Annotated in this window: 68 protein-coding genes and 2 riboswitches; of the genes, 49 read left to right on the top strand and 19 right to left on the bottom strand. The window is 67.5% G+C overall.

The features are described from left to right. Positions 1-101 precede the first annotated feature (101 nt). Positions 102-1,001 (bottom strand): LysR family transcriptional regulator, encoded by a 900-nt coding sequence (locus U4Z31_RS16115; protein WP_321810796.1) that lies wholly within the window; start codon positions 999-1,001, stop codon positions 102-104. Positions 1,002-1,403: 402 nt separating this feature from the next. On the opposite strand from U4Z31_RS16115, the gene U4Z31_RS16110 reads away from it, so the two are divergent. From U4Z31_RS16110 to U4Z31_RS15985, 26 genes are all read left to right on the top strand, one after another. Continuing rightward, complete coding sequence (locus U4Z31_RS16110; RefSeq protein WP_321810795.1) at positions 1,404-3,089, top strand: GMC family oxidoreductase; 1,686 nt, start codon at positions 1,404-1,406, stop codon at positions 3,087-3,089. Positions 3,090-3,589: 500 nt separating this feature from the next. Continuing rightward, positions 3,590-4,369, top strand: coding sequence for an ABC transporter ATP-binding protein (locus U4Z31_RS16105; protein WP_040142748.1), 780 nt, complete (start codon positions 3,590-3,592; stop codon positions 4,367-4,369). Next, complete coding sequence (locus U4Z31_RS16100) at positions 4,366-5,121, top strand: ABC transporter ATP-binding protein (protein WP_044845226.1); 756 nt, start codon at positions 4,366-4,368, stop codon at positions 5,119-5,121. The genes U4Z31_RS16105 and U4Z31_RS16100 overlap by 4 nt, the downstream gene beginning before the upstream one ends. Before the next feature lie 77 nt (positions 5,122-5,198). Next, the gene (locus tag U4Z31_RS16095) at positions 5,199-6,398 is read left to right on the top strand and encodes an ABC transporter substrate-binding protein (protein ID WP_321810794.1); all 1,200 of its coding nucleotides are present in this window, start codon (positions 5,199-5,201) and stop codon (positions 6,396-6,398) included. Between the two features lie 99 nt (positions 6,399-6,497). Continuing rightward, positions 6,498-7,382, top strand: coding sequence for a branched-chain amino acid ABC transporter permease (locus U4Z31_RS16090; RefSeq protein ID WP_044845228.1), 885 nt, complete (start codon positions 6,498-6,500; stop codon positions 7,380-7,382). Then, on the top strand, positions 7,382-8,356 hold the full coding sequence (locus tag U4Z31_RS16085; protein ID WP_321810793.1) for a branched-chain amino acid ABC transporter permease: 975 nt from the start codon (positions 7,382-7,384) through the stop codon (positions 8,354-8,356). The genes U4Z31_RS16090 and U4Z31_RS16085 overlap by 1 nt, the downstream gene beginning before the upstream one ends. 1,143 nt (positions 8,357-9,499) lie before the next feature. Next, positions 9,500-10,657, top strand: coding sequence for an ABC transporter substrate-binding protein (locus U4Z31_RS16080; RefSeq protein ID WP_321810792.1), 1,158 nt, complete (start codon positions 9,500-9,502; stop codon positions 10,655-10,657). A 189-nt stretch (positions 10,658-10,846) separates the two neighbouring features. Continuing rightward, on the top strand, positions 10,847-11,902 hold the full coding sequence (locus U4Z31_RS16075) for a branched-chain amino acid ABC transporter permease (protein ID WP_321810791.1): 1,056 nt from the start codon (positions 10,847-10,849) through the stop codon (positions 11,900-11,902). A 4-nt stretch (positions 11,903-11,906) separates the two neighbouring features. After that, the gene (locus tag U4Z31_RS16070) at positions 11,907-13,691 is read left to right on the top strand and encodes an ATP-binding cassette domain-containing protein (protein ID WP_124893324.1); all 1,785 of its coding nucleotides are present in this window, start codon (positions 11,907-11,909) and stop codon (positions 13,689-13,691) included. After that, positions 13,691-14,446 carry an ABC transporter ATP-binding protein gene (locus U4Z31_RS16065; protein WP_321810790.1) on the top strand — a complete coding sequence of 252 codons (756 nt, stop codon included), beginning with the start codon at positions 13,691-13,693 and terminating at the stop codon, positions 14,444-14,446. The genes U4Z31_RS16070 and U4Z31_RS16065 overlap by 1 nt, the downstream gene beginning before the upstream one ends. Before the next feature lie 493 nt (positions 14,447-14,939). Further along, positions 14,940-16,910: a tRNA uridine-5-carboxymethylaminomethyl(34) synthesis enzyme MnmG gene (mnmG, locus tag U4Z31_RS16060; RefSeq protein ID WP_321810789.1), complete on the top strand. Its 1,971-nt coding sequence runs from the start codon at positions 14,940-14,942 to the stop codon at positions 16,908-16,910. Next, positions 16,907-17,593 carry a 16S rRNA (guanine(527)-N(7))-methyltransferase RsmG gene (gene rsmG, locus U4Z31_RS16055; protein WP_124486820.1) on the top strand — a complete coding sequence of 229 codons (687 nt, stop codon included), beginning with the start codon at positions 16,907-16,909 and terminating at the stop codon, positions 17,591-17,593. The genes mnmG and rsmG overlap by 4 nt, the downstream gene beginning before the upstream one ends. A gap of 51 nt (positions 17,594-17,644) precedes the next feature. Next, a complete protein-coding gene (locus tag U4Z31_RS16050; protein WP_044845234.1) occupies positions 17,645-18,424 on the top strand; it encodes a ParA family protein in 780 nt (259 codons plus the stop codon). A gap of 31 nt (positions 18,425-18,455) precedes the next feature. Further along, the gene (locus U4Z31_RS16045) at positions 18,456-19,349 is read left to right on the top strand and encodes a ParB/RepB/Spo0J family partition protein (protein WP_006482728.1); all 894 of its coding nucleotides are present in this window, start codon (positions 18,456-18,458) and stop codon (positions 19,347-19,349) included. 22 nt (positions 19,350-19,371) lie between these two features. Then, the gene (locus U4Z31_RS16040; RefSeq protein ID WP_321810803.1) at positions 19,372-20,493 is read left to right on the top strand and encodes an SLC13 family permease; all 1,122 of its coding nucleotides are present in this window, start codon (positions 19,372-19,374) and stop codon (positions 20,491-20,493) included. 64 nt (positions 20,494-20,557) lie between these two features. After that, the gene (locus U4Z31_RS16035; RefSeq protein ID WP_321810788.1) at positions 20,558-20,740 is read left to right on the top strand and encodes a hypothetical protein; all 183 of its coding nucleotides are present in this window, start codon (positions 20,558-20,560) and stop codon (positions 20,738-20,740) included. Positions 20,741-21,064: 324 nt separating this feature from the next. Continuing rightward, positions 21,065-21,592, top strand: coding sequence for an ATP synthase subunit I (locus tag U4Z31_RS16030; RefSeq protein WP_044845236.1), 528 nt, complete (start codon positions 21,065-21,067; stop codon positions 21,590-21,592). Between the two features lie 119 nt (positions 21,593-21,711). Further along, complete coding sequence (gene atpB, locus U4Z31_RS16025; RefSeq protein ID WP_039351439.1) at positions 21,712-22,563, top strand: F0F1 ATP synthase subunit A; 852 nt, start codon at positions 21,712-21,714, stop codon at positions 22,561-22,563. Between the two features lie 75 nt (positions 22,564-22,638). Beyond that, positions 22,639-22,911 (top strand): F0F1 ATP synthase subunit C, encoded by a 273-nt coding sequence (atpE, locus tag U4Z31_RS16020; protein ID WP_021160442.1) that lies wholly within the window; start codon positions 22,639-22,641, stop codon positions 22,909-22,911. 129 nt (positions 22,912-23,040) lie between these two features. Next, positions 23,041-23,511, top strand: a complete 471-nt coding sequence (locus U4Z31_RS16015; RefSeq protein WP_006477283.1) for a F0F1 ATP synthase subunit B — start codon at positions 23,041-23,043, stop codon at positions 23,509-23,511. A gap of 2 nt (positions 23,512-23,513) precedes the next feature. Then, positions 23,514-24,053, top strand: coding sequence for a F0F1 ATP synthase subunit delta (locus U4Z31_RS16010; RefSeq protein WP_014895498.1), 540 nt, complete (start codon positions 23,514-23,516; stop codon positions 24,051-24,053). Positions 24,054-24,097: 44 nt separating this feature from the next. Further along, on the top strand, positions 24,098-25,639 hold the full coding sequence (gene atpA, locus U4Z31_RS16005) for a F0F1 ATP synthase subunit alpha (protein WP_014895499.1): 1,542 nt from the start codon (positions 24,098-24,100) through the stop codon (positions 25,637-25,639). 69 nt (positions 25,640-25,708) lie between these two features. Beyond that, positions 25,709-26,584, top strand: coding sequence for a F0F1 ATP synthase subunit gamma (atpG, locus tag U4Z31_RS16000; protein ID WP_034209645.1), 876 nt, complete (start codon positions 25,709-25,711; stop codon positions 26,582-26,584). A 66-nt stretch (positions 26,585-26,650) separates the two neighbouring features. Beyond that, positions 26,651-28,045, top strand: a complete 1,395-nt coding sequence (atpD, locus tag U4Z31_RS15995) for a F0F1 ATP synthase subunit beta (RefSeq protein ID WP_044845237.1) — start codon at positions 26,651-26,653, stop codon at positions 28,043-28,045. Positions 28,046-28,164: 119 nt separating this feature from the next. Then, entirely contained in the window at positions 28,165-28,590 is a 426-nt protein-coding gene (locus U4Z31_RS15990) for a F0F1 ATP synthase subunit epsilon (RefSeq protein WP_006477288.1), read from the top strand. A gap of 258 nt (positions 28,591-28,848) precedes the next feature. After that, a complete protein-coding gene (locus tag U4Z31_RS15985; protein ID WP_124571490.1) occupies positions 28,849-30,576 on the top strand; it encodes an AMP-binding protein in 1,728 nt (575 codons plus the stop codon). A 729-nt stretch (positions 30,577-31,305) separates the two neighbouring features. On the opposite strand, the gene U4Z31_RS15980 is transcribed toward U4Z31_RS15985, so the two are convergent. Beyond that, positions 31,306-32,118, bottom strand: coding sequence for a transporter substrate-binding domain-containing protein (locus U4Z31_RS15980; RefSeq protein WP_321810787.1), 813 nt, complete (start codon positions 32,116-32,118; stop codon positions 31,306-31,308). 149 nt (positions 32,119-32,267) lie between these two features. On the opposite strand from U4Z31_RS15980, the gene hemE reads away from it, so the two are divergent. The 4 genes from hemE (at position 32,268) to U4Z31_RS15960 (ending at position 41,705) form a co-directional block, all read left to right on the top strand. Then, positions 32,268-33,362 (top strand): uroporphyrinogen decarboxylase, encoded by a 1,095-nt coding sequence (hemE, locus tag U4Z31_RS15975; RefSeq protein WP_311766328.1) that lies wholly within the window; start codon positions 32,268-32,270, stop codon positions 33,360-33,362. Between the two features lie 445 nt (positions 33,363-33,807). After that, positions 33,808-36,069 (top strand): primosomal protein N', encoded by a 2,262-nt coding sequence (locus U4Z31_RS15970; RefSeq protein WP_321810786.1) that lies wholly within the window; start codon positions 33,808-33,810, stop codon positions 36,067-36,069. Positions 36,070-36,548: 479 nt separating this feature from the next. Further along, positions 36,549-40,481 (top strand): trifunctional transcriptional regulator/proline dehydrogenase/L-glutamate gamma-semialdehyde dehydrogenase, encoded by a 3,933-nt coding sequence (putA, locus tag U4Z31_RS15965; RefSeq protein WP_044849064.1) that lies wholly within the window; start codon positions 36,549-36,551, stop codon positions 40,479-40,481. A gap of 84 nt (positions 40,482-40,565) precedes the next feature. After that, a complete protein-coding gene (locus tag U4Z31_RS15960) occupies positions 40,566-41,705 on the top strand; it encodes a branched-chain amino acid ABC transporter substrate-binding protein (protein ID WP_321810785.1) in 1,140 nt (379 codons plus the stop codon). Positions 41,706-41,810: 105 nt separating this feature from the next. Here the strand turns inward: U4Z31_RS15960 and U4Z31_RS15955 are convergent, their stop codons facing one another. Together U4Z31_RS15955 and U4Z31_RS15950 are read right to left on the bottom strand one after the other, a co-directional pair. After that, complete coding sequence (locus tag U4Z31_RS15955; RefSeq protein ID WP_321810802.1) at positions 41,811-43,325, bottom strand: class I adenylate-forming enzyme family protein; 1,515 nt, start codon at positions 43,323-43,325, stop codon at positions 41,811-41,813. A 33-nt stretch (positions 43,326-43,358) separates the two neighbouring features. Continuing rightward, positions 43,359-45,011: an acyl-CoA dehydrogenase family protein gene (locus U4Z31_RS15950; protein ID WP_321810784.1), complete on the bottom strand. Its 1,653-nt coding sequence runs from the start codon at positions 45,009-45,011 to the stop codon at positions 43,359-43,361. Between the two features lie 73 nt (positions 45,012-45,084). Here U4Z31_RS15950 and U4Z31_RS15945 point away from each other — a divergent pair, with 73 nt between their 5' ends. From U4Z31_RS15945 to U4Z31_RS15930, 4 genes are all read left to right on the top strand, one after another. Continuing rightward, positions 45,085-45,753: a TetR/AcrR family transcriptional regulator gene (locus U4Z31_RS15945; protein ID WP_321810783.1), complete on the top strand. Its 669-nt coding sequence runs from the start codon at positions 45,085-45,087 to the stop codon at positions 45,751-45,753. Between the two features lie 227 nt (positions 45,754-45,980). Continuing rightward, on the top strand, positions 45,981-47,135 hold the full coding sequence (locus U4Z31_RS15940) for a pyridoxal phosphate-dependent aminotransferase (protein WP_321810782.1): 1,155 nt from the start codon (positions 45,981-45,983) through the stop codon (positions 47,133-47,135). A gap of 113 nt (positions 47,136-47,248) precedes the next feature. Continuing rightward, a complete protein-coding gene (locus U4Z31_RS15935) occupies positions 47,249-48,037 on the top strand; it encodes an ABC transporter substrate-binding protein (RefSeq protein WP_321810781.1) in 789 nt (262 codons plus the stop codon). 13 nt (positions 48,038-48,050) lie between these two features. Then, a complete protein-coding gene (locus U4Z31_RS15930) occupies positions 48,051-49,481 on the top strand; it encodes an FAD-binding oxidoreductase (RefSeq protein ID WP_321810780.1) in 1,431 nt (476 codons plus the stop codon). 24 nt (positions 49,482-49,505) lie between these two features. Here U4Z31_RS15930 and U4Z31_RS15925 read toward each other — a convergent pair whose 3' ends face one another. Further along, on the bottom strand, positions 49,506-50,078 hold the full coding sequence (locus U4Z31_RS15925) for a PadR family transcriptional regulator (RefSeq protein ID WP_321810779.1): 573 nt from the start codon (positions 50,076-50,078) through the stop codon (positions 49,506-49,508). 68 nt (positions 50,079-50,146) lie between these two features. Continuing rightward, positions 50,147-50,578, bottom strand: coding sequence for a Cd(II)/Pb(II)-responsive transcriptional regulator (gene cadR / locus U4Z31_RS15920; RefSeq protein WP_014895515.1), 432 nt, complete (start codon positions 50,576-50,578; stop codon positions 50,147-50,149). Positions 50,579-50,659: 81 nt separating this feature from the next. Between cadR and U4Z31_RS15915 the strand changes: the two genes are divergently transcribed. Both U4Z31_RS15915 and U4Z31_RS15910 read left to right on the top strand, forming a co-directional pair. Further along, positions 50,660-53,149: a heavy metal translocating P-type ATPase gene (locus U4Z31_RS15915; protein ID WP_321810778.1), complete on the top strand. Its 2,490-nt coding sequence runs from the start codon at positions 50,660-50,662 to the stop codon at positions 53,147-53,149. Positions 53,150-53,162: 13 nt separating this feature from the next. Then, a complete protein-coding gene (locus tag U4Z31_RS15910; protein WP_321810777.1) occupies positions 53,163-53,528 on the top strand; it encodes a zinc ribbon domain-containing protein in 366 nt (121 codons plus the stop codon). 143 nt (positions 53,529-53,671) lie between these two features. Here U4Z31_RS15910 and U4Z31_RS15905 read toward each other — a convergent pair whose 3' ends face one another. Then, on the bottom strand, positions 53,672-54,550 hold the full coding sequence (locus U4Z31_RS15905) for an AraC family transcriptional regulator (RefSeq protein WP_321810776.1): 879 nt from the start codon (positions 54,548-54,550) through the stop codon (positions 53,672-53,674). Positions 54,551-54,828: 278 nt separating this feature from the next. Here U4Z31_RS15905 and U4Z31_RS15900 point away from each other — a divergent pair, with 278 nt between their 5' ends. The 4 genes from U4Z31_RS15900 to eutC all read left to right on the top strand — a co-directional run bounded on the left by U4Z31_RS15900 (position 54,829) and on the right by eutC (position 60,207). Next, complete coding sequence (locus tag U4Z31_RS15900; RefSeq protein WP_044848392.1) at positions 54,829-56,292, top strand: mechanosensitive ion channel; 1,464 nt, start codon at positions 54,829-54,831, stop codon at positions 56,290-56,292. A 210-nt stretch (positions 56,293-56,502) separates the two neighbouring features. Beyond that, on the top strand, positions 56,503-57,915 hold the full coding sequence (gene eat, locus U4Z31_RS15895; RefSeq protein ID WP_321810775.1) for an ethanolamine permease: 1,413 nt from the start codon (positions 56,503-56,505) through the stop codon (positions 57,913-57,915). Positions 57,916-58,021: 106 nt separating this feature from the next. Continuing rightward, positions 58,022-59,419: an ethanolamine ammonia-lyase subunit EutB gene (locus tag U4Z31_RS15890; RefSeq protein WP_321810774.1), complete on the top strand. Its 1,398-nt coding sequence runs from the start codon at positions 58,022-58,024 to the stop codon at positions 59,417-59,419. Continuing rightward, on the top strand, positions 59,416-60,207 hold the full coding sequence (gene eutC / locus U4Z31_RS15885; RefSeq protein WP_044848389.1) for an ethanolamine ammonia-lyase subunit EutC: 792 nt from the start codon (positions 59,416-59,418) through the stop codon (positions 60,205-60,207). Before U4Z31_RS15890 ends, eutC begins: the two co-directional genes overlap by 4 nt. 61 nt (positions 60,208-60,268) lie before the next feature. Here eutC and U4Z31_RS15880 read toward each other — a convergent pair whose 3' ends face one another. Next, a complete protein-coding gene (locus U4Z31_RS15880) occupies positions 60,269-61,153 on the bottom strand; it encodes a LysR family transcriptional regulator (protein ID WP_321810773.1) in 885 nt (294 codons plus the stop codon). Between the two features lie 150 nt (positions 61,154-61,303). Between U4Z31_RS15880 and U4Z31_RS15875 the strand changes: the two genes are divergently transcribed. Continuing rightward, positions 61,304-62,911, top strand: coding sequence for an MFS transporter (locus tag U4Z31_RS15875; RefSeq protein WP_321810772.1), 1,608 nt, complete (start codon positions 61,304-61,306; stop codon positions 62,909-62,911). 359 nt (positions 62,912-63,270) lie between these two features. Here U4Z31_RS15875 and U4Z31_RS15870 read toward each other — a convergent pair whose 3' ends face one another. Continuing rightward, positions 63,271-63,699, bottom strand: coding sequence for a pyridoxamine 5'-phosphate oxidase family protein (locus U4Z31_RS15870; RefSeq protein ID WP_124486842.1), 429 nt, complete (start codon positions 63,697-63,699; stop codon positions 63,271-63,273). Positions 63,700-64,016: 317 nt separating this feature from the next. Here U4Z31_RS15870 and U4Z31_RS15865 point away from each other — a divergent pair, with 317 nt between their 5' ends. From U4Z31_RS15865 to U4Z31_RS15855, 3 genes are all read left to right on the top strand, one after another. Then, positions 64,017-65,543 (top strand): aldehyde dehydrogenase family protein, encoded by a 1,527-nt coding sequence (locus tag U4Z31_RS15865; protein WP_124486843.1) that lies wholly within the window; start codon positions 64,017-64,019, stop codon positions 65,541-65,543. Positions 65,544-65,860: 317 nt separating this feature from the next. After that, complete coding sequence (locus U4Z31_RS15860) at positions 65,861-66,406, top strand: hypothetical protein (RefSeq protein ID WP_321810771.1); 546 nt, start codon at positions 65,861-65,863, stop codon at positions 66,404-66,406. A gap of 185 nt (positions 66,407-66,591) precedes the next feature. Next, complete coding sequence (locus U4Z31_RS15855) at positions 66,592-67,626, top strand: helix-turn-helix domain-containing protein (protein ID WP_321810770.1); 1,035 nt, start codon at positions 66,592-66,594, stop codon at positions 67,624-67,626. Positions 67,627-67,692: 66 nt separating this feature from the next. Here U4Z31_RS15855 and U4Z31_RS15850 read toward each other — a convergent pair whose 3' ends face one another. Continuing rightward, on the bottom strand, positions 67,693-68,781 hold the full coding sequence (locus tag U4Z31_RS15850) for an ADP-heptose--LPS heptosyltransferase (protein WP_321810769.1): 1,089 nt from the start codon (positions 68,779-68,781) through the stop codon (positions 67,693-67,695). Positions 68,782-68,783: 2 nt separating this feature from the next. After that, complete coding sequence (locus tag U4Z31_RS15845) at positions 68,784-70,487, bottom strand: thiamine pyrophosphate-binding protein (RefSeq protein WP_321810768.1); 1,704 nt, start codon at positions 70,485-70,487, stop codon at positions 68,784-68,786. Between the two features lie 304 nt (positions 70,488-70,791). Here U4Z31_RS15845 and U4Z31_RS15840 point away from each other — a divergent pair, with 304 nt between their 5' ends. The 4 genes from U4Z31_RS15840 to U4Z31_RS15825 all read left to right on the top strand — a co-directional run bounded on the left by U4Z31_RS15840 (position 70,792) and on the right by U4Z31_RS15825 (position 72,308). Continuing rightward, entirely contained in the window at positions 70,792-71,253 is a 462-nt protein-coding gene (locus U4Z31_RS15840) for a hypothetical protein (protein ID WP_321810801.1), read from the top strand. Next, positions 71,250-71,534 carry a type II toxin-antitoxin system RelE/ParE family toxin gene (locus U4Z31_RS15835; protein ID WP_321810767.1) on the top strand — a complete coding sequence of 95 codons (285 nt, stop codon included), beginning with the start codon at positions 71,250-71,252 and terminating at the stop codon, positions 71,532-71,534. The genes U4Z31_RS15840 and U4Z31_RS15835 overlap by 4 nt, the downstream gene beginning before the upstream one ends. A 136-nt stretch (positions 71,535-71,670) precedes the next feature. Further along, a complete protein-coding gene (gene vapB / locus U4Z31_RS15830; RefSeq protein ID WP_044848395.1) occupies positions 71,671-71,907 on the top strand; it encodes a type II toxin-antitoxin system VapB family antitoxin in 237 nt (78 codons plus the stop codon). Continuing rightward, positions 71,907-72,308: a type II toxin-antitoxin system VapC family toxin gene (locus tag U4Z31_RS15825; RefSeq protein WP_321810766.1), complete on the top strand. Its 402-nt coding sequence runs from the start codon at positions 71,907-71,909 to the stop codon at positions 72,306-72,308. The genes vapB and U4Z31_RS15825 overlap by 1 nt, the downstream gene beginning before the upstream one ends. 66 nt (positions 72,309-72,374) lie before the next feature. Here the strand turns inward: U4Z31_RS15825 and U4Z31_RS15820 are convergent, their stop codons facing one another. From U4Z31_RS15820 to U4Z31_RS15790, 7 genes are all read right to left on the bottom strand, one after another. After that, on the bottom strand, positions 72,375-73,763 hold the full coding sequence (locus tag U4Z31_RS15820; RefSeq protein ID WP_321810765.1) for an L-serine ammonia-lyase: 1,389 nt from the start codon (positions 73,761-73,763) through the stop codon (positions 72,375-72,377). 30 nt (positions 73,764-73,793) lie between these two features. Next, positions 73,794-74,927 carry an alginate lyase family protein gene (locus tag U4Z31_RS15815; protein WP_321810764.1) on the bottom strand — a complete coding sequence of 378 codons (1,134 nt, stop codon included), beginning with the start codon at positions 74,925-74,927 and terminating at the stop codon, positions 73,794-73,796. A 152-nt stretch (positions 74,928-75,079) separates the two neighbouring features. Beyond that, entirely contained in the window at positions 75,080-78,007 is a 2,928-nt protein-coding gene (gene gcvP, locus U4Z31_RS15810) for an aminomethyl-transferring glycine dehydrogenase (protein WP_124486850.1), read from the bottom strand. A gap of 59 nt (positions 78,008-78,066) precedes the next feature. Further along, positions 78,067-78,447 (bottom strand): glycine cleavage system protein GcvH, encoded by a 381-nt coding sequence (gcvH, locus tag U4Z31_RS15805; protein ID WP_044848374.1) that lies wholly within the window; start codon positions 78,445-78,447, stop codon positions 78,067-78,069. Between the two features lie 126 nt (positions 78,448-78,573). Beyond that, positions 78,574-79,692 (bottom strand): glycine cleavage system aminomethyltransferase GcvT, encoded by a 1,119-nt coding sequence (gcvT, locus tag U4Z31_RS15800; protein WP_321802062.1) that lies wholly within the window; start codon positions 79,690-79,692, stop codon positions 78,574-78,576. Between the two features lie 86 nt (positions 79,693-79,778). Further along, positions 79,779-79,912, bottom strand: a riboswitch (glycine riboswitch). 31 nt (positions 79,913-79,943) lie between these two features. Continuing rightward, a riboswitch (glycine riboswitch) is annotated at positions 79,944-80,047 on the bottom strand. Between the two features lie 121 nt (positions 80,048-80,168). Beyond that, positions 80,169-80,537 (bottom strand): hypothetical protein, encoded by a 369-nt coding sequence (locus tag U4Z31_RS15795; RefSeq protein WP_044848372.1) that lies wholly within the window; start codon positions 80,535-80,537, stop codon positions 80,169-80,171. Positions 80,538-80,738: 201 nt separating this feature from the next. After that, complete coding sequence (locus tag U4Z31_RS15790; protein WP_044848371.1) at positions 80,739-81,791, bottom strand: oxidoreductase; 1,053 nt, start codon at positions 81,789-81,791, stop codon at positions 80,739-80,741. Positions 81,792-82,332: 541 nt separating this feature from the next. Here U4Z31_RS15790 and U4Z31_RS15785 point away from each other — a divergent pair. Beyond that, on the top strand, positions 82,333-84,420 hold the full coding sequence (locus tag U4Z31_RS15785) for a UvrD-helicase domain-containing protein (RefSeq protein ID WP_321810763.1): 2,088 nt from the start codon (positions 82,333-82,335) through the stop codon (positions 84,418-84,420). A 97-nt stretch (positions 84,421-84,517) separates the two neighbouring features. Here the strand turns inward: U4Z31_RS15785 and U4Z31_RS15780 are convergent, their stop codons facing one another. Further along, on the bottom strand, positions 84,518-85,417 hold the full coding sequence (locus tag U4Z31_RS15780; RefSeq protein WP_321810762.1) for a c-type cytochrome: 900 nt from the start codon (positions 85,415-85,417) through the stop codon (positions 84,518-84,520). Positions 85,418-85,524: the final 107 nt, after the last annotated feature.

The raw sequence follows: 85,524 nt of genomic DNA, 5'->3' as shown, positions 1-85,524 counted from the left end.
TGTAGGGATGCAGAGGAGCAGTGACGAGAGGAACAGGAATAGCAGGAAGCATCAGGCGTAAAAGTCCACTGCACGACCCGTCACACCGACATCAGCCACGCTCATATCGCCCACTGCGTCTCGATCAGCCGCAGCGCGGCCGCGATCGCCGGTTCGTCGCGCCGCTCGACGAGCGCCACGAAGGTCAGCTCGGTCGGCACCGTCACGCCTTCGACGATCGTTAGCGCGTGCGCGTGCGCTTCGGCCAGCGCGGTCGAGTCCCGCGCGAGCGTCAACCCGATCCCCGATTTCACGAGATCGAGCATCGACTGCTCCTGGTCGACCTCGGCGACCTTCACCGGCTGCGCGCCGGCCGTCGCGAACAGCCGCGACAGCAGCCGGTGATGGGCGGACGCCGGCGGCGTCCAGATCCACGGCAGCGCGGCGAGCGCGCGCCAGTCGTGCGCGCGCTGCACGCGCTCCTTCCAGCCGGCCGGCGCGAGCACGCGGTACTGGAAACGCGTGAGCGTGACCGTGTGGAACAGCGTGTCGTCGCGCGGCTCGTCCTCGCCGGGCCGGCCGATGTAGTAGCCGACGTCGAGCGCCCGCGCGCGCACCTGCTCGAGCACCCAGCCGGACATCCCGTGCCGCAGCGCGGTTTCTATCTGCGGATGGGTTTCGACCAGCGCGCGCAGGAAGCCGCCGAGCCGCAGGAACCCGGGGTCGAGGATCGTGCCGATCCGCAACCGGCCGCGCACCTCGTGCCGCAGCGCGGCAGCGGCGCGCTGCACGTCGGCGGCTGCGGCCAGCGCGCGCTCCGCGTGCGGCAGCAGCGTCTGGCCGTCGCGTGTGAGCGCGAGCCCGCGCGACGTGCGCGTGAACAGCGTGACGCCGAGCGTTTCCTGCAGATGCTTGATCTGCAGGCTGACGGCCGGCTGCGTCAGGTGCAACTGCACGGCGGCGCGCGTCAGGTTGCCTTCGCGGGCGACCGTCGCGAACGCACGGAGCAGGGTGAGATCCATCGTCGTGATATGAGCGCAGCTTATAACGCAGTTCAGCATAACTCATTGGATCGGCGGATGGCAGGCGGAGTACGCTTCATCGATCGCGTCGCCCGCGACGCACTATGCTGAAAACGACGCGCGGGATTGCGCCGCGCGGGACACAACAATGCGCTTTGCATGGGGCACGAGTAAGCGCTGAAGTGCTTACTCGGGTCGACCGCAAAGCACGGGGCACGAGTAAGCGCTAAAGCGCCAACTCGGGTCGACCGCAAAGCATGGGACCCGAGTAACCGCTAAAGCGCAGACTCGGGTCGACCGCCGTGGGGATGGAGTAAGCGCTGAAGCGCCAACTCCATCCAGCCACGCCATGGGACCCGAGTAAGCGCTAAAGCGCTAACTCGGGTCGACAGGAGACACGTCGTGACGACTCAACGCACGCTCGAGGGCGAATTCGATTACGTGATCGTCGGCGCGGGCACCGCAGGCTGCGTGCTCGCGAACCGCCTGACCGAGGATCCCGAGATCCGCGTGCTGCTGCTCGAAGCGGGCGGCAAGGATGACTATCACTGGATCCACATCCCGGTCGGCTATCTGTACTGCATCGGCAATCCACGCACGGACTGGCTGTACAAGACACAGCCAGAGGCGGCGCTGAACGGCCGCGCACTGTCGTATCCGCGCGGTCGCGTGCTCGGCGGCTGCTCGTCGATCAACGGGATGATCTACATGCGCGGCCAGCGCGAGGATTACGACAGCTGGGCGCAGGAAACCGGCGACGCGGGCTGGTCGTGGGACAGCGTGCTGCCGATCTTCAAGCGCAGCGAGGACCACCACGCGGGTGCGAGCGACGCACACGGCGCAGGTGGCTACTGGCGCGTCGAGAAGCAGCGGCTGCGCTGGGAGATCCTCGAATCGTTCGCGCAGGCCGCGCAGCAGACGGGCATCCCGGCGACCGACGATTTCAACCGCGGCGACAACAGCGGGGTCGGCTATTTCGAGGTGAACCAGAAGCGCGGCGTGCGCTGGAATACGTCGAAGGCGTTCCTGCGCCCCGCGATGACGCGCCCGAACCTGACCGTGATAACCGGCGCGCATGCGCAGCGCGTGATCTTCGACGGGCGGCGCGCGGTCGGCGTCGAGTATCGCGGCGGCGGCACCGACTACGTCGCGCACGCACGCGCCGAAGTGCTGCTGACCGCCGGCGCGGTGAATTCGCCGCAGCTGCTCGAACTGTCGGGCATCGGTGCGGGCGCACGGCTGCAGGCGCTCGGCATCGACGTCGTGCAGGACCTGCCGGGCGTCGGCGAGAACCTGCAGGATCACCTGCAGCTGCGGATGGCGTTTCGCGTCGAAGGCGTGCGCACGTTGAACACGCTGTCCGCGCACTGGTGGGGCAAGCTGATGATCGGCGCGGAATACGCGCTGCTGCAACGCGGGCCGATGTCGATGGCGCCGTCGCAGCTCGGCGCGTTCGCAAAATCCGATCCCGACGATCCCGCGCTCACGCGCCCCGATCTCGAATATCACGTGCAGCCGCTGTCGCTCGAGCGCTTCGGCGAGCCGCTGCACAGCTTCAACGCCTTTACGGCGTCCGTCTGCCATCTGCGGCCGAGTTCGCGCGGCAGCGTGCATATCGCGAGCCCCGATGCCGGCGTGGCGCCGTCGATCGCACCGAACTATCTGTCGACCGACCACGATCGCCAGGTCGCCGCGAATGCGCTGCGCCTCACACGCCGGATCGCATCCGCGCCGGCGCTCGCGCGCTACCGTCCGGAGGAGATCCTGCCTGGCGAGCGATACCGGACCGAAGCCGAACTGATCGAAGCGGCGGGCGCGGTCGGCACGACGATCTTCCATCCGGTCGGTACGTGCCGGATGGGGCGCGCGGACGACGCGCGTGCCGTCGTCGACAGCCGGCTGCGCGTGCGCGGCATCGCCGGGCTGCGGATCGTCGACGCATCGGTGATGCCGTTCATCACGTCGGGCAACACGAATTCGCCGACGCTGATGATCGCCGAGCGCGCAAGCGACATGATTCGCGCCGATCGACGCGCGGCGCATGACGCGACGCAGGTGCAAACGGACGCGACGATGACGGCTGCGTGACGCCACGCTGACACGCGCGACAGCGGGCTGTCATTCAAGCGCCCGCTGTTTCGCTATGCGAAGCAAAGGTGACGCGCGAGCATCACAATGACACGGGCGCGGCGATGCGCACGGCAATTGCTTCGCCCACTCGCTTATCGCTTATGTCACGCGGCTTTTTTTGCGCGACGACATGACGCGCAGCGTCACATGCCTGCGTTCAATCAGGCACGTCCGATGCGAGCATGCGCACCTCGATGATGCGCGCGTCAAAAAAGCGCGTCGAAAATTTGCGCTCAGCCGCGCCCGATATGGCCGCCAGCCCTATAAGTGCAAATCCCGATGATTGCACTGCACCAACGGCGCGACAATGTTGCGCAGTGTGCATACGCGTCGGCGCGGGAGACCACCCTCGAGGCGTAATACGGCGCCCCGGGGGCAGCCCGCTGATCCGCGGACTTGTTCGCGGTCGCTTGCGCGAATCCTCCCGGTGCTTCGCCTGACTTCGTACGGAAGGGAACATGATTCTCGGCGACACGATTCTCGAAACACGCGGACTGACGAAGGAATTCAGGGGCTTCACCGCCGTGAACGGTGTCAACCTGCGTGTGCGGCGCGGCGCGATCCATGCGTTGATCGGACCGAACGGCGCGGGCAAGACCACCTGCTTCAACCTGCTGACCAAGTTCCTGACACCGACGGCCGGCCAGATCGTCTTCAACGGCATCGACATCACCGACGAGCGGCCCGCGCAGGTCGCGCGGCGCGGCATCATTCGTTCCTTCCAGATCTCGGCGGTATTCCCGCACCTGACAGCGTTGCAGAACGTGCGCATCGGCCTGCAGCGCGCGCTCGGGACCGAATTCCATTTCTGGCGCAGCGAGCGCACGTTGCGGCGCCTCGACGATCGCGCGATGGATCTCCTCACGCAGGTCGGCCTCACCGATTTCGCGCACGTGCCGACGGTCGAACTCGCATACGGCCGCAAGCGCGCGCTCGAGATCGCGACGACGCTCGCGATGGAACCCGAACTGATGCTGCTCGACGAGCCCACGCAAGGGATGGGCCACGAGGACGTCGATCGCGTGACCGCGCTGATCAAGAAGGTGGCGAGCGGCCGCACGATCCTGATGGTCGAGCACAACATGAACGTGATCGCGGGCATCTCCGACACGATCACCGTCCTGCAACGCGGCGAAGTGCTGGCCGAGGGCTCGTATGCGGAAGTGTCGAAGAATCCGCTGGTGATCGAGGCCTACATGGGCAGCGCCGATGCGGCGCTCGCGGGGGCGCACGCATGAAGCACAGCGAACGGGAGGAACGCGAATTGAGCGGCGTCGAGAGCGGCACGCCCGCGCTGGAGATCACGGGCCTCGAGGCCTGGTACGGGGAATCGCACATATTGCACGGTGTCGACCTGAGCGTTCATCGCGGCGAGGTCGTCACGCTGCTCGGCCGCAACGGCGCGGGCCGCACCACGACGCTGCGCGCGATCATGGGCCTCACCGGCCGGCGCAGCGGCTCGATCAAGGTTTCGGGCAACGAGACGATCGGCCTCGCGACGCACCGCATCGCGCATTTCGGCGTCGGCTATTGCCCGGAGGAGCGCGGAATCTTCTCGAGCCTGTCGTGCGAGGAGAACCTGATGCTGCCGCCGCCGATCGGCCCGCGCGAGCACGCGATGTCGCTCGACGAGATCTACGCGATGTTCCCGAACCTCGCGTCGCGCCGGCAGAGCCAGGGCACGCGGCTGTCCGGCGGCGAGCAGCAGATGCTCGCGGTGGCGCGGATCCTGCGCACCGGCGCGAACCTGCTGCTGCTCGATGAAATTTCCGAAGGCCTCGCGCCGGTGATCGTGCAGGCGCTCGCGCGCATGATCGTCGCGCTGAAGGCGCGCGGCTACACGGTCGTGATGGTCGAACAGAATTTCCGCTTCGCCGCGCCGCTCGCCGACCGCTTCTACGTGATGGAACATGGCCGCATCGTCGAGCATTTCCGCTCATCCGAACTGGAAGGCAAGATGCCGATCCTTCACGACCTGCTCGGGGTGTGACGCCGCCTCGTTTCCCTTGCCGCTAGCCGTGGCGGCCTACGAACAACCACAACGCATCAGAACAACAGGAGACGTCAATGAAAATGAAGACCCTCGCACACGTGTGTCTGGCGGTCGCGACCGCAGCGTTCACCGCCGGCGCCGCACACGCCGCGGATAGCGTGAAGATCGGCTTCATCACCGACATGTCGGGGCTGTACGCGGACATCGACGGGCAGGGCGGCCTCGAGGCGATCCGGATGGCGGTCGCCGACTTCGGCGGCAAGGTGCTCGGCAAGCCGATCGAGGTCGTCTATGCCGATCACCAGAACAAGGCGGACATCGCCGCGTCGAAGGCGCGCGAATGGATGGACCGCGGCGGGCTCGACCTGCTGGTCGGCGGCACGAACTCCGCGACCGCGCTGTCGATGAACCAGGTCGCGGCCGAGAAGAAGAAGGTCTACATCAACATCGGCGCGGGCGCCGACACGCTGACCAACGAGCAGTGCACGCCGTACACGGTCCACTACGCATACGACACGATGGCGCTCGCGAAGGGCACCGGCTCGGCGGTCGTGAAGCAGGGCGGCAAGAGCTGGTTCTTCCTGACCGCCGATTACGCATTCGGCAAGGCGCTAGAGAAGAACACGTCGGACGTCGTGAAGGCGAGCGGCGGCCAGGTGCTCGGCACGGTGCGGCACCCGCTGTCGGCGTCGGACTTCTCGTCGTTCCTGCTGCAGGCGCAGTCGTCCAAGGCGCAGATCCTCGGCCTCGCGAACGCGGGCGGCGACACGATCAACTCGATCAAGGCCGCGAAGGAGTTCGGCATCACGAAGACGATGAAGATCGCCGCGCTGCTGATGTTCATCAACGACGTGCACAGCCTCGGCCTCGAGACGACGCAGGGCCTCGTGCTGACCGACAGCTGGTACTGGAACCGCGACGCGACGGCGCGCCAGTGGGCGCAGCGCTACTTCGGCAAGATGAAGAAGATGCCGTCGAGCCTGCAGGCGGCCGACTACTCGTCGGTGACGACCTACCTGAAGGCGGTCCAGGCGGCCGGCACGACCGACTCCGACAAGGTGATGGCCGAGCTGAAGAAGGCGAAGATCAACGACTTCTACGCGAAGGGCTACATCCGCCAGGACGGCAGCATGATTCACGACATGTACCTGATGGAAGTGAAGAAGCCGTCGGAATCCAAGGAGCCGTGGGACTACTACAAGGTGCTCGCGACGATTCCGGGCGAGCAGGCGTTCACGACCAAGCAGGAGACGCGCTGCGCGGCATGGAAGTAAGCGCGGGCGCGGCCGCAGCGATGTGGCCGCTGCACCGCCCGCGTGCGCGACGGCATGACGGTTGCGCACGCAACGAAACTCATTCGGACGGCTAAGTCGATGGAAATCTTTGGCATTCCGTTGCCGGCGATGCTGAGCCAGTTGCTGCTCGGGCTCGTCAACGGCTCGTTCTACGCGATCCTGAGCCTCGGGCTGGCGGTGATCTTCGGGCTGCTCAACGTGATCAACTTCGCGCACGGCGCGCTGTTCATGCTGGGCGCGATGCTCGCGTGGATGGGGCTGTCGTATTTCGGGTTGCCGTACTGGGCGATGCTCGCGCTCGCGCCGCTGATCGTCGGCGCGTTCGGGATCCTGGTCGAGCGCTCGATGCTGCGCTGGCTGTACAAGCTCGATCACCTGTACGGGCTGCTGCTCACGTTCGGCCTCACGCTCGTCGTCGAAGGCGTGTTCCGCTCGGTCTACGGGTCGTCCGGCCAGCCGTACGACGTGCCTTCGCAGCTGTCCGGCGCGACCAATCTCGGCTTCATGTTCCTGCCGAACTACCGCGCGTGGGTGGTCGTCGCGTCGCTCGCGGTGTGTCTCGCGACCTGGTTCGTGATCGAGAAGACGCGCCTGGGCGCTTATCTGCGCGCGGGCACCGAGAACCCGAAGCTCGTCGAGGCGTTCGGCGTGAACGTGCCGATGATGATCACGCTCACCTACGGCTTCGGCGTCGCGCTCGCGGCATTCGCGGGCGTGCTCGCGGCGCCGGTGATCCAGGTGTCGCCGCTGATGGGCCAGCCGATGATCATCACCGTGTTCGCGGTGGTCGTGATCGGCGGGATGGGCTCGATTCTCGGCTCGATCATCACCGGGCTGATGCTCGGCGTGATCGAGGGCTTCACGCGCGTGTTCTATCCGGAAGCGTCGGCCACGGTGGTGTTCGTGATCATGGCGATCGTGCTGCTGATCCGCCCGGCTGGCCTGTTCGGCAAGGAAAAATGATGCAGAGAAAAGTGCTCTACGGCGTGCTGCTCGCCGCACTGCTCGCAGCCCCCTTCATCGGCGCGTATCCGGTGTTCGTGATGAAGGTGCTCACGTTCGCGCTGTTCGCGGCCGCGTTCAACCTGCTGATCGGCTATACGGGGCTGCTGTCGTTCGGCCATGCGATGTTCCTCGCGACCGCCGGCTACGCGACCGGCTATACGATCCAGACGCTCGGCTTCACGCCGGAGCTCGGCGTGCTTGTCGGCACCTTCGCCGCGACGTTGCTCGGGCTCGTCGTCGGCCTGTTCGCGATCCGCCGGCAGGGCATCTACTTCGCGATGATCACGCTCGCGTTCGCGCAGATGGTCTACTTCATCTACCTGCAGGCGCCGTTCACGCACGGAGAGGATGGCCTGCAGGGCGTGCCGCGCGGGCATCTGTTCGGGGTCGTCGACCTGTCGAACGACGTCGCGCTGTACTACGTCGTGCTCGCGGTGATCGTCGCGGCGTGCGCGTTCATCGTGCGCATCGTGCACTCGCCGTTCGGCCAGGTGCTCGTCGCGATCAAGGAGAACGAGGCGCGCGCGATCTCGCTCGGCTACGACACCGACCGCTTCAAGCTGCTCGCGTTCATCCTGTCGGCCGGGCTCGCGGGGCTGGCCGGTTCGCTGAAGGTGCTGGTGCTCGGCTTCGAGACGCTGTCCGACGCGTACTGGACGATGTCGGGCCTCGTCGTGCTGATGACGCTCGTCGGCGGGATGGGCACGCTGTTCGGGCCGCTGCTCGGCGCGGCGCTGATCGTCGCGCTGGAGGACCGGCTCGGCGACATCGGCGAATGGCTCGCGTCGATGACGGGCGTCGGCTGGTTCCACTCGCTCGGCGAATCGGCGACGATCGTCACCGGGCTGATCTTCATCGCATGCGTGCTTGCGTTCCGGCGCGGGATCGTCGGCGAGATGGTCGCACGGGTCAAGACGCTCAGGCCGTCCTGATTGCAGCGCGCCGCGGCGTGGCGACGCGTTGATGCGAAGCACCATCCGGCGCGGCCGGGAAGGGCGTCGCGGCGGCCTCGGGACGGTGCCGCGCGGCAAGGCTGGTGCCCCATTTTCGTGCGGCGATGCACCATAGGGGTAAATGCTAAGTTGTCGCAGGGTGAAAGGTCCTTTAATCTTCGTTTCAGTTCTGATGCACCGCGAAACGAATTTGCAGGTGGAGAACGAGGAGACAATCGAGGCACAAAGTGCCCGGACCCCAAAGCGCTGTTGGACGGAATCCAACAGCGCTTTTTCATTTGTGTGCGCGAATTTCCATTGATGGTGCAGGCGAGTGGCGCCGCGTTTCCCGCGCCCGTTTCCGCCTCACCTCATCTCGCATCGCTCGCGTTTCATCCCGTCCCCCCCGTTTTCGTCCAATCCTGCCGGTCGATCGTCGCTGGCGCACAGCCACGCGCATGCCGTCCGGGCTTACCCGGTTGGCGTGCGCAAAAAGCGTCCGTTACACTCAGCTTTCGCCGACCGTGCGGTCGGGAAAATAGTCGGCAGTTCTCCTACAAGCAAAATGCAGAAGAGGGAGTGCGGTTGGATGAGAAGCGCGGGACGATGGATCGGGGTGCGAAGGGCGGCTGGCGCCGCTCGTTCGGGGGCGGCGGTGCATCGGTATGCCCGGGCCTTCACGAGCCGTCCTGCGGCCGGTATGCGCGTTCTGGAGCGATTGCCCGGCACGGCGGCTTCTCCGGTCGTTGCGTTCGCATCCGACGCGTCGTTCGGATGCGCATGAACCGCCGGTTTTCCGATCGTGTGCCGCGCGCTTGCGGAGCCGAACCAGGCTCGGCCGGCCGACCTTCCCGCGATCGTTGCATTCGCATCGATCGCGTCTCGCGCAACGCTGCGTTTCTCCGTTCCCTTCATCCTGGCGACATTGCTGCCGCGCATCGTGGCGGTCGAACGACCGTTTCGGAACGCGCCGCGGCGCGGGCGTGCGTGCGATCGCCGGGGCTCGATTGCGACGCCGGCGTTTCACGGGAAAACGAGCGTAGACGCGGTACGGCGAGATAGTTAATTTATTAACTTGTTTGAGGACCGGGAGCCGCCCGAGCGACCCACGGATTTTTCGAGCAGCGTTTGGAGACAACGTAAATGAAGATGAATCGATGGATGGAGGTTCTGCTTGCCGCGGGCCTCGTGGGTGCGACGGCCACGGCGTCGGCGCAGGTGAAGATCGGCGTGACGCTGTCGGCCACCGGGCCGGCCGCCTCGCTCGGGATTCCGGAAAAGAACACGATCGCGCTGCTGCCGAAGGAAATCGCGGGCAAGAGTGTCCAGTACATCGTGCTCGACGATGCGTCCGACACGAGCCGCGCGGTGCAGAACGTGCGCAAGCTGATCGACGAGGATCACGTCGACGCGATCATCGGCTCGTCCGTCACGCCGAACTCGCTCGCGATGCTCGATCCGGTGTCGCAGGGCAAGACGCCGACGATCTCGCTCGCGGCGAGCGCGCAGATCATCTCGCCGATGGACGCGAAGCGCGCATGGATGTTCAAGGTGCCGCAGAACGACCAGCTGATGGCCGACGCGATCGCCGGCTACATGGCGAAGCATGGCGTGAAGACGGTCGGCTTCATCGGCTTCGCCGATGCGTACGGCGACAGCTGGTACAAGACGTTCAGCGCGGCGGCCGAGAAGAACGGCCTGAAGCTCGTGTCGAACGAGCGCTTCAACCGCACCGACGCGTCGGTGATGGGGCAGGTGCTGAAGCTGTTGGGCTCGAATCCCGACGCGGTGCTGATCGCCGGTTCGGGCACGCCGGCCGCGCTGCCGGCCAAGACGCTGAAGGAGCGCGGCTACAAGGGCAAGGTGTACCAGACGCACGGCGTCGCGAACAACGACTTCCTGCGCGTGTGCGGCAAGGACTGCGAAGGCGAGATCCTGCCGGCCGGCCCGGTGCTCGTGACCGACCAGCTGCCCGATTCGAATCCGGTGAAGAAGCCGGCGCTCGGCTACAAGGCCGCATACGAAAAGGCGTACGGGGCCGGTTCGCTGGCGACCTTCGGCGGCCATGCATGGGACGCGGGCCTGCTGCTGCAGCGTGCGATTCCCGATGCGCTGAAGAAGGGCCAGCCGGGCACCGAGGCGTTCCGCGAGGCGCTGCGCGCATCGCTCGAGAGCGTGAAGGACCTGCCCGTGTCGCACGGCGTGATCAACACGACGGCGACCGATCACAACGGCTTCGACACGCGGGCGCGCGTGATGGTGCAGATCGTCGACGGCAAGTGGAAGCTGCAGGCCGAGTAAGCATCACGTGAAACCGGCGGGCGCGGCGCGAACGGCGCCGTGCGCGCCGTCGGCGGCGCGGCGGTCCGTGCTCGTGCCGCATGGAATGCCGGGAAGCCCGCAACGCGACGCCTGACCCCCGGTCTTGCCGTCCGCGCGCGGGCCGTTCCCGTCGCCGTTTCTCCGCAGCATTCTCGATACACGAAACGTATGGATCTCTCGATTGCGGCGATCCTCGCGCAAGACGGCATCACGACCGGCGCCATTTATGCATTGCTGTCGCTGGCGCTCGTGCTGGTGTTTTCCGTCACGCGGGTGATCTTCATTCCCCAGGGCGAATTCGTCGCCTACGGTGCGCTCACGCTTGCGGCGTTGCAGGCGCAGAAATTTCCCGCCACCTGCTGGCTGCTGTTCGTGATGGGCATCGCGTGCTTCCTGCTGGAAGTCGGCGGCCTGATCCGCCATCGCGAACGCCGCCATCAGCTCGGCCGCACGCTCGCGACGCTCGGTAGCCGTTACGTGCTGCTGCCGCTCGCGGTGTTCGCGATCACGCGCAGCTTTGCCGCGCAGCCGCTGCCGATGCTTGCGCAGATCGCGTTGACGCTCGCGATCGTCGTGCCGATGGGGCCGTTCGTCTACCGGCTCGTCTACCAGCCGATCGCCGAAGGCACGACGCTGCTGTTGCTGATCGTGTCGGTCGCCGTCCATTTCGCGATGGTCGGCCTCGGGCTCGTGATGTTCGGCGCTGAAGGCTCGCGCACCAACGGCTTCGCGGATGCGTCGCTGTCGGTCGGCAGCATGACGGTGTCGGTGCAGAGCATCCTCGTGGTCGTGACCGCGCTGGTGCTGATCGGCGCGCTCTACGTGTACTTCGGCCGCACGATCGCCGGCAAGGCGCTGCGCGCGACGTCGGTGAACCGGCTCGGCGCGCGGCTGGTCGGCATCGGCACGACCGAAGCAGGGCGGCTCGCATTCACGCTGGCGGCCGGGCTCGGTGTGCTGTCCGGCATCCTCGTCGGTCCGCTGACGACGATCTATTACGACTCCGGCTTCCTGATCGGCCTGAAGGGTTTCGTCGGCGCGATCATCGGCGGGCTGGTCAGTTATCCGCTCGCGGCCGCCGGCTCGCTGCTGGTCGGCGTGCTCGAATCGTATTCGTCGTTCTGGGCGAGCGCGTACAAGGAAGTGATCGTGTTCACGCTGATCATCCCGGTGCTGCTGTGGCGCAGTTTCGCGGCGCCGCATGCGGAAGAGGAAGAGGAGTGACGCGATGAAGACGATGGTACGCAACAAGACCTTCTGGGTGTTTCTCGTGGTGCTGTTCGCGCTGCCGGTGCTGCCCGGCGCGCTGCAGGTGCCCGAATACTGGATCACGCTGCTGAACTACATCGGCCTGTACGCGATCGTCGCGATCGGGCTCGTGCTGCTGACGGGCGTCGGCGGGATGACGAGCTTCGGGCAGGCCGCGTTCGTCGGCATCGGCGCGTATGCGACCGCATTCCTGACCACGCGATACGGCGTGTCGCCGTGGCTCGCGCTGATCGTCGGCGTCGTGCTGACGGCGCTCGTCGCGCTGGTACTGGGCGCGGTCACGATGCGCCTGTCCGGGCATTTCCTGCCGCTCGGCACGATCGCTTGGGGGCTCGCGCTGTTCTATCTGTTCGGCAACCTCGAGCTGCTCGGCAAGTACGACGGGATCAACGGGATTCCGGCACTGAACCTGTTCGGCATCGAGCTCGGCAGCGGGCGCAGCCTGTACTTCCTGATCTGGGCCGTCGTGCTGGCCGCGATCGTGTCGGTGCAGAACCTGCTCAACAGCCGGCCCGGCCGCGCGATCCGCGCGCTGCGCGGCGGCGGCGTGATGGCCGAAGCGATGGGCGTGAACACCGCGTGGATGCGCGTCGTGATCTTCACCTACGCGGCCGTGCTCGCCGCGGTATCGGGCTTCCTGTACGCGCACCTGCAGCGCGCGGTGAACCCGACCCCGTTCGGCCTGAACCACGGGATCGAATTCCTGTTCATGGCCGTGGTCGGGGGCGTGTCGCACGTATGGGGCGCGGTGCTCGGTGCGGCGATCCTCACCGTGCTGCAGGACTACCTGCAGACGCTGTTGCCGAAGCTGCTCGGCTCGGAAGGCAACTTCGAGATCATCGTGTTCGGCGTGCTGATGGTGCTGTTGCTGCAGTACGCGCGCCAGGGCGTATGGCCGTTCGTCGCGAAGCTGTTTCCACGCGGGCCGCGCGCACATGTGCCCGACCATGCCGACCCGCTGCCGCAGCGCGCGAAGCCGGTGGCGGGCGAGCCGCTGCTCGTGGTCGACAACGCGCGCAAGCAGTTCGGCGGGCTGGTGGCCGTCAACGACGTCAGTTTCGACGTGAAAGCGGGGCAGATCGTCGGCCTGATCGGCCCGAACGGCGCGGGCAAGTCGACCACGTTCAACCTCGTGACCGGCGTGCTGCAGCCGACCGGCGGCACGATCACGTTCCGCGGCGAGCGGATCAACGGGCTCACGTCGCGCCAGATCGTCCGCCGCGGGATCGGCCGGACGTTCCAGCACGTGAAGTTGCTGCCGACGATGACGGTGCTCGAGAACGTCGCGATCGGCGCGCATTTGCGCGGCCATACGGGCGTCTGGCGCAGCATCGCGCGGCTCAATGCACGTGAGGAAGCGCAGCTGCTGGCTGAAGCGGCACGACAGATCCGCCGCGTCGGGCTGGAGAAGCACATGTACGACGAAGCGGGCAGCCTCGCACTTGGCCAGCAGCGGATTCTCGAAATCGCGCGCGCGCTGTGCTGCGATCCGACGCTGCTGCTGCTCGATGAGCCGGCGGCCGGGCTGCGCTACCAGGAGAAGCAGCAGCTCGCGGACCTGCTGCGGCGCCTGAAGGCCGAAGGGATGAGCGTGTTGCTCGTGGAACATGACATGGATTTCGTGATGAACCTCACCGACCGGCTGGTGGTGATGGAATTCGGCACGCGGATCGCGGAAGGGCTGCCGCAGGACGTCCAGCAGGATCCGGCGGTGCTCGAAGCGTATCTGGGCGGGGTGGAGTGATGACGGACACGACGATGCCGATTCTCGAGGTACGCGGGCTGGCGGTGCGGTACGGAAAGGTCGAGGCGCTGCACGGTGCGGCGATCAAGGTCGGCGCAGGGCAGATCGTCAGCGTGATCGGCCCGAACGGAGCCGGCAAGTCGACGCTGCTGAACGCGATCATGGGCGCGTTGCCGGTGACCGGGCACGCGTCGGGCGCGATCGTTTACCGCGGTAACGACGTAGGCGCATTGCCCGTCGAGCAGCGCGTCGCGCGCGGGATGTGCCTTGTGCCGGAAAAGCGCGAGCTGTTCAGCACGATGACCGTCGAGGACAACCTCGTGCTGGGCGCGTATCGCCGCAAGATCGCGGGTGAGTCGAACTTCCTCGACCAGCTCGATCATGTGTTCACGCTGTTTCCGCGGCTCAAGGAGCGGCGCAAGCAGGCGGCCGGTACGTTGTCGGGCGGCGAACGGCAGATGCTTGCGGTGGGCCGCGCGCTGATGGGTAAGCCCGACCTGCTGATGCTGGACGAGCCGAGCCTCGGGCTGGCGCCGCTGATCGTGAAAGAGATTTTTCATATCATCAGCGCGTTGCGTGGCACGGGCGTCGCGACGCTGTTGATCGAGCAGAACGCGCGGGCCGCGCTACAGATCTCGGACTACGGCTATGTGCTGGAGACCGGCGAGTTTGCGCTGGAAGGGCCGGCTGCCGAGCTGGCACAGAATCCGCAGGTAATCGAAACGTATCTGGGGCTGGCGAAGAAAACGGCTTGATGGGTGAGGCGGTGGGCGGGAAACGCGCGGCGTGTTTCACGTGAAACACGCCGTTTTTGTTTTCGGAGGAGGGCGACGTGACGGTGAATCGAGTGTGGGGATAAGTGCCGGAGCAACCAGCGGAAGCACTGTGATGAGAGTGCGGGTTCATCGCGTCGGGTTGCACAGGGAATGAGCGTTGACAGTGGTCGGTCGCCACAGGGGATAAGTGCCGGGCGATTCACCGGAAATACTGTGATGCCACGGTGATGTCGGTTCACGAGCCGCTACCTGGTCCTCGGTTTTGCACAGCGTGACCGATGTGCGTCGAGGTCGTGCCAGCGCCGCCAAGGCCGCGCCAGGCGGCACAGCTCGGCCGATCGGCCGAAAAAAACCGGCTAAATGAACCGTCCCTACCATTCGGACGGCCTTCGGGTGAAAAGCGAACCCGCTATAATTCGGCCCATACATTTCTCAGATAGGTTCGTGCGCAGTCCTGCGCGCGGAATCCACCATGCTTTTTCCCACAGAATTTGACGTCATCGTCGTCGGCGGCGGGCACGCCGGCACGGAGGCCGCGTTGGCATCGGCCCGTATGGGTGCGAAGACGCTGCTGCTGACCCATAACATCGAAACGCTCGGGCAGATGAGCTGCAATCCGTCGATCGGCGGCATTGGCAAGGGCCATCTGGTCAAGGAAGTCGATGCGCTCGGCGGCGCGATGGCCGCCGCGACGGACGAGAGCGGTATTCAGTTCCGGATCCTGAATTCGTCGAAAGGCCCGGCCGTGCGCGCGACGCGTGCGCAGGCCGACCGTATCCTATACAAGGCTGCGATCCGCCATCGGCTCGAGAACCAGCCGAACCTGTGGCTGTTCCAGCAGGCCGTCGACGATCTGATGGTCGACGGCGACCGCGTGGTGGGCGCCGTCACGCAGATCGGCATCCGCTTCCGCGCACGCGCGGTGGTGCTCACGGCGGGTACCTTCCTCGACGGCAAGATCCACGTCGGCCTGAACAATTACACGGGCGGTCGCGCGGGCGATCCGGCGGCCGTGTCGCTGTCGGCGCGTCTGAAGGAGCTGAAGCTGCCGCAGGGCCGCCTGAAGACCGGTACGCCGCCGCGTATCGATGGCCGCTCGATCGACTTTTCGAAGCTGGACGAGCAGCCGGGCGACCTCGATCCGATCCCGGTGTTCTCGTTCCTGGGCCGTGCGGAGCAACATCCGCAGCAGTTGCCGTGCTGGGTCACGCATACGAACGAGCGCACGCACGACATCATTCGCGGCGGCCTCGACCGGTCGCCCATGTATACAGGCGTGATCGAAGGTGTCGGCCCGCGTTACTGCCCGTCGATCGAGGACAAGATCCACCGGTTCGCGTCGAAGGAATCGCACCAGATCTTCCTCGAGCCGGAAGGGCTGACGACCAACGAGTTCTATCCGAACGGGATTTCGACGAGCCTGCCGTTCGACGTGCAGCTCGAACTCGTGCACTCGATGCGCGGCCTCGAGAATGCGCACATCCTGCGCCCCGGCTATGCGATCGAATACGACTACTTCGACCCGCGCGCGCTGAAGGCATCGCTCGAGACGAAGGCGATCAACGGGCTGTTCTTTGCGGGCCAGATCAACGGCACGACGGGCTATGAAGAAGCGGCCGCTCAAGGCCTGCTGGCCGGTCTGAACGCAGGCCGTTACGTGCAGGAGAAGGACGCATGGTGCCCGCGTCGCGACCAGGCGTACCTTGGCGTGCTGGTCGACGACCTCGTCACGCGTGGCGTGGCCGAGCCGTACCGGATGTTCACGAGCCGTGCCGAGTATCGTCTGAGCCTGCGTGAAGACAATGCGGACATGCGCCTGACCGAGATCGGCCGCGAGCTGGGGCTGGTCGACGATGTGCGCTGGGATGCGTTCAGCCGGAAGCGCGACGCTGTTTCACGTGAAACCGAACGACTGAAGTCGACATGGGTCACGCCGAAGACGCTGCCGCCGGAAGAGGCGACCGCGCTGCTCGGCAAGGCGATCGATCACGAGTACAGCCTCGCCGAACTGCTGCGTCGCCCGGGTATCAGCTACGACGGCGTGTGCGGCCTGAAGGGCGGCGAATGCGGTCCGGCGGAGCCGTTGGCCGACGATCCGGTGCTGCTCGAGCAGATCAAGGAGCAGGTCGAGATCGGTATCAAATATCAGGGCTATATCGAACGCCAGGCGAGCGAGATCGAGCGCAACGATGCGAACGAGAACACGCGCCTGCCGGACGGTATCGACTATCGCGAGGTGCGCGGCCTGTCGTTCGAAGTGAGCCAGAAGCTCAACGAGTTCCGGCCGGAAACAATCGGCCAGGCATCGCGGATCTCGGGCGTCACGCCGGCTGCGATCTCGCTGCTGATGGTGCACCTGAAGCGCCGTGGCCTTGGCCGTCGTAATGGCACTGCCGCAGAGGCGACCAAGCAGGGGGACGGCACCGTCCCGACGCAACAATGACGGCGCGTCGCGCGCCGGCGGTTAATCGGGACGTACTTGAACAAATGCTCGTCGACGGCACGGCTGCGCTCGACATCGCATTGACGGATACACAACGCAACCAGCTGCTCGATTACGTCGCGCTGCTCGGCAAGTGGAACGCGGTCTACAACCTGACCGCGATCCGCGACCCGAAGCAGATGCTGATCCAGCACATTCTCGATTCACTCTCCATCGTTCCGCATCTGCGCGACCGGGCATCGGCGCGCGTGCTCGACGTGGGTTCGGGCGGCGGGTTGCCCGGTATCGTGCTGGCGATCGTCCGGCCGGACTGGCAAGTGACGCTGAACGATATCGTGCAGAAGAAGTCTGCATTCCAGACGCAGATGCGTGCGGAGCTGAAGCTCGCGAACCTGTCGGTCGTCACCGGGCGGGTCGAATCGCTGCAGCCGGGTGTCGAAGTGCCGGAAAAATTCGACATGATCGTATCCCGCGCCTTCGCGGATCTATCCGACTTCGTTAAACTTGCTCGACATCTCGTCGCGCCCGGCGGATCGATCTGGGCGATGAAGGGTGTCCACCCGGACGACGAAATTGCACGGCTGCCGGAAGGCAGTCGCGTAAAGCAGACGATGCGGCTGGCGGTACCGATGCTCGATGCCGAACGGCATCTGATCGAGGTCACCGTCGACGAGGCGAATTGAAGGCGCGCGGTAGCGCGCTGTTTGTTTGAAGGTAAAGGGAACACACCAACGATGGCAAAGATCTTCTGCGTTGCGAACCAGAAGGGGGGCGTCGGCAAGACGACGACATCGGTCAATCTCGCCGCAAGCCTTGCAGCGCAGGAGCAACGAGTCCTGCTGATCGATCTCGACCCGCAGGGCAACGCGACGATGGGTAGCGGGATCGACAAGGCCGCCTGCGAGTCGACTGTGTACGAAGTGCTGGTTGACGGCGTCTCGGTGACGGACGCGCGCGTGCGTCCGGAGGGTGTCACGTACGACGTGCTGCCGGCCAACCGCGAGCTGTCGGGTGCCGAGATCGAACTGATCAGCATCGACAACCGCGAGCGTCGGTTGAAGGCCGCGCTCGAGCATGTGGCCGACGACTACGACTTCGTGCTGATCGATTGCCCGCCGACGCTGTCGCTGCTGACGCTGAACGGGCTGTGCGCGGCGCATGGCGTCGTGATCCCGATGCAGTGCGAGTACTTCGCGCTGGAAGGGTTGTCGGATCTCGTCAACACGATCAAGCAGGTTCACGCGAACATGAACCGCGACCTGAAGATCATTGGCTTGTTGCGCGTGATGTTCGATCCGCGCATCACGCTGCAGCAGCAAGTCTCCGATCAACTGAAAGCGCACTTCGGCGACAAGGTGTTCGACGCGGTGATTCCGCGCAACGTGCGCCTCGCGGAAGCGCCGAGTTACGGGTTGCCGGGCGTCGTGTTCGACCGCAATTCGCGCGGTGCGCAGGCGTATCTCCAGTTCGGTGCCGAGATGATCGATCGCGTGCGCGCGTTCGAGGTGTCGTGATCCGGACATGAGCGAAGCGAGGAAGAAAGACATGAACGCGGTACCAAAGAAGAAGGGCTTGGGACGTGGCCTCGAAGCGCTGCTCGGCGGCAGTGCGGACATCACCGAAGCGGTGAAGATCGAAGGGGCACCGAACACGCTCGCGCTCGGCAAGCTGCAGGCCGGCAAGTACCAGCCGCGAACGCGGATGGACGAAGGCAGCCTGCAGGAGCTGGCGGCCAGCATTCGCGCGCAAGGCGTGATGCAGCCGATCCTGGTACGGCCCATTTCATCTGACAAATACGAGATCATCGCAGGCGAGCGGCGTTTCCGCGCGGCACGCCTGGCTGGCCTCGACGAAGTGCCGGTGCTCGTGAAGGACGTGTCCGATCAGGCCGCCGCGGCGATGGCGCTGATCGAGAACATCCAGCGCGAGGACCTGAACCCGCTGGAAGAGGCGCACGGTATCCAGCGTCTGCTCGACGAGTTCGGTTTCACGCACGAACAGGCGGCGGAATCGGTCGGCCGTTCGCGCAGCGCGGTATCGAACCTGCTGCGCCTGCTGAACCTCGCTTCGCCAGTGCAGACGATGCTGCTGGCCGGCGATCTCGACATGGGGCACGCGCGTGCGCTGCTCGCGGTCGACGCCGCGACGCAGATCACGCTCGCGCACCAGGTCGTCAACAAGCGCATGTCGGTGCGCGAGACCGAGAAGCTGGTCGCGCACACGACGAAGGAAGCGCCGGCGGTGAAGGCGCGCGCGAAGGATGACGGCGGCCGCGACACGCGCCGTCTCGAGGAAGAGTTGTCCGACCTGCTCGCGTCGACGGTGAAGATCAAGCTCGGCCGCCGCGGGCGAGGGCAGGTGCTGATCGACTTCGGCAACCTCGACGCGCTCGAGGGCATTCTCGCGCGCCTTCGCGGCAACGTCGCGACGGAAGAGTAACGAGGTGCGATTGACGGAGAACATGGGCGCGGCAGCGCCGCGCCGATGGCTCGGATGGCTGATGCAGGAGCCGGTGCTGGCGGTACTGGCGCTTGCACTGATTATTCTTCAATGGTTGCGTCCGCAACCAATTGCCGCATTGGCCGGTCTCGTCGACTGGCAGACCGTCGCGACGCTCGCGGGTCTGCTGATGCTGACCAAGGCGCTCGAGCTGTCCGGGTGCCTGATGTGGCTCGCGCATCGCATCGTGCATCACGTGCATTCCGAGCGCGGGCTGGCGATGCTGCTCGTCGTGTTCGCGGCGGCGCTCGCGATGTGGCTCACCAACGATGTCGCGCTGTTCGTCGTCGTGCCGCTGATGGTGTCGCTGCGCATGCTGACGCCGCTGCCTTTCCGGCGGCTCGTGATCGTGGTCGCGCTGGCCGTCAATGCGGGGTCCGTCGCGACACCGCTCGGCAATCCCCAGAACCTGTTCCTGTGGCAATTGAGCGGCGTGTCGTTCGGCCGCTTCGTCGTCACGCTCGGGCCGCTCGCGCTGGCGCTGATGGCGCTGCTGCTCGTGCTGACGGCGTGTGCGTTTCGCGCGAAGCCGCTCGACCTGTCGGGAGACGTTCAGGCCGTCCCCGTCCAGCGCCTGCATGCGTTGCTCGCGGCGGTGCTGTTCGGTGCGTTCGTACTGCTCGCCGATGCGCACCATCCCGTGCCGGGCCTGATTGCCGTCGTGATCGCGCTGCTGGTGGCGAGACGTGATGCAGTCCTGAAGATCGACTGGCTGCTGCTGCTGATCTTCGTGCTGATGTTCGTCGTGCTGCGCAGCGCGGCCGCGCTGCCCGTCGTCCACGACGCGATCGCGCGGACTCACCTCGATTCGCCGCTGCGCGTGTTCGCGGCAGGCGCGGTGCTGTCACAGGGCATCAGCAACGTGCCGGCGGCGATCCTGCTGTCGGAATTCACGCACGACTGGCGGGCGCTCGCGTTCGGCGTATCGGTCGGCGGTTTCGGTTTCGCGATCGGTTCGCTCGCGAACCTGATCGCGGTGCGTCTCGCGAAGGAGCCGCGCATGTGGCTGCCGTTTCACCTCGTGTCGATCCCGTTCGCGCTCGTGAGCGCGGCATTGGGTGCGTGGTTGCTCGTGCGTGGTTAAGCGATGCGGCCGCCTGTGGTGCAGGCGTGCTGCAAGCTTGGCGGGGTGGGGCACAGCATTCGCAGTGGGTGAGAAGCCGGGGCTGTTGATAAGTGCGGCGATCCACAGTCGATCGACTGTGGCGGCACAACAACTGATTGCAGGCGTCGACGCGCTCGCGTGCGAGCGTATTTCACGCATCGCGCTCGTCGCGGTGGTCACAGTATTTCTTCTTCTCCGCATCGCTGCGCCCGATCATTTTCCGTGATCGCGTCACAGCGGAATTCCTGCTGCAAACGCGTCGCGCCGGTGTCGCCCGCACCAGGCGTCGATGCCACGTCATTGCCTCGTCGCCGGACTTTTTCGGGCACGAAATACCCGCGCAAAAAAGCGACCTTACAACTGTCATCGTACGTCGTGGATTCGCGCGTTTTTCACATGATGAGGCGTCGTTTTACGCAGGTTTTTGTCGCGTCTAAAGCCTTGAATCACTTGCAACTATCGCTTACAATCGCCCGGATTTGTTAGCTAGGCACCCCTGAAAGCTTTCGGAAAGCAGGGGCCGGGTTCAAGGATTTTGCGGAAGATTGCGATGGCGGGTCAGGCGCCGAACGACAGGCACGATGATCACCGAGCGCAACGCACCGCTTCAGCGGCCGGCGAGCGGCGCGAGTCCGATGACGACGACTGGGATGCCGAGCAGCAAGATAACAACATCGTTCCGCTCACGCGGACGGAAGCCGAGAGGTTGTTCGGTCCGGACGTGAGCAAGCCGTCGCGCGTGACCCCCTACAAGGTGGTGATCGCGCAGGTGGTCTTGTCCCTGGTTGCAACGCTGGCGTGGTGGCTGTTTTCAAAGTCGCCGGGCGCCGCTGCGCAATCCGCGTTTCTGGGCGGGGCGATCGGCTGGGTGCCAAGCGCGTTGTTCGTGGCACGACTGAAGGCAGGTGGCTCGGCCACCGTGATGAGCTGGGTGATGGGCGAAGCCCTGAAGCTCGGCGTGACGATCGGGATGTTCGCCGCAGTGGCATACGGCTACGCCGGCGTGCACTGGCCGGCACTCCTCGTCACCTACCTCGTCGTGCTGAAGACGTACTGGATCGCGCTGGCCTGGCGGTAAGCAACAAGCAGCGTGCGGTTTCGACAACGAACCGCACCGGCCCGTTCCCGCAATCGCGGCAATAGCGTATTGCGGAACGGGGCAAAACGATTTTCGACAATTTGGGTGGCATTAACGATATGGCAGCTAGCGAAGGCACGCGCGGTCCGGATCCGTCCGAGTACATTGCGCACCACTTGCAGAATTTCTCCACCTCGCATCAGACGTCGATTTTCGACATCCACGTCTGGAACCTCGACACGCTGTTCTGGTCGATCGTGTGCGGCATCGTGACGATCCTCCTGCTGCGTCTGGCCGCCCGCAAGGCGACGTCGGGCGTGCCGGGCCGTTTCCAGTGCGCAATCGAGATGCTCGTCGAAATGGTCGAGGATCAATCGAAGGCCATCGTCCACGGCAACCGCACCTTCATCGCTCCGCTCGCCCTCACGGTGTTCGTGTGGGTTGCGCTGATGAACTCCCTCGACTTCCTCCCCGTCGACCTGCCGGGCCGCGTGATCGGCCTGCTCGGTCTGTCGGACGTGATTTCCCACCATCGCATCGTCCCGACGGCCGACCTGAACGGCACGCTCGGCATCGCGCTCGGCGTGTTCGTCCTGATGATCTACTACAGCATCAAGATCAAGGGCGCGGGCGGCTTTGTGCATGAGCTGCTGTCGGCCCCGTTCGGCGCCCACCCGCTGCTGTGGATCCCTAACCTCGCGCTCAACATCGTCGAATATCTCGCGAAGACCGTCTCCCTCGGCATGCGGCTGTTCGGCAACATGTACGCGGGTGAGCTGTTGTTCCTGTTGATCGCCCTGCTCGGCAGCATGTGGAGCTTCGGTGGCGACGCAACGTTCCTCGGCTTCGTTGGTCACGTGATCGCGGGTAGCGTCTGGGCAATCTTCCACATCCTGATTGTTCTGTTGCAGGCATTCATCTTCATGATGCTGACGCTGGTGTATCTCGGCCAAGCGCACGACAAGCACTAAGCGCGGCGTGCAAAAAAGAGTTTCCGTTTTAGTTTTTTAAATCTCAGTTCCAAGTCTTTTCACAAAGGAGTGATCATGCAAGCTTACATCGCCAACATCCAGGGTCTGACCGCCATCGGTATCGGCATCATCATCGGCCTGGGTGCAATCGGCGCCTGTATCGGTATCGCGCTGATGGGTGGCAAGTACATCGAAGCCTGCGCACGTCAGCCGGAACTCATCAACCCGCTGCAAACGAAGATGTTCCTGCTGGCCGGCCTGATCGACGCTGCATTCCTGATCGGCGTTGGTGTCGCAATGCTGTTCGCGTTCGCGAACCCGCTCCTGTCGAAGCTCGTCGCAGGCTAAGGTTCCTCGGAAATATGCGACCGGCGTGAGCCGGCGCAGGGCGGAACGGAGACTTGGGGCGCTGATCGAATGCAACTCGATGAGCGCCTTACCGTTTCATTTTTCCGGAATAGCAGATAAGGAAACACCGTGAATCTCAACGCAACTCTGTTTGCGCAAATGGTCGTGTTCCTGGTCCTCGCGTGGTTCACGATGAAATTCGTGTGGCCGCCGTTGATCAACGCCCTCGACGAACGTTCGAAGAAGATCGCCGACGGCCTCGCAGCCGCGGAGAAGGGCAAGGCGGAACTCGACGCAGCGCACAAGCGCGTGGACCAGGAACTCGCGCAGGCCCGCAACGACGGCCAGCAGCGCATCGCCGACGCTGAAAAGCGTGCGCAGGCGGTCGCCGAGGAAATCAAGGCCAACGCCCAGGCTGAAGCCGCCCGCATCGTCGCCCAGGCGAAAGCGGAAGCAGAACAGCAAATCGTGAAGGCGCGCGAAGCGCTGCGTGGCGAAGTCGCCGCGCTGGCCGTGAAGGGCGCCGAGCAGATCCTGAAGCGCGAAGTCGATCAAACGGCCCACGCCCAACTGCTGAATCAACTGAAAGCCGAGCTCTGATCATGGCCGAACTTGCAACCATCGCCCGCCCTTACGCAGAAGCGCTGTTCCGCGTGGCCGAGGGAGGTGACATCGCCGCCTGGTCCACGCTCGTGCAAGAGCTGGCCCAGGTTGCGCGTCTGCCGGAAGTGCTGTCGGTCGCGTCGAGCCCGAAGGTGACGCGCACGCAAGTAGCCGAGTTGCTGCTTGCTGCGGTGAAGTCGCCGGTCGCGGCCGGCGCCGAAGCGAAGAACTTCGTGCAGATGCTGGTCGACAATCATCGCATCGCGCTGCTGCCGGAAATCGCCGAGCAGTTCGAGGCGCTCAAGAACGAACGTGAAGGTGCAGCCGACGCCGAGATCGTGAGCGCGTTCCCGCTGAACGGCGCGGATCTCGAAAGCCTCGTCTCTGGCCTCGAACGCAAGTTCAAGCGCAAGCTGAAGCCGACGGTCGAAGTCGATTCGTCGCTGATCGGCGGCGTGCGCGTGACGGTCGGCGACGAAGTGCTCGACACCTCGGTTCGCGCGCGCCTCGCATCGATGCAGGCTGCCTTGACCGCCTGAGCGCCACGCCGGCACGCAACAGAATTGACTATCAGGAGCGAATAATGCAACTCAATCCCTCTGAGATCAGCGAGCTGATCAAGAGCCGGATCCAGGGCCTTGAAGCGAGCGCAGACGTTCGCAACCAGGGCACCGTGATCTCCGTGACCGACGGTATCGTGCGTATCCACGGCCTGTCGGACGTGATGCAGGGCGAAATGCTCGAGTTTCCGGGCAACACGTTCGGCCTCGCGCTGAACCTCGAGCGCGACTCGGTCGGCGCGGTGATTCTCGGCGAATACGAACACATCTCGGAAGGCGACATCGTCAAGACGACGGGCCGCATTCTCGAAGTCCCGGTTGGTCCGGAACTCGTCGGCCGCGTGGTCGACGCGCTCGGCAACCCGATCGACGGCAAGGGCCCGGTCAACGCGAAGCTGACCGACGCGATCGAAAAGATCGCCCCGGGCGTGATCTGGCGTAAGTCGGTGTCGCAGCCGGTGCAGACGGGCATCAAGTCGATCGACGCGATGGTGCCGATCGGCCGTGGCCAGCGTGAGCTGATCATCGGCGACCGTCAGTGCGGCAAGACCGCGGTGGCGCTCGACGCGATCATCAACCAGAAGGGCAAGGACCTGATCTGTATCTACGTCGCGATCGGCCAGAAGGCTTCGTCGATCATGAACGTGGTTCGCAAGCTCGAAGAAACGGGCGCGATGGAATACACGATCGTCGTCGCCGCTTCGGCTTCGGATTCGGCAGCGATGCAGTACCTCGCGCCGTACGCCGGCTGCACGATGGGCGAATACTTCCGCGACCGCGGCCAAGACGCGCTGATCATCTATGACGACTTGACCAAGCAAGCTTGGGCATACCGTCAGATCTCGCTGCTGCTGCGCCGCCCGCCGGGCCGTGAAGCATACCCGGGCGACGTGTTCTATCTGCACTCGCGTCTGCTCGAGCGTGCTGCTCGCGTGTCGGAAGAGTACGTCGAGAAGTTCACGAACGGCGAAGTGAAGGGCAAGAGCGGCTCGCTGACGGCACTGCCGGTCATCGAAACGCAGGCTGGCGACGTGACCGCGTTCGTTCCGACGAACGTGATCTCGATTACCGACGGCCAGATCTTCCTGGAAACGGACCTGTTCAACGCAGGCATCCGCCCGGCAATCAACGCCGGCGTGTCGGTGTCGCGCGTCGGTGGCGCCGCTCAGACGAAGGTCGTGAAGAAGCTGTCGGGCGGTATCCGTACCGACCTCGCGCAGTACCGTGAACTGGCCGCATTCGCGCAGTTCGCATCGGACCTCGACGAAGCGACCCGCAAGCAGCTCGAGCGCGGCCGCCGCGTGACGGAACTGCTGAAGCAGCCGCAGTACCAGCCGCTGCAGGTCTGGGAACTGGCCGTGTCGCTGTACGCCGCGAACAACGGCTACCTCGACGATCTCGACGTCAAGCAAGTGCTGTCGTTCGAGAAGGGCCTGCGCGACAACCTGAAGACCAGCCACGCTGACCTCATCAAGCGCATCGAAGACACCAAGGATCTCTCGAAGGACGACGAAGGCGCACTGCGCTCGGCGATCGAATCCTTCAAGAAGTCCGGTGCCTATTGATCCGCGAGTGACACACTGAGGCCGCGCGGGTGCTGATGCGCCCGCGCCGCTTCGGTCAAGGAGCAAGCTATGGCTGGAATGAAGGAAATTCGCGGCAAGATCAAGAGCGTGCAGAACACGCGCAAGATCACGAAGGCGATGGAGATGGTGGCTGCATCGAAGATGCGTCGCGCGCAGGAACGCATGCGCGCCGCTCGTCCGTATGCAGACAAGGTCCGTGCCATCGCCGCGCACATGAGCCGTGCGAACCCGGAGTACCGCCACCCGTTCATGGTGGCAAACGACGGCGCGCAGACGGCCGGCATCATCCTCGTCACGACGGACAAGGGTCTTTGCGGCGGTCTGAACACCAACGTGCTGCGTGCGACGGTGCAGAAGTTCAAGGAGCTGGAAGAGAAGGGCCAGAAGGTCGAAGCCACCGCGATCGGCGGCAAGGGCCTCGGGTTCCTGAACCGCTTCGGCGCGAAGGTGATGTCGCAGGTCGTGCACCTCGGCGACACCCCGCATCTGGACAAGCTGATCGGCGCCGTGAAGACGCAGCTCGATCTGTACTCGGAAGGCAAGCTGTCGGCGGTCTATATCGCTTACACGCGCTTCGTCAACACGATGAAGCAGGAAGCCGTGATCGAGCAGCTGCTGCCGCTGTCGTCGGAACACTTCGAAGCCGATGACGGTACGCCGGCCACGTCGTGGGACTACATCTACGAGCCGGACGCGCAGGCAGTCGTCGACGAACTGCTCGTGCGTTACGTCGAGGCGCTGGTGTACCAGGCCGTCGCGGAGAACATGGCGTCCGAGCAATCGGCGCGGATGGTCGCGATGAAGGCCGCGTCCGACAACGCGAAGACGGTGATCAGCGAACTGCAGCTCGTGTACAACAAGAGCCGCCAGGCCGCGATTACGAAAGAACTGTCGGAGATCGTCGGCGGCGCAGCCGCTGTTTAAGCGCGCGCCACGGACGACAACTGCGCCTTTGCGCGAGTAAAGAATCAGGTATTTAAAGGAAAAGCGATGAGTACTGCTGCTTTGGTAGAAGGCAAGATCGTACAGTGCATCGGCGCCGTTATCGACGTGGAATTCCCGCGCGACAGCATGCCGAAGATCTACGACGCGCTCATTCTCGATGGCTCGGAACTGACGCTCGAAGTCCAGCAGCAGCTGGGCGACGGCGTGGTCCGTACCATCTGTCTGGGTGCATCCGACGGCCTGCGCCGCGGCCTGACCGTGAAGAACACGAGCAAGCCGATTTCGGTTCCGGTCGGCAAGCCGACCCTCGGTCGTATCATGGACGTGCTCGGCCGTCCGATCGACGAAGCCGGCCCGATCGAAAGCGAAACGACGCGTTCGATCCACCAGAAGGCTCCGGCGTTCGACGAACTGTCGCCGTCGACCGAACTGCTCGAAACGGGTATCAAGGTCATCGACCTGATCTGCCCGTTCGCAAAGGGCGGCAAGGTTGGCCTGTTCGGTGGTGCTGGCGTGGGCAAGACCGTCAACATGATGGAGCTCATCAACAACATCGCGAAGGAGCACGGCGGTTACTCCGTGTTCGCGGGCGTGGGCGAGCGTACCCGTGAAGGGAACGACTTCTACCACGAAATGAAGGACTCGAACGTTCTCGACAAGGTCGCGCTGGTGTACGGCCAGATGAACGAGCCGCCGGGCAACCGCCTGCGCGTCGCGCTGACCGGCCTGACGATGGCCGAGCACTTCCGTGACGAAGGCCTCGACGTGCTGTTCTTCGTCGACAACATCTACCGTTTCACGCTGGCCGGTACCGAAGTGTCGGCACTGCTCGGCCGTATGCCGTCGGCAGTGGGCTATCAGCCGACGCTGGCTGAAGAAATGGGCAAGCTGCAAGAGCGCATCACGTCGACCAAGAAGGGCTCGATTACGTCGGTCCAGGCCGTGTACGTCCCTGCGGACGACTTGACCGACCCGTCGCCGGCAACCACCTTCGGCCACCTGGACGCAACCGTCGTTCTGTCGCGTGACATCGCTTCGCTGGGTATCTACCCGGCGGTCGACCCGCTCGACTCGACGTCGCGCCAGATCGACCCGAACGTGATCGGTGAAGAGCACTACTCGATCACCCGTCGCGTTCAGCAGACGCTGCAGCGCTACAAGGAACTGCGCGACATCATCGCGATTCTGGGCATGGACGAACTGTCGCCGGAAGACAAGCTGTCGGTCGCACGTGCGCGTAAGATCCAGCGTTTCCTGTCGCAGCCGTTCCACGTCGCTGAAGTGTTCACGGGCTCGCCGGGCAAGTACGTGCCGCTGAAGGAAACGATCCGTGGCTTCAAGATGATCGTCGACGGCGAGTGCGACCACCTGCCGGAACAGGCGTTCTACATGGTCGGCACGATCGACGAAGCCTTCGAAAAGGCCAAGAAGATCCAGTAACGGCTTGAGTGAGTCGCAAGCCGGCGTGTGCCGGCCGGAGCAATAAGTCAGCGATGACTTATTCCGGCTGCTCGCGCCGGCCGCAATACGCTCAACCCGTGGATGAGATTGGAGTCGATATGGCAACCATCAAAGTAGACGTCGTCAGCGCGGAAGAGCAGATCTTCTCGGGCGAGGCGAAATTCGTCGCGCTGCCGGGCGAAACGGGTGAGCTGGGCATTCTGCCGGGCCACACGCCGCTCATCACCCGGATTCGTCCGGGTGCGGTGCGCATCGAAGTCGAGGGCGGCAACGACGAATTCGTGTTCGTCGCAGGCGGCATTCTCGAAGTGCAGCCGGGCGCCGTGACGGTGCTCGCCGATACCGCGATCCGCGGCAAGGACCTCGACGCGGCGAAAGCCGAGGAAGCGCGCAAGCGTGCCGAGGAAACGCTGCAGAACGCGAAGTCGGACCTCGACCTCGCAAAGGCGCAATCCGAGCTCGCGACCGCGATGGCGCAGCTCGAAGCGATCCAGCGTCTGGCGAAGATCCGCAGCCGGCACTGAGCCGCGCGCGCGTATCCCGCGAAAGAAAGCAGCCTTCGGGCTGCTTTTTTTTCGCCCGTCGTTTTCGTCTGTTTTTTTGCGGGCCGGATCGTATCGTCCGGTCGTGCTATTTCATCCGTCCGCCGCGATTTGATGTCAGAGTGTCGTCAGCAGAGCGCGGCATCATCCGGCAGAGGCAGTCCGCCGCGATCGTGGCGGAGCAGGCAGGCGCGCGAGCCGCGCGCCGGGCCGATCAGACAAAAACGGACGGAGACATCGATGGCAGCAGACCTTGGCAAGGGGGCGCTGATCGCGCCCGAAAACGGACTGTCGTACGTGCGCGGCGCGACCGACGTGCCGCTATCCGAAGCGACGATCAGCCGGTTCCTGCTCGACACGGCCGGCCGCTTTCCCGATCGTCCGGCCGTCGTGTTCCGCGAACAGCAAGTGCGCTGGACCTGGCGCGAATTCGCACACGAGGTCGACGTGCTCGCGGCCGGCCTCGCCGCGCTCGGGATCGTGAAGGGCGACTGCGTCGGCATCTGGTCGCCGAACCGCAGCGAATGGCTGCTCACGCAGTTCGCGACCGCGCGGATCGGCGCGGTGCTCGTCAACATCAACCCGGCCTACCGGCTCGCGGAACTCGAATACGCGCTGAACAAGGTGGGCTGCAAGGCCGTGATCGCGGCCGAACGCTTCAAGACGTCCGCGTACGTCGAGATGCTGCAGACCATCGCGCCGGAGCTCGCGAGCGCGACGCCGGGCGACCTGCATGCGGCGCGCGTGCCGAGCCTGCGAACGATCGTTTCGATGGGCGAGGCGGCGCCGGCCGGCATGTTCCGCTTCGCGGACGTGATGGCGCGCGGCCGCGACACGCTCGATGTCGCGCGGCTCGACGCGATCGGCGCGACGCTCGTGGCCACCGAGCCGATCAACATCCAGTTCACGAGCGGCACGACCGGCAGCCCGAAGGGCGCGACGCTCACGCACCGCAACGTCGTCAACAACGCACGCTCGATCGCGGCGGCGATGCGCTTCACCGAACAGGATTCGCTCTGCATCCCGGTGCCGTTGTATCACTGCTTCGGGATGGTGCTGGCCGTGCTCGCGTGCGTGTCGAAGGGCGCGGCGATGGTGTTCCCCGGCGAGGCGTTCGATCCGGTCGCGACGCTCGCGGCCGTGGCCGACGAACGCTGTACCGCGCTGCACGGCGTGCCGACGATGTTCATCGCGGAACTCGATCATCCGGACTTCGCGAAGTTCGACCTGTCGACGCTGCGCACCGGCATCATGGCCGGCTCGCCGTGCCCGATCGAGACGATGAAGCGCGTCGTGTCGCAGATGCATTTGCGCGAGATCACGATCGCGTACGGGATGACGGAGACGAGCCCCGTGTCGTTCCAGAGCTCGACCGACGATCCGCTCGAGAAGCGCACGACGACGGTGGGGCGCATCCAGCCGCACCTGGAGGTGAAGATCGTCGATCCGAACGGCGAGATCGTGCCGGTCGGCGCGACGGGCGAGCTGTGCACGAAGGGCTATTCGGTGATGCTCGGCTATTGGGACGACGACGCGAAGACGCGCGAGGTGCTGGTCGACGGCTGGATGCATACGGGCGACCTCGCGACGCTCGACGCGGACGGCTACTGCAACATCGTCGGTCGGCTGAAGGACATGGTGATCCGCGGCGGCGAGAACGTGTATCCGCGCGAGATCGAGGAATTTCTGTTCAGGCATCCGAAGATTCAGAGCGCGCAGGTGTTCGGCGTGCCGGATCCGAAATACGGCGAGGAGCTGTGCGCGTGGATCGTGCTGCGCGCGGACGAGCAGATGACCGAGGACGACGTGCGCGCGTTCTGCAGCGGCCAGATCGCGCACTACAAGATTCCGCGCTACATCCGCTTCGTCGACGAGCTGCCGATGACGGTGACGGGCAAGGTGCAGAAGTTCGTGATGCGCGACCGGATGATCGAGGAACTGAAGCTGGACGTGCAGAAGACCGCGTGAGAGGCCGGTTGGCCGGCGGCAGGAAAAAACGCGGCGGCCTGCGGGCCGTTGCGTTTTTGATGGACGAAAAAAAGCGGGCTTATTAGCCCGCTAAAAACCACACGCTACGGGGTTAGCGCGAGGAGACCAAAGATGAAACCGGATCCGGCGGGGGGCCGGAAACGACTCCAACAGGGATGCCCCTCGGAAGGGCTTCGGTACGTGACCGACTGGCTCGCAGCGCTTCGCGTCCGCTCACACTTGGCACACGAGACCGCATCCGTGTTGAAACCGTTGAGGCCATTGTGGGCGAATTGCTCACCCCTCGCGGTAACAAAGTGTTTCAGGTTGTAACGCCCGCCAGATAAGGCTTTCCGGGATTTTTTGCTGTTTTCGGGGTCCTGAAAAAGGTCATATTTACCCATCTTTTCCGCAGAGTTTTCAGCGGTTGCACATAATGCGTTTTTCATGCGTATCGGCATCGGTGAATGGCCGATTTACACGCCCGAATGTGCATCGCGCGGCACATATCGCATATGACGATTCATTCGTCAGAAAGATTTTGAAACGTGATCGGCGCGCGCGGTAGTCGGCCATTCGGCCAATTTTCGCGGTTTTACGTCTTCAGCCCCCCGCGCCGTGTGTAACGGGTGGGCGGCGGACGGCCATACCGCCGCCCGCGCCCCGTTCGCCTGCTGCGATAGCGGGGTCGTGTCTGCTACCGGCCGCCGTTGCCGCTCGCGATCGCGCTTACTTCAGCCACTTGTCGGCGATCGCCTGGTATTCGCCGGTCGACAGCGCGAGGTGCAGCCACTGGTCGACGTACTGCTGGAACACGACGTCGCCGCGCGGCACCATGTACGCCTTTTCGCCGAACTGGAACGGCTTGTCCGGATGCACCGAGCACAGGCCCGGATTCAGCTTTTGCTGCAGCAGCGTCTCGGATGCGTCCGTCACCATGACGTCCGCCTTGCCCGCGAGGATCTGCTTGAAGATCGTCACGTTGTCAGGGTAGACGGTCAGGTTCGCGTGCGTGAAGAACTGCTTCGCGAAGCGCTCGTTGGTTCCGCCCGGGTTCACGATCACGCGGGTCTCGGGCCGGTCGATCTGCGCGACGGTCTGGTACTTGTCGGCGTCCGCGCAGCGCACGATCGGCGTCTTGCCGTCGACCACGTACGGCTGCGTGAAGAACACGCGCTTCTGGCGCTCGAGCGTCGTCGATACGCCGCCGACCGCGATATCGCACTTCGCGACGAAGTCGTTGGTGAGGTTCGACCAGCTCGTCTTCACGAAGTCGGCCTTCACGCCGAGCGATTTCGCGAGCGACTCGGCCATGTCGATGTCGATGCCCTCGAAGCGGCTGTCGCTCCGGTAGTACGAATACGGCTTGTAGTCGCCCGTCGTGCACACGCGCAGCGTGCCGCGTGCGAGCACGTCGTCGAGCCGCGAGCCGGCCGCGGCCGCGGACGACGGTGCGGTCGCGGTCGTACCCTGCGCGTGCGCGGCGGCGCAGCAAAGCAGGGTGGCGGCGGCGAGCGCGGCGCGCGTGGCAAGTGTCTTCATCGGTCTCCTCCGTGGATCGGTTCGATATCAGCGTCCGATCATAACGGAGCCATCGCGCGCGTCATATGGCCGCCATCGCATCGACATACGCAGCCGTGCGGCCCCGCTCCGGTAAAATGCCGCTTTGCCTTCGCATCGTCGCTCCTACCGTGGCCCATACCCTGCTCAACGACACCTTCCTGCGTGCGCTTCTGCGCGAGCCGACCGACTACACGCCGATCTGGCTGATGCGCCAGGCTGGCCGCTACCTGCCCGAGTACAACGCGACGCGCGCGCGCGCCGGCAGCTTCCTCGGCCTTGCGAAGAATCCCGATTACGCGACCGAAGTGACGCTGCAGCCGCTCGAGCGCTTCCCGCTCGACGCCGCGATCCTGTTCTCGGACATCCTGACGATTCCCGACGCGATGGGCCTCGGCCTCGACTTCCAGGTCGGCGAAGGGCCGAAGTTCGCGCATCCGGTGCGCACCGAGGCCGATGTCGCGAAGCTCGCGGTGCCCGACATCGAGGAAACGCTCGGCTACGTGACGGGCGCCGTGCGCGAGATTCGCCGCGCGCTGACCGACGGCCAGGGCCGCCAGCGCGTGCCGCTGATCGGCTTCTCGGGCAGCCCGTGGACGCTCGCGTGCTACATGGTCGAAGGCGGTGGGTCGGACGACTTCCGCACGGTGAAGTCGATGGCGTATTCGCGCCCCGACCTGATGCACCGCATCCTCGACGTGAACGCGCAGGCCGTGGCCGCGTACCTGAACGCGCAGATCGAAGCCGGCGCGCAGGCGGTGATGATCTTCGATACGTGGGGCGGCGCGCTGGCGGACGGCGCATACCAGCGCTTCTCGCTCGACTACATCCGTCGCGTGGTCGCGCAACTGAAGCGCGAGCACGACGGCGAGCGCGTGCCGGTGATCACGTTCACGAAGGGCGGCGGGCTGTGGCTCGAGGAAATCGCGGCGACCGGCGTCGACGCGGTCGGGCTCGACTGGACGGTCAACCTCGGCGCCGCACGCGAACGTGTCGCGGGGCGCGTTGCGCTGCAGGGCAACCTCGACCCGACGATCCTGTTTGCGCCGCCGGCCGCGGTGCGCGAGCAGGCCCGCGCGGTACTCGACAGCTACGGCAATCATCCCGGCCACGTATTCAACCTCGGCCACGGCATCTCACAGTTCACGTCACCCGACCACGTTGCCGAACTCGTCGACGAAGTACACACGCACAGCCGCAAGATTCGTAGCGGAGCGGCGGGCTGAGCGCAAGCGTTGTCATGCTGCACTGCGGGATGACGGCGTTTCGCTGTCGGCGCTAAACAGGGCGCAACCCCGCCCCGGTTGCCGATCCATCGCTTGTCAAGACTTGACTTATGCACATTTTCCACGTTGCAGCGCGGTAGAGCCCTGCATCGGTCGAATTGTCTCGCTATGGTTGGGTAATTTGAATAGCAGCCTTATGGAATAAGGCTCCGCGGGGCGCGGCACACGGCGGCCGGAAACAGCGGAAAGCACGGCCCCGCGCGCTTTGCGGCGATTGGACGGGGAGTTCTCAACAAAGTTATCCACAGGCTGGTCAGGGTATACGGCGATTCCTAATGCGAATCCAAAACTTAGCGCCGAATCTGAAGTTTTACTTTAAGTCCGTCACCGTGATGCGGACTCGGATGCAAGTCGTCCGTGCGCTGTGCGCCGCCGGAGCGCGGTGATGGACGGCACCTACCTGCGGGTCGCCCTCGACCATCCGCTCGCCACCCTGTTCGACTACCGCTGCGACGTCCAGCCGGCGCCCGAGCCAGGCACCCTGGTGCAGGTGCCGTTCGGCAAGCGGCAGGTCGTCGGCCTCGTCTGCGAAGTGACGACTCACACCGACGTGCCGCCGTCCCGCTTGCGGGCAATCGACGCGATCTGCACCGAGCTGCCGCCGCTGGCGCCGGACTGGCTTGCGCTCGTCTCTTTCGCGGCCGACTACTACCAGCGCGGTCGCGGTGAAGTCGCGCTGCCGGCGTTGCCGCAGGCGCTGCGCGACGCGGAGCGCTGGGGGCGGCTGCTGGCGCCCGAGGTGCGTCACCGGCTGACCGAAGCCGGCCGCGCGGCGCTGCCCGATGCACTGCCCGCGCGCGGGGCCGCGCTGCGGCGGCTCGCGCAGGCACTCGCCGACACCGATTCGCTGACGCTGCCCGATGCGCGCGCATTGCACCCGAAGGCGGCGGCCACGCTCGACGACTGGGCGGCGCGCGGCTGGGTCGCGATCGAGGAAATCGGCTGGGCCGACGCACCTGTGCCCAAAGCTGTGGATAACCTGTCGACAACCGGTGGACGAGCTGTGCCGCCGGCGCTCACCGACCAGCAGGCCGAGGCGCTCGACGCGATCCGCGCCGCGCAGGGCTTCGCGCCGTTCCTGTTGCATGGCGTGACCGGCAGCGGCAAGACCGAGGTGTATCTGCATGCGCTCGCCGCGTTGCTCGATGCGCGGCCCGACGCGCAGGCGCTCGTGCTCGTGCCCGAAATCAACCTGACGCCGCAGTTCGAGGCCGCGTTTCGCGCGCGCTTCGCAGGCACGCTCGCCGACGACGCGATCGTCACGCTGCACAGCGGGCTCGCCGAAGGCGAACGGGCGCGCAACTGGCTCGCCGCCCATACGGGCCGCGCGCGGATCGTGCTCGGCACGCGGCTCGCGGTGCTCGCGTCGCTGCCGACGCTCGCGCTGATCGTCGTCGACGAGGAGCACGAGCCCGCGTACAAGCAGCAGGAAGGGCTGCGCTATTCGGCGCGCGATCTCGCGGTGTGGCGCGCGAAGCATCTCGGCATTCCGGTCGTGCTCGGTTCGGCGACGCCGTCGCTCGAGACCTGGTGGCAGGCCGAGCAGGGGCGCTACACGCGGCTCACGCTGTCGCGCCGCGCGGTGGCCGACGCGACGCTGCCGACCGTGCGGCTGATCGATCTCGAAGAGGAGCGGCGGCGCGGGCGCGCGTCGATGGGCGGGCTGTCGGGGCCGCTCGTCGCGGCGCTGAAGGCGCGGCTCGAGCGCGGCGAGCAGAGCCTCGTGTTCCTGAACCGGCGCGGCTACGCACCGCAGCTTGCGTGCGACGCGTGCGGCTGGGTCGCCGGTTGCCCGCGCTGCAGCGCCTATGTCGTGCTGCACAAACCCGAGCACGCGTTGCGCTGCCATCACTGCGGCTGGGAAGCGCGCATTCCGCGTTCGTGCCCGGAATGCGGGAACGTCGACATCGCGCCGCTCGGGCGCGGCACGCAGCGCATCGAGGAGGCGCTCGCCGAGGCCGTGCCGGGCGCACGGATCCTGCGGATCGACGCGGACAGCACGCGGCGCAAGGGCAGTGCGCAGGCGCTGTTCTCGGATGTGCACGCCGGTGAAGTCGACATCCTGGTCGGCACGCAGATGATTGCGAAGGGGCACGACTTCCAGCGCGTGTCGCTCGTCGGCGTGCTCAATGCCGACACCGCGCTGTTCTCGCATGACTTCCGCGCGAGCGAGCGGCTGTTCGCGCAGCTGATGCAGGTGAGCGGCCGCGCGGGGCGCGCGGGGCTGCCGGGCGAGGTGCTGGTGCAGACGCGTTATCCGCGTCACGCGCTGTATCACGCGCTCGGCCGGCAGGATTACGTGGGCTTCGCGAATTCGACGCTCGGCGAGCGCCGCGACGCGCACCTGCCGCCGTTCGTCTACCAGGCGCTGCTGCGCGCCGAGGGGCGCACGCTCGACGCGGCGCTCGCGTTCCTGCTGCAGGCCGCGGCCGCGTTGCCGGGGCTGCCGGGTGCCGATCGCGTGACCGTGTACGACGCGGTGCCGATGACGATCGTGAAGGTCGCGAACGTCCACCGCGCGCAGCTGCTGCTCGAAAGCGCGTCGCGGGCCGCGCTGCAGCACGCGCTGCGCGCATGGCAGCCGGAACTGCGCGCGCTGAAGGGCGTGCTGCGGTGGAGCGTCGAGGTCGATCCGCTGGATATCTGAGCGGCGCGGCAGCGGTCGTGCGCCGCGCGCCGCTTCCCCGGTACCGAGCCGTCGAGCTGCCGAGCTGCCGACCCGCCAACCCGCCAACCCGCCAACCCGCCGACCCGCCGACCCGCCGACCCGCCGACCCGCCGACCCGCCGCCCGCCGCCCGCGCCGAGCGGCATGCGATCTCCGCAGGGCGCGTTCCAAACCTGCCCGCGGTACCCGCCGACCCGGCCAGTGCAACCCGTCTTTCCCCTCCGCCGCGCACACCGAAGGTTGCCCACGCGCGCCAACTCGCCCTCGATCAGGGAAAACACCGATCCACCGACCACGGGCAACCCCTAGGTTGCGACCTTATAAGTGGCTGATTATATTGAGTAACTTCGAGGTGCAACCAATCTCTTAATTCGGTTGCACCTTTTTATTGCGTGCCGTAGGATTTCGCGCATCCTCTCACACCACATTGCCGGGCTCGCACCGGCGCACGAACCCACCATGGCAAGCACGACTCTTGGCGTCAAAGTCGACGACCTTCTCCGCTCGCGCCTGAAAGACGCGGCAGCGCGTCTCGAGCGCACTCCCCACTGGCTGATCAAGCAGGCGATCTTCGCGTACCTCGAGCGGATCGAGCACGGCCAGCTGCCGCCCGAACTGTCGGGCAGCAGCGGCGTGACGGAGCTCGCCGACGGCCAGACGCCGGACGGTGACGACGACAACTCGCCGCATCCGTTCCTCGAGTTCGCCCAGAACGTGCAGCCGCAATCGGTGCTGCGCGCGGCGATCACGGCCGCGTATCGCCGCCCCGAACCGGAATGCGTGCCGTTCCTGCTCGGCCAGGCGCGCCTGCCGGCGAACCTGCAGGCCGACGTGCAGACGCTCGCGACGCAGCTCGTCGAGGCGCTGCGCGAGAAGAGCTCGGGCGGCGGCGTCGAAGGGCTGATCCACGAGTTCTCGCTGTCGAGCCAGGAAGGCGTCGCGCTGATGTGTCTGGCCGAAGCGCTGTTGCGGATCCCCGATCGCGCGACCCGCGATGCGCTGATTCGCGACAAGATCAGCAAGGGCGACTGGCGTTCGCACGTCGGCCACGCGCCGTCGCTGTTCGTGAACGCGGCGACCTGGGGGCTGATGATCACCGGCAAGCTCGTGACGACCAACAGCGAAGCGGGCCTCTCGTCGGCGCTCACGCGCCTGATCGGCCGTGGCGGCGAGCCGCTGATCCGCAAGGGCGTGGACATGGCGATGCGCCTGATGGGGGAGCAGTTCGTAACCGGCGAGACGATTTCCGAGGCGCTGGCCAACAGCCGCAAGTACGAAGCGCGCGGCTTCCGCTACTCGTACGACATGCTCGGCGAAGCGGCGACGACGGAAGAGGACGCGCAGCGCTACTACGCGTCGTACGAACAGGCGATCCACGCGATCGGCAAGGCGGCCGGCGGCCGCGGCATCTACGAAGGCCCGGGCATCTCGATCAAGCTGTCGGCGCTGCACGCGCGCTACTCGCGCTCGCAGCAGGACCGCACGATGAGCGAGCTGCTGCCGCGCGTGCGTGCGCTCGCGCTGCTCGCGCGCCGCTACGACATCGGCCTGAACATCGACGCGGAAGAAGCCGACCGTCTCGAGCTGTCGCTCGACCTGCTGGAAGCGCTGTGCTTCGATCCGGAACTCGCGGGCTGGAACGGCATCGGCTTCGTCGTGCAGGGTTACCAGAAGCGTTGCCCGTTCGTGATCGACTACCTGATCGACCTCGCGCGCCGCAGCCGTCACCGCCTGATGATCCGCCTCGTCAAGGGCGCGTACTGGGACACCGAAATCAAGCGCGCACAGGTCGACGGCCTCGAAGGCTATCCGGTCTACACGCGCAAGATCTACACGGACGTGTCGTATCTCGCGTGCGCGAAGAAACTGCTCGCGGCACCCGACGCCGTCTACCCGCAGTTCGCGACGCACAACGCATACACGCTGGCCGCGATCTATCACCTGGCGGGCCAGAACTACTACCCGGGCCAGTACGAATTCCAGTGCCTGCACGGGATGGGCGAGCCGCTGTACGAGGAAGTCACGGGCCGCGACAAGCTGAACCGTCCGTGCCGCGTGTATGCGCCGGTCGGCACGCATGAAACGCTGCTCGCGTACCTGGTGCGCCGCCTGCTGGAAAACGGCGCGAACACGTCGTTCGTGAACCGCATCGCGGATAAAACCGTGTCGGTGAAGGAACTGGTCGCCGATCCGGTCGACGAGGCGTCGAAGGTCGTGCCGCTCGGCGCGCCGCACGCGAAGATTCCGCTGCCGCGCCACCTGTACGGCGACGAGCGTCCCAACTCGATGGGCCTCGACCTGTCGAACGAACACCGTCTCGCTTCGCTGTCGTCCGCGCTGCTGGCGAGCGCGCATCATCCGTGGCGCGCGGCGCCGATGCTCGCCGACGACGCGCTCGCCGACGCCCCCGCGCGCGACGTGCGCAACCCGGCCGACCAGCGCGACATCGTCGGCACGGTCAGCGAAGCGACGGCCGAGCACGTAAGCGCGGCGCTCGCGCACGCGGTGGCAGCCGCGCCGATCTGGCAGGCGACGCCGGTCGATGCGCGTGCCGACTGCCTGGTGCGCGCGGCCGACCTGCTCGAAGCGCAGATGCACACGCTGATGGGCCTGATCGTGCGCGAAGCCGGCAAGTCGCTGCCGAACGCGATCGCCGAAATCCGCGAAGCGGTCGACTTCCTGCGCTACTACGCGGCGCAGATCCGCGACGAATTCTCGAACGACACGCACCGTCCGCTCGGCCCCGTGGTCTGCATCAGCCCGTGGAACTTCCCGCTCGCGATCTTCATGGGGCAGGTCGCCGCCGCGCTCGCGGCCGGCAACACGGTGCTCGCGAAGCCGGCCGAACAGACGCCGCTGATCGCGGCCCAGGCCGTGCGCCTGCTGCGCGAGGCCGGCGTGCCGGCCGGCGCGGTGCAGCTGCTGCCGGGCACCGGCGAGACCGTCGGCGCGGCGCTGGTCGCCGATCCGCGCACGCGCGCGGTGATGTTCACCGGCTCGACCGAAGTCGCGCGCCTGATCAACAAGACGCTGTCCGCGCGCCTCGACCCGGACGGCAAGCCGATTCCGCTGATCGCGGAAACGGGCGGCCAGAACGCGATGATCGTCGATTCGTCGGCGCTCGCGGAGCAGGTCGTCGCGGACGTGATGCAGTCGTCGTTCGACTCGGCCGGTCAACGGTGTTCGGCGCTGCGCGTTCTGTGTCTGCAGGACGATGTCGCGGACCGCACGCTGACGATGCTCAAGGGCGCGATGCACGAGCTGGCGCTCGGCAACCCGGACCGCTTGTCGACCGACGTCGGCCCGGTGATCGACGCTGAAGCGAAGCAGACGATCGACACGCACGTCGCGACGATGAAGGACAAGGGCCACACCGTCACGCAGCTGCCGTCGCCGGAAGCCTGCGCGCACGGCACGTTCGTGCCGCCGACGCTGATCGAGATCGGCAGCATCGACGAGCTGAAGCGCGAAGTGTTCGGCCCCGTGTTGCACGTCGTGCGCTATCGCCGCAGCCAGCTCGACAAGCTGCTCGAGCAGATCCGCGCGACGGGTTACGGCCTGACGCTCGGCATCCACACGCGGATCGACGAGACGATCGCGCACGTGATCTCGAACGCGCACGTCGGCAACATCTACGTGAACCGCAACGTGATCGGCGCGGTGGTCGGCGTGCAGCCGTTCGGCGGCGAAGGGCTGTCGGGCACGGGCCCGAAGGCCGGCGGCGCGCTGTACCTGCAGCGCCTGCTCGCGACGCGTCCGTCGGGCCTGCCGCGTTCGCTCGCGCAGACGCTGATCGCGGACGGCGCGGTCGATGGCGAACAGCGCAGCAACCCGGCGACGGCGCTGACCGCGCTGCGCGACTGGCTGATCGAGCAGCGCGAACCGGCGCTGGCGGCCCGCTGCGACGGCTACCTGGCGCAGGTGCCGGCCGGTGCGACCGCGGTGCTGACCGGCCCGACCGGCGAGCGAAACACGTATACACTCGGCCCGCGCGGCACGGTGCTGTGTGTCGCGGCAACGCCGAGCGGCGCGCGCGCGCAGTTCGCTGCGGTGCTGGCGACCGGCAACCGCGCACTGTTCGCCGGTGCCGCGGGCGAGGCGCTGGTGGCCGCGCTGCCGGCTGCGCTGAAGGCGCATGCGGCCGTGCGCAAGCAGGCCGACGCGCCGTTCGACGCGGTGCTGTTCGAAGGCGACAGCGACGAGCTGCAGACGCTCGTGAAGGACGTCGCGCAGCGGCCGGGCCCGATCGTGTCGGTGCAGGGCGTGTCGGCGGGCGCGTTCGAGAACGGCGACGCGGAAGACTACGCGCTCGAGCGCCTGCTGACCGAGCGCTCGGTGAGCGTGAACACGGCCGCGGCGGGCGGCAATGCGAATTTGATGACGATCGGCTGACCATCCTTGCCGTTCGGATCAATCAAAGGAAGCGGCAAGGCGATCCCGAAGCCGCTCCATTTACCCTGGTACCAAGGAGAAGCTATGCAACACACGATGAAAAAGCTGGCAGGCGCGACGTTCGTCGCCGTCATGTCGCTGGCGGGGACGGCCCATGCGGATGACGTGAAGATCGGTTACGCAGGGCCGATGACGGGCGCCCAGGCTCACTACGGCAAGGATATGCAGAACGGGATCGCGCTCGCGCTGGAAGACTTCAACGCGACCGGCCCGAAGATCGGCGGCAAGCCGGTGAAGTTCGTGCTCGAGACGCAGGACGACCAGGCTGACCCGCGCACCGGCACGACGGTCGCGCAGAAGCTCGTCGACGACGGCATCAAGGGCATGCTCGGCCACTTCAACTCGGGCACGACGATTCCCGCTTCGCGCATCTACGCGAACGCCGGCATTCCGCAAATCGCGATGGCGACGGCGCCGGAATACACGCAGCAGGGTTACAAGACGACCTTCCGCATGATGACGTCCGACACGCAGCAGGGCTCGGTGGCGGGCACCTTCGCGTCGAAGGATCTCGGCATGAAGAAGATCGCGATCGTCGACGACCGCACGGCCTACGGCCAGGGTCTCGCCGACCAGTTCGAGAAGGCCGCGAAGGCCGGCGGCGCGACGATCGTCGACCGTGAATTCACGAACGACAAGGCGGTCGACTTCAAGGCGATCCTGACCAAGCTGAAGGCCGCGAAGCCGGACCTCGTCTACTACGGCGGCGCGGATTCGCAGGCAGCGCCGATGGTCAAGCAGATGAAGACGCTCGGCATCACCGCACCGCTGATGAGCGGCGAAATGGTGAAGACGCCGACGTTCCTGAAGATCGCGGGCAACGCGGCCGACGGCACGATCGCATCGCTGGCAGGCCTGCCGCTCGAAGAAATGCCGGGCGGCAAGACCTACGCCGACAAGTACAAGAAGCGCTTCGGCGAAGACGTGCAGACGTACTCGCCGTACGCGTACGACGGCGCGATGGCGATGCTCAACGCGATGAAGAAGGCCGATTCGACCGATCCGGCGAAGTACCTGCCGGTGCTCGCGAAGACCGACATGGCCGGCGTCACGTCGTCGCACGTCGCGTACGACGCGAAGGGCGACCTGAAGAACGGCGGCATCACGATGTACAAGGTCGAGAAGGGCGAGTGGAAGCCGCTGAAGAGCATCGGCGGCAAGTAAGCATGGCGTGAGCGCGGGCGGGGGCGTCGCAATGCCCCGTCCCGCATCGCGTGCGAACAAGCCATCGGGCCGTCGGGTCCGGTGGCTTTTTCTTTGGCTTCGGCGTTACTCGCGCTCGCGCCGCGTGCGCAGCAGGAACTTCTGCAGCTTGCCGGTCGGCGTGCGCGGCAGCGTTTCCGCGAACACGAATTCGCGCGGAATCTTGTACGCGGCGAGCCGCTCGCCGCAGAACGCGCGCAGCGCATCCGCATCGGGCGCGGCGCTCGCGCGCAGCACGACGTGCGCGACGACCGTCTCGCCCCATTCCGGATGCGGGACGCCGACGACGGCCGCTTCCGCGATGTCCGGATGCGCGTCGAGCACGTCCTCCACTTCTTTCGAATAGACGTTCTCGCCACCCGTCACGATCATGTCCTTCAGCCGGTCGACGATGAACAGGTAGCCATCCTGATCGATCCGCGCGATGTCGCCGGTGCGATACCAGCCGTCCGGCGCGAACGCGGCGCGCGTCGCGGCCGGGTCGTCGAGATAGCCGAGCATCATGCTGTCGGCCTTCAGCCAGATCTCGCCGGTGTCGCCCGGCAGCGCGTCGGCGCCATTGCTCCGCACGACCCGCAGGTCGACGCCGGGGCCGCCCTGGCGACCGATCGAGCCGGCCTTCGCGATCTGTTCGTCCGGATACAGCGTGGTGCCGGCCGGGCCCGTTTCCGTCATTCCGTACACCTGGAAGAACGCGTTGCTGCGATACGCATGCGCGAGCCGTTCGGCCTGCGCGGCGCCGATCGGGCCGCCGCCGTACAGCCATGCGCGCACGCTCGACAGGTCGAACGCCGCGAAGCGCTCGATCGTGTCGAGCGGCAGCGTATACGACACCGGCGCGCCGAAATACAGCGTCACGCGCTCACGCTCGACGGCCTGCAGGAAGCGTAGCGGATGGTATTCGCGCAGCAGCACGACGGTGCCGCCTGCGTACAGCGTGCCGCCGAACCAGTTGTTCAGCGGCGACGAATGCCAGATCGGCATCGCCATCAGCGTGCGTTCGTTACGGCCGATGCCGGTCGCGAGCGCCGCCTGCATCGCTGCGAGCGTCACGGCGCGATGGCTGTGCACGCAGCCTTTCGGGCGGCCGGTCGTGCCGGACGTGTAGAGGATCTGCGCGACGTCGCCGTCGGCCGGCTCGATGCCCGCGACGCCGTCCATCGCCGCGCACATCGCGTCGAAGTTCGGCGTGCCGGCGGCGTCGCCTTCGGTGACGAGCCGCCGCACCGGATGGATCACGCGCGCCAGCACCGGCGCGAGCGCCGCGTCGAACAGGAGCACCTTGCTGCCGCTGTGCTCGAGCACGTAGTCGACTTCCGGCGCCTGCAGCTTGTGGTTGATCGGCACGAACGCGGCGCCGAGCCGCCACGCGCCGAACATCAGGTCGACGAACGCGGGCGTGTTCAGGCACATCGCGGCGACGCGGTCGCCGGCCGCGACGCCGAGTGCGCTCAGCACGGCCGCCGCGCGATGCGAACGCTCGCGCGCGGCGGCGTACGTGATCGCCGTGTCGTCGTGGATCAGGAACGGCTTGTCGGGCGTCGCACGGGCGGCGCGGTCGAGGGCGGCGACGAGGTTCATCATGGCTCCACGCGAGGAGGACGAGCGGGCGCGTCAGGCCGGGTACGCGCGCTGCAGCAGCGCAGCGACGTCGAGCGCGTGCGGGTCGAAGCCGCCCGCGATGCGGCCCCAGTCGGGCGCGGCAAGCCGGGTCGCGACGAATGCGTCGGCGACGAACGCAGGCGCGTCGCGCCGCAGCAGGCACGCCTGCGCGACCAGCGCGAGCCGTTGCGCGAACACCCGGGCCGACGCCTCGAGCGTGTCGGCCGGCGCCGCGAGCATCGCGCGCAGCGTATCGAGCGCCGCGCGGATGCGCGGTTCGCCGGCGCCGAGGTCGGCCAGTTCGGCGAGCAGCGCCGCGGCCGCGTCGGGCTCGCGCGACACCGCGCGCAGCACGTCGAGGCACATCACGTTGCCGGAGCCTTCCCAGATCGAGTTGACCGGCGCTTCGCGGAACAGGCGCGCGATCGGGCCGTCGTCGACGTAGCCGTTGCCGCCGAACACCTCCATCACCTCGCCGGTCAGCTCGACCGCGCGCTTGCAGACCCAGAATTTCGCGGCGGGCGTGACGATCCGCTTCCACGCGCGTTCGCGCGGCGCGTCGTCGCGCTCGAACGCGTCGGCCAGGCGCATCGCGAGCACGAGCGCGGCCTCGCTTTCGAGCGCGAGATCGGCGAGCACGGTGCGCATCAGCGGCTGCTCGGCGAGCGCGCGGCCGAACGCGTGGCGCCGCCGCGTGTACGCGATCGCCTGCACGACGCCCTGGCGCAGCATCGCCGCGCTGCCGAGCACGCAGTTCAGCCGCGTGTAGGTGGCCATCTCGATGATGGTCGGAATGCCGCGGCCTTCGTCGCCGAGCATGATTCCCCATGCGTCGTTCAGCTCGATCTCGCTGCTCGAGTTGCTGCGGTTGCCGATCTTGTTCTTCAGCCGCTGGATCTCGACCGCGTTCTTCGTGCCGTCGGGCCGCCAGCGCGGCACGTAGAAGCACGACGGGCTGCCCGCTTCGGTGCGCGCGACGACCAGGTGCGCGTCGCACATCGGCGCGGAAAAGAACCACTTGTGGCCGCGCAGCCGGTATTCGCCGCCGCGCCCGCCCGCGCCGACCGGGGTCGCCAGCGTCGTGTTCGCGCGCACGTCGGAGCCGCCCTGTTTCTCGGTCATCCCCATGCCGAACCAGATCGAGCGCTTGTCGGCGACCGGCACGTCGCGCGGATCGTAGTCGTCGCTGTACAGCCTGTCGCGCAGCAGGCCCCACAGCGCCGGCTCCTTCTGCAGCACCGGAATCGCGGCCTGCGTCATCGTCGCCGGGCACAGCGTGCCGGCCTCGATCTGGCCGTGCAGGTAGAAGCCGGCCGCGGTCGCGGCCCAGCGGCCGGGGCGCGTGTCGCGGAATGCGAGCGACACGAAGCCTTCGTTGCGATACATGCCGAGCAGCGTGTGCCAGGCCGGATGGAAGTCGACGCGGTCGATGCGCCGGCCGCGCCGGTCGAACGCGTTCAGTTCCGGCGCGTGGCGGTTCGCTTCGTCGGCGAGCTGTGCGGTGTCGGCGCTGCCGAGCCGCGCGCCGTACGCGTCGAGCCGCGGCACGGCCCAGTCGGCGCCCGCGCGGGCGAGTGCGTCGCGCAGCGCGACGTCGGTGGCGAAGAGGTTATAGTCGACCAGTTCGTCGAACTGGTTCGTGACGTCTCGGGTCGATTCGGTCATCGGGCTGTCTCCGGTCTCGTGCGTCGCGGTCTGCCGGTCAAACGCGTTTCCGCTGAATTTCAGAGTAGCAAATATGCCGCCGCGACATGTTCAGGTTCCGGCGCCGCCCGGCCAGCCGGCGGCGCAACCCGCGCCCGCGCTGCGTCGCCGGCCGCGCCAGTCGCGCGCGCAGGCCACGTCCGACGCGCTCCAGCAGGCCTTCGTTCAGCTTTTGCTCGAGCGCGGCTACGCGAAGGCGACGATTCGCGAGATCGCGGCCGTCGCGGGCGTGAGCGTCGGCACTTTCTACGAATACTTCGGCGACAAGCAGAGCCTCGCCGCGCTGTGCATCCACCGGCGCGTGCTGGCGCTGGCCGACCGGCTGCGCGATGCGGCGCATGGGCTGCGCGGCGCGCCGCGCGCCGAGCTCGCGGCCGTGCTCGCCGACCTGCAGGTCGACGCGATCGGCGCCGACGCCGCGCTGTGGAGCGCGTTTTTCGTGCTGGAGCGGCAGGTGTCGCCGCTCGCCGCGTACCGGCGGCATTACGACGCCTTTGTCGCGCTGTGGCGCGACGCGCTCGCGCAGGCCGCCGATCCGCCGCCGGCCGCGCGGCTCGACGGGATCGCCCGGATGGCGCATGCGGTCTGCTACGGCGGCGTGTCCCAGGCGCTGCTCACGCTCGGGCCGGCACTGGACCTCGAAGCGTTGCGCGGCGAGTTGCACGCCGTGCTGAGCGCCTATCTGGCGGCCGCGGGCGCGTGACGCGCGGCGTGGCCGCGCGCGTCCAGGGGAAATGCCGGATTCGCATGCATTGCTGCTCATTCGGCCTTGGTGTCGAGCCAAGCGTATGGCCGCTCATGAGAAAAACGCATGGCCGCCATGACGAACTTTCGGTTGTCCGCCGATATTGGCTCGGGCTAAATCATTCCCGATGAGACCGGCCGCGCGCATCGCACGGGCCGGCCCGAAGGACATCAGAAGGAGAACTCATGCGAAGCGCCACCAGGCCCCGTTCGAAACTGCCGGACGTCGGGACGACGATCTTCACGGTGATCGGCCAGCTTGCCGCACAGCACGATGCGCTGAACCTGTCGCAGGGCGCGCCGAATTTCGCGCCGGATCCGGCGCTCGTCGACGGCGTCGCGCGCGCGATGCGCGACGGCCACAACCAGTACGCGCCGATGGCCGGCCTCGCGTCGCTGCGCGAACGGCTCGCGGAGAAGACCGAGGCGCTGTACGGCACGCGCTACGATCCGGGCACCGAGATCACGGTGATCGCGAGCGCGAGCGAAGGGCTCTACGCGGCGATCAGCGCGCTCGTGCATCCGGGCGACGAAGTGATCTATTTCGAGCCGTCGTTCGACAGCTATGCGCCGATCGTGCGGATGCAGGGCGCGACGCCGGTCGCGATCAAGCTGTCGCCCGAACATTTCCGCGTGAACTGGGACGAAGTGGCCGCCGCGATCACGCCGCGCACGCGGATGATCGTCGTCAATACGCCGCATAACCCGACCGCGACCGTGTTCTCCGCCGACGATCTCGAACGGCTCGCGCAGCTCACGCGCGATACCGGCATCGTGGTGCTGTCGGACGAGGTCTACGAGCACGTCGTGTTCGACGGTGCGCAGCACCAGAGCGTCGCGCGTCACCGCGAGCTGGCCGAGCGCAGCGTGATCGTGTCGTCGTTCGGCAAGTCGTTCAACGTGACGGGCTGGCGGGTCGGGCATTGCATCGCGCCGGCCGAACTGATGGACGAGATCCGCAAGGTGCACCAGTTCATGGTGTTTTCGGCCGATACGCCGATGCAGGTCGCGTTCGCGGAGATCCTCGCGCGGCCGGAAAGCTATCTCGGCCTGTCGGCGTTCTACCAGGCCAAGCGCGACCTGCTGGCGCGCGAGCTGGCCGGGTCGCGCTTCGAGCTGCTGCCGAGCGAAGGCTCGTTCTTCATGCTCGCGCGGTTCCGCCACTTCTCGGACGAGCGCGACAGCGACTTCGTGCTGCGCCTGATCCGCGATGCGCGCGTCGCGACGATTCCGCTGTCGGCGTTCTACACCGACGGCACCGACGCGGGCGTGATCCGCCTCAGTTTCTCGAAGGACGACGCGACGCTGATCGAGGGCGCGCGGCGGTTGCGTTCGCTGTAATCGCGGGCGCGGCCCGCACCCAAGCAGGCGACGTGTACGTCGCACCGAAAGTCACGGACGGGACCGGCGCACGTGCCGAAGCGCGGCGCCGACCGGCCAGCCAGGAGATCACGATGAAGCATGCACACACCCTCAAACTCGCGTTCGCATTCGCGTGCGCGCTCGGCTCCGGCGCGGCATCGGCCGACGGGCAAACGCTGCGTTTCGGCCTCGAGGCGCAATATCCGCCGTTCGAGTCGAAGGCGCCGAACGGCGACCTGCAGGGCTTCGACATCGACGTCGGCAACGCCGTCTGCCAGACCGCGAAGCTGTCGTGCAAGTGGGTCGAGACGTCGTTCGACGGGCTCATTCCCGCGCTGCAGGGCCGCAAGTTCGACGCGATCAACTCGGCGATGAACGCGACCGAGCAGCGGCGCCAGGCGATCGACTTCACGACGATCATCTACCGCGTGCCGACGCAGCTGATCGCGCGCACCGGCAGCGGCCTGCTGCCGACGCCGGAAGCGCTGAAGGGCAAGCGCGTCGGCGTGCTGCAGGCGTCGATCCAGGAAACCTACGCGAAGGCGCACTGGGAGCCGGCCGGCGTGTCGATCGTCGCGTACCAGGACCAGAACCAGGTGTATTCCGACCTCGTGTCGGGCCGCCTCGACGCGACGCTGGTGCTCGCGCCGGCCGGCCAGCGCGGCTTCCTGTCGCGCCCGGACGGCAAGGGCTTCGCGTTCGTCGGCCAGCCGGTGCGCGACGACCGGATTCTCGGCAGCGGGATCGCGTTCGGCCTGCGCAAGGGCGACGACGCGCTGAAGGGGAAGCTCGATGCGGCGATCGACAAGCTGAAGGCGGACGGCACGGTGAAGTCGCTCGGCCAGAAGTACTTCGGCGACATCGACATCTCCACCAAGTAAGCGGACGCGCACGATGCAGAGCCTGGAGACGGCCGCCGCGCGTGGCGGCCACGATGTAGCCGCGCCGGCGGACGACGCGCTCGAGGCGGCGCTCGTCGCCGCGCTGGGCGACACGCTGGTCACGCGGGCGGCCGAGATCGATCCGCGCTACTTCACCGCGTACAACGAGCCGGCCGGCGTGCGGCCGCGCGCGCTGGTGCGGCCGCGCAGCGTCGACGACGTGTCGCGCACGCTCGCGCTGTGCACGCGGCTCGGGCAGCCGGTCGTGCCGCAGGGCGGCCTCACCGGGCTCGCGCGCGGCGCGGTCGCGCTGGGCGGCGAGATCGTGCTGTCGATGGAGCGTTTCGCGGGCGTCGAGTCGATCGACGCGGCGGCGGGCACGATGACGGTGCGCGCCGGGACGCCGCTGCAGACGGTGCAGGAGGCAGCGGACGCGGCGGGCTTCACGTTCGGCGTCGATCTCGGCGCACGCGGTTCGTGCCAGATCGGCGGCATGCTCGCGACCAACGCGGGCGGCACGCGCGCGATCCGTTACGGCATGATGCGCGAGCAGGTGCTCGGCCTGGAAGCCGTGCTCGCCGACGGCACCGTCGTGTCGTCGATGAACCGGATGCTGAAGAACAACGCGGGCTACGACCTGAAGCAGCTGTTCATCGGCAGCGAAGGCACGCTCGGCATCGTCACGCGTGCCGTGCTGCGGCTGCATCCGAAGCTGGCCGCGCCGGCCACCGCGCTCTGTCGCGTGCACGGCTACGATGCCGTGGTCGGGTTGTGGAACCGTCTGCGCGCACTGCCCGAGCTCGTCAGTTTCGAAGCGATGTGGCCGGCCTTCTACGACTACGTGGCGCGTCATACGCCCGGCGTCGTCGCGCCGTTCTCGGGCGACGGCGGCTTCGCGGTGCTGATCGAGTGCGCGACGAGCGCACCGGGCGGCGATGCGCGCGCGGCGCTGGAAAACGGCCTGGCGGATGCGATCGACGCGGGGCTCGTGGACGATGCGGCGCTGGCGACGTCGGAGCGGCAGGCGCGCGACTTGTGGACCCTGCGCGAAGGCCTCGCAATCGATGCGCTGCCGCATCTGGTGAACTTCGACGTGAGCCTGCCGACGGGCGAACTCGGCCTGTTCGCCGAGCGCTGCGAAGCGGCATTGCGCGCGGCCTGGCCCGACATCGTTTGTCTTTTCTTCGGCCACGTCGGCGACGGCAACGTGCATGTCGGCGTATCGCTCGACGGCATGGGCGACGCCAACGCCGATGCGATCGATCGCTGCGTGTACACGGTCGTCCGGGACATGGGCGGCTCGGTGTCGGCGGAGCACGGCATCGGCATGCTCAAGCGAGCCTATCTCGCGCACACGCGCAGCGAAGCGGAAATCGGCCTGATGCGGCGCCTGAAGGCCGCGCTCGATCCCGTCGGCGTGCTCAACCCCGGCAAGGTGCTTTGAGCGACGCGCGTCGATGGCTGCGCGTCAGCCGTCGACCCAGCGCAGCGCGCCGATCTTCAGGTGTTCGACGACGCTGCGCGCCCAGTCGAGCTCCGCGTTCAGCAGCACGAGCGCATGCTCGTTGTGCAGCAGGAACAGGCGCGGCACCTGGTCGTTCTGCGCGGCGTTGCGCAGCGACTCGAGACGTTCGCGTTCGGCTTCGAGCGCGGCGATGCGGCGCTCGAGTTGCCGGCGTGCATCGTCGGCATCGAGCAGCGGCAGGAACGCGAGGCCGGCGCCGAATGCCGGAAACTCGCGCGCGGGCTCCGCGAGCAGCGCATGCAGCCATGCCTGGCCGGCCGTATGTCCGGCTTCGGTCAGCGTGTACAGCGTGCGCTCGGGAAACGCGCCGTCGCGCTCGGTGTCGTGCACGGCGATCAACCCGTCGCGCAGCAGCCGGTCGATCGTCTGATACAGGCTCGTGCGCTGCCGCACGTTGACGACTTCGTCGTAGCCGCGCGCCTTCAACTGCTGCAGCATTCCGTATGGATGCATCGGCGTTTCGGTGAGCGTCGCGAGGACCGCGAGTGCGAGCGGAGACGGGCGGCTTGTTGACATGAATAGTTGTGTTATGTCTAGTAAAAATATAACTAGTATCAACTAGACTATCATATTCCACAAGGATTTCAGCCGAGGTGCGAGCGCTTTGCGGCCGGCGCGACGGTTTCCATCGTCGCGAGACCGTGCACGATTCCACAGTCCTCGACCGAATGTTCGCCCACACACTGGCGGCGCAATTCGGTGAGCTGGTCGCGCAGATGCGTCAGTTCCGCGAGGCGCGCATCGACGTGGCCGATGTGTTCGTCGAGCAGCGCATTGATCGAATCGCACGGGTCGGCCGGCGTGTCGGTGAGCTGCAGCAGCGCGCGGATTTCGTCGTGCGCCATGTCGAGCGCGCGGCAGTTGCGGATGAAGCGCAGCCGCTCGACGTGCACGTCGGTGTAGTTGCGGTAGTTCGAATCGGTGCGCTCCGCATCCGGCATCAGCCCCTCCTTCTCGTAGAAGCGGATCGTCTCGGGTGTGCAGCGGGCCGCCTTGGCCAGTTCGCCGATCTTCATGGCTTTCTCCTTTGCAAGGGTTGACCTTGTAGTGGCTTCAGGGTGTTAACTGTACTCCGTCAAGCCATAGAGGAGGTTGTCATGACCGACGCGCAGCGTACCCACGACCCACGACACCGTCATGCCGGCGGCGCCGAGACCTGCTGCGCCGATGCGCGCGACCCCCAGGCGGCGACCGTTGGCGACGCGGCGTCGGCGGCCGGCGAGCACGCGCACGCGCACGCGCACGGCGACGGGCATGGCGATGCGCACGGCCACGCGCACGACGACGGGCACGGGCACGGCGCGCATGACCATGCTGATCACGATCACGATCACGATCACGATCACGATCACGACCACGACCACGACCACGACCACGCGGCCGGTGCCTGCTGCGCGCCGGCCGCGCTGACGCTCGCACCGCTGCCGGCCGCGCGCGCGACCGCGTCGGGTCACGTGCGCTCCGCGTTCCGGATCATGCAGATGGACTGCCCGACCGAGGAAACGCTGATCCGCAAGAAGCTCGGCGGGATGCAGCAGGTGTCGGCGCTCGAATTCAACCTGATGCAGCGGATGCTGACCGTCGACCACGTGGCCGGTGCGCAGCCTGCGATCGAAAGCGCGATCCGTACGCTCGGGATGACGCCGGAGGCCGCGTCGGCCGACGCGCCGGCAACGCCGGTCGCGCCGCCGCCCGCGAAGCCGTGGTGGCCGCTCGCGGTGGCCGGCGTCGCCGCGATCGCGTCCGAGGCCGTGAGCTGGGCCGGCCTGCCGGTGTGGCTGTCGGCGGTGCTGGCGCTCGCGGCCGTGTTCACGTGCGGGCTGACCACCTACAAGAAAGGCTGGATCGCGATTCGCAACGGCAACCTGAACATCAACGCGCTGATGAGCATCGCGGTGACGGGCGCGATGGCGATCGGCCAGTGGCCGGAAGCCGCGATGGTGATGGTGCTGTTCACGATCGCCGAGCTGATCGAGGCGAAGTCGCTCGATCGCGCGCGCAATGCGATCCAGGGCCTGATGCAGCTCGCACCGGACACCGCGACCGTGCAGGACATCGACGGCACGTGGCGCACGATCGAGGCCGCGCAGGTCGCGCTCGGCGCGATCGTGCGCGTGAAGCCGGGCGAGCGGATCGGGCTGGACGGCGAAGTGGTCGCGGGCCGCTCGACGGTGAACCAGGCGCCGATCACCGGCGAGAGCCTGCCGGTCGACAAGACGGCAGGCGACGCGGTGTACGCGGGCACGATCAACGAAGCGGGTTCGTTCGACTATCGCGTGACCGCGGTTGCCGCCAACTCGACGCTCGCGCGGATCATCCACGCGGTCGAGGAAGCGCAGGGCGCGAAGGCGCCGACGCAGCGCTTCGTCGACCGGTTCGCACGCGTCTATACGCCGATCGTGTTCGCGGTCGCGCTGCTGGTCGCGGTGGCGCCGCCGCTCGTCATGGGCGGCGCGTGGCACGACTGGATCTACCGCGCGCTGGTGCTGCTCGTGATCGCGTGCCCGTGCGCGCTGGTGATCTCGACGCCGGTGACGATCGTGTCGGGGCTCGCGGCCGCCGCGCGGCGCGGGATTCTCGTGAAGGGCGGCGTGTATCTGGAAGAAGGCCGCAAGCTCGCGTGGCTCGCGCTCGACAAGACCGGCACGATCACGCACGGCAAGCCGGTGCAGACCGATTTCGACCTGCATGCGACGGACGTCGACGCGGCGCGCGTGCGTCATCTCGGCGCGAGCCTCGCGGCGCGCTCCGATCATCCGGTGTCGCAGGCGATCGCCGCGGCGGCGCGTGACGCGCAGACGGCGGCGTTTGCCGACGTAGAGGAGTTCGAAGCACTCGTCGGGCGCGGTGTGCGCGGCACCATCGACGGCGCGCGCTACTGGCTCGGCAACCACCGGCTCGTCGAGGAGCTCGAACGCTGCTCGCCGGCGCTGGAGGCGAAGCTCGACGCACTCGAGCGGCAGGGCAAGAGCGTCGTGATGCTGGTCGACGACACGCGCGTGCTCGGCATCTTCGCGGTGGCCGACACGATCAAGGACACCAGCCGCGCGGCGATCGCCGACCTGCACGCGCTCGGCATCCGCACCGCGATGCTGACCGGCGACAACCCGCACACCGCGCAGGCAATCGCGCAGCAGGCCGGCATCGACGATGCGCGCGGCAACCAGTTGCCCGAGGACAAGCTCGCGGCGGTCGAGGAATTGTCTGCGGGCGGCGCGGGCGCGGTCGGGATGGTCGGCGACGGGATCAACGACGCACCGGCGCTCGCGCGTGCCGACATCGGCTTCGCGATGGGCGCGATGGGCACCGACACGGCGATCGAGACGGCCGACGTCGCGCTGATGGACGACGACCTGCGCAAGATTCCCGCGTTCGTGCGGCTGTCGCGCGCGACGCACCGCGTGCTGGTGCAGAACATCGGCTTCGCGCTCGGCGTGAAGATCGTGTTCCTCGGCCTGACGGTCGCCGGGCTCGGCACGATGTGGATGGCCGTGTTCGCCGATGCGGGTGCGAGCCTGATCGTCGTCGGCAACGGCTTGCGGCTGCTGTCGAAGACGGGCGTGTTCGACAGCGCGCGGACGCAGTGACGAGGAGCGGGCGATGAGCTTTCTGAAACGGATCCTGGGTGGCCACGGTGGCGGTCATGGCGGTGGGCAAGGAAGCGGCCACGGTAGCGGCGGGCATCATGGCGGAGCGGGCCGGGAAGGCCATGGCGGCCACGATGCGCGCGGCCGCGATCGTCACGGCTGGGGCTGGCAGCCGTCGGCCGACGCGCAGGGCGGCACGAGCAGCAACGTGCCGCTGCGTCAGCTCGCCTGTGCGGGCTGCGGCGCCATCAACGCGGCGGATGCGCGCTTCTGCGCGCAGTGTGGTGTAGCGCAGCGGGGCAAGGCATGCAGCCGCTGCCACGCGGCGCTGGCCGCTGACGCGCGCTTCTGTCCGGGCTGCGGCACGCAGGCCGGGTAAGGCTCGATCGTCGGCCTCGATGCCGGCGTGACGGCCGATCTCCAAGGGCGGCGTGGCGCCTGCAACGGGCGTCGCCGGGCCACGGCGTGCGGGCTCGCTCCGAGCTTTCGAGCCCTCGAGCCCCCGAACCCGGGACCTGCCGCTCAACGCAGCGGCAAATGAATCTCGGTGCGCAGGTCGGCCGGCGCCGCATCCATCGGCGTATTCAGATACAGCTCGAACGGCGGTGCGTCCGCGGCTTCGCGGCCCGAGTGACGCAGCCAGTCGCCATACAGCCACTGGTAAGCGGTCTTGAGGTCCGCATACGGCCCGGTATGCAGCAGCACCGCATACTCGCCGCCCGCGATCGTGATGCGCTCGACCGGCGGCGTCGGCTCGACGTCCGGCGCGCCGCCAGCCGGCACGAAGCACGCTTTCGCTCGCAATTGCGCTTCGGGCGTGGTGTCCGGATCGTCGTAGAAGATCCCGATCATCTTCGCGCCGGGGCCGATCAACCCGTGCTGCCCGACCCACGCGCCGATCTGCCCGAACGCGTCGCCGACCTTCAGGTAAGCGCCCGTATGCGCCACCGCATAACCGCGCAATTCCGGCTGCCGCCGGATCTCGACTTCATGCTTGAACATGTCTTCCTCTCCTCGCTGTAACGGATAGACCGGCCGGTGGACCCCGGCGCGCCGGTGCTGCGCGGGCGGCACGCCGTAAGCATCCCGAAATGCGCGTGCGAACGCGTGCGTCGAACCGTAGCCGGCGCGCCGGGCGATCGCGTCGAGCGGCAGCGCCGTGCAGACGAGGTCCTCCGATGCGCGCACGATCCGCATCCGCCGCACCGTCAGCACGATCGACTCGCCGTACAGCGCGCGATAGACGCGCTGCCAGTGATACGGCGACAGGCACGCGATGTCGGCGAGCCGGTTCAGGTCGAGCGTGTCGTCGAGGTGCGTGCGGATGTGGTCGTGAACGCGCGCGATGCGTGCTGCATAGCGGGCCCACGCGCGCGTTTCGGCTTTCGTGTCGACGGTCATGCGTGCGTCCCCCGGCAGGAATCGACGTCACGGTAGCACGCCGCCGATTGATAAATCTTGCGGAGATGCGTAGGCGCACCGAATCCGCCCCTTTTTAATTTCGCCGAAATGGGGTCTCGTCCCCGTCGAGATATGTCTAAAGTTAAAGACGGTGAAATCGGGTGATCGCGTCATTTTTCTCGGGTAAGTTGCTTGGGGCGGCAACGCACGGTTTTCGAAGTACGCAGGTAGTTCGTCGATGTTCAATCGCAACGCCACGTTTTTCGGGAGAAGAAGAAATGGATGCTTCCAGCTTCATCACGTCGCTGCAGACCACGCTAGGCGGATACCTGCCGAAGATTGCCGGCGCGATCGGCATCCTGGTGATCGGCTGGCTGATCGCCGTCGCGGTGCGGGCCGGCGCGCTCCGGCTGCTCAACGCGCTGAAGGTCGATCAGCGGATCAACGAAAGCACCGGCCAGGGCGCGTGCGTCGAGCGGATCATCGCCGGCGGGCTGTTCTGGCTCGTACTGCTCGTCACCGCGGTGGGCATCTTCAACGTGCTCAACCTGTACGCGGTGTCCAATCCGTTCTCGCTGCTCGTCACCCACATCGTCAACTACCTGCCGAACCTGATCGGCGGCGCGGCGCTGACGCTGATCGCGTGGCTGATCGCGTCGCTCTTGCGCAGCCTCGCGAACCGTGCGCTGAAGGCGAGCAAGGTCGACGACAAGCTGTCCGAAAGCGCGGGCATGCAGCCGATGAGCGGCTATCTCGGCGACGTGCTGTTCTGGCTCGTGATCCTGATGTTCCTGCCGGCGATTCTCGCGTCGTTCGCGCTGTCCGGCCTGCTGTCGCCGGTGCAGGGGATGGTCGACAGGCTGCTCGCGATCGTGCCGAACCTGTTCGCGGCCGCGGTGATCGGCTTCGTCGGCTGGGTCGTCGCGCGCGTGCTGCGCGGCCTCGTGACGAACCTGCTGGTTGCCGCCGGCGCCGATCGCCTCACGCAGGGTCTCGACAGCCCGACGCCGGTGCGCGTGTCGAGCCTGATCGGCACCATCGTCTACGTGTTCGTGTTCGTGCCGACGCTGATCTCCGCGCTCGACGCGCTGAAGATCGACGCGATCTCGATTCCCGCCACCAACATGCTGAACCAGTTCCTCGGCGCGGTGCCCGACATCGTCGCGGCGATCGTGATCGTGCTCGTCACGTTCTATTTCGCGCGCTTCGTCGCGTCGCTCGCGCAGAAGCTGCTGGAAGCCGCCGGCGCCGACGGGCTGCCGGCCGTGCTCGGCGTCGAGCGCGTGTTCTCGGGGATCCTGCAGCCGTCGGTGCTGGTCGCGCGGCTGATCGTGTTCTTCGCGATGCTGTTCGCGTCGGTGGAGGCTGCGAACCGGCTCGGCTTCACGCAGGTGCGCGACGTCGTCACGCTGTTCATCGAATTCGGCGGCCATGTGCTGACGGGCGGCGTGATCCTCGTGATCGGCGTGTGGCTCGCGGGCCTCGCGCGCCGCGTGATCGAGCAGGCCGACCGCGAGCACAGCGTGCTGTTCGCACGGATCGCGCAGTTCGCGATCCTCGGCCTGGTGTTCGCGATGGGGCTGCGCGCGATGGGCATCGCCAACGAGATCGTGCAGCTCGCATTCGGCCTCGTGCTCGGCGCGATCGCGGTGGCGGTCGCGCTGTCGTTCGGCCTCGGCGGCCGCGAGGCGGCCGGCAAGCTGCTCGACCGCTGGTTCAACCAGCGCGGCGGCGGTCAGTAACGCTGGTGACGCGTCGGCCGTCCGGCCGCTTCGCGCGGCCGGACGGTGTGTGCATGACGCTCGTGGAGAGCCACCCACCGCCCACCGTTGCCGTCAGCGAAACGTCAGCCGTCATCTTTGCCGAATTTCGATAACACGTCGTTTAATGACTCTCTAGCATCGATTCTCAGTCGCGCGGGCCCGCAGGCCGGCGCCTTTCAGGAGAATCCGATGGAAGCAGAGTCGAATGGCCGGCCCGCCGCCGGCGCCAAGTCGTCCGGCCAGCCCGCGCTGCAGCAGACGCTCGGGACCTGGCAACTGTGGGGCATCGCGGTCGGCCTCGTGATTTCAGGCGAATACTTCGGCTGGAGCTACGGCTGGGCGAGCGCCGGCACGCTGGGTTTCGTCGTCACCGCGCTGTTCGTCGCGGCGATGTACACCACCTTCATCTTCAGCTTCACCGAGCTGACGACGTCGATCCCGCACGCGGGCGGCCCGTTCGCGTATGCGCGCCGCGCGTTCGGCCCGGCGGGCGGCTATCTCGCCGGCGCCGCGACGCTCGTCGAGTTCGTGTTCGCGCCGCCCGCGATCGCGCTCGCGATCGGCGCGTACCTGCATGTGCAGTTTCCGGGGCTCGAACCGAAACACGCGGCGATGGGCGCGTATCTCGTGTTCATGGCGCTGAACATCGTCGGCGTGCAGATCGCCGCGACGTTCGAGCTGGTCGTCACGCTGTTCGCGATCTTCGAGCTGCTGGTGTTCATGGGCGTCGTGTCGCCGGGCTTCGCGTGGAGCAACTTCATGAAGGGCGGCTGGTCGGGCGCCGATCATTTCAGCGTCGGCGCATTCCACGGCATGTTCGCCGCGATCCCGTTCGCGATCTGGTTCTTCCTCGCGATCGAAGGCGTCGCGATGGCCGCCGAGGAGGCGAAGAACCCGAAGCGCTCGATCCCGATCGCGTACGTGGCCGGCATCCTGACGCTCGTCACGCTCGCGATCGGCGTGATGGTATTCGCCGGCGGCGCGGGCGACTGGACCAAGCTCGCGAACATCAACGACCCGCTGCCGCAGGCGATGAAGTACATCGTGGGCGCGAACAGCGGCTGGATGCACATGCTCGTGTGGCTCGGGCTGTTCGGGCTCGTCGCGTCGTTCCACGGGATCATCCTCGGCTATTCGCGCCAGATCTTCGCGCTGGCCCGCGAAGGTTATCTGCCGGAATGGCTCGGCAAGGTGCATCCGCGCTTCAAGACACCGCATCGCGCGATTCTCGCGGGCGGCGTGGTCGGCATCGCCGCGATCTACAGCGACGAGCTGATCCAGTTCGGCGGCCAGACGCTCACCGCGAACATCGTGACGATGTCGGTGTTCGGCGCGATCGTGATGTATATCGTAAGCATGGCGGCGCTGTTCAAGCTGCGCCGCTCGCAGCCGAACCTGGAGCGACCGTTCCGCGCGCCGCTGTACCCGTTCTTCCCGGCGTTCGCGATCGTTGCAGCCCTGATTTGCCTTGCGACGATGGTGTACTTCAACGGGCTGGTGGCGATGGTGTTCGTCGCGTTCCTCGCGCTCGGCTACGCGTACTTCCTCGCGACCCGTTCGCAGCGTGCGAGCGCACCGGGCGACGCGCTGCTCGAGGAATGAGGATGGCCGACCCGAACGGCCGTTCGTGACGGCATGCGGCGCGCCCCGTCGAACGGGCGCGCCGTCGGCGTCAGGCAAGGCAAGGACTGGCAAGGAGATTCGAACGATGTCCTACACGGAGACGATCGGTCCGCGCACGTACCGTTTCGCGGACCTGAAGACGCTGCTCGCGAAGGCGAGCCCGCTGCGCTCGGGCGACCAGCTCGCCGGCGTCGCGGCGGCGAGCGAGGAGGAGCGCGTGGCCGCGAAGATCGCGCTCGCGGGCGTGCCGCTGAAGGCGTTCCTGAACGAAGCGCTGATTCCGTACGAACACGACGAGGTTACGCGCCTGATCCTCGACGATCACGACGCGGCCGCGTTCGCGGAGATCTCGCACCTCACTGTCGGCGACTTCCGCAACTGGCTGCTGTCGCCGGCGGCCGACGGCGCCGCGCTCGAACGGATCGCACCGGGCCTCACGCCCGAGATGGTCGCGGCCGTGTCGAAGCTGATGCGCAACCAGGACCTGATCGCGGCCGCGCGCAAGCGCCGCGTCGTCACGCGCTTTCGCAACACGGTCGGGCTGGCCGGCCGGATGTCGGTGCGGCTGCAGCCGAACCATCCGACCGACGACGTGAAGGGCATTGCCGCGTCGATGCTCGACGGGCTGATGTACGGCTGCGGCGACGCGATGATCGGCATCAACCCGGCGACCGACAGCCTCGCGGCGATCGTGAAGCTGCTCGCGATGATCGACGGGTTCCGCGAACGCTACGGCGTGCCGACGCAGTCGTGCGTGCTCACGCACGTGACCAACACGATCGCGGCGATCGAGAAGGGCGCGCCGGTCGACCTGGTGTTCCAGTCGATCGCGGGCACCGAGAAGGCGAACGCGAGCTTCGGGATCTCGCTCGCGCTGCTCGGCGAGGCGCGCGAGGCCGCGTTGTCGCTCAAGCGCGGCACCGTCGGCAACAACCTGATGTACTTCGAGACGGGGCAAGGTAGCGCGCTGTCGGCGAACGCGCATTTCGGCGTCGACCAGCAGACCTGCGAGGTGCGCGCGTATGCGGTCGCGCGCAAGTTCGATCCGTTCCTCGTGAACACGGTGGTCGGCTTCATCGGGCCCGAATACCTGTACGACGGCAAGCAGATCATCCGCGCGGGGCTCGAGGATCACTTCTGCGGCAAGCTGCTCGGCGTGCCGATGGGCTGCGACATCTGCTACACGAATCACGCGGAAGCCGACCAGGACGACATGGACACGCTGCTGACGCTGCTGGGCGCGGCCGGCATCAACTTCATCATGGGCATCCCGGGCGCGGACGACGTGATGCTGAACTATCAAAGCACGTCGTTTCACGACCAGCTCTACGTGCGCGAGGTGCTCGGCCTGCGCCGCGCGCCCGAGTTCGAGGAATGGCTGGAGACGATGGAGATCGCCGACGCGCGCGGCGCGCTGCGCGCCGCGAGCCCGCGCGTGCCGCTGCTCGCGGGCGCGAACGACTGGATGGGGATTTCGGCATGAGCGACGCCGTCGAAAAGAACCCGTGGGCGCAGCTGAAGTCGTTCACGAACGCGCGGATCGCGCTCGGCCGCGCGGGCAGCAGCCTGCCGACCGCGCCGCTGCTCGCGTTCAACCTGTCGCACGCGCAGGCGCGCGACGCGGTGCACCAGCCGCTCGACGCGGACGCGCTGCGCCGCGAGATCGACGCGGCCGGCTTCGCGACGCTCGGCGTGCAGAGCGCGGCGCCCGACCGCCAGCATTACCTGCGCCGGCCCGATCTCGGCCGCAAGCTGTCCGATGACGGACGCGCGCTGCTGGCCGGCTACGGCGCGGCGCTCGACGACGCGCCGGAGGTGGTGTTCGTGGTCGGCGACGGGCTGTCGGCGTTCGCGGCCGCGAAGCAGGCGCTGCCGCTGCTGCAGGCCGTGTGCCCGCGGCTCGAAGCGGACGGCTGGCGGATCGGCCCGGTGGTGGTCGCGACGCAGGCGCGCGTCGCGCTCGGCGACGAGATCGGCGAACTGCTGCGCGCGCAGGTCGTCGCGATGCTGATCGGCGAACGGCCGGGGCTCAGCTCGCCGGACAGCCTCGGCGTGTACCTGACCTGGGCGCCGAAGGTCGGCTGCCACGACGCGCTGCGCAACTGCATCTCGAACGTGCGACCCGAAGGGCTGCCGCACGCCGCGGCCGCGCACAAGCTGCACTACCTGATGACGCACGCGCGCCGGCTCGGCCTCACGGGCGTCGGGCTGAAGGACGACAGCGATGCGCTGTTGCCGCAGGCGGAAGCGGAGCGGATCGGCGCGGATTGAGGCGGATTGGCGCGGATTGGTGCTGATCGTTGAGGATCGATCGCGCGACCGCGCCGTCCGTCTACTTGAACAGCCGCTCGCACAGGAAGTCGACGAACACGCGCAGCTTCGGCGACAGCTGCCGGCTCGACGGCCACACGATCGAGAACTGCCCCGGCGCGATCCGGTAGTCGTCGAGCACCGTGACGAGCGCGCCCGTGTCCAGCGCGTCGCGCGCGAGGAAATCGGGCATGTAGCCGATGCCGAGCCCCGCCATCACCGCGCCGCGCAGCGCTTCCATGTTGTTGCAGGTCATCGCGGTGCGCAGCTTCAGCGGCGTGCCGTCGTCGGCGGCGAGCGCCCAGTCCTGCAGCTTGCCGGTGGTCGGGAAACAGTAGCGCACGCAATCGTGCGCTTCGAGATCGCGCGGCGCGCGCGGCGTGCCGGCCTGCGCAAGATACGCGGGCGTCGCGCACAGCACGAACGCGAACGGGCCGAGCCGCCGCGACATCAGGCGCGAGTCCGACAGCGGGCCGCTGCGGATCACAGCGTCGAAGCCGCCTTCGACGACATCGACCATCCGGTCGTTGAAATCCAGGTCGAGCTCGACGTCCGGATAGCGCTGCCTGAATTCGGGCAGCACCGGCAGCAGGAACCGATAGCCGATCACCGGCAGGCTCACGCGCAGCTTGCCGCGCGGGCGCTGCGCGGCGGCCGTCACGGTCGCCTCCGCGTCGCGAAAATCCTCGAGGATCCGCTGGCAGCGTTCATAGAAATGGCGCCCTTCGTCGGTCAGCGTGACGCGCCGCGTCGTGCGGTTGAACAGGCGCACGCCGAGCGACTGCTCGAGCCGCGCGATCGTCTTGCCGACGGCGGACGCCGAGATGCCGAGCGCGCGGCCGGCCGCGACGAAGCTGAGCGCTTCGGCGGTGCGGACGAAGGCGGCGATGCCGTTCAGGTTTTCCATCGACGTAGGCGGGCGAGCGGATGCGATGCGGTGAATTGAGGAATTTTAGTCCGTTATATACGGAGCAACGCATTGTTTTTCGGTGATTGAATCGAAATTATCCTTGATCGCGCTTGAGGCGCATCCGCGCCGGCTTTTCGAGGAGCAATGATGGATCACCCGTTTTCAGCCGATTCAGCCACGTCGGCACGCCGGCGCGCGTGGGTGCTGGCCGCCGTCTGCATGGCCGCCGTCGCGCTGCCGCTGTCGTTTTCGGGCGGCGCGGTCGCGACGCCCGCGATCGGCCGCGACCTGCACGGCGGCCCGGTCGCGATGAACTGGATCACCAACGCGTTCATGCTCGCGTTCGGCAGTTTTCTGATGGCGGCGGGCGCGCTGGCCGACCAGTTCGGCCGCAAGCGCCTGTTCGCGATCGGCGTCGGCGGCTTCACGCTGATGTCGGTTGCGCTCGCGTTCGCGCCGTCGATGCTCGCGGTCGACCTGCTGCGCGGCGCGCAAGGGCTCGCGGCGGCCGCGGCGCTCGCGGGCGGCACGGCCGCGCTGGCGCAGGAGTTCGACGGCGCGGCGCGCACGCGTGCGTTCAGCCTGCTCGGCACGACCTTCGGCATCGGGCTCGCGTTCGGGCCGGTGCTCGCCGGCTGGCTGATCGCGCACGGTGGCTGGCGTGCGATCTTCGTCACGGGCGCGGCGGCGGGCGCCTCGTCGCTCGGGTTCGGGCTGCCGCGCATGCACGAGTCGCGCGATCCGCATGCGACGGGGCTCGACTGGCCCGGCACCGCAGCGTTCACCGCCGCGCTCACGCTGTTCACGTTCGGCGTGATCGAGGCACCCGCGCGCGGCTGGACGCATCCGCTCGTCGTTGTGCTGCTGGCGGGCGCGGTGCTCGGCGCGTGCGCATTCGTCGCGATCGAGACGCGCGTCGCGCGGCCGATGCTCGACCTCTCGCTGTTCCGGATTCCGCGCTTCGTCGGCGTGCAGGTGCTGCCGGTGTCGACCTGCTGCTGTTACATCGTGCTGCTCGTCGTGCTGCCGCTGCGCTTCATCGGCATCGACGGTTTCAGCGAAATCGACGCGGGCTGGCTGATGCTCGCGATCTCCGCGCCGATGCTCGTCGTGCCGCTCGTCGCGGCGACGCTCACGCGCTGGCTGTCGGCCGGCGTGATCTCGGGGCTCGGGCTCCTGCTCGCGGCGGCGGGCCTCGTATGGCTGGGCGTCGCGCTGCGCGGCGGCGCGGGGCCGGCGGCGATCGCGCCGATGCTCGCGATCGGCGTCGGGGCCGGCATGCCGTGGGGGCTGATGGACGGGCTGTCGGTCAGCGTCGTGCCGAAGGAGCGCGCGGGGATGGCGACCGGGATCTTCAGCACGACGCGCGTGGCGGGCGAAGGGATCGCGCTAGCGATCGCCGGCGCGGTGCTGGCGACCCTCGCGCACGCCGATTTGCGGCAGGCGGCGACGGGAACATCCGACGCGACGCTGCGGGCGGCCGCGCGCCTCGCGACCGGTGATCTCGCCGGTGCGGCGGCCGGGTTGCCGGGCGTCGGTCGTGCGGCGCTGCTCGCGAGCTACGTGCATGCATTCGATCGGCTGCTGATCGGGCTCGCGGTCGTCACGGGGCTGTGTGCGGTGGTGGTGTTCGCGTTTCTCGGTGCACGGCCGGCAGTGGCGGAAGCGCGCGGCGATGACGGCGAACAGGCGCATACCGACGCGCGGGCGCGTCGCCGGACCGAACCGGCTTGCGTGGAAGCAAGCGGGCGGTGAGTGTGCGGTGAGCGGGGCGTCGTCGGGGGCGCGCAGGTCGACAATCGCGGACCGCGCGCCCGGGCATTTTGCGATCGCGCGAATCCGCGTACCGAAGATCGGCCCCGCGCGCGAATGACCGTAGAGCGTTGCGTCGCCGGGCACACGCTCATCGGGAACGGCGCCGGCGCGCTCCTGCACCGACGACTCGCCCGGCGCGTCACGTTTGCGCAAGCGGCCGCAGCGCCTCATCGGCCCATGCGCGCCCGCCTTGCCGCGACGGCGGCATGGTGCGGCGACTCGCGCCAGCACGAGCGGCCGCAGCGCCTCACCGGCCCAGGCACGCGCGCCGTGCCGCAACGACGGCATGGTGCGGCGCCTCACGCCAGCACGAGCGGCGGCAATTCCGCATCGGCCCGCGCGTGCGCGCTTTCCACGTCAACGACCACATAACGCAGCGCATCCGGCCACAGCTGCGCGCGGCTTCCCGCCTCTTCGTCGATCGTCGCGCGCCCCTGCACGAGCCACGTCGTCTGCCGGACGAAATCGACGAACAGCAGCGCGATCGCCGGATTCACGAGCAGGTTGCCGATCGTGTTGAACAGGTTGTTGCCCGCGAAGTCGGGCAGTACGAGCGTGCGGCGATCGGGCAGGTCGACGAGCGGGGCGAACGAACCGTCCGCGCGCGGCTGCCGGCCGCGATACGAGCAGTCGGCGTCGCCCGCCGCGTTCGCGGTCGCGACGATCAGGAATGCCTGTTCATGGATGAACGCGACGACATCGTCGCTCAAGGGGCCCGGTTGGTTCATGGTTCGGTCGGCGCGTGGCCGATGCGTGCGGATCCGCGTTCCGCACGCAAGCGACATGCCATGCGGCGAGCGTGGCGCGCAGCGGTGCGTGCGCATCTGCGCTGTGAAAAATCCGAACACCCGTCGTACCCGCTGTGCCGTCCCGGTGTTCAGAATCGGGACACTCGTGTTCGGTGCGCCGGCATCGCCCCCGGCGGGCGCCCGGACGCACCGCTCCTGTTCCGTTTTCGCCCGGTTTGGCACGCATGTTGCGTAAACCGTGCAGCGCGATCCAACCGGCGCTGCATTCACACAAGCACGATGAACAGGAGACATGTATGAACCCGTTTGACCTGAAACAACTGGGCCTCGACGTCGAATACCCGTACCGTCAGCAATACGACAACTACATCGGCGGCAAGTGGGTTCCGCCGGTGAAGGGCGAGTATTTCGAGAACGTGTCGCCGATCAACGGCAAGCCGTTCTGCCGCGTGCCGCGCTCCAGCGCCGACGACATCGAGGTCGCACTCGATGCCGCGCACGCCGCGCGCCGCAAGTGGGGCAAGACGTCGGTCACCGAGCGCGCGAACCTGCTGCTCGCCGCCGCCGACCGGATGGAAAAGAACCTGAAGCTGCTCGCGGTGGCCGAGACGATCGACAACGGCAAGCCGCTGCGCGAGACGATGGCGGCCGACCTGCCGCTCGCGATCGACCACTTCCGCTATTTCGCGGGCTGCATCCGCGCGCAGGAAGGCGGCATCTCCGAGATCGACGACAACACCGTCGCGTATCACTTCCACGAGCCGCTCGGCGTCGTCGGCCAGATCATCCCGTGGAACTTCCCGCTGCTGATGGCCGCGTGGAAGCTCGCACCGGCGCTCGCGGCCGGCTGCTGCGTGGTGATGAAGCCGGCCGAGCAGACGCCCGCGTCGGTGCTGGTGCTGATGGAGCTGATCGGCGACCTGTTCCCGGCCGGCACGATCAACATCGTCAGCGGCTTCGGCAAGGAAGCGGGCGAGGCGCTCGCGACCAGCAAGCGGATCGCGAAGATCGCGTTCACCGGTTCCACGCCGGTCGGCAAGCACATCCTGCGCGCGGCGGCCGAGAGCCTGATCCCGTCGACGGTCGAACTGGGCGGCAAGAGCCCGAACATCTTCTTCGCCGACGTGCTCGACCAGGACGACGCGTTCCTCGACAAGGCGCTCGAAGGCCTCGCGATGTTCGCGCTCAACCAGGGCGAAGTGTGCACGTGCCCGTCGCGGATCCTGATCCAGGAATCGATCTACGAACGCTTCATCGAGAAGGCCGTCGCGCGCGTCGAGCGCATCAAGGGCGGCCACCCGCTTGACCTGCAGACGATGATCGGCGCGCAGGCGTCGCAGCAGCAGCTCGACAAGATCCTGTCGTACATCGACATCGGCCGCGACGAAGGCGCGCAATGCCTGACGGGCGGCGAGCGCACGGCACCGGCTGCCGACCTCGGCACGGGCTATTACGTGAAGCCGACGATGCTGTTCGGCAACAACAAGATGCGCGTGTTCCAGGAAGAGATCTTCGGGCCGGTCGCGTCGGTGATGACGTTCAAGGACGAGCAGGAGGCGATCGAACTCGCGAACGACACGTTCTACGGGCTCGGCGCGGGCGTGTGGACGCGCAACGGCACGCGTGCGTACCGGATGGGCCGCGAGGTCGAGGCCGGCCGCGTGTGGACCAACTGCTACCACCTGTACCCGGCGCACGCGGCGTTCGGCGGCTACAAGCAGTCCGGCATCGGCCGTGAGACGCACAAGATGGCGCTGTCGAACTATCAGCAGACGAAGTGCCTGCTGGTCAGCTACCAGGCCGAGGCGCTCGGGTTCTTCTGATCGCCGCAGCAGGGGGCGAAGTGCCGGGGCCGGCCGGGCGGCAGCGCAACGCTGCCCGGTACGGCGGCCGGTGCCGGACGACGGCGACGCGTCCGGTGCCGGCTTGCCGTGGAAGGTGCGGCGGTCGGGCAGCTGGCTGTCCAGCCGCCGGGCGGCGTCCGCGGCGAGGCGGCAATGCGCTGGCGCCGGTTCGTCCGGCACTTCGCCGTTTTCGTGTTCCGACCTTCGATACGGGCGTCGGCATTCGCACCGGCCGGTGCGCGTTCGCGCCCGTATCGTGCCCGTATCGCACCCCGATGGCCCCGACGGAAACCAGCATGCCAGAACTGCCCGGATCCTATCCGCGTCACCCGGTGTTTCACGCGGGCGAGCTCGACGCGCATCACCGCTTCGGCGTCGCTGACGAAGCCGAGCGGATGAGCGACGTCGTGACGACGCGGCTGAGCATCGGTGTGCGCCAGTTCGTCGAATCGCAGCCGTTCATGTTCGTCGGCACGACGAGCGGCGGCCCGGCCCCGGCGCGCATGACCTGCGACATCGTGCAGGGCATGCGCGACGCGAACGACGATCTATGGCCGGTCGTGCGCGTGATCGACACGAAGACGCTGCGCTTCGCGCTGCCGGCGCACGGCGGCCACCGGCTCGATGCGCTGGCGTGCGACGGCTGCGGCGTCGGGCTGCTGTTCATCGATTTCGTGCGCGGCATCCGCTACCGGATCAGCGGCCGCGCGACGTTGCGCACCGATCTGCCGGAAGCGGACGCGGCGCCCTGGCCGGCGGGCAGTCCGATCGTCGAACTGGCGGTTGCGCAGGCGTACGGCAACTGCGGCACGCGGGTCGTGCGGTTGCGGCCGGGCGCGTAGCGCGTCGCCGGGCGGCCGGCGGCACGCATGCCGCACCCGCGCGGTGCGCGGCATGCCGCCTCCGGGTGCGCCCGCATGGCGCGCATCGGCCGCACGGCGTTGAATGACGGGCTTGTCGCCGGACAACGCGGATCGGCACCGGACTTGCGTGTTGGACGTGGTCCCGGGCGGGTGAGGAGAACATGATGGGTCAACGAGTGGAGTGCATGGCCGAGCCGACGGCCGAGGACACGCGGTGCAGCGCGCAGGGCGACGACGCGCTGGCCGGCCAGGCCGTGGTCAGCGTCGCGCACGACGCCGACGAGCAGGCGCGCAACCTGATCGGCTGGCGGCAGACCTACGACCAGCTCGCGGCCGGCCGCTTCGTCGGCACGCTGACCGAGCTGCCGCTCGACACGATGAAGCTGTTTCGCGAATCGACGAGTCACCTGCTGCGGCAGGCGTGCGAGGTGCGCGGCGACGCATACTGGTTCGGCATCCCGCTGACGAGCGACGGCACCGCGCGGGTCGATGCGTGCCGCATCGGCCCCGGCGCGCTCGCGTTCCGGCCCGGCAACGTCGAATTCGAATTGCTGACACCCGCGCAGTTCTCGATCTACGGCGTGGTCGTGCGTGGCGACGTGCTGCGCCGCTACGCGGAGGAAGTCGAACACCGTGCGCTCGACGAGCGGCTGTTCGCGCAGCGCGTGATCCAGATCGGCGATACGCGGCTCGCGCGCCTGTGCGCGCTGCTCGGCCGCCGCCTCGACGGCGCGGCGGCCGCGGGCGGGCCGCTGCCCGACGCACAGCGCGACGACCTGCAGGCCGAGGTGCTGGCCGCGCTGTTCGACGCGTGCGCGCAACCGGCTGACGACGGGGCGGGCGGCGCCCCGTCGACACGGCGCTGGATTGTCGAGCAGGCGCGCGAGTACGTGCTCGCACACCGCACGCGCCCGGTCGGCGTCCCCGAGCTGTGCGAGCAGTTGCACGTGAGCCGGCGCACGCTGCAGTACTGTTTCCAGGACGTGCTCGGCATGGCGCCCGCGACCTATCTGCGCACGCTGCGGCTGAACGGCGCGCGGCGCGACCTGTGCGGGCGGGCGGCCGGTTCGGTGCAGGACGTCGCGGAGGCGTGGGGCTTCTGGCACCTAAGCCAGTTCGCGACCGACTATCGGCGGCTGTTCGGCAAGCGGCCGTCGGAGACGCTGCGCGAGCGGGCGGTGACGGTGGCAGCCGGGTGAGGCGGGCGGCGGCGCGCGGATGCCGCGGTGCGTCCGGTCATCCGGGCGACTCCCTTTTCTCCATCCCTATCCGGCGGTAGCCGCCGCTTCGCGCGGCGCAGGCCACGGCAAGGCATCCCAGTCGATCGCCCGGTAAGCGGCTTCGACCGCCGCGAGGTCGTCCGGCCGCTCGCTGCGATGCAGCCCGTGCAATGCGTCCGGCACATCGAGCGCGACCGGGACGCAGTGCGGATAGTCGCGCACGCGCAGCGCCGGGCCGATCGTCGTGAAACAGCCGAGCGTCGGCACGTCGAAACCGTCGGCGAGATGCAGCGCGGCCGTGTCGGGCGCGAACAGCACGCTCGCGCCGCTGACCCAGGCAATGAAGCGCGCGGTATCGGCCGCGTCGCGGCTCACGTCGACATAGGCCGGATGCGCGACGGGGCCGAAGCCGACCACCGGCAGCCCGTAACGCCGCGCGAGCCGCTCCACGAAAGCCGCGCGCAGTGCCGGCGGCACGCTGCGCACTGCAGTGCTCGCGCTCGGGCAGAACAGCACGTACGGCCGCCGCCATTCGGCCGGCAGGGCGGGCAGGGCCAGCCGCGCGAGCCAGCGATTGCGCTTCGCGGCGGCCGGCACCGTGGCCGGGTCCGCGCCGAGCGCGTCGAGGAAGAAATCGATCATCGGCTGTCGCGCGAAAGCGGGCCAGTACAGGTGATTGCCGAGATCGATGCGCGGCGCGTGCTCGGGCAGTGTGTCGGCGGCGCACGGCAGCGCACGCGACGGCGCGACGACGTCGGCGGCGAGCGCATACAGCGCGGCGACGTAGCGCGGCGTGCGGGCCGGCCGGTAGAGCGTGAAGCGCAGGCCGGGATGCATCACGCGCAGCGCGGCGAGCGCGGTCAGCCCGATCACCGAGTCGCCGAGCGCGACGCCCATTCCGTTGATCACGTACACGTCCGCCGTGCGGCCGTAGTCGAGCCGGAACGGACGGTGGGCGGCGTGCAGCAGGCCGAGCGCCGGCGCGGCCGGCACGTGATCCTCCGCGGCGGCGCCGCCGTGCTCGAGGTCGTAGGGGGCGACGAGCGTGCCGTCGGGCGCGAGCAGCGTGCCCGGATGCGTCAGCGCGTCGTCGCGCGACAGCGCGAGGCTGGCCGGCGCGGCGCGCATTTCCATGGTCACGCGCCGCGCGCGCGGCGGCCCTGCTCGCGGATCTGCTCGAGCGTCGCGGCCGGCGTGCTGGCGTCCTGCGGGATGCGGATCTCGATCAGCGCCGGCAGCCCGCAGGTCAGTGCGCGCTCCAGTGCCAGCGCGAAGTCGGCGGTGCGCTCGACCGTCTCGCCATGCGCGCCGAACGCGCGCGCATACGCGGCGAAATCGGGGTTCGTGAGCCCGGTGCCGTGCACGCGCCCCGGATAGTTGCGCTCCTGATGCATGCGGATCGTGCCGAAATGCCCGTTGTTGACGACGATGGCGACGATGTTCAGCCCGTACTGCATCGCGGTCGCGAGTTCGTTGCCGGCCATCATGAAGCAGCCGTCGCCGGCGAGCGCGACGACGGCCCGCGACGGATACAGCGACTTCGCGGCGAGCGCGGCGGGCAGCCCGTAGCCCATCGCGCCGCTGGTCGGCGCGAGCTGCGAGCGAAAGTGCCGGTACGCGAAGTGTCGATGCAGCCAGATCGCGTAGTTGCCGGCGCCGTTGGTCAGGATCGCGTCGTGCGGCAGGCGCTCGCGCAACTGCACCATCACGTCGCCGAGCTGGACGTCGCCGGGCATCGGCAGCGGCGCGTGCCATTCGCGGTACGCGCGGTGCGCGTCGGCGGCCGTGCCGGCCCACACGGGGTGCGCCGGCGGTTCGAGCGCCGCGAGCGGCGCCGCGATTTCCGGCATCCCGGACACGATCGGCAGGTCGGCCGCATACACGCGGCCGAGCTCGTCCGCGCCCTGGTGCACGTGGATCAGCGTCTGGCGCGTCTTCGGGATGTCGAGCAGCGTGTAGCCGCCCGTCGTCGCTTCGCCGAGACGCGGGCCGAGCACCAGCAGCAGGTCGGCGTCGCGGATCCGCTTGGCGAGCGCGGGATTGATCCCGAGGCCGACGTCGCCCGCGTAGTTCGGGTGCGCGTTGTCGAAGGTGTCCTGGAAGCGGAACGCGCACGCGACCGGCAGTTGCCAGCGCTCGACGAAGGTGCGCAGGTTCGCGCATGCGTCGGGCGTCCAGCCGCTGCCGCCGACGATCGCGAACGGCCGCTCGGCGCGCGCGAGCCGTTCGCGCAGCTCGTCGACCTGCGCGGCCGACGGCGCGGCCGCGACGCGTTTCGCGGCCGGCACGACGGGCTGCGGCGCGCACGCGTCGGACAGCACGTCCTCGGGCAGCGCGAGCACGACCGGGCCGGGCCGGCCGGACGTCGCGACGTGGAAGGCATGGCTCAGGTATTCGGGAATGCGGCGCGGGTCCTCGATCTGCGCGACCCATTTCGCCATCTGGCCGAACATCCGGCGGTAGTCGATTTCCTGGAAGGCTTCGCGGTCGAGGTGCTCGCGCGCGCACTGGCCGACGAACAGGATCATCGGCGTCGAATCCTGGAATGCGGTGTGCACGCCGATCGACGCGTGGGTCGCGCCGGGCCCGCGCGTGACGAACGCGATGCCGGGGCGGCCGGTCAGCTTGCCGACCGCTTCCGCCATGTTCGCGGCCGCCGCTTCGTGGCGGCAGACGACCGTCTGGATCCGCGCGGTGTCGTCCGCCAGCGCATCGAGTACGGCGAGAAAGCTCTCGCCCGGCACGCAGAACACGCGTTCGACGTGATTGGCGAGCAACGCATCGACGAGCAGTCGCGCGCCGGTGGTGGCGCGCTGCTCGAGATCCTTGGAATGCGACATGGGCTGCCGTCTCCCTGGGTAGCGGGATGTACAGATTACGCCTGTTGTCGGGGCGCCGGCACGCTGGCCGGTGAAAAGTGTCGGAACGCGGGGAGCTCGGGTCGTGGATGTTGCACGTTTGCCGGTGCGGCTCGCCGAACGGCCAGCTTGTGCGCGCTGGGCCAAGAGTGAAAAGTGGACACGATGGGAGTCGGGATGAATGCTTGTCCCGGCAGGGAAATCGAACCCCAAGCAATAATAAAGTGGGATGCCATTCAATAGTAAAATTTTGGCCAACGGATGGTTAACTGGATCGAGGATCACCATGGCAACCGAAACGATCGATCAAAAGACGCTGACGGAACTGGTCGAAGCCGGCGCCGTGCACGCGGCCCGTGTAGTTGGCTGCGGCAGCGGGTGGACGATCTCGGCTCGTTGCGGCACGAACGAACGCTTTCTGTCGGCCAAACGCGGCGACGTGCGGGTGTTTCGCCGCTTTGAAACGCTGGTCGGCTTTCTGCGCGACATCGGCATCAGCCGTTTCGATGTGGATGCGTCGGAGTTCGACCCGGATGCGGCCGGCCGGGCGACCCGGCCCGATCGGGCGGCCGCGATGAGGGCGGCACACGAGGCAGCGGCCCACGATCGCTGGTTTCGCGAGCAGGTGCAGCAGGCGCTGGACGATCCGCGCGCGTCGATTCCGGACGCGGAGGTGAGCGTCGACTTCGCGTCGCGCCGTGCGGCGCTGCGTGAACGGCTCGCGGGCAGGCGAGGGGATGCTTCTTGACCTTCGCGCTGCACTGGAATCCGAAGGCGTACGAGGATCGCGCCGTGATCATGGACTACATCGGCGAGGACGACCCGCAGGCCGCAAGCGAACTCGACGAACTGCTGGAACAAAGGGCCGCCACGTTGCCGGCCCGTGCAGAGCCGTATCGGCAAGGGCGAGTGGCCGGCACGCGCGAACTGGTGGTCGCGCCGAACTACGTGCTCGTGTATCGCATCAGACCGGCTGAGGGGATCGTCGAGATCCTCCGCGTGCTGCATGCGCGACGGCAGTGGCCGTGATGCCCGATATCCGCGAGTCGGCGTCGAGCGGCGGATGAAGGATTTCAAGGGAACGCATGTTATGTACACACACGGATTTACATCGCAGACCGCATCGGATAATGTACATCCCATGTACATCCATGCGGAGATCGACATGCACACGACGAAGGTATTTCGGAACGGCAATTCGCAGGCCGTGCGAATTCCCGCCGACCTCGCCTATGAGCGCAGTGATATCGAACTGGAAATCGAGCGTATCGGTGACGAAATCCGTATTCGACCGATACGGCGGCCGTTGACCCGCGTACTCGAGAAATTCGCGAAATTCGGGCCGGATTTCATGGCCGAAGGGCGCGGCGACCAGGAGCAGGCCGATCGCGAGGAGCTGTAATGCCGCGCTACATGCTCGACACCAACATGTGCATCTATCTGATGAAGAACCAGCCTGAGCAAGTCGCGAAACGATTTGCGCAGTGCTACACGGGAGATGTGGTGATGTCGGCGATCACGTATGCCGAGCTCGAGTACGGCGTCGCCGCATGTGCGAATCCTGCGCGGGAGCGTCGCCATCTCGCCGCGCTGATCGACGATATCCCCGTTGCTCCGTTCGACGTCGCGGCGGCGCAAGCGTATGGTCCGGTCCGCGACGCAACCCGCGAGCGGAAGAAGGATCATCTCGACAAGCTGATCGCCGCGCATGCGGTGTCGCTCGACGTCGCGCTCGTGACCAACAACGAGCGGGATTTCGTCAGCTATCCGGGATTGCGGCTGGAGAACTGGCTGAACGATTGATGGCGGTGATTGTGTCCGACGGTCATGCGGGATATCGATCCACCCGCATGACCGCCGGACCCGGCATCAGCACTCGACGATATTCACCGCCAGCCCGCCGCGCGACGTTTCCTTGTACTTCGTCTTCATGTCGGCGCCCGTCTCGCGCATCGTCTTGATCACCGAGTCGAGCGACACGTAGTGCGAGCCGTCGCCGCGCAGCGCCATGCGCGCTGCATTGACGGCCTTCACCGACGCCATCGCGTTGCGCTCGATGCACGGGATCTGCACCATCCCGCCGACCGGGTCGCAGGTGAGGCCGAGGTTGTGCTCCATCCCGATCTCGGCCGCGTTCTCGACCTGGCGCGGCGTGCCGCCGAGCACGGCCGCGAGCGCGCCGGCCGCCATCGAGCACGCGACGCCCACTTCGCCCTGGCAGCCCACTTCCGCACCCGAAATCGACGCGTTGAGCTTGTACAGGATGCCGATCGCGGCGGCGGTCAGCAGGAAGTCGATCACGCCCTGTTCGTTCGCGCCCGGCGTGAAGCGCGTGTAGTAGTGCAGCACGGCCGGGATGATGCCGGCCGCGCCGTTGGTCGGCGCGGTGACGACGCGGCCGCCGGCCGCGTTTTCCTCGTTGACCGCGATCGCATACAGGTTGATCCAGTCGACCATCGACAGCGGATCCTGCAGCGCACGCTCGGGATTGCCGGTCAGCGCGCGATACAGCTGCGGCGCACGGCGCTTGACCTGGAACGGGCCGGGCAGGTTCCCGTCGGCTTCCGGGTTGCCGATCCCGCAGCCGCGCGACACGCACGACTGCATCACGGCCCAGATCTTCAGCAGCCCGTCGCGCGTTTCTTCCTCGGTGTGCCACGCGCGCTCGTTTTCCCACATCAGCTGCGCGATCGACTTGCCGGTCGACTCGGTCAGCGCGAGCAGCTCGGCGCCGGTGCGGAACGGATGCGTCATCTGCTCGGCCGCGCTCAGCACCTTCGTGTTCGGCGCACCGGCCGTCACGACGAAGCCGCCGCCGACGGACAGGTAGGTGCGCTCGACCAGCACGTCGCCGTTCGCGTTGGACGCGCGCAGCTTCATGCCGTTCGGGTGTTCGGGCAGCGCCTGCCGGTAGAACGCGATGTTCTCCTTCAGCACGAACGGCACCGGATGCGTGCCGAGCAGCGCGAGCTTCTTCGACTTGCGGACGTCTTCCAGACGCGCGTCGATCGTCTCGGGGTCGACGGTGTCGGGCGCGTCGCCGAGCAGGCCGAGCATCACGCCGCGGTCGGTGCCGTGGCCCTTGCCGGTCGCACCGAGCGAGCCGTACAGCTCGACCTTCACGCTGGCCGTCGCGTCGAGCATCCCGTCGCGCTCGAGGCCCTGCACGAACATCAGCGCCGCGCGCATCGGTCCGACCGTATGCGAACTGGACGGGCCGATGCCGATCTTGAAGAGGTCAAACACGCTGACTGCCATCTTGATACCTGCCTTGCTTTAAGAATAATGCTAGCGCGCCTGCAATGGCAGGCACGCGGCGAGCCATGCGGGCGGCATGGGGGAGAGTTGCCGCGCGACGCGCGCATAGCGCCCGTCGAGACGCGCGGCCAGATGAAAGAGTTCGGTGGCGTTTTTCGGGTCCCACTGCCCCGTATAACCCGGCAAGCCGGCCTCGCGGCGCTTCGCGTCGAACGGCACCGGCGAATTCACGAATTCCTCGTGCGTTTTCTCGCCGAGCGCGTACGGCACGAGCCAGTCGAGCGCGGCCGCGAGCGTCGCGCCGTTCGCGCCGCGCTCGCGCAGCCAGTTGCGGTTGAAGCGGCGCGCGGCGAGCGCGGCCGTCACCAGCGGTTGCAAGTCGTACACCGCGTAATGCAGCGCATCGCGTTCCTCGAAATCCCAGGTCTTGCCGTCCGGGCCGATGTTGTCGGCGAGATGCTCGACGAACAGCCGCTGCGCGGCGTTCATCATCTTGCGGTCGCCGAGCGTGAACGCGGACAGCGCGATCAGCTTGATCCGGTGGCTCTGCCAGTTGTTGCGCCAGGTGCCGGCGAGCGGGCGCTTCTGCGCGTCGATCTGCGCGACGTAACCGGCGCCGAGCTTCGCGATGAACGCCGCCGTCGCGTTACGCGTCTTGACCGGCAGCGCGCTCGCCGTCATGTCGTACGCGATGATCAGGCTGTCGAAGCGCGTCTCGTCGATCGGGTTGAAGCCCGGCTGATAGGTCGACACCCACGCGGACAGGAAGCGGTCGACGAGCTGCAGGTAGCGCGGCGCATTGGTCACGCGCCACGCGAGCGCGGCGTCGCGCATCAGCTCCATGTCCTTCAGCGCGTCGGCGCTCTGGTCGTAGATGCCTTCGTGCGGCAGCGTGCCCTCGGTGTGCACGCGCGCCATTGCCTTCGGCTGCTCGCCGATGCGCGCGTCGACGCTGCGGATCAGTGCCTGCACGCCCGGCTCGGCCTGCGTCGTCTCGCTCGCCTGCAACGCGGGCGCCGCGCAGAAATTCATCGCCGCGCGCGCGCTGCCGGCCGTGCCGAGGCCGGCGGCCAACGACAGCGACGCGACGAGCAGCGGCACGACGCGGCGCGTGCGCGGCCGCTCCTGCGTGGCACCCTGGCCCGGAAACATCGGACGCACCATGCGGAACTCCTTGATTGGCTGGATCGCGTGTGATGTTAGCCGGATTGGCGGGCAAACGTGAATCGATCGGGCAGGCAGCGGACGCAAAAACCGCACGCAACCGAGGGTTGCGTGCGGTGTGGTCACGGCCGGACTCCGGAGCGCGGCGAGCGTTATGCGTAGTCCGACACCGGCACGCACGAGCAGAACAGGTTGCGGTCGCCGTAGGCGTTGTCCGCACGGCCGACCGGCGGCCAGTACTTGTTCGTGCCGAGCGACGCGACCGGGTACGCCGCCTGCTCGCGCGAGTACGCGTGCGGCCATTCGTTCGCGGTGACGACGGCTGCCGTGTGCGGCGCGTGACGCAGCGGGTTGTCCTCGCGGTCGGCGCGGCCTTCCTCGACGGCACGGATTTCCTCGCGGATCGCGATCATCGCGGCGATGAAGCGGTCGAGTTCTTCCTGCGATTCCGATTCGGTCGGCTCGACCATCAGCGTGCCCGGCACCGGGAAGCTCATCGTCGGCGCGTGGAAGCCGTAGTCCATCAGGCGCTTCGCGACGTCGTCGACGCTGATGCCGCTCGTTTCCTTGAGCGGACGCAGGTCGAGAATGCACTCGTGCGCGACCAGCCCGCCCGGGCCCGAATACAGCACCGGATAGTGCGGCGCGAGGCGCTTCGCGATGTAGTTCGCGTTGAGGATCGCGGTTTCCGTCGCGGCGGTCAGGTTCTTCGCGCCCATCATCGCGATGTACATCCACGAGATCGGCAGGATCGACGCCGAGCCGTACGGCGCGGCCGACACCGCGCCGATGCCGTCTTCCGCACGCGCGTAGCCGGTCGAACGCTGGTTCGGCAGGAACTTCGCGAGGTGCGCGCCGACCGCGACCGGGCCGACGCCCGGGCCGCCGCCGCCGTGCGGGATGCAGAAGGTCTTGTGCAGGTTCAGGTGCGACACGTCGCCGCCGAACTGGCCCGGCGCGGTCAGGCCGACCATCGCGTTCATGTTCGCGCCGTCGACGTACACCTGGCCGCCGTGCGCATGCACGATCTCGCAGATCTCGCGGACGTTCTGCTCGAACACGCCGTGCGTCGACGGATACGTGATCATGATCGCCGCGAGGTCGTTCGCGTGCTGCTCGGCCTTCGCCTTCAGGTCGGCGATGTCGACGTTGCCCTGCGCGTCGCACGCGACGACCACGACCTTCATGCCGGCCATGTGCGCCGACGCCGGGTTCGTGCCGTGCGCGGAGGCCGGGATCAGGCACACGTCGCGATGCGCTTCGCCGCGCGATGCGTGGTAAGCGTGGATGATCAAGAGGCCCGCGTATTCGCCCTGCGAGCCGGCGTTCGGCTGCAGCGACACGGCCGCATAGCCGGTCGCGGCGACGAGCATCTGCTCGAGCTGGTCGATCATCTCGCGGTAGCCGACGGTCTGCTCGGCCGGTGCGAACGGATGGATCCGGCCGAATTCGGGCCACGTGACCGGCAGCATTTCCGACGTCGCGTTCAGCTTCATCGTGCACGAACCGAGCGGGATCATCGAACGGTCGAGCGCGAGATCCTTGTCTGACAGGCTGCGCAGGTAGCGCAGCATTTCGGTTTCGGAATGGTGGCGGTTGAACACGTGGTGCGTCAGGTACGCGCTCGTGCGCTCGAGGCCGGCCGGCAGCACGGCGACGCCGCCGAGGCCTGCGTCCAGCGCGTCCACGGCCGGCGCGGTGCCGCCCGCGGCCTGCGCGAACACGGCGAGGAGATCGGCGAGGTCGTCGCGGGTCGTCGTTTCGTCGACCGACACGCCGACTTGCGTGTCGCTCACGCGACGCAGGTTGATGCGCTTGGCCTTCGCGAATTCGTGGACCTGCGCGGTGCGTGCGCCGGTATCGATCGTCAGCGTGTCGAAGAACGTGTCGTTGACGGTCGCGAAGCCGAGCTGCTTCACGCCGGCGGCGAACAGCGCCGCGATGCGGTTCACGCGCAGCGCGATCGTCTTCAGGCCGTGCGGGCCGTGGTAGACCGCGTACATGCTCGCCATGATCGCGAGCAGCGCCTGCGCGGTACACACGTTCGACGTCGCCTTCTCGCGGCGGATGTGCTGTTCGCGCGTCTGCAGCGCGAGGCGCAGCGCGGGCTTGCCCTGCGCGTCGACCGTCACGCCGACCAGGCGGCCCGGCATCTGGCGCTTGAATTCGTCACGCACGGCCATGTAAGCGGCGTGCGGGCCGCCGAAGCCCATCGGCACGCCGAAGCGCTGCGTGTTGCCGACCGCGACGTCCGCGCCCCATTCGCCGGGCGGCGTCAGCACGGTCAGTGCGAGCAGGTCGGCCGCGACGACCACATGGCCGCCGGCCGCGTGGATCGCTTCAGTGAGCGCGCGGTAGTCGCGCACGTCGCCGTACACGCCCGGGTACTGGAGCAGCACGCCGAACGCGTTCGCCTGCGCGGCGTCGGCCGCCGGGCCCGTCTTGACCTCGATGCCGATCGGCAGCGCGCGCGTGCGGATCACTTCGAGCGTCTGCGGCAGCACGTCGTCGGCGACGTAGAACACGTTCGACGCCGGCTTGCCGGTGCGCTGCAGCAGCGTCATCGCTTCGGCCGCGGCGGTTGCTTCGTCCAGCAGCGAGGCGTTCGAGATCGCGAGGCCCGTGAGGTCGGCGACCATCTGCTGGAAGTTCAGGAGCGCCTCGAGGCGACCCTGGGAAATTTCGGGCTGGTACGGCGTGTAGGCCGTGTACCACGCCGGGTTTTCGAGCACGTTGCGCAGGATCACGGCCGGCGTGTGCGAGTCGTAATAGCCCTGGCCGATATACGAGCGGAACACCTGGTTCTTGTCCGCGAGGGCGCGCAGCGCGGCGAGGGCTTCGGCCTCGCTCTTCGGTTGCGCGAACGGGCCGAGCGGCAGCGTTTCGGCGCGGCGGATCGAGGCCGGGATCACGGCGTCGATCAGGGCGGCGCGCGACGCGAAGCCGAGCGTGTCGAGCATGGCCTGCTGGCTGGCGGCATCGGGGCCGATGTGGCGTTCTGCGAACGCGTCGTGCGTTTCGAGCGCGGCGAGCGAGAGGGGCGTGCGGTTCATCAGGCGGTCCGGGTGTTCGAGCTTCATGGCGTGACTCTGGTCCCGCGCGGGCCGAGGCCGGCCCCGCGCGGTTCGGGTAAGGAAAATTAGTCGATCAGCTTGCTGTAGGCGTCAGCGTCGATCAGCTTGTCGGTCGACGCGCCGGCCGCGAGCTTGATCTTGAAGAGCCACACGCCGTATGCGTCGCTGTTCACTTCTTCCGGCGAGTCGGCGGCTTCTTCGTTGATGGCGACGACTTCGCCGGACACCGGCGAGTAGATGTCGGATGCCGCCTTCACCGATTCGACGACGCCGACGGCGTCGCCCGCGTTCACCGACTTGCCGACTTGCGGCAGCTCGAGGAAGACGATGTCGCCGAGCGTGCTCTGCGCGTGATCGGTGATGCCGACCGTCAGCGTGCCGTCGGCTTCGGTGCGGACCCACTCGTGTTCGTCGGTGTACTTCAGATCGGCCGGGACGTTGCTCATCGGATGCTCCTGGATAAAAGGGTGTGTTCGTTATGCTGGCGCGCCGCCGGGGCGCGCCGGGTGTGGTTGCGCCGGGCGCCATTTCCCGGCTTCGCGGCAGGCGGCCTCCCGGTCGCCTCCCGGTCGTTACGCAGCGAGGACCTTGCCGTTGCGCACGAACGGCAGTTTTACCACGCGCGCGGGAAGTTGCTTGTCTCGAATCTGCACATGGACCGTGTCGCCGACCTGGACGGCCGCCGGCACGCGCGCGAATGCGATCGACTCCTGCATCGACGGCGAGAACGTGCCGCTCGTGATCTCGCCTTCGCCGTGCGGCGTGACGACCTTCTGGTGCGCGCGCAGCACGCCGCCTGCCTTGCCGTTTTCCTTCTGCAGGATCAGGCCGACGAACGCGGCGCGCGTGCCGTTTGCCTCGAGCGCGGCGCGGCCGACGAACTCGCGCGGCGCCGACAGGTCGACCGTCCACGCGAGGCCCGCGTCGAGTGGGGACACGGTGTCGTCCATGTCTTGGCCGTACAGGTTCATGCCGGCCTCGAGGCGCAGCGTGTCGCGCGCGCCGAGCCCGCACGGGCGCACGCCGTTTTGCTGCAGCGCGTTCCACAGCGCTTCGACGTGCACGGCCGGGACGATCACCTCGAAGCCGTCTTCGCCCGTGTAGCCGGTGCGCGCGACGGTGAGGTCGCCGAACGGCGTGCCGGCGACCTGCGCGGCGTTGAACGGCTTCAGCTCGCTGGTCGCGGCGCGCGCGGCGGGCACCGTCGTCCAGACCTTTTCACGGGCGTTCGGGCCCTGAACGGCGACGATCGCGAAATCGCGGCGCGGCGCGATGGTCAGGCCGTAGCCGCCTTGTTCGTTGAGCTGGTTGAACCACGCGATGTCCTTCTCGGCCGTGCCGGCGTTGACGACGACGCGGAAGAAGTCTTCGGTGAAGTAATAGACGATCAGGTCGTCGATGACGCCGCCCTGCGGATTGAGCAGGCACGAGTAGAGCGCCTTGCCGGGGATCTTGAGCTTGCCGACGTTGTTCGCGATCGCGTGCTCGAAGAACGCGCGCACGCGGCTGCCGGTGAAATCGACGACGCACATGTGCGACACGTCGAACATGCCGGCGTCGGTGCGCACGGCTTCGTGTTCTTCGATCTGCGAGCCGTAGTTGACGGGCATGTCCCAGCCGCCGAAGTCGACCATGCGGGCATTGAGCGCGCGGTGCGCGGCGTTGAGCGGGGTTTGATTCAGTGCAGTCATCGAGGCCTCAGGCAAGGCGCTTGCGCGCGGGTCAGAACGGCCATGTGCCGACCGTCGCGGCCTTGGGGCCTGCGAAACGATCCGGTACATGCCCCTCTGTCCTCGATACCTGAGAGATTGCGCCGCGGCCACGAGCCGGCGAACGCGCGCCCCTTCGGTGGGCAGCCTGCCCGCGCAGCCAATGTGCTGCGGGCTACTGCCGCTCTCCAGAGTGCGGGGAGTGCGGCCCGCGCAATGCGCGGACGGGATTCCCCGACGCGGTCGGTCCTTTTGCCTGAGAGTTTGCGGGTGTGCCCCTTCGGCGGCGCGACCGGCGTTGCTGCTACGCGGTCACACGCTCTCCCGACGCGTGCGGGCGACTGTACGCGAGCGGGTGGGCATTGTCAATTTGAGCAAAAGAATGTCGCTTCGCGACAAGCGGCGGCGTGCGGCGCCGCCGCTTCTGCCGGCACCGGCGGGCGCCGGCATGGCCGGGATTACTCGCCGATCGCGCGCGCGGCCGTGTCGAGTTCCTGGTTCAGCACGCGCTGCTCGTCGCCGGACAGGCCGCCGTTGTGCTGGCCCGACATGTCGTTCGCTTCCTGGCGGATCACGTCGAGGCGGTGGTGCAGCTGCGCGCCGTACGGCGGCGGGTAGTAGCCGCCGTTCACGCGCGCGTCGATGCGCCGGTGCAGGTTGTCGATCCGGCCCTGGACCTCCTGCAGGCGATCGTTCGCGACGACCTGCGGATTCGGCCGCGGCGGGGGCGGGGGCGCCTGTCGGGCCGGCCGCTGCGGCTGCACGACGCAGGCCGCGAGCGAGGAAACCAGGACGCAGCATGCCGCTGCGCGAATCAACCGTTGCATCACATTCTCCTGACGGTTTGGTGTCGGATCGACTTTTTGAGAAACGCGTCAGACCGGACGACCGCTGACTTTCGTTCCCGCACCATTTGTAACGGAATGTTCGGGATCGTGGCGCCGTGGCGGCTGACGGGTGGCCGCAGCCGGGGGCGGCGCGGCGCGAGGTGGCGGCTGCGGCCGGGGCGACGACCCGGCCGGCGGCCGTCAGACGGTGCGACGCACGAACGGTACCCGGCGGCCTTCGTGCTCGCTCTGCGCGGCGAGCTCGATGATCGTCATCACGTCGACGGCGTCCTGCGGCGTGACCGGGAACGGCGCGCCGTCGTGGACCGACGCGGCGAGCGCGCGATAGAACTCCGCGTACTGCCCGTCGAGCGTCGGCACCGGCCGCTCGACCTCGACCTCGCCGTCGAGCACGCGCAGCACGCCGGGCGGGTTGCCGCCGCCGAACTCGACGTGATCCGGCGTGAGGCCGGCCTTCAACTGGTCTTCCTGCGTGTCGAGCCCGAACTTCTGGTAGCTGCCGCGCGTGCCGTGCAGCGTGAAGCGCGCGGGCTCGATCGCCGACAGCGCGCTCGCATGCAGCGCGACGTCCTTGTCCGGATAGCCGAGCAGCAGGTGCACGAAATCGGGCGCCGTGCCGTTGTCGCGGCGTGTCTTGACCGTGGCGCTGACCGTTTCCGGCAGCCCGAACAGCGCGAGCGCCTGATCGATCAGGTGCGGGCCGAGATCGAGCAGCAGGCCGCCGCCGCGTGCGGGCTCCTCGCGCCAGCGCGTGCGCGGCGTCGGCCGGAAGCGGTCGAAGTGCGACGCGAAATAGGTGAGCCGGCCGAGTTCGCCGGATTCGACGATGCGGCGCACGGTGAGGAAGTCGCCGTCCCAGCGGCGGTTGTGGAACGGCGCGAATAGGCGGCTGCGCGCGTTCGCGAGCCGCGCGAGCGCGAGCGCTTCGTCGGCCGTGAGCGTGACGGGCTTGTCGACGACGACGTGGCGGCCGGCCTGGAGCACCTGGCGCGCGAGCGCGAAGTGCGTGTCGTTCGGCGTGGCGATCACCACGCAGTCGATATCGTCGAGGCCGAGCAGCGTGTCGAGATCGGGGACGATGCGGGCGCCCGGAAAGGCGGCGCGCGCGCGATCGGGTTGCCCCGTCGCGATCGCGGCGACCTCGGTGCGGCCGCTCGTGGCGATCACGGGCGCGTGGAACGTCGCGCCGGCGAAACCGAAACCCATCAAACCAATCCTGAGCAATGACGACATGGCAATCCCTGGCTGCGTACGAAACGAAAAGAGGGCGCGCCGCTGGGGCGCGAGGACGACCGGCTATTTTGGCATGGCGCGGCGGCGCACACCGACGCGTTCGGCAAAATGCCCGGCAGGACACGGCATGTGCGCGGCCGCAGCCCGCAATTTGCGTCGGGCCGCCGGCGCTGCGCGCATCGACCCCGCGGGCGGCGTTGGGGGCGCGTCCCGCCGCGGGCTTGCCACCGCGACGACCGCCCATTGTGACCGATCGGGCCGTGGATGGGGCCGGATTGGCCGTCCGGACAAGGATCGGCGAGGACTGGATAAAGAACCCGACAAGAAGGCGAAACGGCAGCTTGCCCGCACGAAAAGCCGGCACACGCCCGCCCGAGAAACGACCGCCTGCCCGCCCGGCCCCGTCCGGCGGCGCTCCCGAAAAGCGCGTCGCCGACGTGTTAACATGCGCGTCCTGCCCCGCGTGTCCGCCTGCATTCCAGGCCCGTCGCGCGCGGCATCCTCCCGGCGTTCGCCGTCAACCGCAACATCATCCGCCATCATGTCCGCAGGCCTCAACTCCGCTCAGAACGAAGCGGTGCGCTACCTCGACGGTCCCTGCCTCGTGCTCGCCGGCGCGGGCAGCGGCAAGACCCGCGTGATCACGCAGAAGATCGCGCACCTGATCGAAGCGAAAGGCTTCGAGCCGCGCCACATCGCGGCCGTCACGTTCACGAACAAGGCCGCCGCCGAAATGCGCGAGCGCGTGTCGAAGCTGCTCGAGGGCAAGACGCTCACCACGCCCGGCAAGGAAGGTCGCAAGGTGCCCGTCAACCAGCTCACCGTGTGTACGTTCCACTCGCTCGGCGTGCAGATCCTGCGCCAGGAGGCCGAGCACGTCGGCCTGAAGCCGCAGTTCTCGATCATGGATTCGGACGACTGCTTCGGGATGATCCAGGAGCAGATCGGCACCACCGACAAGGGCCTGATCCGCAAGATCCAGAGCACCATCTCGCTGTGGAAGAACGGCCTGATCATGCCCGAGGAGGCGATGACGATCGCGGCCAACGAGGACGAGCACCAGGCGGCGCTGGTCTACCGCAACTACGTCGCGACGCTGCATGCGTACCAGGCGGTCGACTTCGACGACCTGATCCGCCTGCCGGCCGAGCTGTTCGCGAAGAACGAGCAGGTGCGCGACCGCTGGCAGAACAAGCTGCGCTACCTGCTGATCGACGAATACCAGGACACCAACGCGTGCCAGTACGAGCTGCTGAAGCTGCTCGCCGGCCCGCGCGCCGCGTTCACGGCGGTGGGCGACGACGACCAGGCGATCTACGGCTGGCGCGGCGCTACGCTCGAGAACCTCGCGCAGCTCGGCAAGGATTTCCCGAAGCTGCACGTGATCAAGCTCGAGCAGAACTACCGGTCGACGGTGCGGATCCTGACCGCTGCCAACAACGTGATCGCGAACAACCCGAAGCTGTTCGAGAAGAAGCTGTGGTCCGAGCACGGGATGGGCGACTCGATCACCGTCACGCCGTGCAACGACGAGGAGCATGAGGCCGAATCGGTCGTGTTCCGGCTGTCCGCGCACAAGTTCGAGCGGCGCGCGCAGTTCCGCGACTACGCGATCCTGTATCGCGGCAACTTCCAGGCGCGAATCTTCGAGCAGGTGCTGCGGCGCGAGCGGATTCCATACGTGCTGTCGGGCGGCCAGTCGTTCTTCGACAAGGCCGAGATCAAGGATCTGTGCGCGTACCTGCGGCTGATTGCGAACGCCGACGACGATCCCGCGTTCATCCGCGCGGTCACGACGCCGCGCCGCGGCATCGGCAACACGACGCTCGAGGCGCTCGGCTCGTTCGCGGGCCAGGCGAAGGTGTCGCTGTTCGAGGCCGTGTACATGGGCGGGATCGAGGCGCGGCTGTCCGCGCGGCAGGTCGAGCCGCTCAGGATGTTCTGCGACTTCATCCAGCGCCTGACCGATCGCGCGGACAAGGAGCCCGCGACCGTCGTGCTCGACGACATGATGGAGGCCATCCACTACGAGGCCTACCTGTACGACGCGTTCGACGAGCGGCAGGCGCAGTCGAAGTGGCAGAACGTGCTCGAATTCCTCGAATGGCTGAAGCGCAAGGGCACCAAGCCCGAGACCGAAGCCGTCGACGGCGAGGCCGACGGCTTCCACAACGCGGACGGGCTTGCGGATACCGGCAAGAACCTGCTCGGCCTGATCCAGACCGTCGCGCTGATGTCGATGCTCGAAGGCAAGGACGAGGATCCGGACGCCGTGCGGCTGTCGACCGTCCATGCGTCGAAGGGGCTCGAGTATCCGCACGTGTTCCTGGTCGGCGTCGAGGAAGGGATCATGCCGCACCGCGGCGGCAGCGAGGACGACGGCCCGATCGACAGCGAGCGGATCGAGGAGGAGCGCCGGCTGATGTACGTCGCGATCACGCGCGCGCAGCGCAGCCTGCACCTGAACTGGTGCAAGAAGCGCAAGCGGGCGCGCGAGACGGTCGTGTGCGAGCCGTCGCGCTTCATTCCCGAGATGGGGCTCGACGAAGCGCCGCCGCCGACGCCGGAGGAAGCGCCGATGACGCCGAAGGACCGGCTCGCGAGCCTGAAGGCGCTTTTGCAGAAGTGAGGCGGCGCGCTTCGGCGCCCTGGCGCCCGGGCGATCCGGATAAACGAAACCCCCGCGATGCGTGCGCGCCGCGGGGGTTTTTTCTGGCCGGCAGGCGTTACTTCGACGCGTTGACCATGTAGTCGACGGCCGCCTTCACGTCGGCGTCGGACGCGTTCGCCCCGCCCTTCGGCGGCATCGCGCCCTTGCCGTGCAGCGCGTAGTTGTAGACGGTATCCATCGAGTCCTTCAGGCGCGGCGCCCAGTCTTCCTTGCTGCCGAACTTCGGCGCGCCGAGCACGCCGGCCGCGTGGCACGCCTGGCAGACCTGCGTGTACAGCGCCTTGCCGGCGGAGGCGGCGTCGGCGCTGGCCGGCGCGGCCGCGGGCTTTTCGCCGGCCTTCGGAATCGCGGCGATCGCGGCCATTGCAGCGGCGGCCTGCGCGTTCGATGCATCGGCGCCCGAAGCGCCTGCCGCACCCGCCGCGCCGCTCGCCGTCGGGGCCGCATTGGCGGCCGGGGCAGCCGGTTCGGGGAAGTTCGCGCCGTCGTTGTTCGCCATGTAGACGATCGCACGCGCGATTTCATAGTCGCTGACGTCGTCGGGGCTCGTGCCGCCGCGCGGCGGCATCGCGCCCTTGCCCGACAGCGCTGTTTTCAGCAGCGTGTCGAAGCCCTGCGAGATGCGCGGTGCCCAGTCGTCCTTGTTGCCGAACTTCGGCGCGCCGGCGGCGCCCGTGCCGTGACAGGTCACGCACACGGCCTTGTAGACTTCCTCGCCGGTCTTGTACGTGCGGGGCGCATTGGCGTCCTTCACGTCGACTTTCGCGAGCGGTGCGATCCGCGCGGCGACCTGTTCGTCGGATAGCGCATCCGTGCCCGCGCCCGAACGGAACGCATGGTTGGCATAGGTGGCAAACAGAACGATCAGGGCGATCGGAATCGCGAATGAGGCGATGACGACGGCAATCAGCTGCCCGGGGGTTTTGACGGGAGATTCGTGGGGTGCTTCGCTCATGCTTGCCTCGTCTCCGTGATTAGGAATTGTGAGCGCGGTGCAACGGCAAAATGGCTGGCGATCCAATGAGTCCGGACGATTATAGACGGAACGTTTACATCACGGCG

Origin of the sequence: Burkholderia sp. BCC1985 (genome assembly GCF_905339915.1) — a bacterium.
Classification (GTDB): domain Bacteria; phylum Pseudomonadota; class Gammaproteobacteria; order Burkholderiales; family Burkholderiaceae; genus Burkholderia.
This window is presented reverse-complemented; position numbering and strand designations above follow the sequence as displayed.

Coding starts and splice junctions, on each gene's coding strand:
- U4Z31_RS16115 (WP_321810796.1), bottom strand. CDS start 1,001: ATGGATCTCACCCTGCTCCGTGCGTTCGCGACGGTCGCCCGCGAAGGC.
- U4Z31_RS16105 (WP_040142748.1), top strand. CDS start 3,590: ATGATTCTCGGCGACACGATTCTCGAAACACGCGGACTGACGAAGGAA.
- U4Z31_RS16100 (WP_044845226.1), top strand. CDS start 4,366: ATGAAGCACAGCGAACGGGAGGAACGCGAATTGAGCGGCGTCGAGAGC.
- U4Z31_RS16095 (WP_321810794.1), top strand. CDS start 5,199: ATGAAAATGAAGACCCTCGCACACGTGTGTCTGGCGGTCGCGACCGCA.
- U4Z31_RS16090 (WP_044845228.1), top strand. CDS start 6,498: ATGGAAATCTTTGGCATTCCGTTGCCGGCGATGCTGAGCCAGTTGCTG.
- U4Z31_RS16085 (WP_321810793.1), top strand. CDS start 7,382: ATGCAGAGAAAAGTGCTCTACGGCGTGCTGCTCGCCGCACTGCTCGCA.
- U4Z31_RS16080 (WP_321810792.1), top strand. CDS start 9,500: ATGAAGATGAATCGATGGATGGAGGTTCTGCTTGCCGCGGGCCTCGTG.
- U4Z31_RS16075 (WP_321810791.1), top strand. CDS start 10,847: ATGGATCTCTCGATTGCGGCGATCCTCGCGCAAGACGGCATCACGACC.
- U4Z31_RS16070 (WP_124893324.1), top strand. CDS start 11,907: ATGAAGACGATGGTACGCAACAAGACCTTCTGGGTGTTTCTCGTGGTG.
- U4Z31_RS16065 (WP_321810790.1), top strand. CDS start 13,691: ATGACGGACACGACGATGCCGATTCTCGAGGTACGCGGGCTGGCGGTG.
- mnmG (WP_321810789.1), top strand. CDS start 14,940: ATGCTTTTTCCCACAGAATTTGACGTCATCGTCGTCGGCGGCGGGCAC.
- rsmG (WP_124486820.1), top strand. CDS start 16,907: ATGACGGCGCGTCGCGCGCCGGCGGTTAATCGGGACGTACTTGAACAA.
- U4Z31_RS16050 (WP_044845234.1), top strand. CDS start 17,645: ATGGCAAAGATCTTCTGCGTTGCGAACCAGAAGGGGGGCGTCGGCAAG.
- U4Z31_RS16045 (WP_006482728.1), top strand. CDS start 18,456: ATGAACGCGGTACCAAAGAAGAAGGGCTTGGGACGTGGCCTCGAAGCG.
- U4Z31_RS16040 (WP_321810803.1), top strand. CDS start 19,372: ATGGGCGCGGCAGCGCCGCGCCGATGGCTCGGATGGCTGATGCAGGAG.
- U4Z31_RS16030 (WP_044845236.1), top strand. CDS start 21,065: ATGGCGGGTCAGGCGCCGAACGACAGGCACGATGATCACCGAGCGCAA.
- atpB (WP_039351439.1), top strand. CDS start 21,712: ATGGCAGCTAGCGAAGGCACGCGCGGTCCGGATCCGTCCGAGTACATT.
- atpE (WP_021160442.1), top strand. CDS start 22,639: ATGCAAGCTTACATCGCCAACATCCAGGGTCTGACCGCCATCGGTATC.
- U4Z31_RS16010 (WP_014895498.1), top strand. CDS start 23,514: ATGGCCGAACTTGCAACCATCGCCCGCCCTTACGCAGAAGCGCTGTTC.
- atpA (WP_014895499.1), top strand. CDS start 24,098: ATGCAACTCAATCCCTCTGAGATCAGCGAGCTGATCAAGAGCCGGATC.
- atpG (WP_034209645.1), top strand. CDS start 25,709: ATGGCTGGAATGAAGGAAATTCGCGGCAAGATCAAGAGCGTGCAGAAC.
- atpD (WP_044845237.1), top strand. CDS start 26,651: ATGAGTACTGCTGCTTTGGTAGAAGGCAAGATCGTACAGTGCATCGGC.
- U4Z31_RS15990 (WP_006477288.1), top strand. CDS start 28,165: ATGGCAACCATCAAAGTAGACGTCGTCAGCGCGGAAGAGCAGATCTTC.
- U4Z31_RS15985 (WP_124571490.1), top strand. CDS start 28,849: ATGGCAGCAGACCTTGGCAAGGGGGCGCTGATCGCGCCCGAAAACGGA.
- U4Z31_RS15980 (WP_321810787.1), bottom strand. CDS start 32,118: ATGAAGACACTTGCCACGCGCGCCGCGCTCGCCGCCGCCACCCTGCTT.
- U4Z31_RS15970 (WP_321810786.1), top strand. CDS start 33,808: ATGGACGGCACCTACCTGCGGGTCGCCCTCGACCATCCGCTCGCCACC.
- putA (WP_044849064.1), top strand. CDS start 36,549: ATGGCAAGCACGACTCTTGGCGTCAAAGTCGACGACCTTCTCCGCTCG.
- U4Z31_RS15960 (WP_321810785.1), top strand. CDS start 40,566: ATGCAACACACGATGAAAAAGCTGGCAGGCGCGACGTTCGTCGCCGTC.
- U4Z31_RS15955 (WP_321810802.1), bottom strand. CDS start 43,325: ATGAACCTCGTCGCCGCCCTCGACCGCGCCGCCCGTGCGACGCCCGAC.
- U4Z31_RS15950 (WP_321810784.1), bottom strand. CDS start 45,011: ATGACCGAATCGACCCGAGACGTCACGAACCAGTTCGACGAACTGGTC.
- U4Z31_RS15945 (WP_321810783.1), top strand. CDS start 45,085: ATGCCGCCGCGACATGTTCAGGTTCCGGCGCCGCCCGGCCAGCCGGCG.
- U4Z31_RS15940 (WP_321810782.1), top strand. CDS start 45,981: ATGCGAAGCGCCACCAGGCCCCGTTCGAAACTGCCGGACGTCGGGACG.
- U4Z31_RS15935 (WP_321810781.1), top strand. CDS start 47,249: ATGAAGCATGCACACACCCTCAAACTCGCGTTCGCATTCGCGTGCGCG.
- U4Z31_RS15930 (WP_321810780.1), top strand. CDS start 48,051: ATGCAGAGCCTGGAGACGGCCGCCGCGCGTGGCGGCCACGATGTAGCC.
- U4Z31_RS15925 (WP_321810779.1), bottom strand. CDS start 50,078: ATGTCAACAAGCCGCCCGTCTCCGCTCGCACTCGCGGTCCTCGCGACG.
- cadR (WP_014895515.1), bottom strand. CDS start 50,578: ATGAAGATCGGCGAACTGGCCAAGGCGGCCCGCTGCACACCCGAGACG.
- U4Z31_RS15915 (WP_321810778.1), top strand. CDS start 50,660: ATGACCGACGCGCAGCGTACCCACGACCCACGACACCGTCATGCCGGC.
- U4Z31_RS15910 (WP_321810777.1), top strand. CDS start 53,163: ATGAGCTTTCTGAAACGGATCCTGGGTGGCCACGGTGGCGGTCATGGC.
- U4Z31_RS15905 (WP_321810776.1), bottom strand. CDS start 54,550: ATGACCGTCGACACGAAAGCCGAAACGCGCGCGTGGGCCCGCTATGCA.
- U4Z31_RS15900 (WP_044848392.1), top strand. CDS start 54,829: ATGGATGCTTCCAGCTTCATCACGTCGCTGCAGACCACGCTAGGCGGA.
- eat (WP_321810775.1), top strand. CDS start 56,503: ATGGAAGCAGAGTCGAATGGCCGGCCCGCCGCCGGCGCCAAGTCGTCC.
- U4Z31_RS15890 (WP_321810774.1), top strand. CDS start 58,022: ATGTCCTACACGGAGACGATCGGTCCGCGCACGTACCGTTTCGCGGAC.
- eutC (WP_044848389.1), top strand. CDS start 59,416: ATGAGCGACGCCGTCGAAAAGAACCCGTGGGCGCAGCTGAAGTCGTTC.
- U4Z31_RS15880 (WP_321810773.1), bottom strand. CDS start 61,153: ATGGAAAACCTGAACGGCATCGCCGCCTTCGTCCGCACCGCCGAAGCG.
- U4Z31_RS15875 (WP_321810772.1), top strand. CDS start 61,304: ATGGATCACCCGTTTTCAGCCGATTCAGCCACGTCGGCACGCCGGCGC.
- U4Z31_RS15870 (WP_124486842.1), bottom strand. CDS start 63,699: ATGAACCAACCGGGCCCCTTGAGCGACGATGTCGTCGCGTTCATCCAT.
- U4Z31_RS15865 (WP_124486843.1), top strand. CDS start 64,017: ATGAACCCGTTTGACCTGAAACAACTGGGCCTCGACGTCGAATACCCG.
- U4Z31_RS15860 (WP_321810771.1), top strand. CDS start 65,861: ATGCCAGAACTGCCCGGATCCTATCCGCGTCACCCGGTGTTTCACGCG.
- U4Z31_RS15855 (WP_321810770.1), top strand. CDS start 66,592: ATGGGTCAACGAGTGGAGTGCATGGCCGAGCCGACGGCCGAGGACACG.
- U4Z31_RS15850 (WP_321810769.1), bottom strand. CDS start 68,781: ATGGAAATGCGCGCCGCGCCGGCCAGCCTCGCGCTGTCGCGCGACGAC.
- U4Z31_RS15845 (WP_321810768.1), bottom strand. CDS start 70,487: ATGTCGCATTCCAAGGATCTCGAGCAGCGCGCCACCACCGGCGCGCGA.
- U4Z31_RS15840 (WP_321810801.1), top strand. CDS start 70,792: ATGGCAACCGAAACGATCGATCAAAAGACGCTGACGGAACTGGTCGAA.
- vapB (WP_044848395.1), top strand. CDS start 71,671: ATGCACACGACGAAGGTATTTCGGAACGGCAATTCGCAGGCCGTGCGA.
- U4Z31_RS15825 (WP_321810766.1), top strand. CDS start 71,907: ATGCCGCGCTACATGCTCGACACCAACATGTGCATCTATCTGATGAAG.
- U4Z31_RS15820 (WP_321810765.1), bottom strand. CDS start 73,763: ATGGCAGTCAGCGTGTTTGACCTCTTCAAGATCGGCATCGGCCCGTCC.
- U4Z31_RS15815 (WP_321810764.1), bottom strand. CDS start 74,927: ATGGTGCGTCCGATGTTTCCGGGCCAGGGTGCCACGCAGGAGCGGCCG.
- gcvP (WP_124486850.1), bottom strand. CDS start 78,007: ATGAAGCTCGAACACCCGGACCGCCTGATGAACCGCACGCCCCTCTCG.
- gcvH (WP_044848374.1), bottom strand. CDS start 78,447: ATGAGCAACGTCCCGGCCGATCTGAAGTACACCGACGAACACGAGTGG.
- gcvT (WP_321802062.1), bottom strand. CDS start 79,692: ATGACTGCACTGAATCAAACCCCGCTCAACGCCGCGCACCGCGCGCTC.
- U4Z31_RS15795 (WP_044848372.1), bottom strand. CDS start 80,537: ATGCAACGGTTGATTCGCGCAGCGGCATGCTGCGTCCTGGTTTCCTCG.
- U4Z31_RS15790 (WP_044848371.1), bottom strand. CDS start 81,791: ATGTCGTCATTGCTCAGGATTGGTTTGATGGGTTTCGGTTTCGCCGGC.
- U4Z31_RS15785 (WP_321810763.1), top strand. CDS start 82,333: ATGTCCGCAGGCCTCAACTCCGCTCAGAACGAAGCGGTGCGCTACCTC.
- U4Z31_RS15780 (WP_321810762.1), bottom strand. CDS start 85,417: ATGAGCGAAGCACCCCACGAATCTCCCGTCAAAACCCCCGGGCAGCTG.